82 protein-coding genes and 1 pseudogene (1 of these 83 running past the window's edge) are annotated in these 115,343 nt (G+C 41.6%); 25 read left to right on the top strand and 58 right to left on the bottom strand.

Translation table 11 applies throughout. The annotated features are described in order from the left end of the window. Window positions 1-118: 118 nt before the first annotated feature. Window positions 119-889 carry a tRNA (guanosine(37)-N1)-methyltransferase TrmD gene (gene trmD / locus KDU71_RS02950; RefSeq protein ID WP_317195156.1) on the bottom strand — a complete coding sequence of 257 codons (771 nt, stop codon included), beginning with the start codon at window positions 887-889 and terminating at the stop codon, window positions 119-121. Window positions 890-969: 80 nt separating this feature from the next. Here trmD and KDU71_RS02955 point away from each other — a divergent pair, with 80 nt between their 5' ends. The 3 genes from KDU71_RS02955 to KDU71_RS02965 all read left to right on the top strand — a co-directional run bounded on the left by KDU71_RS02955 (window position 970) and on the right by KDU71_RS02965 (window position 6,749). Beyond that, complete coding sequence (locus tag KDU71_RS02955) at window positions 970-2,880, top strand: DUF349 domain-containing protein (protein ID WP_212188412.1); 1,911 nt, start codon at window positions 970-972, stop codon at window positions 2,878-2,880. Window positions 2,881-3,027: 147 nt separating this feature from the next. After that, window positions 3,028-5,958, top strand: coding sequence for a DEAD/DEAH box helicase (locus KDU71_RS02960; protein WP_212188413.1), 2,931 nt, complete (start codon window positions 3,028-3,030; stop codon window positions 5,956-5,958). 98 nt (window positions 5,959-6,056) lie between these two features. Then, the gene (locus tag KDU71_RS02965) at window positions 6,057-6,749 is read left to right on the top strand and encodes a head GIN domain-containing protein (RefSeq protein WP_212188414.1); all 693 of its coding nucleotides are present in this window, start codon (window positions 6,057-6,059) and stop codon (window positions 6,747-6,749) included. Between the two features lie 56 nt (window positions 6,750-6,805). Here the strand turns inward: KDU71_RS02965 and KDU71_RS02970 are convergent, their stop codons facing one another. Then, a complete protein-coding gene (locus KDU71_RS02970) occupies window positions 6,806-7,396 on the bottom strand; it encodes a flavin reductase family protein (RefSeq protein ID WP_212188415.1) in 591 nt (196 codons plus the stop codon). Between the two features lie 132 nt (window positions 7,397-7,528). On the opposite strand from KDU71_RS02970, the gene KDU71_RS02975 reads away from it, so the two are divergent. Further along, the gene (locus tag KDU71_RS02975; protein WP_212188416.1) at window positions 7,529-8,098 is read left to right on the top strand and encodes a hypothetical protein; all 570 of its coding nucleotides are present in this window, start codon (window positions 7,529-7,531) and stop codon (window positions 8,096-8,098) included. Between the two features lie 317 nt (window positions 8,099-8,415). Here KDU71_RS02975 and KDU71_RS02980 read toward each other — a convergent pair whose 3' ends face one another. The 5 genes from KDU71_RS02980 to KDU71_RS03000 form a co-directional block, all read right to left on the bottom strand. Further along, window positions 8,416-8,769 carry a DoxX family protein gene (locus KDU71_RS02980; RefSeq protein ID WP_212188417.1) on the bottom strand — a complete coding sequence of 118 codons (354 nt, stop codon included), beginning with the start codon at window positions 8,767-8,769 and terminating at the stop codon, window positions 8,416-8,418. 131 nt (window positions 8,770-8,900) lie between these two features. Further along, window positions 8,901-9,356 carry an aspartate carbamoyltransferase regulatory subunit gene (pyrI, locus tag KDU71_RS02985; protein ID WP_244828114.1) on the bottom strand — a complete coding sequence of 152 codons (456 nt, stop codon included), beginning with the start codon at window positions 9,354-9,356 and terminating at the stop codon, window positions 8,901-8,903. A gap of 24 nt (window positions 9,357-9,380) precedes the next feature. Next, on the bottom strand, window positions 9,381-10,289 hold the full coding sequence (gene pyrB / locus KDU71_RS02990; protein WP_212188418.1) for an aspartate carbamoyltransferase: 909 nt from the start codon (window positions 10,287-10,289) through the stop codon (window positions 9,381-9,383). A 390-nt stretch (window positions 10,290-10,679) separates the two neighbouring features. Continuing rightward, entirely contained in the window at window positions 10,680-11,273 is a 594-nt protein-coding gene (gene msrA, locus KDU71_RS02995) for a peptide-methionine (S)-S-oxide reductase MsrA (RefSeq protein WP_212188419.1), read from the bottom strand. Window positions 11,274-11,582: 309 nt separating this feature from the next. Then, on the bottom strand, window positions 11,583-12,116 hold the full coding sequence (locus tag KDU71_RS03000) for a DUF4395 domain-containing protein (RefSeq protein ID WP_212188420.1): 534 nt from the start codon (window positions 12,114-12,116) through the stop codon (window positions 11,583-11,585). Window positions 12,117-12,865: 749 nt separating this feature from the next. Here KDU71_RS03000 and KDU71_RS03005 point away from each other — a divergent pair. Next, window positions 12,866-13,117 carry a GlsB/YeaQ/YmgE family stress response membrane protein gene (locus KDU71_RS03005; protein ID WP_212188421.1) on the top strand — a complete coding sequence of 84 codons (252 nt, stop codon included), beginning with the start codon at window positions 12,866-12,868 and terminating at the stop codon, window positions 13,115-13,117. 116 nt (window positions 13,118-13,233) lie between these two features. On the opposite strand, the gene ybaK is transcribed toward KDU71_RS03005, so the two are convergent. Further along, window positions 13,234-13,719, bottom strand: a complete 486-nt coding sequence (gene ybaK, locus KDU71_RS03010) for a Cys-tRNA(Pro) deacylase (RefSeq protein WP_212188422.1) — start codon at window positions 13,717-13,719, stop codon at window positions 13,234-13,236. 225 nt (window positions 13,720-13,944) lie between these two features. On the opposite strand from ybaK, the gene KDU71_RS03015 reads away from it, so the two are divergent. The 7 genes from KDU71_RS03015 to kdsA all read left to right on the top strand — a co-directional run bounded on the left by KDU71_RS03015 (window position 13,945) and on the right by kdsA (window position 20,779). Next, window positions 13,945-14,826, top strand: a complete 882-nt coding sequence (locus KDU71_RS03015) for a hypothetical protein (RefSeq protein ID WP_212188423.1) — start codon at window positions 13,945-13,947, stop codon at window positions 14,824-14,826. Window positions 14,827-14,873: 47 nt separating this feature from the next. Beyond that, window positions 14,874-15,401 (top strand): DUF6261 family protein, encoded by a 528-nt coding sequence (locus KDU71_RS03020; protein ID WP_212188424.1) that lies wholly within the window; start codon window positions 14,874-14,876, stop codon window positions 15,399-15,401. 251 nt (window positions 15,402-15,652) lie between these two features. Further along, a complete protein-coding gene (locus tag KDU71_RS03025) occupies window positions 15,653-16,216 on the top strand; it encodes a hypothetical protein (protein WP_212188425.1) in 564 nt (187 codons plus the stop codon). Window positions 16,217-16,486: 270 nt separating this feature from the next. Further along, complete coding sequence (locus KDU71_RS03030) at window positions 16,487-17,053, top strand: hypothetical protein (RefSeq protein WP_212188426.1); 567 nt, start codon at window positions 16,487-16,489, stop codon at window positions 17,051-17,053. A gap of 56 nt (window positions 17,054-17,109) precedes the next feature. Further along, on the top strand, window positions 17,110-17,952 hold the full coding sequence (locus KDU71_RS03035) for an MBL fold metallo-hydrolase (RefSeq protein ID WP_212188427.1): 843 nt from the start codon (window positions 17,110-17,112) through the stop codon (window positions 17,950-17,952). A gap of 419 nt (window positions 17,953-18,371) precedes the next feature. Then, on the top strand, window positions 18,372-19,652 hold the full coding sequence (locus tag KDU71_RS03040) for a replication-associated recombination protein A (protein WP_212188428.1): 1,281 nt from the start codon (window positions 18,372-18,374) through the stop codon (window positions 19,650-19,652). Between the two features lie 305 nt (window positions 19,653-19,957). Continuing rightward, window positions 19,958-20,779: a 3-deoxy-8-phosphooctulonate synthase gene (kdsA, locus tag KDU71_RS03045; RefSeq protein WP_212188429.1), complete on the top strand. Its 822-nt coding sequence runs from the start codon at window positions 19,958-19,960 to the stop codon at window positions 20,777-20,779. Between the two features lie 52 nt (window positions 20,780-20,831). Here kdsA and KDU71_RS03050 read toward each other — a convergent pair whose 3' ends face one another. Further along, on the bottom strand, window positions 20,832-23,051 hold the full coding sequence (locus tag KDU71_RS03050) for a PAS domain-containing sensor histidine kinase (RefSeq protein WP_212188430.1): 2,220 nt from the start codon (window positions 23,049-23,051) through the stop codon (window positions 20,832-20,834). Window positions 23,052-23,248: 197 nt separating this feature from the next. Here KDU71_RS03050 and KDU71_RS03055 point away from each other — a divergent pair, with 197 nt between their 5' ends. Then, a complete protein-coding gene (locus tag KDU71_RS03055; protein ID WP_244828116.1) occupies window positions 23,249-24,910 on the top strand; it encodes a dipeptidase in 1,662 nt (553 codons plus the stop codon). Window positions 24,911-24,983: 73 nt separating this feature from the next. On the opposite strand, the gene KDU71_RS03060 is transcribed toward KDU71_RS03055, so the two are convergent. The 9 genes from KDU71_RS03060 to KDU71_RS03100 form a co-directional block, all read right to left on the bottom strand. Continuing rightward, a complete protein-coding gene (locus KDU71_RS03060; RefSeq protein ID WP_212188431.1) occupies window positions 24,984-26,684 on the bottom strand; it encodes a formate--tetrahydrofolate ligase in 1,701 nt (566 codons plus the stop codon). Between the two features lie 137 nt (window positions 26,685-26,821). Next, window positions 26,822-27,547, bottom strand: coding sequence for a LytR/AlgR family response regulator transcription factor (locus tag KDU71_RS03065; protein WP_212188432.1), 726 nt, complete (start codon window positions 27,545-27,547; stop codon window positions 26,822-26,824). After that, window positions 27,544-28,665 carry a sensor histidine kinase gene (locus tag KDU71_RS03070; protein ID WP_212188433.1) on the bottom strand — a complete coding sequence of 374 codons (1,122 nt, stop codon included), beginning with the start codon at window positions 28,663-28,665 and terminating at the stop codon, window positions 27,544-27,546. Before KDU71_RS03070 ends, KDU71_RS03065 begins: the two co-directional genes overlap by 4 nt. Window positions 28,666-28,891: 226 nt before the next feature. Then, entirely contained in the window at window positions 28,892-29,443 is a 552-nt protein-coding gene (gene thpR, locus KDU71_RS03075) for an RNA 2',3'-cyclic phosphodiesterase (protein ID WP_212188434.1), read from the bottom strand. A gap of 8 nt (window positions 29,444-29,451) precedes the next feature. Continuing rightward, the gene (locus tag KDU71_RS03080) at window positions 29,452-30,108 is read right to left on the bottom strand and encodes a rhomboid family intramembrane serine protease (protein WP_317195157.1); all 657 of its coding nucleotides are present in this window, start codon (window positions 30,106-30,108) and stop codon (window positions 29,452-29,454) included. 5 nt (window positions 30,109-30,113) lie between these two features. Next, entirely contained in the window at window positions 30,114-31,142 is a 1,029-nt protein-coding gene (locus KDU71_RS03085; RefSeq protein WP_244828125.1) for a threonine aldolase family protein, read from the bottom strand. Next, the gene (locus KDU71_RS03090; RefSeq protein ID WP_212188435.1) at window positions 31,139-32,071 is read right to left on the bottom strand and encodes a hypothetical protein; all 933 of its coding nucleotides are present in this window, start codon (window positions 32,069-32,071) and stop codon (window positions 31,139-31,141) included. The genes KDU71_RS03085 and KDU71_RS03090 overlap by 4 nt, the downstream gene beginning before the upstream one ends. Window positions 32,072-32,105: 34 nt before the next feature. Beyond that, window positions 32,106-33,209 (bottom strand): universal stress protein, encoded by a 1,104-nt coding sequence (locus KDU71_RS03095; protein WP_212188436.1) that lies wholly within the window; start codon window positions 33,207-33,209, stop codon window positions 32,106-32,108. Window positions 33,210-33,303: 94 nt separating this feature from the next. Continuing rightward, window positions 33,304-35,514 carry a RelA/SpoT family protein gene (locus KDU71_RS03100; protein ID WP_212188437.1) on the bottom strand — a complete coding sequence of 737 codons (2,211 nt, stop codon included), beginning with the start codon at window positions 35,512-35,514 and terminating at the stop codon, window positions 33,304-33,306. Window positions 35,515-35,824: 310 nt separating this feature from the next. Between KDU71_RS03100 and KDU71_RS03105 the strand changes: the two genes are divergently transcribed. From KDU71_RS03105 to rplS, 4 genes are all read left to right on the top strand, one after another. Further along, window positions 35,825-36,112, top strand: a complete 288-nt coding sequence (locus KDU71_RS03105; protein WP_212188438.1) for a YtxH domain-containing protein — start codon at window positions 35,825-35,827, stop codon at window positions 36,110-36,112. Window positions 36,113-36,181: 69 nt separating this feature from the next. Further along, the gene (locus KDU71_RS03110) at window positions 36,182-36,553 is read left to right on the top strand and encodes a phage holin family protein (RefSeq protein ID WP_212188439.1); all 372 of its coding nucleotides are present in this window, start codon (window positions 36,182-36,184) and stop codon (window positions 36,551-36,553) included. Further along, window positions 36,540-36,815 carry a hypothetical protein gene (locus KDU71_RS03115; protein WP_212188440.1) on the top strand — a complete coding sequence of 92 codons (276 nt, stop codon included), beginning with the start codon at window positions 36,540-36,542 and terminating at the stop codon, window positions 36,813-36,815. Before KDU71_RS03110 ends, KDU71_RS03115 begins: the two co-directional genes overlap by 14 nt. 145 nt (window positions 36,816-36,960) lie before the next feature. Then, the gene (gene rplS / locus KDU71_RS03120; RefSeq protein WP_212188441.1) at window positions 36,961-37,308 is read left to right on the top strand and encodes a 50S ribosomal protein L19; all 348 of its coding nucleotides are present in this window, start codon (window positions 36,961-36,963) and stop codon (window positions 37,306-37,308) included. A gap of 100 nt (window positions 37,309-37,408) precedes the next feature. Here the strand turns inward: rplS and KDU71_RS03125 are convergent, their stop codons facing one another. Continuing rightward, the gene (locus tag KDU71_RS03125) at window positions 37,409-39,595 is read right to left on the bottom strand and encodes a glycosyltransferase (RefSeq protein ID WP_212188442.1); all 2,187 of its coding nucleotides are present in this window, start codon (window positions 39,593-39,595) and stop codon (window positions 37,409-37,411) included. A 198-nt stretch (window positions 39,596-39,793) separates the two neighbouring features. Continuing rightward, window positions 39,794-42,238, bottom strand: coding sequence for an AsmA family protein (locus KDU71_RS03130; RefSeq protein ID WP_212188443.1), 2,445 nt, complete (start codon window positions 42,236-42,238; stop codon window positions 39,794-39,796). A gap of 191 nt (window positions 42,239-42,429) precedes the next feature. On the opposite strand from KDU71_RS03130, the gene KDU71_RS03135 reads away from it, so the two are divergent. Next, window positions 42,430-44,010, top strand: coding sequence for a dipeptidase (locus KDU71_RS03135; protein WP_212188444.1), 1,581 nt, complete (start codon window positions 42,430-42,432; stop codon window positions 44,008-44,010). A gap of 106 nt (window positions 44,011-44,116) precedes the next feature. Here KDU71_RS03135 and KDU71_RS03140 read toward each other — a convergent pair whose 3' ends face one another. The 15 genes from KDU71_RS03140 to KDU71_RS03205 all read right to left on the bottom strand — a co-directional run bounded on the left by KDU71_RS03140 (window position 44,117) and on the right by KDU71_RS03205 (window position 64,269). Continuing rightward, window positions 44,117-47,656, bottom strand: coding sequence for a glycoside hydrolase family 38 N-terminal domain-containing protein (locus KDU71_RS03140; RefSeq protein WP_212188445.1), 3,540 nt, complete (start codon window positions 47,654-47,656; stop codon window positions 44,117-44,119). 50 nt (window positions 47,657-47,706) lie between these two features. After that, entirely contained in the window at window positions 47,707-48,702 is a 996-nt protein-coding gene (locus KDU71_RS03145; protein ID WP_212188446.1) for a LacI family DNA-binding transcriptional regulator, read from the bottom strand. Between the two features lie 236 nt (window positions 48,703-48,938). Continuing rightward, window positions 48,939-49,064 (bottom strand): hypothetical protein, encoded by a 126-nt coding sequence (locus tag KDU71_RS23155; RefSeq protein ID WP_262898245.1) that lies wholly within the window; start codon window positions 49,062-49,064, stop codon window positions 48,939-48,941. A gap of 119 nt (window positions 49,065-49,183) precedes the next feature. Continuing rightward, a complete protein-coding gene (locus KDU71_RS03150; protein ID WP_212188447.1) occupies window positions 49,184-50,698 on the bottom strand; it encodes a BACON domain-containing protein in 1,515 nt (504 codons plus the stop codon). A gap of 87 nt (window positions 50,699-50,785) precedes the next feature. Next, a complete protein-coding gene (locus KDU71_RS03155) occupies window positions 50,786-54,058 on the bottom strand; it encodes a TonB-dependent receptor (protein ID WP_212188448.1) in 3,273 nt (1,090 codons plus the stop codon). Window positions 54,059-54,328: 270 nt separating this feature from the next. Next, the gene (locus KDU71_RS03160) at window positions 54,329-54,898 is read right to left on the bottom strand and encodes a TetR/AcrR family transcriptional regulator (RefSeq protein WP_212188449.1); all 570 of its coding nucleotides are present in this window, start codon (window positions 54,896-54,898) and stop codon (window positions 54,329-54,331) included. A gap of 96 nt (window positions 54,899-54,994) precedes the next feature. Beyond that, window positions 54,995-56,017, bottom strand: a complete 1,023-nt coding sequence (locus tag KDU71_RS03165) for an aldose epimerase family protein (protein ID WP_212188450.1) — start codon at window positions 56,015-56,017, stop codon at window positions 54,995-54,997. 47 nt (window positions 56,018-56,064) lie between these two features. Then, window positions 56,065-57,339: a galactokinase gene (locus KDU71_RS03170; RefSeq protein WP_212188451.1), complete on the bottom strand. Its 1,275-nt coding sequence runs from the start codon at window positions 57,337-57,339 to the stop codon at window positions 56,065-56,067. A 26-nt stretch (window positions 57,340-57,365) separates the two neighbouring features. Beyond that, the gene (locus tag KDU71_RS03175; protein WP_212188452.1) at window positions 57,366-58,412 is read right to left on the bottom strand and encodes a UDP-glucose--hexose-1-phosphate uridylyltransferase; all 1,047 of its coding nucleotides are present in this window, start codon (window positions 58,410-58,412) and stop codon (window positions 57,366-57,368) included. A gap of 26 nt (window positions 58,413-58,438) precedes the next feature. Then, window positions 58,439-59,137 (bottom strand): NUDIX hydrolase, encoded by a 699-nt coding sequence (locus KDU71_RS03180; protein ID WP_212188453.1) that lies wholly within the window; start codon window positions 59,135-59,137, stop codon window positions 58,439-58,441. Between the two features lie 211 nt (window positions 59,138-59,348). Continuing rightward, complete coding sequence (locus tag KDU71_RS03185; protein ID WP_212188454.1) at window positions 59,349-60,326, bottom strand: ROK family protein; 978 nt, start codon at window positions 60,324-60,326, stop codon at window positions 59,349-59,351. A 91-nt stretch (window positions 60,327-60,417) separates the two neighbouring features. Next, a complete protein-coding gene (locus KDU71_RS03190; RefSeq protein ID WP_212188455.1) occupies window positions 60,418-61,740 on the bottom strand; it encodes an MFS transporter in 1,323 nt (440 codons plus the stop codon). Between the two features lie 300 nt (window positions 61,741-62,040). Beyond that, window positions 62,041-62,652, bottom strand: coding sequence for a hypothetical protein (locus KDU71_RS03195; RefSeq protein ID WP_212188456.1), 612 nt, complete (start codon window positions 62,650-62,652; stop codon window positions 62,041-62,043). A gap of 68 nt (window positions 62,653-62,720) precedes the next feature. Beyond that, the gene (locus tag KDU71_RS03200; RefSeq protein ID WP_212188457.1) at window positions 62,721-63,254 is read right to left on the bottom strand and encodes an FKBP-type peptidyl-prolyl cis-trans isomerase; all 534 of its coding nucleotides are present in this window, start codon (window positions 63,252-63,254) and stop codon (window positions 62,721-62,723) included. Beyond that, the gene (locus KDU71_RS03205; protein WP_212188458.1) at window positions 63,241-64,269 is read right to left on the bottom strand and encodes a DHH family phosphoesterase; all 1,029 of its coding nucleotides are present in this window, start codon (window positions 64,267-64,269) and stop codon (window positions 63,241-63,243) included. Before KDU71_RS03205 ends, KDU71_RS03200 begins: the two co-directional genes overlap by 14 nt. A 104-nt stretch (window positions 64,270-64,373) precedes the next feature. Between KDU71_RS03205 and ndk the strand changes: the two genes are divergently transcribed. Further along, window positions 64,374-64,805 (top strand): nucleoside-diphosphate kinase, encoded by a 432-nt coding sequence (ndk, locus tag KDU71_RS03210; RefSeq protein WP_212188459.1) that lies wholly within the window; start codon window positions 64,374-64,376, stop codon window positions 64,803-64,805. A gap of 142 nt (window positions 64,806-64,947) precedes the next feature. Here ndk and KDU71_RS03215 read toward each other — a convergent pair whose 3' ends face one another. Together KDU71_RS03215 and recF are read right to left on the bottom strand one after the other, a co-directional pair. Then, complete coding sequence (locus tag KDU71_RS03215; protein ID WP_212188460.1) at window positions 64,948-65,238, bottom strand: DUF721 domain-containing protein; 291 nt, start codon at window positions 65,236-65,238, stop codon at window positions 64,948-64,950. A 64-nt stretch (window positions 65,239-65,302) separates the two neighbouring features. Then, window positions 65,303-66,409, bottom strand: a complete 1,107-nt coding sequence (gene recF / locus KDU71_RS03220) for a DNA replication/repair protein RecF (protein WP_212188461.1) — start codon at window positions 66,407-66,409, stop codon at window positions 65,303-65,305. A 229-nt stretch (window positions 66,410-66,638) separates the two neighbouring features. Here recF and KDU71_RS03225 point away from each other — a divergent pair, with 229 nt between their 5' ends. After that, on the top strand, window positions 66,639-67,325 hold the full coding sequence (locus KDU71_RS03225) for a tetratricopeptide repeat protein (RefSeq protein ID WP_212188462.1): 687 nt from the start codon (window positions 66,639-66,641) through the stop codon (window positions 67,323-67,325). A gap of 73 nt (window positions 67,326-67,398) precedes the next feature. Beyond that, a complete protein-coding gene (ribH, locus tag KDU71_RS03230; protein WP_212188463.1) occupies window positions 67,399-67,893 on the top strand; it encodes a 6,7-dimethyl-8-ribityllumazine synthase in 495 nt (164 codons plus the stop codon). A gap of 234 nt (window positions 67,894-68,127) precedes the next feature. On the opposite strand, the gene KDU71_RS03235 is transcribed toward ribH, so the two are convergent. Next, on the bottom strand, window positions 68,128-69,768 hold the full coding sequence (locus KDU71_RS03235; RefSeq protein WP_212188464.1) for a SulP family inorganic anion transporter: 1,641 nt from the start codon (window positions 69,766-69,768) through the stop codon (window positions 68,128-68,130). A gap of 664 nt (window positions 69,769-70,432) precedes the next feature. Between KDU71_RS03235 and KDU71_RS03240 the strand changes: the two genes are divergently transcribed. Continuing rightward, window positions 70,433-70,603, top strand: coding sequence for a hypothetical protein (locus tag KDU71_RS03240; protein WP_212188465.1), 171 nt, complete (start codon window positions 70,433-70,435; stop codon window positions 70,601-70,603). A 363-nt stretch (window positions 70,604-70,966) separates the two neighbouring features. Then, entirely contained in the window at window positions 70,967-71,689 is a 723-nt protein-coding gene (locus KDU71_RS03245; protein ID WP_212188466.1) for a DUF6261 family protein, read from the top strand. A 74-nt stretch (window positions 71,690-71,763) separates the two neighbouring features. On the opposite strand, the gene KDU71_RS03250 is transcribed toward KDU71_RS03245, so the two are convergent. Together KDU71_RS03250 and KDU71_RS03255 are read right to left on the bottom strand one after the other, a co-directional pair. Continuing rightward, a complete protein-coding gene (locus KDU71_RS03250; RefSeq protein WP_212188467.1) occupies window positions 71,764-73,563 on the bottom strand; it encodes a cation:proton antiporter in 1,800 nt (599 codons plus the stop codon). Window positions 73,564-73,729: 166 nt separating this feature from the next. Continuing rightward, complete coding sequence (locus KDU71_RS03255) at window positions 73,730-75,607, bottom strand: mechanosensitive ion channel family protein (RefSeq protein WP_212188468.1); 1,878 nt, start codon at window positions 75,605-75,607, stop codon at window positions 73,730-73,732. 225 nt (window positions 75,608-75,832) lie between these two features. Between KDU71_RS03255 and KDU71_RS03260 the strand changes: the two genes are divergently transcribed. Next, window positions 75,833-79,102 carry a UvrD-helicase domain-containing protein gene (locus tag KDU71_RS03260; protein ID WP_212188469.1) on the top strand — a complete coding sequence of 1,090 codons (3,270 nt, stop codon included), beginning with the start codon at window positions 75,833-75,835 and terminating at the stop codon, window positions 79,100-79,102. Window positions 79,103-79,247: 145 nt separating this feature from the next. On the opposite strand, the gene KDU71_RS22970 is transcribed toward KDU71_RS03260, so the two are convergent. The 18 genes and pseudogenes from KDU71_RS22970 to KDU71_RS03350 form a co-directional block, all read right to left on the bottom strand. Beyond that, on the bottom strand, window positions 79,248-79,529 hold the full coding sequence (locus KDU71_RS22970; protein WP_262898247.1) for a hypothetical protein: 282 nt from the start codon (window positions 79,527-79,529) through the stop codon (window positions 79,248-79,250). Window positions 79,530-79,577: 48 nt separating this feature from the next. Beyond that, window positions 79,578-80,849, bottom strand: a pseudogene (locus KDU71_RS22975) (glycoside hydrolase family 5 protein); the annotation flags it as partial. A gap of 322 nt (window positions 80,850-81,171) precedes the next feature. Beyond that, window positions 81,172-82,608, bottom strand: a complete 1,437-nt coding sequence (locus KDU71_RS03275; RefSeq protein ID WP_212188472.1) for an arylsulfatase — start codon at window positions 82,606-82,608, stop codon at window positions 81,172-81,174. A gap of 11 nt (window positions 82,609-82,619) precedes the next feature. Then, window positions 82,620-83,393 (bottom strand): glycoside hydrolase family 16 protein, encoded by a 774-nt coding sequence (locus KDU71_RS03280; protein ID WP_212188473.1) that lies wholly within the window; start codon window positions 83,391-83,393, stop codon window positions 82,620-82,622. A gap of 61 nt (window positions 83,394-83,454) precedes the next feature. Beyond that, window positions 83,455-85,764, bottom strand: coding sequence for a family 20 glycosylhydrolase (locus KDU71_RS03285; RefSeq protein ID WP_244828128.1), 2,310 nt, complete (start codon window positions 85,762-85,764; stop codon window positions 83,455-83,457). Window positions 85,765-85,884: 120 nt separating this feature from the next. Next, window positions 85,885-87,732, bottom strand: a complete 1,848-nt coding sequence (locus KDU71_RS03290; RefSeq protein WP_212188474.1) for a right-handed parallel beta-helix repeat-containing protein — start codon at window positions 87,730-87,732, stop codon at window positions 85,885-85,887. 1 nt (window position 87,733) lies between these two features. Beyond that, window positions 87,734-88,933 carry a sialidase family protein gene (locus KDU71_RS03295; protein WP_212188475.1) on the bottom strand — a complete coding sequence of 400 codons (1,200 nt, stop codon included), beginning with the start codon at window positions 88,931-88,933 and terminating at the stop codon, window positions 87,734-87,736. A 164-nt stretch (window positions 88,934-89,097) separates the two neighbouring features. Continuing rightward, on the bottom strand, window positions 89,098-91,776 hold the full coding sequence (locus tag KDU71_RS03300; RefSeq protein WP_212188476.1) for a glycoside hydrolase family 2 protein: 2,679 nt from the start codon (window positions 91,774-91,776) through the stop codon (window positions 89,098-89,100). A gap of 11 nt (window positions 91,777-91,787) precedes the next feature. Continuing rightward, window positions 91,788-93,026, bottom strand: a complete 1,239-nt coding sequence (locus tag KDU71_RS03305) for a glycoside hydrolase family 27 protein (RefSeq protein WP_212188477.1) — start codon at window positions 93,024-93,026, stop codon at window positions 91,788-91,790. A 97-nt stretch (window positions 93,027-93,123) separates the two neighbouring features. Then, window positions 93,124-95,283, bottom strand: a complete 2,160-nt coding sequence (locus KDU71_RS03310) for an alpha-L-fucosidase (RefSeq protein WP_244828137.1) — start codon at window positions 95,281-95,283, stop codon at window positions 93,124-93,126. A 732-nt stretch (window positions 95,284-96,015) separates the two neighbouring features. Beyond that, a complete protein-coding gene (locus tag KDU71_RS03315) occupies window positions 96,016-96,795 on the bottom strand; it encodes a glycoside hydrolase family 16 protein (RefSeq protein ID WP_212188478.1) in 780 nt (259 codons plus the stop codon). 73 nt (window positions 96,796-96,868) lie between these two features. Further along, window positions 96,869-98,836, bottom strand: a complete 1,968-nt coding sequence (locus KDU71_RS03320; RefSeq protein WP_212188479.1) for a RagB/SusD family nutrient uptake outer membrane protein — start codon at window positions 98,834-98,836, stop codon at window positions 96,869-96,871. Between the two features lie 75 nt (window positions 98,837-98,911). Continuing rightward, window positions 98,912-102,397 carry a TonB-dependent receptor gene (locus KDU71_RS03325; protein ID WP_212188480.1) on the bottom strand — a complete coding sequence of 1,162 codons (3,486 nt, stop codon included), beginning with the start codon at window positions 102,395-102,397 and terminating at the stop codon, window positions 98,912-98,914. 77 nt (window positions 102,398-102,474) lie between these two features. Beyond that, a complete protein-coding gene (locus KDU71_RS03330) occupies window positions 102,475-103,446 on the bottom strand; it encodes a FecR family protein (protein WP_212188481.1) in 972 nt (323 codons plus the stop codon). Between the two features lie 129 nt (window positions 103,447-103,575). Further along, window positions 103,576-104,151, bottom strand: coding sequence for an RNA polymerase sigma factor (locus tag KDU71_RS03335; RefSeq protein WP_212188482.1), 576 nt, complete (start codon window positions 104,149-104,151; stop codon window positions 103,576-103,578). A 129-nt stretch (window positions 104,152-104,280) separates the two neighbouring features. Beyond that, window positions 104,281-106,224 carry a beta-N-acetylhexosaminidase gene (locus KDU71_RS03340; RefSeq protein ID WP_212188483.1) on the bottom strand — a complete coding sequence of 648 codons (1,944 nt, stop codon included), beginning with the start codon at window positions 106,222-106,224 and terminating at the stop codon, window positions 104,281-104,283. 24 nt (window positions 106,225-106,248) lie between these two features. Beyond that, window positions 106,249-107,805, bottom strand: a complete 1,557-nt coding sequence (locus tag KDU71_RS03345; RefSeq protein WP_212188484.1) for a sulfatase family protein — start codon at window positions 107,803-107,805, stop codon at window positions 106,249-106,251. A gap of 44 nt (window positions 107,806-107,849) precedes the next feature. Then, a complete protein-coding gene (locus tag KDU71_RS03350) occupies window positions 107,850-111,032 on the bottom strand; it encodes a glycoside hydrolase family 2 TIM barrel-domain containing protein (RefSeq protein ID WP_212188485.1) in 3,183 nt (1,060 codons plus the stop codon). Window positions 111,033-111,315: 283 nt separating this feature from the next. On the opposite strand from KDU71_RS03350, the gene KDU71_RS03355 reads away from it, so the two are divergent. Further along, a protein-coding gene (locus KDU71_RS03355; RefSeq protein ID WP_212188486.1) for a two-component regulator propeller domain-containing protein crosses the window boundary here: on the top strand, window positions 111,316-115,343 show its 5' portion. Its footprint extends 97 nt past the window's final position; the window shows 4,028 of its 4,125 coding nt (coding positions 1-4,028); the start codon lies at window positions 111,316-111,318; its stop codon lies beyond the right edge, outside the window.

A 115,343-nucleotide genomic window follows, 5' to 3' on the forward strand; every position in this document is an offset into this window, starting at 1 on the left:
TAGCTAGCACAAAACCTAAAAGCAAACTCTTTTCGAATTATTAAACTGATAATTACCTTGCTATACCACACGAAAGGATTCGTGCGGTAGCGAGGCAATCTCTCAGTTGCTCTTTCAATCAGTCCTCCAGCAAATCTGGTCGAATCTGCTTAGTACGCTCATAGGCCTGCTGTTCGCGCCATTCATCAATCATGGCCTGGTTGCCGCTTAGCAGCACATCAGGCACTTTCCAGCCATTGTAATCGGCCGGGCGGGTGTATACCGGTGGCGATAACAGCCCATCCTGAAAGCTGTCGGTTAAAGCTGATGTTTCGTCCGACATCACGCCGGGTATCAGGCGAATAATGGCATCGCTCACCACGGCCGCAGCCAGTTCACCTCCGGTTAATACATAATCGCCAATGGATATCTCCATGGTCACATAATGGTCGCGGATACGTTGATCAACACCCTTATAGTGGCCACACAGTATCATGATATTACCACATAACGACAAGGTGTTGGCGATGCGTTGCTCAAACCGTTGCCCATCGGGTGTCATGTAAATCACCTGGTCATAATCGCGCTCAGCCTTCAGCTTATCTATCAGGTCGGCAATAGGCTGAATGGTCATCACCATGCCCGCGCCACCACCAAAGGCATAGTCATCCACTTTTTTATGCTTATCAAGCGTGTAGTCCCTGATATCATGAAAATGCATCTCCACCAAACCCTTATCAACAGCCCGCTTCATAATCGACTGTGTTAATGGCCCTTCAAACATTTCCGGAAAAAGTGTCAATATATCTATGCGCATACCTGTTTCAATTTTTGGCCAAAGATAATTAAAAGCGTTTAGCTGATAGCTATTGGCTTTTAGCTTTCTTTTTGCAGCAAATAATTTGCCCATTGCCCGATTTACAATATATTCGTAAAATAAATTGACTTAAAGGACCATACCTTAGTCTAGATTAAAGAACTCAAAAGCTTATGGAAGCACAAGACCTAAACAAACCGACCAACGATGGTGCAGGTTTGAATTCAGACAATCAAGCTGAAAATACGCCTGCCAGCAACACACCCGAAAATGAGGTGCCTACTCCAACCGAAAGCAGCACGCCTGAAGCAGCTGCAACAGACGAACCTGCTACCGAAACTCCTCAGGAAGAGGCTATCAAACTGGAGCCGGTTGACCATATAATGCTGACCAAAGAAGAGTTAGTAAAGCGACTAAAATCTGTCCTTAAGGATTTCCCGGTTGAAAAGATTAAAGAAGAAGTAGAAGCTATCAAATCGGCCTTTTATAAGAAGCATGCCGCCGAAGTTGAAGATTTGAAGCGTAAGTTTATCGAATCGGGTGAACAGGAAGAGAACTTTGAGGCCCCGGCGGATACCTTTGAAGTGGAACTGAAGGCTTACCTGAAAGAGTTTAAGGAACGTAAAGCTGAATTCAATAAGCGTCTTGAAGAGGAAAAAGCGACCAACCTGCAAGCCAAACTCGATGTTATTGAAGGCATTAAAGAGTTAATCAATGGCCAGGAGTCGTTGAACGAAACATTCCAGCATTTCAGGGAATTACAGGAGAAGTGGCGCAACATCGGGACTATTCCGCAAAACCGCGTTCATGATTTGTGGGAGACCTATAACCACACCATCGAGAACTTCTACAGCTATATAAAAATAAACAAAGAATTGCGCGACCTTGACCTAAAAAAGAACAGGGAAGCCAAAATAGAGCTTTGCGAAAAGGCGGAGAAGCTGCTGCTTGAACCGACCATTGTTAAAGCCTTTAAAACATTGCAGAAATACCATGAGCAGTGGCGCGAAATAGGCCCTGTGCCGCGCGAAGAAAAAGAGGAAATATGGGCACGCTTTAAAGAAGCCACCTCTAAAATCAACAAGCGCCACCAGGAATACTTCGAAGGGCTGAAAGACCAGCTGCAGAAGAACCTGGATGCCAAAACAGAGCTTTGCGAAAAAGCCGAGGCCTTATCGGCACTTGAGCTGCATTCGCCTAAAGATTGGGAAGCCAAAAGCAAGGAGCTGATTGAGCTGCAAACCATCTGGAAAACCATTGGTTTCGCGCCTAAAAAAGATAACAACCGCATTTATGAGCGTTTCAGAACAGCTTGCGATAGTTTCTTCAATAATAAGCGTCAGTTCTTTAAATCATATAAATCGGAGCAAACCGAAAACCTTCAGCTGAAAACAGAGCTGTGTATACAGGCTGAAAACATGAAGGACAGCACCGATTGGAAGCGCACCACCGATGAGTTTGTACGTATCCAGAAGAAATGGAAAGAAATTGGTCCGGTACCTCGCAAGCAATCCGATGCCATTTGGAAACGCTTCCGTACTGCCTGTGATGCCTTCTTCGATCACAAAAAGAAATTTTTCAGCAAAAAGGATGAGTCGCAGGAAGAAAACCTGAAACTAAAAGAAGCCCTTATTGAAGAAGTGAAGGTCTTTGAACCAAGTGATAATGCCGAAGATAATTTCCAGAAACTGCAGGACTACCAGCATCGCTGGAATGAGATTGGTCATGTGCCTATCAAAGATAAGGACAGGGTGAATCAGGAGTTCCGCAACCACATTAATAAGTATTTCGATAATCTTAACCTGAATGAATTTGAGAAAAACGTTGAGAAGTTCAGAAATAAGATAGAGAACTATAAAACGGAACATGCCGATGACCGCTTAACCCAGGAGCGTAATAAGATCATCAACAAGCTGAAGCAGCTCGAAAATGATATTACCGTGTGGGAAAACAACATTGGCTTCTTTGCCAAGTCTAAAAAGTCAGATGCTTTGGTGCGCGACTTCCAGCACAAAATTGAAACAGGGCGACGCAACATCAAACTGCTGAATAAAAAGCTGGACATGCTCGAAGACATGGATTAAGTATTTCAAAATTATCATATTAAAAGGCCGTCGTTATGTCGGCCTTTTTTATTCTCAGCATGGCAATGGCACTATTAAGAATGATACTATCTTTGTTGGTTCGATAAAACAATAGTAAGGTCCGAATTAACACATCGTCCTAAAGCAATGGAGCAATTTATTACCGTCATATCCGAGAAACGTAATATTGGTTTTACCCTTATCCCCTTTTATGCCACACTTAATGAGAGTGGTACACTCAAACTGATTGAGCAGGCCACCAAAGAACATATCCAAGACGAGCGATTTGACTTTACACCTGCTCAGAAAGAAGTGGTGAAACTGCTGGTCAGTATCAATGAGCAAAACCTGTTTAAGCGCTTCTCTAAACAAAAAAACCTCAAGCTCTTTTTTGAGAAACTGGAAGAGCAATTTACCCTTGAGCACATACGCCCGGTGATGGATGATAAAATAACGCAGGCACTGGAAATTATTTCTTTGTCGGACATACCGGTGTACTTTAAAGATCCGAATTATTCATCCATCTATTCATCGGACCGCATTAAGGTACGTGCCCTGCACGACCAACCATTGTTTGACTTTAACCTGGAACCAACGGGGCTCAAATACACGCTTAAAATCAAAACGGAGACGGGTGAAATGGGCCTTACCAACCGCGAGGTAGCTGAAATAACCACATCACCATGTACCTTTTTAATTAATAACCAGCTGTTTCGTTTCCAGAATATCGACAGCAAAAAGTTCAAACCCTTTTTAAAAGTCAATCACCTGATTATACAGCCACGCAGCGTAGATGCCTATATGTCATCATTTGTGGAAAATTGTGTGCGTGACTTTCCTGTGCAGGCCAATGGCTTTTTCATCAATAATAAAGATGCCAGGCTGGTACCCCTGTTAATACTGGAGCACGACCTCTCACAGCAGCCCGTTTTCACCCTTAAATTCAAGTACGACGATCGTGAATACCTGGCCGGGACCCGTTCAAGGGTATTTGTTAATCATCGCAAGATGAAAGGGCACCATATATTCGACCGCTTTAATCGTAAAACTGAGGAAGAGCAGCAAATTATTGAAACCCTCATCGGCTTAGGATTGAAAGGCGTCAGCGAATCGCAATACCGACCAATCAACCAACAGCAACCAAGCACCGAAATGCACCAGGTTGTTGAGTGGCTCAATGCTAATGCCCATACCCTGGCAGCCAAAGGCATTAAAGTGGTGCAACAAGGCTTTGAACAGAACTACTATACCGGCGGCGTAAAGCTCACCATGCAATACACTGAAGACAATGATTGGTTTGATATTAAAGCGGTCATTCTGATAGATGAATTTAAAATACCGTTTCAACAGATCAGGCAGCACATCATACGTGGCAGACGCGAATTTATCTTACCTGATAAGGCTGTATTTATCATTCCGGATGAATGGTTTACCAAATACACTGATTTGATGCACTTTGTTAAAGCCGATGGCGAACAGCTTAAGCTGGATAAGATGCATTATAACCTGCTGGATCAGGAATTACTAGGCGAAGTATCGCCTCAGTGGCAGCAGCGGATGGAGCAATTAAAGCAACGTACCATTAATTATGATACACCTGACGGTTTGCAGGCTACACTCCGCTCCTATCAGCTCGATGGTTTTAAATGGATGAAACTACTTAACAGCAACCGATTTGGTGGCATATTGGCCGACGATATGGGATTGGGTAAAACCATACAAACCATTGCCTTGCTCCTCAACCAGTATGAAACCAAGGCAGTAAACGATAGCTACAATAATGCTCAGGGACAGCTAAACATGTTTGATGGAGTGCAGGGCTTTAACAACAGTGCTGTACCTGCCAGCCTCATTGTTATGCCTACCTCCTTGGTCCACAACTGGGCCAATGAGCTAATTAAGTTTGCACCAAACCTGAAAATTTATCTGTACACAGGTAATAATCGCACTAAATCGAAGGAAATAGGTAAAATATTGAAACACTACCATGTGGTGCTCACCAGCTACGGCATTGCCCGCAACGATATTGAGTACCTGAAGCATTACCAGTTTCATTATGCCATTCTGGACGAAAGCCAAAATATCAAGAACCCGGGTTCTAAGATATATCAGGCTGTTAGTGATATCCAGTCGACCTACAAACTGGTACTCACCGGCACACCCATTGAAAATGCGCTGGTGGACCTGTGGGCACAAATGAATTTTGTGAATAAAGGCCTGCTGGGCAACCTGAATTTTTTTAAAAACCATTATGCCGGCCCCATTGAAAAAAAGCAGGATGAAGCCAAGGAACAAAAGCTGCGTGAGCTAATCAATCCATTCATCCTGAGGCGTACCAAAGAAATGGTGGCCAAAGAACTGCCACCTGTAAGCGAGCAAACACTGGTGTGCGATATGACTGAAGAGCAGCAGAAGTTTTACGAGCGAGAGAAATCAGGTATCCGCAATGAGCTGATGAAAGCCATAGAACAAACAGGCGTGAATAAGAATGCCATATTGGCACTGCAGGCCCTGACTCGCTTACGCCAGATTGCCAACCACCCTGCACTGGTGGATACTTCTTACAAAGGCTCATCGGGTAAATACGAGCAGATATTTGAAAAACTTAACAATGCCATTAGTGAGCACCATAAGGTATTAATCTTCTCATCCTTTGTTAAGGACCTGGAGCTGATAGAGAAAGACCTAATAGCCAGCAAAACAAAATATGCCAAACTAACAGGTGCCACCGGCGACCGCCAAAAGGTGATTAAAAGCTTTACAGATGATGAGGATTGCAGGGTGTTTCTGATATCGCTTAAAGCCGGTGGTGTTGGACTTAACCTGATAGAAGCCGATTATGTATTTGTACTCAACCCCTGGTGGAATCCGGCAGCCGAAGCTCAAGCCATCAACCGGGCACACCGCATTGGACAAACTAAAAATGTATTTGTGTACAAATTTATTGCTGCCGATACCATTGAGGAAAAAATAGCCAAATTGCAGGAACGCAAATCTGCCCTGGCCGACACCTTTATTACAACTAATAATCCGCTAAAAGATTTATCAGAAAACGAGCTGCGTGAATTATTTGCATAGTTTTTGTTGTGAAAGTGAACATTTGCAACGTCTCTTCGTAAGGAAAAGCGGGGCTGGAGATAAGAAAGTGAAAACAATCAATAATAAAGAAACATCGAATGAAACTAACTAGCACAATCATACTGCTTTTGGCAGTTTTAACAGGATTACAAGCACAGGAACCCGATCACACGCAGATACGCAAAGTGGGATCTTTTGACAAGGTAAAAGCTTCCAAAGGTATTAATGTGACTCTAATTGAGGGTGATAAGGAAGAAGTGGATGTACACATTAAAAATGCAGAAGTCAGTGATGTTATCACCACCGTTAAAAACCGTCAGCTTGTGGTGAAGATGAAAACCAAGATTTATAAAGATATGGCCGTGCAGGTGTATGTAACCTATAAACGTTTGCGAGAGATAGAAGCCGGTTCGGGCGCCAGTATCGATGCTGAAAACATTATTTATGCCGAAAGCCTGAAACTACGTGGCGGTACCGAGTCAAACATCATACTGGATGTGGATGTTAACAACCTGGATGTAAACGGCTCTACTTCTAAAATTGAGCTAGCAGGTAAGGCTAAATACCAGGAAATCAATATTGGTGCAGGTGGCAAATACCTGGGCTTCAACGTTGAAAGTGATGAAACCTATGCCAAATCAACCTTAGGCAGTATTGTGGAAGTAACAGCCAACAAAAAACTAGGTGCAACAGCTGGTTCGGGCGGTGTTGTTTACTACCGTGGTGAACCCGATAAGATTGAGAAGAACGAAAATACAGGTGGTAAAGTTAAAAAGGACAGCGGTTCTTAATTGCTACACCTGTTAAGAACATAAAAAAACCCGGCCTCACAAAGCCGGGTTTTTAGTTATCTTTTTTTACGGAGCTTTTTCTTCTTTTTTTCAACGGCATAACCAAATTTCCCAATCTTCTTCCCCACCTCAAAATAATGACCGTGCGAATAGCAGATAGGCTTCGCCTTTTGCAGGCTGAAAGCACCGGTTTTCTCATCAATGTACTGCTCATCGGCTTTTACATTTACCACCTCAGCCATAAACATATCATGTGTGCCCAGCTCTTTCACCTCTGTCACTTTACATTCAATATTAATGGGCGATTCCTCAATGATAGGGGCATTCACTACCGATGCTTTACCCGGTGTTAAATGCATCTCTTCAAACTTATTGTATTGCCTGCCCGAACGCACCCCACACCAATCGGTTGCATAGGCCAAATCTTTTGTTGTCAGATTAATGACAAACTCACCTGTTTCCTTAAGGGTTTTGTAGGAGTGTCGGCCTTTACGCACCGAAATATAACACATAGGCGGATCGGAGCAAATGGTACCCGTCCAGGCAATGGTTATAATATTGTAGTTTTCAGGTGAATTACCAACCGACACCATCACGGCTGGCAAAGGATATATCATATTGCCGGGTTTCCAATCTTGTTTTGCCATGTTCTGAATTTTTCAACAAAGATACACCTCCGGCAGAAAAAGCCCGATGGATTGAAAAAAATATTGAAACAAACGTAAGTGTATCAGTCCTGCATATTGTCAAATAGGCAAGAAATACCTTAACGCTGAATAATGAAGAAAATTAAATTACTGGCCGTACTTTGCTGCGTCTTAACATCTGCCATTGCACAAAATGAAGAAATAAGCATCACCTACTCACCCGCTTCCCTATACCGCTTCGAAAAATGGGTGGATGGCCGTTCTGATGGGCAGGCTAAATATTTTGTACTGGGTGCCTTTAACCTGGAGTATAGCCGTTACCTGAACAAATGGCTCAAGCTGGGCATTAATATCATGTATGATAAAACTGTCAGTGAAGGCGTACAAGCCTATTACTATACGCCTTATCCGAATATAAACTCACCATACCGCTCTTCCAAAAGTGCTTTTGTGGTGGCACCACAGTTGGATTTTGAATACCTGCGCCATCCTAAGTTTAAGCTATACAGCGGGCTGAATATTGGCTATGCCAAAGAACGTATCAGAAATGAAGGCGGATTAAACAGTTCTGCAGATATTGATGGCCTTACAGTTCATCTTAACCTACTGGGCTTCAGATGGGGCCAGAAACAGGGCTTCACCGGTAATATTGGCATCGGTTATAAAGGCCTTATTAACCTGGGGTATTTTATCCGGTTTTAACAAAAAACAGCTAATAACCTGAATTCGATGTGAAATTTTGAGCTCAGAACGCTTACAAATAGTGAGTTTCAAGTGTATATTGACGAAAGAATAGCGGGCTATTTTGAGTCGATTACACGAAGAAAATTGCTGTTTGTAAGCGGGATTGCCAAGCTTTGAATAAATAACTGATTTACTGTTTCAAATTTTATCGCAATAGTTCACTATTCCTCTAAATTTATTCATTGTAAATCAGCTCTTTATTCTAATCTGAGTTTTAAAATTTAAATCGAACTCAGGTTAATAGCCTCCAACCGATAGCTATTAGCTGTAATTTTTTATCGCTTTCTTCCGAAAATATAGGACACCAGCAACAATGCCAGGGCAATAAATGCGCCCATCTCTTCTCCGTCATTTACGCTTATGTGAGCTGCTGCTGCCAATACAAAATCGAAGAAGAAGCCTGCATAGGCCCACTCTTTCAATAACCTTGATGCATTGGTTAATATGGCTACCAAACCAAGAATTTTGGCGATGGCCAATGGGTAAATAATGTAGGTTGGATAACCCAGCGTAATAAAGGCCTCAGTAATTACCTCGTGATTAAAAATATACATACCTGCCGACATGAGCATCATAACGGTAAGTAAACCAGTGGCGATCCAATAAATAATTTTGTCTCTTTTGTTCATTGCAAAAAAGTTTCATGTTTAATGAAACAAACAAAGGATAAAGGCAAATGTTTGGCACAATAAAAACTCCCGCATCGATCGATACGGGAGTTTCTTATTTAAGTTAGATGCTTGTGCACCCTGATCCGTCATTACAACACTTCGAGGTGAGCCTCGTTAGTGATTTTCTCACAGTATTGACATTTTAAAGCCAAAGGCGACTTCTCAACCAATGAGAACCTGGTTGTCATGTTCTCATTATTGGTTATACACTTAGGATTAAAACACTTGGCTATGCCCACAATCTGCTCCGGTATCTCCACCACCTTTTTCTCCACCACCTGGTAATCCTCAATAATATTTAGCTTCGCAAAAGGAGCTACCAAAGCAATCTTATTGATGTCTTCATCGGCAAAGTACTTTTTAGCTACTTTAATAATGGCTTTATGCCCCTGCTGCTTACTCTTCAGGTTGGTACCAAAGGTGATTTGATCCGTTATCTTATCCAATCCAAGAATAGAGATGACTTTAAACAAATGAGTAGCTGGTATATGGTCTATTACCGTACCGTTTTTTATTGCTCTTACGCTTAATTCTTTTTTTGTCATGATTCAATGTCTTTTAATCTGCTGTTACTTCAATCCTAAAATAGATGCCATAATGGCCATACGTGCATATACCCCGTTTTCGGCCTGCTCAAAATAGTAGGCTTTAGGGTTGGCGTCCACATCGGTGTGAATTTCGTTTACACGTGGCAGTGGGTGCAAAATTCTCAGGTTGTCTTTGGTATTATCCAGCATTGAATTGCGCAACACATACACATTCTTCACCTTCTCATATTCGATAGGATCTGAGAAACGCTCACGCTGTACGCGTGTCATGTAAAGAATATCGGCTTCTTCAATAATATCTGTAAACTCAAGGTGTTCGTAGTATTTAATGCCTTTCTTATCGAGAAACAACTTGTATTCGTCTGGCATTTTAAGTGAGTCGGGCGAAATAAAGTTGAAAGTTGGATTAAACTGTGACATCGCCATTAGCAATGAATGTACAGTTCGTCCGTACTTTAAGTCCCCAACCAAAAAGATATTCAGATTATCCAATGTACCCTGTGTTTTATAAATAGAGTACATATCAAGTAAAGTTTGTGTTGGGTGCTGATTAGCTCCATCGCCAGCATTGATAACCGGCACATCTGACACTTCAGAAGCATAGCGGGCTGAGCCTTCCAATGGGTGACGCATTACAATCAAATCGCTGTAGTTGCTCACCATCTTAATCGTATCATTCAACGACTCGCCTTTTGATGTTGACGACGATGATGAATCGGTAAATCCGATGATACGGCCTCCCAGGCGCTGAATAGCTGTTTCGAAGCTTAGGCGTGTACGGGTCGATGGTTCAAAAAACAGGCTTGAAACCACTTTGTCGTCCATTAACTTCTGATTTGGGTTAGCTTCAAATTCGGCAGCCAACTCAACAATGCGCAGGATTTCTTCCTTCGAGAAATCGGTGATGGAAACTAAACTTTTATTCTTCATTTGCATAACTGTTTACTGCGGACGCGGGTCCGCATTATTTGGTTCGGATTACAATTATTACTTAAGCAAAGGGTAAAGCTTGCTTGAGAAAAGAGCACAAAAAAAAGACCTGAAATAAAAATCAGGTCTTCTTTAAAATATCTAAAAATAATAAGTTGATCAGCATTGAGATGATTGAATGATCGAAGGGAAAAACGGCGTGTCAAACCATCTTTTTCCGGATGATTTACTGACTTTCGTCGTCGTAAATATTGGTCAATCTGTTGTCTCATTCCGGAGTTCAAAGATAGGTAATTTTCATATTACAAAACAACCCTTCCTTAAAACAAATTTAACATTACTTTTTTCAACCTACACCCAACTAACTGTCTTTCAATGCCAAAAACATGATTATTTTTTCAGCTTTTCTTTAAAGAGCTTTTTAAACTTTTCCATTTTAGGATTAATCACCACGTTGCAATAAGGCTGACGCGGATTGTTGGCAAAGTAATCCTGATGATAATCTTCAGCTTCATAGAATTGATCAAATGGGCTTACTTCTGTCACTATTGGATCATTAAAAATCTTTTCCTTCTCCAGCTCTTGTATTACTAATTCAGTAATGCGCTTTTGCTCCTGGTTGTGATAAAACACCACCGAACGATACTGTGTACCCACATCAGCCCCTTGCCGGTTAAGAGTAGTAGGATTATGAGTTGCAAAAAACACCTCCAATAAATCCTCAAAACCAATAAGATTAGGATGATAAGTAATTTGAACCACCTCGGCATGGCCTGTTAAGCCCGTGCATACTTCCTTATAAGTGGGATTAGGTGCTTTACCACCGCTATAACCCGATACAACCTTTTCAACGCCTTCAAGAGCGGTAAAAAACGCTTCGGTACACCAGAAACAGCCACCACCAAAGGTAGCAACTGCTTTTTCTTGTCCTGTACTATTCATGCTTATCAATAGAGTTAATGTTATTATCGCAATCTGTTTCATAAGTCGATTGTTTTAACCCGCAATATGTATTAGAAAATCTATTACGCATTTAAACTGCTTTAAAACAAAACACTTCGTTGCTTTACCTCAACTCACCAGAACGATGCTATGCCTCGTTTCAGTAAAGCTTTGTTTTATTGCATTTTCAACGCTCATAACGTATTTCTAATTCATAATCCGGGTTTAAGCATAACAGGTGATGGATATGAATGTTTAGGTATGAAGCATCTATTATGAAAGAAAATAATTACTAAAAAAGCCCGAAAGGTGTTATTCCTTTCGGGCTTTGTAATATTGTTTTACAGGTCCTTACACATCGCAAGAGTCGCCCATGCAGTTGGGCTTTATTTCAGGTGCTTTAATAATTTTTAAGCGTATGGCCAGGTGATAAAGCTGACAACCCACACAGATGCCAAAAGCTGACTCTAAATAGAGCAATAATAGGCACAAGAGGCACAGCATACAAACTGGTCCAAAATATGTTACGTCGTTTAATAGTTGCAATGACAGAATAAAAATGGTGAGTGATAATCCCAGGCCTAAACTCCAGGCAAATCGCTTTTGCACTGCTCCTATCCATAGTGGACTCTGGTTATAGGTTATCATCCTTGACACCAAGGCCGTAGGCGAATACTTAGGGTTGATAAACACCCCGATAAAAAAGTTAATAAACAAAAAGCCTGCAATGTAAGGCACCACTTCGTATTTGTTGAAAATAAAGCCATTGATGGATGCTATGGCGCCCAGCAATAACATGATGCCGGCGCTTCCCCGCCAAACGCGTTCATCAACCACTTTATAGCCTAAATCGTCTTTGTATTCCCCGAAACTAAATATTGCCATAATGATTTGTGTATGTTGTTAATTAGACCATTGGATTATAGACAAAAGATGGATTAGCATTTTGTCAACATCCAATAATCTGCATTTACTGTTTGTAACAATTTTGTCAAAAATAAGGAGATTGTAAGTAGCATTGTGTTAACGCGATGTAAAATTTATCACTGAATTGGTCAGGCTAAGCAATAGAATCTTATTTAGGTATACTGCCAAATTAATAAAATGACACTTTTATTATCCACTTAGCCAGGGATTTCGCCTTTTAAAAATAGATTGATTAAATTTCTTCTTTTATCCGCAAAACAACGTTCAACGAAGTCAATTTCGCGAATTACACCAATCTTAAATTCCGTATAGCGAAATAATTGGTGTTAATTGGTGCAATTAGTGGTTTAATATTTCTAATGGTGTTTAAAAGCAATTTCCCTGTCCACTGAGCAATTGCCATTCACTTTTGCGATTATTTTTCATTACAGACCAATTAAAAATGTAAAAAAACGTGGAAATGCCTATATGATATGCAATCCCGCTGGGATTGTTATTAATAAGGTAGGCTTATTATTTCTATAAATATTCAACTTCTCCGAAGTTGTTTTATTATCTCCAGCGGAGATAGATATTTGTAGATAAATGCAATGTTAATAACCAATCAACCTCAGCGAGGTTGAATATAAATTTAATCGGATATTAATGGATATTTTTAATAACTTGCTGTGTTATAATTAGATTAAGCAACTCAAAAATTGTTAGTTATGGAAGGAATTATTGTTACAATTTTGGTCGGTGCAGTAGCTGGCTGGTTAGGTAGTATTATTTACAAAGGCAGCGGATTGGGCATCCTTGGCAACATTATCGTTGGTATTATAGGGGGCTTTATTGGCTATAAGTTACTTGGTGCTATAGGCATTAGTTTAGGCTCCGGAATTGTTGGGGCAATATTAACCGGAGCAATAGGTGCCATTGTAATTCTTTTTATAATTAACCTGATTGTTAAGAAGAAATAAGACTATCACATTTTAATAATTAAAAAAGGCAGAGGCTTGTAATAGTAATTACTGGCCTCTTGTTTTATAATCTAATGGATTGGCAACCAATTAGCCTGATATCAACATGACATCTTTTAGCTCAGGTCAATAAGTGATTTCAACTGTCCATTAATGGTTTGAAGCAATTGGTCAATGCCAATTTCGATAATATGGCCTTTTTTGCCTCCACTCACTATTACTTTTCCCAGGGGTAGCGAGCTTTCTTCCAGGTAGGTCGGATACAGCTTTTTCATGCCCAAAGGCGAGCATCCACCTTTGATATAACCAGTATATTTCAGCAGATCTTTATGGGGTAACATCTCTATTTTCTTTTCGCCACATGCCTGAGCCGCCTTCTTTAGGTCCAGTTCTTTGTTAATAGGAATAATGAAGACAAACAGTTGATTTTTGCTGCTCTTAGCCACCAGTGTTTTATGTACCAATCCTGTATCGCGTCCATTCATACGGGCCACTAATGTCCCATCGGTATTTGCCTCATCTACTTTATAGTGAAACGATTCATGCGGCACTTTTTTAGCATCAAGCAGGCGCATGGCGTTGGTCTTTATTTGTTTTCCCATATACATCAGTTTGCTGTGCAAAATAAAGGCATTTAAATTAAATTACCTGCTTAAAAAGAAGAACAGCCTCCACTCATAGTAAAATATACAGTTCTCCTGAACGGCATTTTTCTTACTTTAGCACAATTATTGCTAAGGACTATCACCTGTGATTTTGTTACCGCATTTCTTTAAACAGAAATACACCATCACACGCATCTTTAATACATAAAAATAAGACGATATATGAACCAGTTAAAGTCACTGACAGGATATTTACTACTTGCCCTATTATTTGTTCAGCCATTAAAGGCACAAGAGACAGAATCGCCAAAAGATTTGGATTACCTGAAAAGCTTGATTGACATCACCGAAAATCAAAGCGCATCGGGCAGTATGAAGTTCGTCAAAGATTGCTATAAACAAATACGCTCCACGCTGCAGGTACTGGCCTCCAACCCTGGTTTTAATATGATGGAATTAGATGCTCTGGCGTTTTTTAATATGGTTAAATCGGATGACGAGGTGGTGGTTTTACTGGAATGGCGCCAACATATTGAAGGTAGCCTTAATACACCCGATGAAATGTGCCATATTTTGATTTATCGCCCCGTTAACGGTACCAGCCAGCATACCGAATGGAGTGCACTAAAAAATACCCATGTTAAATCGATACAAAAAGGCAGCTCAGATACGCACTACCTCTTTAATTATTCCAATAGCGGTGATTTATTGGTAACCGATAACTGGTCGGTGGGCAGTTGGGACACCGGCAAACTCATACAACTTAGCTCCTGCTCCATGAAATACCGCAAACACAGCGATGAACATGATGCTTCAATAGCCTGGGACAGCACTTCTGAAACTCTGAACTTTTTGATTCATAACGACCCTGATGAAGTGGGATTAGATCTAAAGATTAATGGCAAATCGGTGTTCTCTAAAATGAAATTATCGGGATTTGATACCACGTCTGAAATGACTTTGTTTACCTCTAAGCAAAGCACAGCCGCCAGTCCAATAGTGAAATATTCAGGCAAAGTACGCTTGGGTAATGATGATAAGTTTAAGCTCGTGAGTATTACTATTAATGAGCTGAGCAGCGATGCTGATACAGTGGAGTTATAAGTATTAAATTAGGCATTGCCATTAAGCGCGATTCCATTGAATCGGAATTGGCCGAACTGGACGATGTTACCGACAGTCTATTTACCTTGCTGCATGGTTTGGTCAAAGGCTATACCTGCCACCCCGATGAGGCGATATCCGGCCCTGCCTTACAGCTGTTTAAAATGATAGATAAATATGGACTGGAAGTAAAAAGCAAAGGCTATCGGGAAGAGTATCCGCTGCTGAGCTCAATGATTACCGATAGTAAAACCGAGCCCTATGCGGCCTGCATCACTGCCCTGACCGGGTGCGACGTGCGCTTCAGCCAGCTCGAAACGGCAGTGGATAATTTTAACGCCAAACAGCATGCCTACTATGGTGCCAGAGACGACCAACAGGAGCTGGAAACAGCATCGGTGATTAAAAAGCGTCTCATCAACTTGCTTTTCGATGATGTGACCCCTTACCTATATACCATGCAAAAGGTTAATGCCGCCCTGTATGGCCGGCTGGCACAATTTACCGCCAACCGCATTGCCGAGAGTAATGCCGTGGTGCGCAACCGCAGCAGCAAAGTGTTAGCAGACCAATAAACAATTAACCGAGATTAGTGACAGCCCTGCAGACATGTGGGGCTGTTTTATATCCCCCTATTAATACGCCATAACGAGCCCTCTTGTAAGGCACTCTATTTTTCTATATAGAAAATATTATACATCTTTAGGATGGTGATGGATATACGAAATAACAGCACCTGGTGTTGTTATTTAGGAGTTGTAGGTAATTAGCAATGTAATACAGCCTTCAAATATATTATCAACTTAAACAGGGTCTAATCGAACTTATGAGAACATTTTTTATAATAATCTCAATCATTCTGGTTTCGTGTCAAGACAAAGTCTCTGAAAATGAATTAGCAAGATGCAAGAAGCTTGCCTCACTTAAATTTGGAGATTCATTAGTCAACCATTTTCCAGATAAGCTAATAGGAAATTCTTTTGACCTAGATTATGTAAGTCCTGAATTGACACCAAATTTTGGTTGTTCTGGATTGCGCTATGGGACAAAGTTAGATTCAATTACAATTGCCAAAATTATTGAAAGATTTGAAAACAATAAAATTGATATTGAGCAAAATAAAGTGTGTTATGGCTACATGGACATTGATAGGCCTAACAATTGGTATAATAAAGATTGTGAGGTGATTATACCGAACTTAGCATTCTCATATAAAAACACTGATTTGGATTGCCATTTCTTAGACTTTGAGTTTGTTTTGCTTGATAGTATGAGTGTAAGCGATAGGTTATACAATCTTGAAAATGAATATAATTGGCGTTTTTACAAAGGTATAAGTTACAGTTACAAACGTGAATGTCTAACTTATTGGTTATATGTCATAAACTAGAAATAACTACCTACAATGGCTAATAAAGCATAGTCTTGCCGCAAGCCCCCACTGCCGCGAATCCAATCACCTAATAAACAATACCCAACCAAACCCCCAGCTGCCGCGCGAATCCGTTCGCGTGGCAAACACTACTCAACCAAACCCATGGGGCATATCCTTACCCTCGCTACTGTTTAATAATAACTCTGGTAGATACAAGAAACCTCACAACAGTGAATAATATTATTGTGAGATTGGCTACAACATAAACCGTAATACACCTGAGATATGAAAAAAATAATATGGGTTTCTCTATTTGTAATTGTGAATACAAGTTGTGGTATATTACTAGAACCAATTGTCAAGCCTATAAATAATATGCTCGAAGAATACCACGTTGAAGGTAAATTAGATAGTTGCGAGCTAAACTTGATTCAATTGATCATCAGCAAGCGAATATTTGAAAATGAATTTCCAAAGGATTATACAGATTTGTATAGTTATGATTATAAATCTATCCATGACAGTCTTTTAAATATTCAAGAATTCTCAAAAGATTTAAATGGAGTAATAACGAATCCTTGGAATGATGTCTGTATTAGCAAATTTGATACAGTCGTTTTTAAGCACTACAATCAAGATTCAATAAATATTGTATGGACTAAACACAAAAACTTAAACGGAAATACAAAAAAATATAGAGAATCATGGAATGTCACATACTTGCCTGACTCATTGCTAAGAACAACGATTGTGGGATTAAATATTGAACTTGTCGATTCAAAAGGCAATGTTATATATGAAGGGCAGTTACATGAAAATAAAGAAAATGCAGTAGCCAAAAAACTGCGATAAAGCCCCCACTGCCGCGCGAATCCAATCACCTAATAAACAATACCCAACCAAACCCCATGAGACAAGTACTAACCTTCGCCATCATTGCCATTATCACCATCAGCTGTAGCACAAATCAGGATGATTGGTATCAAATCCAGCAGCTCGATAAGCGCACTTATATTATTTCCGAGCCCCATAGTTCGCAGCGTAACTCCAGCTTTTTAATCATCGGTGAGAAAGAGGCCATATTGCTGGATGCCGGCACAGGCGAAAACGGCAAGCAGAGCATGGCACAGGTGGCCGATTCGCTCAGTCCGGTGCCGGTTACCTTGCTCCTGTCCCACTTTCATTTCGACCACATTGGCGGCGCTTCTGATTTTCGTAAAGTTGGCCTTGCGGCACTTCCATTTCTTGCAAATCGCCTGTCTGCCGATAGTATTCTGGTACTTACTAAAACTGAAGTATTAAGTAATGACACAGTGAGCCTAAAAATTGATAGGCTATACCCTGTTGGCGAAGCCATTGATTTAGGTCATCGTAATATAGAACTGCTTCACACACCCGGCCATTCAAAGGCCTCCATTGCGCTTATCGACCATGAGCAGCGATACCTCTTTACCGGCGACTTAATCTACAACGACCTGTTGCTGGTTAACAACTGTGAGGCCTACCTGCAAAGCATCAATACCATATATAAGCATAGCAATCCCGACTATCGTATATTTGGCTCACATGGCACTCCCGAGGTCGACTATGCACACCTGGCAAAAGTAAAAGAGGCTTTAACAGCCTACCTGGCAGACGACGATTCTTTTGACTCTAAAAAGAACATCAGTTTCTTTGGCACTCCTAAACAGGTCTATCAAAAAGGAGATGTAGCCTTTATGGTGGGTTATAGCGATGTGTTTGATCATTAAAACTACATAAGTGTTATTGAACCATTTTCTAAAACCACCAATTGTTTTCCTTAAAAATCAGAAACTGACAAGTCGAGAATTACTCACTGCAATCGCATTAAAAAACTGTTTTTTTTCAACTCAAGCCGTTGAGGCTTCACCTTTTTGACTTCAGCTCAAAAAGGTGAGAAAAAAGCCGCCGACTAAAGTACTTGTTTACCCATTAAGGCAACGCTTCTGGAAAAATTTAAAGATTTACAGCTTGGGAGCAAATTTTTCTTTCCTCCGCTTTTGCCAATGGGTCCCAAACTACGTTACTTATGTCGGTAAAGCGTATAAAAAAACATCATTATTCTAAAGTCGATTACCGTGGAGTATTTCATTCTGCTGCTGCAGGCAATTTTGAAATTTGTATTTTTGGGTTCTTAAAACAAAGATGCATGAGTGGATATCCTCCCCTGGCCGAGCGGATGCGGCCAACAAACCTGGAACAATACATTGGTCAGAAGCACCTGGTTGGCAAAGGCGCTGTGCTGCGTAAGATGCTTGATCGCAAAGTGATTTCGTCCATCATTTTATGGGGGCCTCCGGGAGTTGGTAAAACCACCCTGGCCAAAATCATCTCCAAGCAACTTGAGCGCCCCTTCTTTGTGCTGTCGGCCATCAATTCTGGGGTGAAGGATGTGCGTGAAGCAATAGAAAAGGCGCGTAAGGCCCGTTTTTTCAGTTCGCCCTCTCCCATCCTGTTTATCGATGAGATACACCGCTTCAGCAAGTCGCAGCAGGATAGTTTGCTGGGTGCTGTAGAAGAAGGTGTGGTAACGCTGATTGGCGCCACCACCGAAAACCCATCGTTTGAAGTTATTTCGCCGCTCTTGTCGCGTTGCCAGGTATATGTACTCAAAGCCCTTGAAAAAGAGGATTTGCTCGAACTGGTGGATAAAGTGCTCAGCGAAGACATTCTTTTAAAGGAGAAGAACATCAAGGTTAAAGAAGACACCGCCTTACTGCGCTATTCGGGTGGCGATGCACGCAAGCTGCTCAATATACTCGAATTGGTGACCAATGCTGAGATAAGCAGCGAAACGATTGAGATTACCGATGAATTGGTCACTACACATCTGCAACAAAACCCGGCCCAGTATGATAAAAATGGCGAGATGCATTACGACATTGTATCGGCTTTTATCAAATCCATCCGTGGCAGCGACCCAAATGCAGCCGTATATTGGTTGGCCCGCATGGTGGAAGGTGGCGAAGATCCCAAATTTATTGCACGTCGACTGATTATTTCTGCCTCCGAAGATATTGGACTAGCCAATCCCAATGCGCTGCTTCTGGCTACCAACTGTTTCGAAGCCATTAAGATGGTAGGCTGGCCCGAGGCCCGTATCATTCTGTCGCAGGTAACCATTTACCTGGCCACCAGTCCCAAAAGTAACTCGGCCTATCAGGCTATTAAAGATGCCCAGTCGATCGTTAAACAAACCGGTAACCTGCCGGTGCCGCTGCACCTGCGCAATGCGCCCACCAAGCTCATGAAAGAGCTTAACTACGGTAAAGAGTATTTGTATGCGCACTCCTATCCCAATAATTTTGTGGAGCAGGATTACCTGCCCGATGAGCTCCAGAAACAGCAGATTTATCATCCGCAAAACAACCCGCAGGAAGCCAAGGCTAATGAACGCATGCAGTTTTTATGGAAAGACCGGTATAAGTAATAATGTAGCTGAGTATAAACAAAATTTAAAACGCTGAGACGCAAAGACGCGGAGTTCTTTTACCTCAACCATAAACTTTGTTACTTTGTGGTAGAAAGGTCCGAAGCCCGAAAGTCCGCTGCAGAATACTGATCGCAGCTTTAGAAGCACCTTGTAAGTAAAGATGCGAGCCACAGAAACTCATTACTCACTACTGACCACTCACTACTGACTAATTTAATTTAATATGTCAGTGGCTTTGCCTATTTTTGTACTTGCAATTAAAACAACCCCCGGACTTTCAAGCTCTGGACTATTTAACGACCATGGATATAAATAAGATACCGAAGATTAAACATACCGATAGTGGCAACTTTTTCCTGCTGGCCGGACCTTGTGCCATTGAAGGTGAAGAGATGGCCCTGCGCATAGCTGAGCGCATTGTTGAAATCACTAACAAGCTGCAGATACCATACATCTTTAAGGGCTCATACCGTAAAGCCAATCGTTCGCGCATCGATTCATTCAGTGGTATTGGCGATGAAAAAGCGTTGAAGATTTTGCGCAAGGTGAGCGAGACATTTGATGTGCCTACGGTTACAGACATACATGCGGCCGAAGAGGCGGCCATGGCTGCCGAATATGTAGATGTATTGCAGATACCAGCCTTCTTATGTCGCCAGACCGACCTGTTGGTGGCCGCAGCTAACACTGGTAAGGTGGTTAACATTAAAAAAGGACAGTTTCTGAGCCCCGAATCAATGGTGTTTGCCGTAAATAAAGTGAGAGACAGCCATAACAACCAGGTGATACTCACCGACCGTGGCACCATGTTTGGTTACCAGGATATGATTGTTGATTACCGTGGCATCCCTGCCATGAAGCAATTCGATGTACCGGTAGTGCTGGACATCACCCACTCGCTGCAGCAACCTAATCAATCAAGTGGTGTGACAGGTGGTAAACCCGAGCTGATTGAAACAGTAGCACGCGCAGGTATTGCTGTTGGTGCCGATGGGCTGTTTATCGAAACACATTTTGATCCGGGTAATGCCAAATCAGATGGTGCCAATATGCTGCACCTCGATTTACTGGAAGGCCTGATGACTCGTCTGGTTGAAATCAGAAAAGTGGTCAATACATTTTAAGTCAGGAGAAAAAATATTTGAAAAGCGTCGAACCGAAGGTTACGGCGCTTTTTTATTGATCAGTTAATGGCAGGTAGACTTTTATTTCGGTGCCCACTCCCACTTCACTTTCCACCTCTATTCGCCCATCATTCTTTTCTACCATATCCAGCGACAGGTGCAATCCCAAACCGGTTCCTTTTTCCTCTGACGTTCCGGAGGTAGTCATATAGCTACTGATGTTGAACAGTGTTTTTATTTTTTCAGGACGTATGCCAATACCAGTATCCTTAACCGACAATATTACAAACTTACCATCGATAACAGCATCGCATCGCACCTCACCTTTGGGATTGGTGAACTTAATAGCATTATGAATCAGGTTGCGCACCACAAACTTCATCATATCAAGGTCTGCATATGCCACTTCCATTTGCTGTACCTGATTGATGAGCTCAATCTGTTTGTTTTCGGCCTGTATGGTATATTGTTCGAACGCCATATCAACCAAATTTCTTAATCGGAAAAATTGTGGATTAACGGTCATCTGCCCCAACTGGCTTTTGGCCCATATCAACAAATCATCCAATAGCTTATAGACATTTTCGCTACTCAAGGCTATCTGCTCGATATAGGACTTAATCTCTTCTCTGCTGTAATTATCCAAGTTGTTTTTCAACAGCCCTGAGAACCCAAGAATACTATTGAACGGATTCTTAATATCATGCGCAATTATCGAAAACAGTTTATCTTTTGTGGCATTCAACTCTTTCAGCTTTTCTTCCCGCTCTTTTAGCTGAAGCTCTGTCTCCTTCTTTTTGGTACTATCGGTGATAATACCAATGATCTCTATAATTTCGCCGTTTACATCTTTAATAGGCGACACATGCAAATCACCCCAAAAAGTAGTATTATCGCGTCTTAATATTTCCAGCTCAAGGTTATAATCATTGACTTCACCGGATAACAGTCGCTGAAAGTTTTGCTCAGCTATAGCCGCCCACCGGGGATGGACAAACTCCAGGTGTTCACATGCGTAAATCTCCTCCTTACTATCGTATCCCATCATCTTCTGAAAGCGCTCATTCACCAGTACAAAGCGTCCGTCAGGTGACACCACGCCTATGCCAGCCACCGTACTATTTACTACTGCATCCAATTTATTCCGATGCTGAATAAGTTCCAGCTCTGATTTCTTCAACGGTGTTAAGTCCATACCCACCGATTGGTATTCAAATATTTCACCATCCGAATCTACCAGGGCGCGGTCCAGCCAGCGCATCCATTTGGTTTTGCCACCTTCCAGTACCAACTGATGCTCTACCACACTAATGGGATTTTCGGCCGTTAGCGATTTAATGGTACGTTTTGCACGCTGCTTCTCTTCATCCGGATACCAATCATAAATATTACGTCCAATCAAATCTTCACGCTGTACCTCAAAGGTTTTGCAATATTCTTCATTGGCATAAATAAGCACGCCGTCTTTGTCAAAACGACTGATGAGAGCCGGTGCATCTTCCACCAACGAAAAGTAACGCTCCTCACTTGCCTCCAAGGCCTGTATCGTTTGTCTGTAGGGCGATACATCATAAAAAAACAGACATACGTTATCCTTTCCAAAAGGAAAGCTCCGATAGCGCACATGCTTGCCAATATCTTTCAGATGCGATTCAAAAGATGACTTGCGGGATAATACCTGTGCCAGGCGCTCCTGGTCCATTTTATAATCTGGCAATATATCACTCACTTTCAGCCCTACCAAACCAAGTCTGCCCACAACTATCCCAGCTGAAGGATTAGCCCTTGTAACCCTGAAATCAACAACCTTGTCGTGCTCATAAATTGGCTGAAGAATAGCTATACCGACGGGCGAATTATCAAATAATTCATCCAGGAAACTGTTATCACGGTCGAGCTGTAGCTGCAGCTCACGTTGACGGGTGATATCCTCTTTGACGGCAATAAAACCAGTTAACCGGCCATTGTCATTCTTCACCGGACTAATAACCGCTTTCTCCCATATAAAATCACCCGACTTGGTAATATTCTTGAAGAGTCCACGCCAGGTTTCACCATTTTTTATGGTTGACCAGAGGTTATGATAGTAAATAGCATCGTGATAATCACTTTTAAAAAGGCGCGGAGTTTTCCCAATTACTTCCTCTCTCGAGTAGCCGTACTTTTCTACAAAACTATTGTTCACATAACGGATCATCCCCCGATTATCCGTTAACACAACAATACTTTCCGAATAGTCTAATGCCGTAATGAGTTCATCCCTTATTTGCATTTTCCCCAGATCTCACCCATGCAAATAAGTAAAAATGATAGTAAAACGCAAACTATTAAGCAAATATGTTAATAATACGTTCGTGTACCAAACAGTATTTAAACTGTGCTCTTAAACCTGTCAAATCTCACTTTCTAATATCCGGGATTTTATATATTTGTGTCAGAACAAACATTTTCACTTAATATTTTATTGATATGATGAAAAGATTTATTGCATTAATGGGTGTTGCAGCCATGCTGTTACATATAACACCTGCTAATGCCTGTACCAATGTATTGGTGACCAAAAATGCGTCGGTGGACGGTTCCACTATGATTTCTTACGCAGCTGACTCTCATGATTTATATGGTGAGTTGTATTTTTGGCCGGCTGCCACCTACGAACCTGGCACTATGCTTAAGGTTAATGAATGGGATACCGGTAAATACCTTGGTGAGATTCCTCAGGCCAGTCAAACATACACCGTGATTGGCAACATGAATGAGCACCAGCTTACCATTGCCGAAACAACCTTTGGTGGTCGCTCAGAATTACAGGATAAAAATGGTTTAATTGATTACGGTAGCCTTATTTATATCACACTTCAGCGTGCCAAAACAGCGCGTGAAGCCATCCAGGTGATGACTGATCTGGTAGCCGAGCATGGCTATTACAGCTCAGGCGAATCATTTTCTATTGCCGATAAAGATGAAGTATGGGTGATGGAAATGATTGGTAAAGGTGAAAACAACAAGGGTGCTGTTTGGGTAGCTGTACGCATCCCTGATGGTTATGTATCGGCCCACGCCAACCAGGCACGTATTACTACTTTCCCATTAAAAGACAAAGAGAACTGCTTGTATTCGGAAGATGTTATCTCATTTGCCCGTGAAAAAGGCTATTTTGATGGTAAAAACAAAGACTTCAGCTTTGCTGATGCCTATGCGCCGCTTGACTTTGGTGCAGTTCGCTTCTGCGACGCCCGTGTTTGGAGTGCTTTCAACATTATGAACCCTGCTGATATGGGTAAATATGAGGAATATGCCTTAGGTAATTCAACTGAAAGAATGCCATTATACATTAAGCCTGATCGTAAGATTTCGCACCGCGATGTGATGAACATTATGCGTGACCATTACGAAGGAACAGCACTTGACATGACTAAAGATGCCGGTGCAGGACCTTATGCGAAGCCATACCGTTTCCGTCCGTTAACATGGGAAGTTGATGGTGAGAAGTATTTCAATGAGCGCGCCATTGCCACTCAACAGACAGGTTTCTCTTTTGTAGCACAAATGCGTAACTGGTTGCCTGACCACATTGGTGGTATCCTTTGGTTTGGTGTGGATGATGCTGCATCAACTGTTTACATGCCTATGTATGCCGGTATGACAGCTGTGCCTAACTGTCTGGCAAAAGGTACCGGTGACCTGCTAAACTTCACTTGGGATGCTTCTTTCTGGGTGTTTACATTTGTGAGCAACCAGGCTTATGGCCGATACAGCCACATGATTGAGGACATCAAAAAGGTACAAACGGAGCTGGAAGATAACCTTACGTCTTTCACAGCTGCCATTGACCAGTCGGCAAAAGCCTTGTATGATCAGAATCCTGAACTGGCTCGTCAGTTCTTAACTGATTTCTCCATCAACCAAGCTGAACTGGTAACCGAAAGATGGCGTAAACTGGGTGAATTCCTATTAGTGAAATACAATGATGGTAACCTGCACGAAGAAGAAAATGGCGTATTTAAGCGCAATGAGCACGGTAACCCAGCTCACGCTAAATTCCCTGGTTACTCGCAAGACTATTACAAAACAATCGTTAAAGATGCCGGTGACCATCTTAAATTAAGAGATCTACCTGCTGAGAAATAATCCAAGTAGTTATAGATATACAAAAAAACCTCGCTCCCGGCGAGGTTTTTTTATTGGTGTAAATTGATTGTATTTATGATAATCCGGTAATCACGCCGTTCTCATCAATATCCATTCCCTCTGAGGCCGGTACAGCTGGCAAACCTGGCATACGCATCATCTTACCAAGGATTGGAATAATGAAACCGGCCCCCGCAGCTATCTCAAACTCACGAACCGTCACGGTAAATCCTTTAGGACGTCCAATCAGTTTCTCATTATCTGAAAACGACTTTTGTGTCTTTGCCATACAGATTGGCAGCTTATCGAGTTCAAGACTCTCAATCTTTTTAATATCAGCCAATGCCTGTTTAGAGAAGTCTACCCCGTCTGCCCCGTAAATTTCGCGAGCAATGGTCTCTATCTTTTCTTTAACTCCCAGGTTGTGGTCATAAAGCTGTTTAAAGTTGTTGTTATTACTTTCTACTTCCTCAACAACAGCCTGTGCCAAAGACATGGCACCATCGCCTCCCATTGCCCAGGCTTTGGTTGGCACTGCTTTAACGCCTAATTCAGCACATAGTGATTGTAGCAACACCACCTCTTCCTCTGTATCTGAAATAAAATTGTTAATCGACACAACCGGATTAAGGCCAAACTTCTGGGCATTTTCGATGTGCTTGGCCAAGTTCTCAAACCCTTTTCTAACACGATCGCAGCTAGGCGTATTCAATTCATTGGCAGGAGCACCACCATGATGACGTAACGCGCGAATAGTAGCGACAATAACCATCGCCTTTGGCTTCAGACCACCAGCAACACATTTTATATTCAGGAATTTTTCGGCGCCTAAATCAGCACCAAACCCGGCTTCTGTTACCACATAATCCGACAACGACAATCCCATTTTAGTGGCAATAATCGTATTGGTTCCCTGTGCGATATTAGCAAAAGGTCCTCCATGAATAATGGCTGGATTTCCCTCAAGCGTTTGAACCAGGTTAGGCTTAATAGCATCTTTTAAAAGCAATGCCATGGCTCCTTCTGCATTCAGTTCACGTGCATATACTGGTTTTTTGTCAAAGGTGAAACCGATGAAAATATTACCCAGGCGGCGTTTCAAATCAGCAATATCAGTAGACATACACAGGATGGCCATAATTTCGGAGGCTGCTGTGATATTAAAGCCATCCTGTCGTGGAATACCATTTGGCGTTCCCCCCAAGCCAATGACAATATCGCGTAAGGTCCTGTCATTCATATCAATCACACGCTTCCAGATAACGGTGCGCGGATCAATATTCAAGCTTCTTGCTTTGCTCTGGATGTTATTATCGATGAGGGCTGCCAATAAGTTGTTAGCCTTCTCAATGGCACTGAAATCGCCTGTAAAATGCAGGTTGATATCCTCCATAGGTACTACCTGTGCATGACCGCCACCAGCTGCACCACCTTTGATACCAAAGACAGGACCTAGAGAAGGCTCGCGCAATACAGCTGTTGCCTGCTTCCCAATTTTATTCAAGCCTTCGGTCAAGCCAATTGAAATGGTGGTTTTACCTTCGCCCGCCGGTGTAGGTGTTAATGCTGTTACCAATACCAGGTTATTGGCGTTTACTTTACTATCATCAATCAGATGCAGTGGCAGTTTAGCCTTATACTTCCCATAAAGCTCCAGTTCATCTTCTGAAATATTCAGCTTTGCAGCAATTTTTGATATGTGCTGCATTTGGGCAGCCTGTGCAATTTCTAAATCACTTTTAACCTCACGGGTATTGTTAATCGGGTTGCTCATTTATTCTGTTGTTTTTTATCTGTAATTGCTGAACCGGCAACATCATGCTGGTCATTAAAAAATGAAGTCGCAAAAATAGAAAAATTGTGAAATAAATAAGCCTTAAAAAGTCAATGCTTAATACTGATTTTACTCACTCAACTATTGACTAATCGCTTGTTGACTACTTCTTTAAATGATTTACCAATAGGAATGTATTTTTGCACATTATCCAGCTTTAGCTGATTACCATAAAAAGCCACAATGCGCTCAATATTGACAATGTATGACTTGTGAACGCGCATAAATCCATGCTTCTCCAGTTGTTGCTCAAGGTTACGCAACGACTCAAGGGACACAATCTTTTCGTTAGTGCAGAAAAAGGTCACATACTCTCTCAGGCCTTCGATGTATAAAATATCCTTGAATTTGACCCGATAAATTTTGTGATCGGCCTTTACCATCATAAAGTTTTTGGTTTCCTCCTTTGGCGACAAGGCCTGGAAATCATTAACCACGTGTTTATACGAGAGGCGATCGCCCACCTTATTTATGGTATGCATAAAACGCTCAAATGAGAAGGGTTTCACCAAATAGTCAAGCACATCCAGCTTATAGCCTTCCACCGCATATTCCTCATAGGCTGTAGTAAATACCACCAGCGGTTTTTTAGTGAGTGTCTTCAGAAAATCAATCCCTGTTATATCAGGCATCTGGATATCCAGAAACATCAGGTCGATATCATCGTTTTGTAACACTGCCATGGCTTCTAAAGGTGATTTAAAGCTACCTACCAACTCCAGATGAGCAAACTTTGTAATAAAGCTTTGCAGTAGTTCACGTGCCGGAAACTCATCGTCTATAATAATACATCTTACCTTCATGTTGTTGTTATTTTGAGTTTAAGGTTATAGCGCCTTTCATCCACTTCTATCTCTACTAAATGCTTGTCGGGATACAGGTATTTAAGTCGACGCTTCACATTTTCAACACCAATACCACTGTTTTTATCAGCTGCTATCTTCTTTTTGGGAACACTATTGGATACTTCAAAACAGATAGTATCATCATCGGTTGTCAGCGTCATGGAGATCCAGCCATTAACTGTATCCTCAATTTTACTGTGCTTAAAACTATTCTCAACAAAAGGAATCAGCAACATCGGCTCTATCATCTTCATACGGTCGGCCCGGTCGATATCCACATGAATATTAGGCATCCCTTCTATTTTAACACGCTGAAATTCGATGAAGTTTTTAATGTAATCCACTTCTTTACCAAGCTTCACTTTTACATCTTCCGATTCGTACAGGACATATCGAAGCATGGCCGATAACTTCAGTACCAACTCAGGCGTCTTAACTGAATGCAGCATCGAGAGGCTATATATATTGTTGAGTGCATTAAACAGGAAATGTGGATTCATTTGCGATTTCAGAAACTTCATTTCATTGACCAGGTTCTGGTTAATCAAACTCAGTTCGTGCTGTTTGCGCTTGCGTGTATCGCTGTAAATCCAAAAAAGCGTACTAATAAACAGAATAGCAATAAATGATGGTACGCCCATCATATTGAATCCAAACAGTCGTCTTTCTCGAAACCGTGGACGCTCCTTTCTTAGAATTAATTCCTTATTGGCACTTAAAAACTTGTCCTGATCGATTAATTGTTCCCATTGTTCATCTTCACGCAGCTGCTGCATCGATTTGATTCCCATGTGTGAACCAGTCAGATGATACACCCCTGCAGTCACAAACAAGGTTAAACCAATACCAGCCAGGTACTTTATATAGGCACCCTTCGCTATGTAGCGCGGCAATAGCCAATAAGCATTGACGTAGAAAATTACAATGCTGACAACCAGCGTGCGAAAAACAAAGATTATGGCCGTATAGGTATCCATAATGATGAGTGGCAGGTATGAAAGCAGCAAGCCATAGCCCAACCACCATCCAACATGCACCAATACATCCTTTCGCTTGAAGTTGCCCCAGTTTATCATACTGCAAAAATACAGGTTTTACGTTTATCGAATCTTCTTTTCAATGAACAATCACTTTTTGTCAATCAACACACTCAATACCCATTCTTAGGAAGTCTGCGATGTATGTTGATAAAGCCATAAGGAATATTGAATTGTTTTCGAAACCAGAAACGAATCATTCATCTTTGTTTCAGTCAAATTTTAAAACTATAAAATATGGAAACCAATCGTCCTCCGCCTGCCGTTAATCATCTCTCCAAATTCCATTTAAAGGATAACTGGCTTTCTCTATGTAAACTGGCCCACTCGGTGTTAGTTTGCTTTCAATCAGCAAAAACTTATCCACCAGCATCATTGTATTTACCACCTCACGTGCCATCTCCCTTTGAATTAACTCTTTGCTTTCAGAAGACAGCTTATGCGGGTGTTTTAACCGTGCCAAGGTAATATGCGGATAAAAAGAGCTTGATGAAGGATACCGGTGACCAATCACTCTCTCCACCTCACGATGTAATTGACTTAGTTCGTCAGATGCTGCCACTCCACACCAGAGCACCTGCTGACTATAGGATCTAAAAGTTCCCAATTGATTCAATTGCAAATAAAAACTTTGGACCTTTACGCCTTTTAGTTGGTTCACAATCCAGATATAGTCAGCATCGTCTACCTCTCCAATGAATTTAAGTGTTAGATGGAAATCATTCACAAAGCGCACTTTTAATTCATAAAATGGCTCTTGGAGAGTTTTCAAATCAGTCTGCAAACTAGTACAGTCGATAGCGATAAACAGGCGCATAGGTATGATTAATTGACTTTATCATTATCTTCCACTTCCCAGAACGGATAATCATAATCCTCATCCGGCCAATTTTTCACCGGTTTTTGCGGACCTTTTTTTCGATAGATGACGGCCAAAACAGCACCAGCCACCGTGCCCCATAAATGTGACTCCCAGGAATACGGAACATCCCATTTAACAGGGAATATTCCCCAAATCATCCCTCCGTATAAGAAGATCACCATCAATGAAATAGCCATGAGAGGTATATAGTTACGTATAAAACCGCCAACGATAAGAAACGCGGCCAAACCATATATGACACCACTGGCACCAATGTGCCAGGCATCACGTCCTCCAAGCCATACCCATAAACCTGTAAGTAGGTAAATTAATACAAACACCTTAATGGCTATGCCTCGGTAGAAATAAAACAAGGCTGTCCCTAAAACAAACAAAGGCACTGCATTGGCAAAAAAATGATCCCAGTCAGAATGTACTACCGGGGCCAATATTATCCCGCTTAAACCAGCTAATGAGAGCGGTTTGATACCCCACTCCACAAAACTAAAACCCTCAAGGGATTCAAGCAGCTTTAATGAGAAGGTGATGATCAGGAAGAAAACAGGGATGATAATGGCCGTTTTAATTTTCTTCAGTTCTATGTCAGACAGTTTTGTCACAATAACTACAAAAACCTGTTAATAGTTGACACAAATGCCTTAATATCTTCTTCCCGCGTATCGAAAGAAGTCATCCATCGCACCTCTGAGCGACTTTCGTCCCAAACATAAAAGAAAAACTCGTTTTGTAAAGGATCAATCAGCGCTTTAGGTACTGTTGCAAATACGCCATTTGACTCGACAGGCTGTGTAATATTCACTTGGCTAACTTCCTTTAACTCATTGGCCAGAAGAGCAGCCATATTATTAGAGTGACGGGCATTCTGTAACCACAGGTCATTCTGCAATAATGCAATAAACTGTGCCGACACATATCGCATTTTAGAGTGTAACTGGGTCGATTGCTTACGAATGTACTTCACATTATTAGCCAATTGGGCATTGGCAAAAACGATGGCCTCTCCAAACATCAGCCCGTTTTTGGTTCCACCAAAAGACAGTACGTCAACGCCAGCCTTTATGGATGTTTCAGCTAATGTGCAGCCTAATGCAGCAGCTGCATTAGCAATCCGGGCACCATCCATATGCAGGTATAATCCCATGCTATGCACATAATCAGCTATTTCCCTGATTTCGTTAATTGAATAGACAGTTCCCAACTCGGTAGCCTGAGTAATGGACACCACCTTAGGCTCTGAATGATGCTCAAATCCAAAGCCATGCATGTATTGCTTAATCTGCGCTACAGTTATTTTGCCATTAACAGTATCAATGGGCAATAGCTTACATCCAGATAGTTTCTCAGGTGCCCCACATTCATCTACATTGATATGGGCAGTGCGTGCACATACAACTGCATTGTATGATTGTGCCAATGCCTGAATAGCGATAACATTAGCACCTGTTCCGTTGTACACAAAAAACGTTTCGGTCTCTTGCCCAAACACCTGCTTGAATAGTTGTAAGGCATTTTCAGTTATTTTATCACCGCCATAACCAACGGCATGTCCGTTGTTAACCTCCGCAATAGCCTTTAAAACCTCAGGATGCACACTGGCATTATTATCACTGGCAAAACCTCTTATATAACTCATTTATATTCTTTTATCTTAGTTCTACAATTTAATGTTGAATACTCATAAACTTCTTTCGAAATACACCTGTAACCAATATGCGCCTCATCAATGAAAAAGAAATGCCCTCCCCATTCATGCTTTACCGCGATGAAAACCTTTCGTTGCCCATTGTAAACAAAAATTGTTCGATGTATATGCCTGTTTTTAAGAGCAAATTCTTCGTTAGTCTCCCCCTCCGGATAAACAGCCTTTAAAGGAGGAGCGCCATTCATTTCACGGCGCGCAAAATCTTTATCAGTGGTATTTGGTGTTTGCTCTTCTTTAACGGGCAGATCTGCAGTAATTTCTGAATTGATATTATTAGCCCGTTTCTGCTTCTTCGTCTTTATTGGCTTCTGTGCAGGCTTTTGAGATTTAACAGCTACTGCTGCCTCATCACCTTGGCGTCGCATCTGATCAATGCGGTATTTTACATTCAGCGAATAATCACGGTCATCAGCAAAATCACCCAGACTACCATTAGAACGCACTTCACCTTTATCGTAGCGAATTTTGGCAACCGGATTTTGAAAGAAAACTGTATCCACCCCCTTAAAAACTTTGAACAGACGTACCGGCATATGGTATGGTTCGATGGATGAACTGGAAACATCCTCCGGCAAATGGGTCGAAAACTCAATTACTTTAGTGACATATCCTTCCTTCTTAAAATAGAAGTTATACTTCTTATTCCATTCTAAAGAGGTAAAGAAATGGCCATTGGCCGATACAGGTATATCTACATTCTGATTTCCACTGCTTAATTCCACCCTCACATCGCTGTAATCATTATTAACCTCCAGCACTTCACCACTTACCGGATATTGAGCAGAAATGAAAGAACAGAGCAACAGAAAGCCGGCTAACAAAAAGCCGGCCTTATGGTATTTTGTACTTACTCTATTCACATCTCAGGCAATTGGTTTGCCTAAAATTAGAAAATTAATCGTTAAAAACTAATAATGGAGTTGTAGAATGGAAAAGCATCTTTTTAGCCAGGTTGGGATTTATAATACGACTAATCAGGTTTCTACGCCTGCGAGTGAATGACAACATATTAATATGATTATCCCTCACATAGCTCTCTATTCCCACAAACAGGTCTTCGTGCTCAATTAAATCACACTTCACCAGGTTCTCATCATAATTCGCCTTGATATGCTCTCTGAGACCGGCCATCCGCACTTCATCCCATTGCGAATGCTCTTTTGAACTCACATGCCCACAGGTAACCATCATTTTTAACGGGCGAACCAATTGCTCCAGTTTCTCCAGCGATCTGAAATCTGCTTCCTGAAAATCTGTAGCGTAAAGGATGTTTTTAAGTGCACCTAAACCTGTATATTCAAAATCCTCGGGTATGGCCAATACCGGCACTTTAGCGGTTTCCATCACCTCAGCTGTAACACTGCCTATCAGGTCAGCTGCTTTACGATCGGCCCCTCGTGTACCCATTATTATTACCAGCGGTCGATAGACCTTGCTATACTTTACAATTTCATCTTCGGCAATGCCCCTTACCAGTTCCATCTTTAATGAAACAGGTTTTTCCAGTTGTTCATTCTTTTGGTTCAGATAGGCTTTCATTTCCTCCATCCCTTCACGGGCTTTTTCCTCAAGCTCCATGACCATCTCCTCAGTATTCACCTCGTAGGCAAAGGTATCTGAAAATGGCATTGTACTAATAATGGGATTAAAATAGGTATGAAACACTGTTAATTCAGCATTTAGCTCCTGCGCCCAATCCAGGGCGAATTCGGCTGCTTTACGCGAATAATCTGAGAAGTCGATCGGCAGCAGGATACGAGGCGGTATATTTTCAACCTCCACAGGCTCCATTTCTTCCAACATCATTCCCTCTAATACAGGCATTGCCCTTTCTAATGAGGATTCTGATATTCTAATTTTAACGCCTGTGGAAACTGCTCCCTGAATTAAGTTGGTATTTTCCAGGAAACTTTCAATCCCTTCGGCTTCAAGCAACGTTTTAAGTATATGTGCCCGTTCAAAGGATAATACGGCTAAAGTGATGATTTTTTCTTCCATGGCGTTATCGTTTAGAAGGTCAGTTACTTTTTCAAAAAAGTTAACTTAAAAAAAGAAAATAATCAACTCAATTAACCTTAAAAACCCTTTATTTTTAGGCACCTACACGGGATACTGTATAAACCCCTTTAATGTTTTTAATTTTCTTAATCAAAGTGGTAAGGCTATTGGTATTATCAACAAAAACAGTAAGTGTTCCTTCAAAAATACCTTCATGCGAATCAATGGCCATGGAACGAATTTTAATTTTCATTTCCTTAGAGATAACCTGAGAAATATTGGTAACAATTCCAATATCATCAACACCTGTTATTTTAAGCGTAGCCTGATAATTTGCATCCGAACCACTGGTCCATTGCGCCTTAACAATACGATACCCGAACTTAGTATGCATATCAAGTGCATTCGGGCATGTTCGACGATGAATTTTAATGCCTCCCATTGATGCCACAAAACCAAAAATATCATCTCCAAAAATAGGATTACAACACTTGGCCAGCTTATAATCTACGTTCGTAAGGCTTTTGTCAATCATCAACACATCATCATCGGGCAAATCTTCTTTCCCAGTCACAAAATTTTCGGCACTGCGTTCTTTGTCTGACTCCGTTCCTTCTTCCTCTTTCTTCTCCAGGTTAATGATAAACTCCTTAATACGCGAAAAATCAATTTTATCAATGGCTATTGAACGCATAAAATCCTGAACAGTTTTATAACCAAAACCTTTAACCATTAGATTAAGTAACTGGTCATTTAATTCATATTTCCAATTCTTTAGCCTCCTTATTAGCATCTCACGACCAAGCTCTGCTTCCTTGTACTCAATATCACGCAGTGCTTGTTTAAGCTTCGACTTTGCTTTGGAAGTTACCACAATATTGAGCCAGTCTTTTTTTGGCGCCTGGTTGTTGGCCGTTTGGATATCTACATGATCGCCATTTTGAAGTTGGTACTTAATGGGTACATTCTTATTATTCACGCGGCCACCAATGCATTTCTTACCTACTTCAGAGTGTATCTCAAAAGCAAAATCTAAAACGGTAGCACCTTTCTTCAGGCGTCGAAGATCTCCTTTAGGCGTAAAAACAAAAACTTCCTCATCGTATAAATCCAACTTGAAGTCATCAATGAAGTCAACTGCATTAAGCTCAGGATTTTCAAGTATTTCACGCACATTTGACAACCACTCATCCATGCCTTTCTCGCCTTTATGTCCTTTATACTTCCAGTGGGCAGCCAGGCCTTTTTCGGCGACTTCATTCATACGTTCAGTACGAATCTGCACTTCAACCCATTTATTCTCGGGTCCTAAAACAGTTGTATGTAAAGACTCGTAACCATTTGACTTTGGAACTGATATCCAGTCGCGCAAACGGCTTGGATTGGGCTGATACTTATCAGTGACAACCGAATAGACCTGCCAGCACTCTGCCTTTTCCTTTTCCAACTCACTGTCCAGTATTACCCGTATAGCAAAAAGGTCATACACATTTTCAAACTCAGTGTTTTGCTTCTTGATTTTATTATAAATGGAATGAATCGTTTTTGTTCGCCCCTTTATTTCAAATTTCAAGCCTTGCTTCTTAAGTTGTTGCTCAAGTGGTTCGATAAACTCACGGATGTACTTATCACGCGCTCGCTTGGTTTCATTTAGCTTTTTGGCAATAAAAGAGTACATCTCACGGTTGGTAAACTTCATCACCAAATCCTCCATTTCGGACTTGATATTATACAAACCTAAGCGATGAGCCATGGGTGCATATAAATACGCTACCTCGCTGCTGATACGCTGCTGGTCTTCGGCACTGTACAATGCCAGCATACGCATTGTTCTTAATCGATTAGCAATTATGAGCAAAACAACACGTATATCTTCAGCAAAAGTTAACAGTAACTTTCGGAAATTATCATTTTCAATGGAGGTATTTTTATTGTATAACTCGCCAACCTTAACCAAACCACGGGTGATCAGAGCCACTTGTTTGCCAAAAGTGCTCTCAACCTCGTCACTCGTGACAGCACCATTCAGCACAGCATCGTATAAAAGCGCTCCAATAACGGCAATACGGCTTAAACCAAGTTCATTAACAACAACAAGAGCTACTTCAATCGCTTCAATAACTTTAAGTTCTCCACCTTCGTTACGCGCTACACCGGCATCATGTGCGGCTGTAATATTCAAAGCTTTACGAATCAATCCAATATCATCCTTTTCCATCATTGGCCCACATGCCACCAATAAACGCTTATAAGCCCGTCTTAATTCTTCTCTTTCTTCCGTTTCTATTGCACTATTTAAAGCCATTAATTACTCTCTTTTAAAATCTTACATTACCTTACCTCAATTATAACACAAGGTTCGCCATCCAGCATAATCTCAATATAACCAAAATATTCGGTTTAATTTCTTACAAATTACACCTGTATTATCAGCGTGCTTGTAAAGTTATAACTTTATCACAAAATGAATTTACAGAAAGTAAACGGATAATAATAAAAGCCGATGATTTATCATTATCTTTCCACGAACGCATGGATTTGATAGATTAAATAAATTGACAACTTAAATAAGCTTTTGTACCTTATAAACTTTAATAACCATAAAATTATAGGCCATGAAGTATACTGGATTATTTTTAGGAGGTTTAATTACCGGAGCAGCTCTGGGGGCCTCATTAGCTTTACTTTACGCGCCACAAACTGGCAAAGAAACAAGGGATCAGGTTAAAGCTAAAATTAAGGAAATGGAAACCGAATTACAGCAGCTTCGCGAAAAAGTGAAAGTAAAAGGTGGAGAGCTTAAAGAAGAGATGAAAGTGAAGATGAATGAAATTGAGAAGAAGATTGAAAATCTTATCAATGAGTACAAACAGAATCTTGAACCAACCCACGGAGCCAACTAGCTCTGAAAAATCTATTTCAACCTAATATCCCGGAAAGCTTCTTTTCGGGGTATTTTATTAACACACATCATGAAGGAACATCTATCTGAAGAAATTAATGAAGTTAAAGATGAGTTTGAAGAATATGTTAACGCTCGTTTAGATTTAGCCAAACTTCACACCGCTGAAAACCTATCTCGTTTTTTTTCGGGCATGCTCATCAAAATGGGGCTATTCTACTTATTCTTTTTCGTTTTGTTGTTTATATCACTGGCAATAGCTTTCTGGCTCAATGACTTGTTTGAGGGCAAAGGGGTCGGTTTTTTTATAGTTGCTGGCTTTTACCTGCTTATAGCACTATTGTTTTATGCTATGCGCAAGGTGCTCATTCAACGACCTATTATCCAGTCATTTGTTCAACTATTTTTCCCTAAATACACACAATACGATGAATCTAAGTAGAAATTCCTATAATCACATCAAGTCCTTTGAAGACTTTGAGAGCGAAAAGATGAAGCTTTATTACCAGATAAGGCTATCTGAAAAGAAATTAGAATTACGGTATATTGAACTGGTATCATTCCTAAACCCAATGAGACTGGTTCCCTTTCTGGTAAGTAGTTGGTTAACACCTCTGGCGGTATCGTTCAGAGATTTAATAGTTGGCTTCTTCACCCGCAGTTCGCAGCCAACAAATAATCGTGAACAAACAGAAAAAGAGTAATAATAACCCTAAAAAAGCGCGCTAAGTTTTTTATTTTAAATATAGAAACACTATTTTTGCAGCCGATTTCACGTAATCTCTAACTGAACGAGGGAGTCATGTAATATTGCGTGAATAAAGTTTAATCCAATAAAATTTCCAAAAAATGGATTTAATTAAAGTAGCCGAAGCCGCTTTTGAAGGCGGAGTTGAGATGCCTGATTTCGGTCCTGGTGATAACATCGCAGTATCGTACAAAATTAAAGAGGGTAACAAAGAACGTATTCAGGTATTTAAAGGCGTAGTTATCCAAATCAAAGGTCAAGGATACAACAAGCGTTTCACCGTTAGAAAAGTATCTAACAACGTAGGTGTTGAGCGTATTTTCCCATTCAATTCACCTTTTATCGAGAAAGTTGAACTATTACGTCAAGGTAAAGTTCGTCGTGCTAAGTTGTACTACTTACGTGGTCTTCGAGGTAAAAAAGCTCGTATCAAAGAGAAAAGAAGCTAAGCCATTATATAATGGTGATAAGAAGCCTGACTTTTATAGTCAGGCTTTTTTTTATTCACAACTATCTGATTTTTAAATCCCATTCGAACTTAAGGAATTACTAATCAGCAATAAGCTGCTTATAGTACAATTCGCATAAAGCAAAGTAAGACAGCCAGTAAGCACTCGTAGCTTCAAGTGTCATTTGAGGATTAATACTTCTACCAGATAATGAACTGTAACATCCGCCAGTTTGGGCATCATACAAAGCTTTACCAATTGTATTATCACCCAGATACCACGAATGCACTTGCCATGCTTTTCTTAAACAACGGGCATCATCAGCAATCACAAACAGCTTGGCATAAGCTTTGACCATCCAAACACCTTCAATAGCATTCTGATCTGCTGAAGTTTTAGCCTTTGTCTCTCCTTTTACGACACCCGCCACCTTCGGTATAAACCTGTCTTCGGACAAAATCATCTTCTCCACAAAGCGTAAAGCCCTTTTGGCTACAGTCAATAAGACTTCATCAGGCAAGAGCTCATAAGCACACAATAACGCATAAGGCACAAGCCCCAACTGTGAACCCAACTCATCGGCGTGCCATTGCCAGCTTTGAATATTGTCGGCCGGGAAAAGCCCTTGGAGGTGCGCACTCCACTTTTTGAGCAACTCCTCAAACTCCTGATGTCCATGTTCTGCATTAAGCACTTTAGTTAATCCAATAACGCCTAATGCTAATGAATTAGCTTCATTAAAGTCAACTCGCTGCGAAATATCGAGCAACAAACCATAGGCGATATCCTTGATGCCAGCATCCACATTGGAAGCATACAATACACCCAGTGAACTAATTGTCTGCCCCAGAGCTAATTCAGAGCACTGATGATTTAAACCACCTGCATAACTAAGCGCTGTGTTAGCAGTTTCAATATCGTTTAGCACGAGTTGAATAAACGACAAACATTTCTTAATACCTTGTAGATAAATATCATCGGAAACAGACACGTAAGTATTTGTAAATACTTCAAGAGCCAAAGCATTTGACCTCAAACAATATCCGGCTCTCAGATCGGCTACTCCATATAAGGTCTGCTTAAGGTAACCCATATTACTCTCCAATGATTGAACATGTTGCAGATTAAGTTCTGGAAGATAAGCCAATTCAAATGCAGTCTTTAATGGTTCAACTAGCCTTCCTTTAACCGTATAAATATGTTCCAAGAGTTTTTTAGTGACCAAATCATTCGTATGCTGAGCACCGTAAAGCGTCGCATTTTCGCGATAGCGTTGCACCTCATTTTTATTACGAAGCATGGCCATCAGTTCCGATGACAATTCAGTGGCCGACCTGAATGAGAAAAAGTTACCCTTTTGCTCATCTAACAGTTCATTAGCAAACCAGGTATGTGTAGATAAAATGGCGGCACCACTGTTTACAGCCATACTTAAATAAATATCTTCAAGAAGTTTCTCTTCGATACAAGCTGAAACATACACATCAGTACTATGCATCAATCGTTCCATATTATTACCAACAGAGTGCCAATCAATAACCTTTACGGATGACAACACGCCTCTTTGCATGGCTAATCGCATCAGCGATTTAATGTATTCGTCAGTCAGCCTGCCTGAGACACTGGTGTTAACAATTAACAATTTAATACCATGATTGCTTTTTTGCACTGCTGGCAAGGCGTTAATGATGGTCTCAAAACCCGATGAGGCAGTCATTTCACCACAAGCCAATATGAGTTTTGAACAATCTGAGTCAATTAATTCTGCCCTTTCTTCGGGCATCATAGGTGTAAAAGCTGTTATGCCAATAGAATGCCGTAACAACTTATCCCTGTTTATTTTATAGTAATGTTCCAGAAACTCAATGCCCAGTTGGCTAAAGGTAAGGATACGCTCCGAACGCTTAGCCAGGAAACCCATAATTGCTTTCTCTCTTTTGTGTGGTTCATTTTCAACCTTATGCGCAATTGTTATCAATGGCACCCTTAACTGGCTAACGAGGTTCAATATATTGATGCCACCGTTTCCTCCAAAAGCATCTGAAGCATATTGCAATAAGCACACATCAAAGCGTGTATTGATTATCTCTGCTGCCAGCTGATAATCAGCCAAACAATGCTTGTCAAAAATTAAAAGACTGCTATCGGATAAACCATTTGAAAAAGTAATGGTTTCAATTGTTAAATTATCATTACCAAGCTGCCCAACAGCAGCAGAAAGCTGTGCTGTATGAAGAGCTAATCGAGGGTTGCTGTCAACCAACGGAGCCAGTACGACTACTTTCATCCAAAGAGTATTAGTTTTCCTGAAAAGTTACTTCTGTCACTTAAAGTAAATGCATAGTCACTTAAAACGAAAATAGATTCCATTAATGAACCAAAACCAAAGGTAAATGCACATATTTATGAGATATCAACTTTTTGCCACCTGTAAAAACCTATAATCCGTCTCTTCGGTTCTCCCACATACAACCATCCGAAGGGCTTAAAAGCCTTTGAGAAGGTTCTTAAGCAAGTTTTCACCTTCCTTCTTCAAATCCTTTTCGATCTGCTTTTTGGCTTTATCCAGTCCAAAGCTCAATTGCGGCTCCTGCACCGTTCCTTTCACTAATACATCCACAATCAGGTCATCGCCTGAAGTTGGTAAGGAAAAGCCCAGTGAACCAGCCATTTTAGCCACTTCCTTGCGACTTACCGGCATAGTTATTTTGTAATCAATTGATTGATCAAGGCCTTGCACCCCTTGTACTTCAACCATTTTGCCCCCCACTTTTGTTTTGAATGGCTTTACAATAACGTTCCCTTTATCAAGTACAAAGTTGATATTGAGATCTTCGGCACGCATAGTTCGATAGCTCTCATTGTTTAAGGTTGACGCCAAAGAGTTTTGAATCTTTGAACCCGAAACCTCTACCTTTTGTGAACGCAACCAACCGCCTCCATTCACAGTAGACATCACAGGCTTTGCATTCCTGCTCAATAAACTGTTATATTTAAATTTAGGTGACACCTTACCAACCGTATTTTTGGCAAGCGGCAATAATGAATCAACCACACTAAATGAATTGGCTGCCATGTTTAAGTCCAAATCGGCTCCTTCGAAGGCGAAATCCACAAATGGTTTCTGCATATCAGCCGTATTATATTCGCCTGTCATCGCAAGCGAGCCATCTAGTAAACGCATTTTTAATCCATCGAGCTTAACAACACCATTGCGAACGGTAATTTTACCATTGGCCCTGTAAATATCAAGTTTATCATACACCAGCTGCTCCACCTGCGATTGAAATACAAAATCAAGGTTTTTGGGTACCTCTACCACTTCCGTTTCTCCTGCCTCAGGTACAGATTCATCCTCGCTGCTGGCCAATTTCAACAACTCGTTAGTATTGATCAGTTTTGAATAATGCGTTAATGAGCCTTTAAGCGTACCATCCTTTAGTGCATAAGCCAGGTAATTATCCAACGAGCCTTTGAGGCTGAAGTCACTATTACCTACTTGACAATTGAAAGATTCGAGCCTGACAGAGCGAGGATTAACAGTCATCACCGACTGCTTAATAAACACCGGTAAAGGCATATCTGTCCCCTGATATGAGAAATTATTTAGCGCTAGTTCGCCACGGGCATTAATCTGCTCATAATCCTCAGATTCGATCATGGCATAATCGCCGGCAATGGCAAAATCTGTTTCAATCAGCCCTTTTATTTCGAAACTATCGAGCGGAATGGCATTGGCTAAGGAATTCAAGTCGATTCGACCAACTACGCGGCTTTCAAACTGAGGATTAGAAATGGGGTTAAGTACTTTAAAAGAGGCATCAAATGGATTTTGAGCTATTTCAAAATGAAACTGCTTCAACTCCGTCTCGGTTAAATCGGCACTGCCTCCCACATTCTTAACCAGTAAGGCCACATTAATATTATCAATCGATTCTGGTAAATCCGGATATTGTATCATGCCATTTTCAACTCCTAAATCTAAAGTAAAAGCCGGCAGATGCTCTTCATCAATGTAATCCCCTTTCACAACCATATCTACATGCATAGTACCTTGTGTTTGGAGCCCTTCAAAATCCTTTAAAAACTCCTCAGGAACCAGTGCCAGAAGCGATTTAAAATCTGTTTTTGTTGTGCCCATTTTCAGGTCGAGGCCATACCCTTCTTCCTTTACAGCCAAAGAACCATCTAGTTTTAGTACCAAACCATTAACTGAGAGTTCATTCTCCAGGAAAGAAAAAATCATATTCTCCAAATCGGCACCAATACCTGCTGTCAATCCAAGGGATGCGCCATTCACATATTTAATACCATCGTAATCAACCATTAACTGTGCAATATCACTTTGGATTTCGAGGTTCGTTTGCTGCGCCGACATATCACCAGATAGAGACAGGTTAAAACCCTTAATCTCCGACTGCATATTAGCAGTTTGATCTACATAAAGAATATTAGCATTCTCAACAACAAAGGATTGTAACACCACTTTAATGGCAGAGGCTTCGCTTTCTTCCTCCTCCATCTCAACATCTTCAGAGCCTTTAGCTATATCCCAGTTAGCAGTAGAATCAGCCAAAACCAGTGCATTCACAAACACATTTGATAACAGCACAGATTTAACTTCAACCTCGCCAGCCAATGTCCCAAGCAATCCTACTTTCCCTGAAAATTTATCCAGGTACACCAAAGTATCCTTTTCAAACGGCACATTGCCAACAACCGATAAATCATCAATACCAATACTGATATTCGGAAAGTTTTTAATCAATGACAATGAGAAATCGGTATAATCCACCCTGGCATTTACATTGGCATTAATTTGCTCTTTGACCAGGCTCTCTATTTTACCCTTGAAAACCACCGGTAAAATCAATAATAATACAATTAGAGCCAGCACAATTCCTCCTGTTATCTTTAAAACCTTCTTCATATTCTAATGTAATTAAGTTGATGTGATACAAACAAAGTTAAAAAAACCTCTTGAAGTACACTTATTGGATGATGCCGAACGATACTATAATAGTATAGAACTCTTCGGCAACCATTAATAAAACGTCCCATTTCAATACGCAGGCTCATTCATTTTTATATTTTTGTAAAACCTCAAAAACGAATGTACCAATGAAAATAACTATTTCTCTTACCCTGCTGTTGGCTCTGTTCGCACAGGGATTGAATGCACAAATAAAGGCCGATTGGGAAAGCGGTGTACCCGAAGGATGTACCACCATTACAGTGGGAAAAAATGCCACTTTTGATGGATCAGTGATGACCTCACATACCGATGACAGTCACCGGACACGCTCATGGATGAATATTGTACCTGAACAAAAGCACGGCCGCAGAGACATGGTTACCATGTATAACCGCGAGAAAGATGATAGCCGTAAGATGCCTGCATATAAGCATACACCGGTGGGTGAAATTCCCCAGGTACGAAATACCTATGGCTTTATTAATTCGGCCTATCCGTGTATGAACACCAAGCAGCTGGCCATTGGCGAATCGACCTTTGGTGGACGCGAGTCACTGGTTTCAGAAAAGGGATTAATCGACTGTCAACGACTGATTCAGCTGATGCTGGAGCGCTGTACCACTGCCCGTGAAGCCATTAAAATGGCCGGTGATTTAACCAAGAAGTATGGTTACCGTGACTGGGGCGAATGTTTAACTATAGCCGACAAAAAAGAAGTATGGCATTTTGAAATCGTTGGTCCCGGTAAAGATAAGGTGGGCGCCATGTGGGTAGCTCAGCGTGTGCCCGACAACCATGTAAGTGTTAATGCCAACGCAGCCCGCATCCTGGAGGTTGATACGACAGATACCAAGAATTTTATGTATTCAGACAACCTGTTTGACATGGCCAAAGACAGTGCCTGGTGGAATCCGCTTGAGGAACCTTTCCGCTTTGCCTATGCCTATGCGCCCGAAAGCCGTGAATCAATGGCGAGCCGTCGCCGTGAATGGCGAATACTTAGCATGGTAGCTCCTTCATTAGAATTGGATCCAGAGGCCATGGACTACCCATTCTCTGTTGAGCCAGAGCAGAAGGTGACACTGCATAAGATGATTGAGGTGTTTAAGGATTATTATGAAGGAACGCCTTACGATATGGTGGGACATTTGAAAAAAGTGACCGAAGAAGGCGATACCATTCCTCACCCCTACGCTAACCCATTTATGCCTTACGACAAGTACGACCTGCATAATATTGAAGGTGGCTGGGGTAAGCTGGGCGAGCGTACCATTGCCCGCTGGTACACCATGTATGGTACCATTACCCAGAGCCGCGACTGGCTACCCGACGAGATTGGCGGATTGGTATGGATGGCCCAGGATAACATCGCTACATCGGTGTATATCCCTATCTACTGCAGCGTAACCGACCTGCCAGAGTCGTACAAAACTCCGGGTCGCAATGGTTTTAACCGCAACTCGGCCTGGTGGGCCTTTAACCGCATGAGCACACTGGCTGCCTTGCGCTGGAACGATGCCCGCCACGATGTGGACAAGGTACTACTGCCACTTCAGGAGGATATTTTTGCCAAACAGCGCGAAACGGAACTGGCCGCCATGAGCATGGGCACAAAACAGACCATTGCGCATTTAACACGCTACACCATTGACTGGGGTAATAAGGTAGTGAATACAGCATGGCAAATTGGCGATGACTTATGGACCAAATACGATGAGAAGTTTTAAAAATTAGACAATAGAAATAAGAACTAAGATTAGAATACTGTTCTGTAAAAACAAAGGCTGCCTCATCCGAAGCAGCCTTTGTTGTATACTTTAATAAAATAATTGATTAGTCAAATGATAAACGGATAGTCTCAATTTCGTAATTCTTCAACGGTAACTCAACGGATCTGTCCTTTGACTGCAGACTTCCTGTTTTTTCTTCAATCAGGTTGGTTTTAGATGCAGTAGCAATGGATTTCATACCTGTTAAAATAACCGATTGACCGGACTGACCCGTTTTATAAAGCCTGACAACGATATCATCATTATCTTCGGCTTTTTTAATGGCAGAGATTACCACATCCGGATCCGACACCTCCAATAGTGACAATGACTCTGGTAAACTACCTTTTTTACTTCTTTCGGGGTTTACCACAACCAATAAGGGTGTGTTATTAGCAATACCATTTCGGTTCATCTCCGCCAAATCGGGTTTAGACGTTGATAAGGAAAAACGGAAATGGTGATTACCCGTTTGCGGGTAAGGATTGCCCTCCCAGTGACAGCTATGGCGCGATGCAAAAAGAATAGGCTGAATAGTCAATTTTCCGGCTTGTTTTACATCCATATAATCGGCTGCAACCACCGATGATGAAACCGATAATGCCAGTTCATCATTATAGGCTCCTATCCAGTTCATTATCCCACGCGGATGAATATCTTCACAAGGTGTGCTATATATTAATCCACCCGCTTCGCCACCAGCCGGACCCTGCATCTCATCCTGACCAACACGTAAAATTCCATAAGGTACCTCGTATGCCACCTGGCTGAATGCTTCTGCCAAAGGAAACGCCATTCTGAATTCACGGTACATCTCACCATCCCAGTTCATGATATCCGCATCAAAATCAATTCGTGGCATCTCCTTATACACTTTCACGGCCAGTTGAGCCACAGCGTGCTTAAGTGGCTGTCGTAATTCCCACTTAGCATATATTGGCCCATTGGCTACCATTTGCCAGGTTGGCTGGTGTGCACTTATTTGCTCAAAACCTTCCAGCGTAGGTTGCTGCACTTGCACAAATTCGCCAGCTCCGTTCCCTTCTGATTGTAATGAGAAAATATCACCTGCCAGAAATTCGCTGGTATCAAATAGCTCTTTACCTGTCGCTTTATCGGTTACACTGCTCAGTCCGCCACGGCCTATTTCAATATTATAGAAAGCTGTTTCCAATGTATTCAATTCCTTTTCATCAGTCACTGGCGGTAAGGTGTTAGATGCTACTGCATAATAGGTGGCATAGCCATGAGCAGGCACATCAGCCATAAACTCCACCTTCGCCGTTTTAATATGGCCCTGTTCATCGGTATTGTGCTCAATTACCTGGAATGGAATGCTGTTGCCATCACTATCAGTCAGGCTAAGTCCACTAATAGCCAGTTCGTGCAGATTGAGGTCGGCCTCCACCGGCGACTGACGCTCCCAGCTCAAACCATTAAACAGAACAATGGGCACTCCTTTTTTCCTGAATTTAATCCGGCCAGCCACATTATTAATGGCTTCATCGGCAATGGCATTAGCCAATCCCAGAGCTTTCTGATAGCTTGCTTCGAAAATAGCATCGGTGATATCACCATTTTTACCGCCCCATCCGTGGTCAGGATAAATCTTTGCCTTCCACGCCTCGTTCAGTTTCTCTTTGGGGTAAGTAGCAAAGGAACCTTTTGTAACAGCATCCAGTACTGCAAACTGCTCGGCATTTACCAGCATCTGATCGCCCTCCCGACTTGCTTTTATAGCTTTCTGATGCGATGGACCATGAATATACAGCCACAATGCCGGACGCTCTCCCTTAATAACATTCAATGATTCCGTATTATTCGCGATTCGCTCCATAAACTGCGCTGTGCTGGTCAGCTCAATGGCAGGCAGCTGAATGGGCTTTATCCGTCCGTCTGCACCTTCAATATATTTGATGCCCGCCCATTGTTCCATCAACTGTGAGTAATCCTTAGCAGGACTCATGTCATAATCCGATAAAATAGGCATTACCGCTTCATTGGCATTTACATCATTGTAGCCATCTTTCCAGAATAGCACAGCATCGGCAATATAAGCCGCGGCATCAAAAAAGTTGCGATTAATACCATTATAATCCAGACTATAATGGCCTGATGAATACGCCCTCACCGTTGAGCCATCGGGTGATGCCCAACCATAAACACCTTTGGCCTGACGACTTATTACCAGATTAGGCACACCCGCCTTAAGCATTAACTGCGGCATTTGCATGGTTCTGCCTGGCACATCCACATTCCAATAGGTATCTGCTGAATAGCCCTGCAGCTCATCCTGCAGCCATTTCTTACCAAAATAGAACTGACGCGCCAGTGATTCACCCGAATACATCTCCTCATACGGTTGAATGTAGGTAGCGCCAACTGTTATTTTACCTTGCTTCAGTAATTTTAATATATCGCCCTTTCTGTCAGGATGCCGCATCAAATATTCTTCAATCATCAAGGCATCTTCAATATCAAAGCTGTAGTTCTCGGCAGCCAGTCCATCCTGCACCAGAGGTGATAATAGCATCGTATCACGCTCAACAATGCACTTCTCTACATCGTCCATCCAGGCTATATCCTGATGACTGGAATTCATTAGGCAAATCGTTCCCGTAGCCAGTTTTGACTCCGATAATTCAATTAGCTTATCCACCATCTTAGGCTGATAGACTCTTTGAGCAATTATTTTCGTATTACCAGGCTTGTGAGTTATATCGATGTGCTTAATCAACCCTTGTTGTCCGACTACGTAATAGTTTTCGTTGGCCCCACGAAGTTCACCACCAAATAATGGTTGGTTACTCACCTCCAATTGCCAGGATGAATATTGGGCAACACCCTTCTGTATTGGCCAGATGGCCTCTCCGTCATTATTAAGCTTTTGCTCAAAAACATCGCCATCCAGAGTTAGCCTGAGCATTGTAGCAGCCATTTCCTTACCAGCCTTCACACTAATTTGATCGCTTTTCAAATGGATGGCAACACTGTTCTCACGTGATGCTTTATTGTATAAGTACTTGCAAATCTCCTGTTCGCGATACACCTGAATCCATTCATTAGTACCTTTCCCATCTCCGGCTATCTTAAATTCAACAGCCTCACCAGCCTTCACCCAGTTGGTTGGAATACGAGCATGCAAATAACCATGCGTATCGCCATGGCGGTCGGACGAAACATGGTAATAACTCAAATAAGAATGACTCTCTCCATCTACCTTCCAGCTCTTCGCATTGCCCTGAGTAAAACTAAAGCGCTTTAGTTTATTGATATAAAAAAAGAAGGCAGGCGTTTGCTCTGCAGCATCCAGACTGACAAGCCATAGAAAATCAATGTACTTACTATTTAGCTTATCAGGCACAGGTGCTGACTGCCATTCGATAGGCTCTGTATTAGATCTGCATAGTAAAGATGGCGTGGTGGCGTCAAGCAAAGAATGGTACTGAAACAGACCTTTTTCATGGTGCGTCTGATAACCTTCAATAAAAGTATCTGCACGTTTACCCAACTCTGATAATGCAGCATTATCAGTCACAGATTGTGCCAAGCCACCGGTCAGGATCGTCAGGCACAATAAGTATGAAATGATTCGCTTTTTCATGTGTTTCGATTTATATTTAAACAATTATATTTAGCTCTAATAGTTGTATGTCAAGTATTTCTAATGACCAATTCCGGCTCCAGAATTATTTCGCCTGATGACTGCAGACCGCCCTCTTTCAATTGTTCAAAAACCAACTCTAAGCAGTTCTCCGCAATTCGCGCAACAGGTTGATGAACTACTGTAATGCCCGGGGTAAATACACTGAATGCCTGATGATCACCAAAACTCACCACACTCACATCATCTGGACAATGAAAGCCCTTACTCGTCATACACTTAATCCCCTCTAAAGCCAGGTAATGTGTTTCAAAAAGTAAGGCATCAACACCGTTTTGAAGCAACTGGCTAACCACACCTTCACATTCTGCCTGATAATTCTCATAATGCACCGTTCGAAAGAAATCTGGCGATGAAGTGGCCTTCATCCAGTCATTATAGGCCAACTGTCGTTCCTTGATGGCATCCAATTCTAACTCCAGACCAACATAGCCAATATTTGTTCGGCTCTTTGACTGAAGATGATGAATCAGTTTGTTTATCCCCCGGTAATTATCAACTATCACATGAGGCAAAAGCGAATTAGGATAATGACGATCAAACAGGACAACAGGAATACCACTATTATAAATACGTTCAATATACGCTTGTTTCTTCTGCGTTGTGGCCACAATCAGTGCATCAACCTGGCGATTTAAAAAGGTATTGATCAGTGCTTCCTCCCGTTCTGAGTTTTCACGGGTACTGCCCATCAACAATTGATACTCGGTATTGGCTAGCTGTTGCTCCAGCTGAAAAGCGATGTTGCTGTAAAAACTATCCGCAATATTAGGCACAACCAATCCTATGGTCATAGTTCTCCCCTTTGTAAGGCTGCGAGCTGAAAAATTGGGTCTATAATTATATTCGGCAGCTACTCTAAGAATACGTTGCTGTGTGTCCTTATTTATTTTGTACCTATCTCCTTTTCCATTAAGCACTAAGGAAGCCGTAGTTTTTGATACCTTGGCTTTTCCAGCCAGTTCTTCCAATGAAATATTTTGCATACTAAACCGCTTTAGTTGCAAGTGTATTAATTACAAATTACAACTCAAAGTATTAATTCAAAAAATAAAGTGGCTAAAACATTTGTAGAAGGATGTGGACATTTTGCCTCCCTGCAAAGGTCATATATGTGTAAAAACAAAGGCCACCTCTGATGAAGCAGCCTTATGAATAAGTTCTTTGTCATATTACTGAATAATGACTTTTCTATTAATTAAGTTTCCGTCAATATCAATTCTTAAAAAAAGTAGATGCCTTGCTTAAGATGACTTACCGAAAGGGTTGCTTTAGTATGGCTGGTTAAAGCTTCCGTTTTGGAAACAACTTCCTCACCAGCCATATGAATCAGATTTTTCTGGATCATATGGTTATTATCAATGTCCATTAACTCAATAAGACAAAGTCAAGACTAAATGAACGGCACATAAAAAAATAAACCGCAATCTAACTGACTGCGGTTTATTAATATTTATAGAATATTCTCTAGTTAGCACTTACATGGCTGAAATAAATACCATTTCCAAGTTGATCTTGTCCGTTGTAGCTAGTTCTTATACCAATTATAGTTATTTCATCACCAACCACAATACCTTTTGCAGCTAATAATCCTTTACGATCATCACCGCTAGCTCCCCAACCAGGGTAGCAGCCATACACATATATCTCACTCACGCCATCATTTAAATATAGATTACCATATGTATCATTAGTAATTTGTGTTATATCACCGCTTACCATATAGTAAGTGTCGTTAGACTCTTCTTTCGCCAGAAATTCAGTAATTGTAACCGGAGTTACAGGAATAGAGCTTTCCAATATAGCACCACTTACTTGAGGAGACCCATTGTATTCTCCTCGTCTTCCAACTATAGTGATAATATCGCCTACCTTCAAACCTTTATCTCCGAAATCTTCAATACCATAAACGTAGGTTTCGCCAGAGAAATCCTGCAAGTATAAATTGCCATAGGTAGTATTGGTAATATCTGTAATAACTCCTTCCAATCGATATTGTGTATTGCCCACTTCGGCGGCAAGAAATTCTGCTACTGTAGCATTTACAATAGCTCCTTTTTGGCTAAGCGTTGTTTTCGCTGTATAGTTTTTAGTGCCTTCAGTAGTGGCGAACGTTAGAAGCGTTTCGCGATCTCCACCTTCATTAGCCTCGGCTTTGAATGTTATAACACTATTGGTGCCAGCTGACTGGATGGATGAAATAGATAACCATGACTTCGCATCTTCAGGAATTTCTACTGATACACCCTCTCCTTTGCAGGTTAAGTACGCAATAAATTCGCCTCCTTCGACAGGAAGCACTTCGTTTTCTACCGAGTCAACCCTTACAAGTGATTTAGTAATTTCAATAACTGTAACATTCACCATTTGAGGATCACCTTTGTAAGACGACTTTGGCCCTTCAATCGTTACTTCATCTCCAACTTCAAGACCAAGGCTCAGGAAATTCTTTGTCCCCCCCTTCGCGTCAAGGGTACCATATATGTAAACAGTACCTGTTTCATCTTTTAGATACCAATTTCCATATAGTGTATTACTAATGCTGGTGCATTCACCCGAAACGCGGAAATTTTTCCCATCGGGAGCTGCAAGCACTTCAGCAACGGTTGCTAACGATATTTGTGGGAGTCCCTGAATAATTTTAATTCTCTGCGTTACGTCTTCTGTGCTGAGCAAAACCTCTGCAGTGCGACCATCTAAAGCAGATGAAGCAGAAAAGGTAATTTCTGACTCACCTTTACCTCCCGAAGTTGAAGAGATTGTTAACCATTCAACATCATCTTTATCGGTTGTTACTTTTTCTGCCGTCCAGCTATCCTTAGCCGTTACAGTAATAGATGTAGAACCTCCATCCTGAGGAATAGCGACAAACGACGACGATACCCGAATTTCATCAAGCAAAGTCATAGTTTCTTCATCGTCACAACTTGTCATAAAGGCAAGGGCTGCAATGAATAGTGGAAATAAATATTTTAGTTTCATCTGTATATATTTTAATTTTCTATGGTAACTCCTGGAACTCGTCCCGATGCATTTCGCGACTCGTTTCATATTTTCTATACGCTAAAATTAGTTAAAAACATACCTGATACCAATTAACGCATACCAAGTTTGCCCCAAGGTGTAGCTTGGTGTAAATGTTTTAGTATCACCAGATATTGAAGAAGGTGTAGAGAATGTAGCTACCCCATCTGCGTCAACTCCTTCGTATTTGAGGATTCGGGCTTCTGAACCAATTTCAGGATTCAGGACCTTAGCCACACCCCATTCTGAGTTAAACAGATTCATCACATTTTTTATATCCATGCTAAGTTGCAGCTTATGATCGTTATTACCGATTTTTAGCTTAAAATCATGTTTATAGCTAAAATCTACACGGTGTACCCAAGGAGAATAAAGACTATAAGCTTCTGCATAATCGCCTTGATTATTTTTCAAATAATCATTGGCATGCACATAGTCCATAAAACGTGTCTTGTCATCTTCAGAAACAAAACGGAAATCACCGTTAGCTACCTCATTGTCAGTTGGAATATAAATTGCATCGTAGTTGTAACCGTCACCATTAATATCGTTTACCGTCATGTAAGAGTAGCTTCTTCCACCACGCCATCCTTCATAAATAAGACCGTAATGATTACCACACTTGTCATGAGCATTAAGCGAAAAAATCAAACGATCGGGTGTGGTGTATTGAGAATTGTGTAACTTAATGTTATTAGGTCCCTCAACTGTAGGAACATATGTAAATGCTGATTCAGCATTAGATCCCGGCATTCCTGTTAAATCTTTTGCCACTGTATGTGTATATGCGGCCATCATGCTCATCCATTCTGTAGGTCTGGCATTAATCGTGATGTTGGCAGACCAGCCATAACCCTTACTAGTATTTTCCAACATGAATGCCGGAGTGTTAGTGCGGTAACCGTCGGGATAAATAGGGCGGTTGTCAACACCATTAAAGCGAGCAAAGCCACCTACATTTGGAATACTCCAGTCAGAAAGTGTAACGCCGTTAATTGTTTTATTGTAAATTCCCTCAACAGTTGCTGACAATGGGAAAGATGTATTGAATGCATAATCAACAGCCAGCGACGTTTTCCATACTTGCGGCATTTTGAAACTCGGATTTACCGCAGAAATAGACGAAGGCACTGTTCCATCCTCAGGTGAAATTGTTGTAGGATAACCCAAACTTACCAATTTATCATGCAATGCTCCAATGGTAGCTCTTCCATTAGCATCGGTAACAAGGCCACCATCAAATACATCCATTGAGAAACCATTATTCGCAGCATTTCTTTCATTTATTTGTGCCTGGTATTGAACCATACCTCCATTGGTTGGCATATTGGTGAAGAACACAAGTGGCAAGTTACCCGCGAAAAGCCCGGTACCTCCACGAACTTTCATACTTTTATCGCCAAATGCATCCCAAACAAAACCTACACGGGGTGAAAATATAATATTTGCATCAGGCCACTTTCCGGTATCAATATGGCGACCCGAGTAATCAAGATCTTTGATAGCTTGATTTGTTATCAAATCATCGTTGTTGAAAATAAGAGCTTCAAGGCGCATACCATACGAAAGTTTGAATCTTTCATTAACGCTCCAATCGTCCTGTGCATAAATGCCGAATTTATTACTTCTTACACGAGCTGCCGGATTACTTTCTCCATCATAACCATAAGTTAAGTTTACAATCTCAGGTGTTGCGCCATTTAAGAAATCGTCAAGGCTTGAGTAGCGATAGTAACCTGTACCGTTGCGCATATAAGCATTATCGGCCATCTTATACTCGTAAGCAAAACCACCAAAAATTTTATGATTCCCTAAATAAAAGGTCAACTCATCTTTAATATTTACTACATCATTGTGAACACCGTTGTTCCATGTAAAGAGTTCATAACCTAAAGAAAGGTATGCCTGTCCGTCTTTCAGGATGTCGATAAAAGGAAATTGATCGGAATTTGTTCCGCGGATATCGTCGAGCTTAGAGTACGTTGCCAAAAATTGGTTAGAGATGTTATCCGATATACGACTATTTAAGTCAAAAGAGAATGAATGAACAAGGTTGTCCATCGAATACATCGAGTTGGCATATGACATTGAAGCCTGTGACATCCTCGCCTCAGACATGCGAGTACCTCCATCCATAGAAGAGGCATTAGGCGAACGCCATGATTGATTCTTCGTATAGTTGTAACGCAATGCCAAACGGTGTTTGTTTGAAATATTCCAATCAAGACGAGCAAGCAATTTTTTGTTGCTTTCGTCTGCTGGGAAACTTGTGTAAGATCCTGTTTCATACCCATAATTACTTCTCACAAAATCGGAAACCATCTGAAGATCGTTTTCTGTTGTACGTGAGATATAATTGTCTGGATCAGCAACTCCATCTGTTGAAGCTCTCCAACGATTCACAACGGTTGGTGTTTTTGTAATTTCGCCGTTTACGAAAAAGAACAATTTGTTTTCAATAAGCGGCCCCCCCAAGGTGAAACCATAAGTTGTATTACGATCTTCTTCGCGCGCACCTGCAATTTGCAGACCGTGAACAGCATCTCCACGCATGTTTTCATTTCTATGAAAAACATAAGCACTTCCTTTAAACTTATTTGTACCCGATTTTGTAATCGCATTTACACCACCACCAATAAAGTTAGTTTGACGTACATCGTAAGGAGCAATCACAACTTGCAGTTCATCAATTGCTTCAATAGAAATTGGATTACCTCCACCAGGAAGAGCATCACTCAAACCAAAGTTATTGTTGAAATTAGCTCCATCTACTGTAAAGTTGGCCGTACGACCATCGGCACCGGCAAAACTCATTCCATCGCCTCCATATGGAGAAAGGCGGGTTATATCTATTACACTGCGACTTACTGTTGGCAGATTAACTATTTGATCGTTTGAGATATTGGTAACAGCTCCGGTTTTCTCATTGGAAAATTTAGTGCGAACTGCAGTAACTTGAATTTCATCTAGTGATGTTGCTTCATCGGTAAGAACTACGTCCAATACATAATTCTCACCTAAACTCAATGTGATATTGTTTTTTACAAAGTCGCCATATCCAATAAACGTAACTTTTACCGTATAAGGACCACCTACACGCATACCGTTGAAATTGAATCGTCCCTCAGTGTTAGTTATGGTTCCATAAGTTGTTCCTGAAGGTGTGTGCGTAGCAATTACCGTTGCACCGATTATAGTCCCTTCTGCATCAGTAACACGTCCTCCCATACTGGATGTAGTTACCTGTGCATTTGTTTGCAAAATGAAAAATGCTAAAACCATAATCATACATGCAAATAATCTCAATACTTTTTTCATGATTGATTAAATTAGTCGTAAAATTAAAACGTATTTATTATTGTATTACATTCCTTAATATCAAGCTATTGAACACCCGCCTCACATTTCACTTATCCAAGACAAAGGTGTCAAACTCGACCATTAGGTCGGTTTTCTCAACGTTAAAATTCTGTTAATTCTGTATAAAAGACCAAATTTCTCAACAGAAATAATTAACATTTTTTAAGAAGTTATCAACAAAAGCAACAACTCCTTAAACCACAATAACAAAATACTTTTACGAAATAACTAATTAGCAGGCATTTGCTTCTTTGCCACCCCATCCCAATACATATCAAAAGCAGCATCAAATTCTTCAGTAAAACTTTTAAGGGGTTTTGGTGAATTCAGGAAGTAATTAGCCGTAGCCCTTGTAAAGGCAAAATCGAAGAAGGCGATCATATCAGTTTTGTAGGCTTTCAGGATGCCCATATTCACTTTCTGCATGATAAAACGACGCGGCCCCTCTTTGGTATCTTCTACCAAACCAAAATGCATTTTCATATAAGGACTTGATTCAAATATATTGATATAATGAAACTTAACCGGATGTGTTATGAACCATTTGACTATACCACTAAACACCTGTTTGGTGTTTTCCTTCTGATCTTCGGTGAGCACATTTACACACTGCTCTTCTACCTCAAACATCAGTTGCTTATAGATATCAATAATTAGCTGCTCCTTATTAGTAATATGATGATAAAGCGTACCCTTGGCGATACCTATGCGTTCAATCAATTCATTGACCGATGCAGCAAAGCCTTTTTCAACAAATAACTCCATTGCACCTTTATAGATATCTTTCTTTTTACTCATCACATTTAGTTTTAGCCTCGCGAAGTTAAACGTTTTTTTGAAGCATAAAAAAACCACCTCTAAATATTAGAAGTGGTTCTTATAACATACTTAATATTAAATGAACTTATAAACACAGGTGTGTCGATAATGTTCCCCGGCTTTTAAAACGGCTTCCGGGAAATGCGCTTTATTAGGTGAATCGGGGAATATCTGTGTTTCCAGCGCTACCCCAGCCCATTTTTCAATTGGTTTACCTTGCTTGCCTATTTCGGTACCATCAAAATGACTACCAGTGTAAATTTGCACACCAGGCTGATCGGTATACACTTCCATTGCCCGGCCTGAAGAAGGACCTTCCAGACGTGCTGCCAATCTCACCATTCCATCATACCCATTAATTACAAAGTTATGATCGATACCATCCACCAACTTAACTTGCGGACAATCAGCTGTTAGAGCTTCACCTATCGCTTTTGTAGTGATAAAGTCCATTGCTGTATCCTTCACTTCTGCAACCTCGCCTGTCACTGTGCCTATTTCGCCATCAATCGGCGTAAACTTATCTGCATTAATAGTTAATTGATGATTGGCAATTGTACCGGTCCCTGCCCCATCCAGATTAAAATAGGCATGCGATGTGAGGTTGATAATGGTGTCTTTATCGGATACTGCATCATACTCGATCACCAATTCATTATCCTCCGTTAAACCATAAGTTACGATGGTCGTTAATTCGCCGGGATACCCCTGATCGCCGTCTGAACTCACCAAGCTAAGCTTATAGGCCTGGGCAAATTGCGGTAAATCTACTTTTTCCACTTCCCATGTTCGCAGATTGAAACCGTCAACTCCACCATGCAGGTGATTAGGACCATTATTGGTATCCAACTGAAATTCTTGACCATTCAACTCAAACTGCCCCTTCACAATGCGGTTAGCATAGCGCCCACAAATAGCGCCAAAATAAGTATCACCAGCCAAAGCTCCTTCAACGGTATCATAACCGATAACCACATCGGCCATTTCGCCATTGGCATTAGGTACTTTAATGGAGGTGATTTGTCCACCTCGTGCAATGAAGGTTACCTCTACTTGGTTATTATTTTTTAATGTAAACACATCAGATGCTTTTGTCATATTCGTTCGTTTTTAAGAAAATTGGTGTAGTTAGTATTAAAAACAAATTATAATTCTACCTGAACAGCACCTTTAGAGCGAATAAACAGCTTGTGACAGTTGCCTTTGCCGAATACAGACTCTAGTGTTGTGATGTAATCATCTAATAAATCATTAGGTACAAAAGCCTGGATGGTACCGGCAAATCCGCCACCATGCACGCGCCATGCACCTTTGCCTTTGAGTACTAATTCACTCAATGCCAGTGCCAATGCCACATTCTGATGCTTGGTTTCGCCACCGACAAAAATATTCTGGTTATACATGTATGAACTAAAACCTGACTCAACCACCAGTTCCAGAAACTGTTCGAAGTTACCAGACTCTAAAGCTTCGACCTGATATACCACGCGTGAGTTATCAGCCTGGAAGTGAATAGAACGCAACAAAGCACGGTCGCCCACTTTCTCACGAATAGCCGGAATGCCTTTCACCACATCCTCCATTGACAGCGGACGTAATACTTCTTGCCCCAACTCTTTAGCAACCGCCTTCATCTCGCCAGGCAGTGCATTGTACTCTTCATCCAATCCACCATGGCTACCACCAGTGTTGGTAATAACTAATGAATATCCTGTTTGGGCAAAATCAAAATCCAGAGCTTTTACAACCGGATTGGCTTTATCTGCAAAGTCAATGGTAATAAATCCGCCCACAGCACAGGCAGTCTGGTCCATTAAGCCGCAAAACTTTTTACAAGCATGCTCAGCTTTTTGGCCGATCTTAGCATTATCCACCGGATCCAACTTACCATCATTAAACAAGTTACTGAAGATGGCACCAATCAATACTTCGAAAGAAGCTGATGAGCTTAACCCCGATCCTTCAGGTACACTGCCATGTATGACTGCATCAAAACCAGCAATCTCCAAACCAAGTGCTTTAATTTCTTTGGCAATGGTTCTTACAATGTTTCCAGGTGTCAATTTGAACTCCGTCACTTCCAATTCACTCAAATCAACTTCGAAAGGATCGAATCCTACTGAAGTGATACGCACCTTATTAGTACCGTTAGGCGCTGCAACTGCGATGTTATCTAAATTAACTGCTCCAGCCAAAACACGTCCTAACTGGTGATCGGTATGATTACCACCAACTTCGGTTCGCCCCGGAGAACTTAAAAGCATCACGTCATCGTTACCGTATATGCTTTTAAACTCGTTAATGTATTTAATATAACGATCAGCCTGAGCTTTCAACACAACCGCATCGCTTCCATATAACTCTTTAAAAAACGGATTATTCCCACCGTTGATTTTCTCAATTAAACTTGTTATTTGCATTTCTAAACTGAATTAAGTGTTATTGTTTATTTAGCTTTATAATGTACAGTTGGCAGATCACGTAAGCGTTGGGCCGCCTGCTCTGCAGTAATATCGCGCTGAGCATTGGCCATCATTTCATAGCCCACCATAAACTTCTTCACCGTTGCAGAACGTAATAAAGGCGGATAAAAATGCATGTGCAAATGCCATTCAGGATGCTCCTGCCCATCTGTTGGGGCCTGATGAATCCCTGCTGAATAGGGAAACGACACTTCAAATAGGTTATCGTACATCACGGTTAACTTTTTATAGGCATCTGCCAAAGCTGTGCGCTCTTCATCACTAAGTTGTGAGATACTGGCGACTGCTCGCTTACTCACAATCATCGCTTCAAACGGCCAGGTTGCCCAAAACGGTACCAACGCCACAAAATGCTCATTCTCCACCAGAATACGCTCGCCCGACTTCAACTCTTCAGCCACATAGTCTTCCAAAAGTGTTTTACCGTGCTTATCGAAATATGCCTTCTGCATCACCGCTTCTTTAGCTGGCTCCACAGGCACCGAATATTGTCCCCATATCTGCCCATGTGGATGCGGATTGCTACACCCCATGATATCCCCCTTATTCTCGAAAATCTGAACATGAATGATATAGTTCAGTGCGCCAATTTCCTGGTACTCATTGCACCACAAATCCACTACTTTCCGAATATCAGTCACCTCCATCTCAGGAATGGTCAGATCATGACGAGGCGAAAAACAAATAACCTTGCAAAACCCTCTCTCACTCTCAGCCTTAAACAATTCGCCATTGCTGTAATTGCCTTCAGGGATATCAGGCACCAGCGCACTGAAATCATTCTGAAATACAAATACATCTTTATACTCGGGATTATTATGCCCTCCTGCCCGCTCATTACCCGGGCATAAGTAACATTTTTCATCATACTTCGGACGCTTTTCAATTGCCGGCTTCTCAACCTTTCCTTGCCACGGGCGCTTTGTCCGGTGAGGTGAAACCAATACCCAATCACCAGTCAGCGGATTATACCTGCGGTGTGAATGTTCAGTAAATTCAAATTGTTCCATAATATAATAAAGTGCAGTTAGTAGTATTAAATTGAACGTTTAAAAATCGGATCGCTAAACTCGCCCTCCTGTTTAGGCTTAAACTTAAAGTAAAAAGCCCCTTTCCGCGATTCGGACATATCTTTCTCTTCAAGTCGCTCCAACACTTTGAGCGACAGAATTTTCTTTCGGAAATTACCCGGATCAAATTGCCTTTGAAATATTTGATCGTACAAGTTGCGCAAACGGGTAATAGTAAATTTCTCAGGAAGCAGTTTTCGCCCAATAATTTCGTAACTGGAACGCAATCTCAACTTCTCAAGTGCTTTCTCAACCAGAACATCATGATCAAAAATAAGCTTCGGCAATGCGGCTATTGTAAACCATTTAGCCCCATAATCTTTGATCAAATTCGCTGCCTTATCATCAATCTTAATCAAAGCATAATACTCAACCGTTATTACACTCCCTCCTGGATCACGATTGGGATCAGAAAATGTATGCACCTGCTCTAGGTAAACATCATCAAGCCCTGTTAACTTTTGCAACACCCTACGGGCAGCAGATTCAGTTGACTCATTGGCATTGACCCAACCTCCAAGCAATGACCATTCACCTTTTGCGGGTTCAATATCACGCTCAAAAACCAACAATTTAAGCTGTTCTTCTTCATAGCCAAAAATGACACAATCAACAGCTACAAAGCGTTTATTCTCCTGATACTGATCGTATATACTTTTATTCATACCTACAAATATAAAAGTAATATTTACTTTTATACTCTTTTAAAGGTATATTTTACTTTTATAATTCAACTAAAAGAAAATACAAGATGTTTACGTCAAATAATCAGACATTTACAAACTATGAGTTATAAAAGCATACTAGACACGCTATTATATAAAAAAAGCCTGCACGAATTTATCGAACAGGCTTTTTAATAATGTCATACGTTTATTACTTATTCAACTCTTTCCATGCCAGAGCACTTGCTCCAACAATAGCCGCATCACCAGCATCCAGCTTCGATGGCAATAATTGTATTTTATCTTTGAAGATAGGTAATAGATGCTTCTCAATACTTTCCTTGGTTGGCTTCAGAATAAGTTCTCCGGCCGCCAAAGGACCACCAAACAAGAATATCGCTTCGGGACTTAAGTGATGAATAGTATCAGCAATTCCCTGCCCAAGGTGATGACCTGTTAGTTCAAACACCTCTAAAGCCACTTTATCACCGGCAACAGCTGCATCATAAATCATTTTAGATGTCAGATCATTATAGGTGTGATTGGCCAATGGGCTATCTGTAGCATTGTATTTCGCTAGCAACTCAAATGCTGTACGTTTCATACCCGGTGCAGAACAGTAGGCTTCAAGGTGTCCCTGAGCCCCACAACCACACAAACGACCTCCTGGCACTAACGTAGTATGCCCGCACTCACCAGCAAATCCATCGTGACCATAAACAAGATCACCATTTACTACAACTCCGCTTCCCACACCTGTACCAAGTGTGTACATTACAAAGTTTTTCATGCCTTTGGCTCCACCATAAATCATTTCTCCAATGGCAGCAGCGTTTGCATCATTTGTTAAAGCAATAGCTTCCAAATCAGGAAAATGTGCTTTCAATAGTTTCACAACATGCACAACACCCTTAAACGACAAGTTGGGTGCATATTCGATTGTTCCGCTATAATAATTGCCATTAGGCGCTCCAACCCCAATACCAATAATCTCAATTTCTTCATTCATCAACTTAGCGTTGGTGATAAGCTTATTGATTGCAGCTGATAAATCTTCGATGTATTTATTTATATCACCATGTGATGGTGTTGAAATACTGTCTTTGGTGAGCACATGACCCATTTCATCAACTACTCCAATGGCGGTGTTAGTACCACCTATATCCACGCCAACAGATACCTTTTTCATTTGATTAGTTTTAATAGTTAATCGATTTCTTTAAACACAACGACTTCCTGAAGTAAGTCCAGGAAGTCGTTTTATATCATACGAATTTCCCTTATTCTACAGGAATATCCTTGTTTACATTTTTACATCCTGCCAATGCATACCACAATAGATAAACAAGAGCAGCAACAATTACCCAGTATGAAGCCATGTAGCTTACTGTAAGGTCAGCAACAGCTCCTTGAATCAATGGAAGAACACCACCACCAACTACCATTACCATAAAAATACCAGAACCCATTTCCGTATATTTTCCAATACCTTCAACAGCCAGATTAAAGATACCTCCCCACATAATTGAAGTACATAAACCACACAAAGTAAATAACATTACTGCTAATGGAACTGTCTGCATACCAAAGCTTAGGTCTGACATAAAAACTGGCATTGAGACCGAAATAGTTGATGGAAGGAAAATACCTAAAGCAACAAAAATAATACCCAAGGTACTAACAAAAGTCAATTGGGCTTTTGCAGAAAATTTGCTACCTAAAACTCCACCTGTGAGACGACCAATCAACATTAAAAACCAATATGTACCAACTACCGAACCGGCAGCTGCAGGATCAATACCCATACCTGCTGCTCCATCTGCAGCATCTTTAGCGGCAGTTAAGAAAAGGTTGATAAAATTTGGAATACCAACTTCAATACCTACGTATAAGAAAATTGCCACTGTACCTAGAACGAAGTGACGGAATGACATTGCACTATACTTCTCTATAACTTTAGATTCTTTTACATCTCTGTTATGAGGCTCAGGAATAGCAACGATTGCTAATACAATAAAAGCTACAACAAAAATACCAATAGCAATTAACAAGGCAGGAACAGCATTTTTCATGGTTGCTTTAGCAAGATCTCCAATTAAATAACCACCCAAAATTGGGACAATGGTTGCTGCCATTGAATTCAATGAACCTCCAAACTGAATCAACTGATTACCCTTTTTACCTCCACCTCCTAAGGTGTTCAACATTGGATTAACAACAGTATTTAACATACACATTGAGAAACCTGAAATCAATGCTCCTGTTAGGTAAACGGTAAAGATTGGTGTGAAGTTATCACCAATTTCATATGGCATTAAGCCTGAAATTAACTGAACACCAACACCCAGAATACCAAGCGCAATTGCCGTTAAGGCCGTAAATTTATAACCCTTTTTCTTCAACAGAATTCCAGAAGGTAAACCTAGAAGTAAATAAGCCAGGAAGTTAGCAAAATTCCCTAACTGAGACATCCAGTTAAGAATACCATCCTGATTTTTGGCAATCACACCCATTGGGTTTGACAATCCAGTCACAAATGAAATCATTGCAAATAGAAAGAACATCATTACTATTGGCAATACCTTGTTGTTTTTGTTAGACATAATTCGATTAATTAATTCTTAAAGGTGGATCAAGAACCCACCTCCCTTGTTTTTAGTTTGTGTATAAAATATTAGTTTTTGAGTTTCGTTTTCAAACACTTACCACCTTCATTATGAACAATTTTGCACAAAAAAGATTAATTTATTTAAAAACGGAAAGCAAGATAGTATTTAAATGTACAATTCTTACAATTTGCGTTAAAATATCGCTAATAAAAAATTGATATAAATTACTAGTCGGTTTTAGGGTAAAAAAAAACCACCCCATAACGAGGTGGTTCTGTATATTTAACTAATTATTTATTGCTCCAAATAGGTCACTTCCAACTCAAATATATGAGTATTATACTGATTATCTGCAATTAATGATGGAAGAACAAGCTTAGCTTTGCCAAATAAATTCATGTGTAACACAGCTTCATTAACACCAGGAAAGACATTTGAACCAGCTCCGGGTACGCCACCAACCGGATAAGTTGTAAACGTAAACGGTGAAATGGCGTATTCATTACTCTCTCTAAAAACTTCTACTGTTTTTTCTACAAATGTTGTATCTACACCATCTACGAGGGTATCCATTTGTAAGGCTATTGCATAATTTGTGTATCTGAAACCTACCGTCTTATAGGCTTCAACAGGCTGTTCTTTTTCACCTAATTTTGTGTGAAACATCATCAAACCTGATTCAAAACGATGATCAACTGTATCTATCGCCGCAGCTGTCAATGAGTCTAATCTACTCAAGCCATTATCCATCTCTTCGTCATAATAGCGTTCCAACAACTCCTGTTCAGCAGCTAATGCTTCCTTTACATTAAAGTAATTGTAAGAATCATTACAAGCAGCAAATCCAATTAAAAATGTAATTGCGATAAGTATAGTCAGGTTAAAATATCTATTTCCAGTCTTCATTAATTATTTTTTATGTCAGTTTGACAAGCACACAAAGAAAATCATTTTTATGCAATCTTCAAACCTTATTATGGCAATGATTGGCTTGTTTGCACCTCCAACACCTCAATATCCATTACTATTATCGCCAATTTAGGAATCTTATTACCATCGCCGGCAATACCATGGGCCAGATAAGGTGGTAATATTAGTTTAGCAATTGCACCTTGCTGCAAGTGCTGAACAAATTGCTCAAGCCCAGCTTCCACCTGCGCCTTCCCAACCGTAAATTGCATAAATCCATCAGTTGCCGAAGAATAACAGATAGTTCCATCAAGCAAACTGGTTGTGTAAGCTAGTTTCACTGCATCCTGATGGCGTATTGAATCTCCAACACCCGGCTTATTAATCTGATAATAGTAACCAGTCCCTGACTTGGTCATATCCAAATGATTATCGGCAATGTACTGCTCAATCACTTTCACCTCGGCACTAACCATCTTTTTATTCATCTCCAAAAGCATGTCCTTTGTCACCTGCTTTTTTTCTCTGGGTTTTTCTTTACACCCATTAAAAAAACCGATGGTCACTAATACAACAACCAGTATTCTAATTAAAGCCATTGGCATCACAAAATTCTTTTAATACTTTTTTAAATCGTTCAACTGTTTCATCCAGCTTTAGTTTTGATTCGCCACCGGCAGCATTAAAATGTCCTCCGCCATTAAAATAGGTTTCACTGAACTTATTAGCCGGAAAACCACCGCGCGAACGGAATGATATCTTTATTAAATCCTTTTTCTCGGTAAACAAAGCCGACAAATTAACGCCTTCAATCCAAAGTGCCTGATTAACGAATCCCTCAGTATCACCCGGCTTAAAGCTAAAACGTTTTAACTCATCCTGACTTAAAGATATATAGGCCGTTTTCAACTCAGGTAAACGCTCCATCTTCTCACCCAGTGCATGCCCCAACAGGCGCATCCGATCAAATGAATTGTTATGAAATATCATGTGGTGAATATGCTCTTTATCGATACCCATACGCAGTAACTCAGCCACAATCAGATATGTTTCGGGGCGGTTAGAATTGTAATTGAGCGAGCCAGTATCGGTCATGATACCGGCATAAATACACTCGGCAGCTTCTTTGGTCACAGCATCTTTTAAGCCAGCCTCATTCAACACATGAAAGAGCAACTCACAGGTTGACGAAGCTTCAGGTACACTTATCTGTAGTTGTGCCACATTAGCATCAGGAAATGGATGGTGATCAATCATGATACGGGGCGTATCATCCTGCTCAAACAGCTCACCCATCAGTTTGATACGCGTCAATGAATTGAAATCAACAAAAATAACCAGTTCACTCTCTTTAATTAGTTTGGTCGACTTCTTGATGCTCTTATCGTAAATCAATACCTCATTCACGCCGTGCATCCAATTTAGAAAATCAGGAAATTCATTTGGAGATATCACTGTTACCTCCTTGTCCATATTCCTCAATGTATTATATAGGCCCAATGCGGCACCTAAAGCATCTCCATCGGGATTATTATGCGGAACAATTATGACTTTCCGACTGTTATCTATCTTAGTTTTTAATAAATCTATTTGTGTCTTGTCTTGAATATTCATTGTAATTTTTTGTTGAATTGACAAAGATATAGATTTTGAAAGACTATTTTTTTTGTATTTTCGGAATATTAAGTTTTACCCTTACACTAAATTAATCAGCTAATATGGCAGGACTGAAAACACTTACCATGATTAAGCCGGGAGCCGTAAAAAACAGGCATATCGGCGCCATTCTCAATATGATTGAAGAAGCCGGATTTCGCATCTCGGCTATTAAATCCCTAAAATTATCGAAGGAAGATGCCGAAAACTTCTATGAAGAGCACAAAGAGCGTCCATTCTTCCCCGAACTGGTTGACTTTATGTCATCAGGACCTATTGTGGCTGCTATTCTTTTGAAAGAAAATGCAGTGGAAGACTTCAGAAAACTGATAGGCAGCACCGACCCGGCTGAAGCGGAAGAAGGCACCATCCGAAAGCTTTTTGCTGAAAGTAAAGCTCATAATGCGATTCATGGCTCAGACAGCGATGCCAGCGCCGAACGTGAATGCCACTTCTTCTTTAGCTCGAAGGAATTACTGGAACGTCACCCGTAGACAAAAGTTAAAATTACAGAGGCCTCTTGCATTGCAAGGGGCTTTTTTAGTTCAAAAAAGCTGATAGCTTTTGGCGGTTAGCTATTTCCACAGCGATGTTATCCAAAGCACTTTGTCATTCGTCTCCTGTTATCCATCTCCTCTATCGAAACACTATATCCTGAACAATATTATCGCCTATAGCCTGATTCAGGTTTTCAATGATTTTATCCTTCCACATCAATAATTCGTTGCGCAACACGCTGGATGTCATTTCCACATAAAGTATTCCATTACGAATGTAGATACGATGTGTTGCCCGTGCCACCGATGGACCAAGTACTTTTGCCCAATAATGCACAGCCCGGTTCTCCAGCATGCCTTTATTGAGATTCTGCTGTTTTAGCACCTCCTTTATTACATCACTTATGGCTTGTGTTTTGCGTCGACGCATACTTTAAGTTATTAGTTGGCAGGCGGTAGCCAGTGGTTTAAAAATTACATTGCATATAATGTGATTATGAGCTCGCAGCAATTTGTCCATTTGCGACGTCAAACACCTTATATGCTTTACCTGTTCGTTTAACTATATCAACCAAATATGGCTTATTGGTATCGGTTATAAAAATCTGATTAAACACATCTTCGGCAACCAGCTGAAGCAGGCGATTGCTGCGTGCATCATCCAGCTTATCAAATATATCATCGAGCAACAAAATAGGCTTAATACCATTGTGCTTATGTATAAACTCATATTGAGCGAGCTTTAGTGCAATCAAAAACGTCTTCTTCTGCCCCTGCGAAGCTATTTTTTTGATTGAGTAACCTCCCAACAACAATTCAAGATCGTCTTTATGAACGCCTTTTGTGGTGTAACCCAACACAATATCCTTGGAGCGCACTGCTGCCAGCTGTCCCTTTAAATCACCCTCATGTAAATGGGATTTATAAGTGAGTGCAATCTCTTCCTTACCATCCGATATATAGGCGTAATATTTTTGAAAAACAGGTACCAACTCCTTAATAAAATCAACACGACGTATATAAATCCTGTTGGCTAGCTGCTCCAGCTGCTCATCCCATAAATCGAGCATAGAGTAATCCCCTGAACGACTATCCTTCAATTGCTTAAGGGTAGCATTTCGCTGCATCAGCGAGCGGTTGTAACGCATTAAATCATCCAAAAAAGGCTTATCATACTGCGATATCACCCCATCGATGTATTTACGGCGCTGCTCACTTCCTTCATTAATCAGTTGCTCATCCGATGGCGATATCATCACCAATGGCAATAATCCAATATGTTCTGAAAGTTTGCTGTATTCCTTTTTATTGCGCTTAAAATGCTTCTTCTGTGACTTCTTCAAGCCGCAATAAATATGTTCCTCCTCGTCGTGGCGCAAATACTGCCCTTGTACCACAAAGAACTCCTGCTGATGATTAATATTCTGGCTATCAACAGCGTTAAAGTAGCTTTTACAAAAGGACAGGTAATACAGCGCATCCAGCACATTGGTTTTACCCGAACCATTATCGCCCACCAGGCAATTAATGCCAGGTGAAAAGGCTATTTCGGCCTGTTCAATATTTTTAAAATTGATAAGATTAAGGTGCCTGATGTGCATGTAAAATGGTTTTGTGCAAAAGTAACTAACCTGCAGGATTGTTCAAAAATGCCTTTCAATATTTTTAGCACTTATCGACCAAACAAACACCATAAGTATATCGCAGCATTGATTACTTGACGGCCTCGACCTTAAAATATTTATCAGGAAGCCACAAAAAGTAATAATCCATCTTTTGTTTTTTGGTCAAAAGGATTACTTTTGGCATTCGAATAAAAATTTACTTACAATGTCAAAAGAGAAACATACGCATCAAGATGATAGCTTCGAGAATGTAGAAAGCGCATTGAGTAAGACGGAGCACTTTATTGAAGAGAATCAGAACAGAATAAGTATGATTGCTTTGGCAATCATCATCATAGTAGCCGGATACTGGGGATTAAAGAAATTCTATTTCTTACCATTGGAGCAAGAAGCTCAAAAGCAGGTGTTCTATGCTCAGCAGTATTTTGAGCAGGATTCATTTAAGCTGGCTTTAAATGGCGATGGACAGAATTATGGTTTCATCGAGATAATGGATGAATATGGCTCAACTAAAGCGGGTAAGCTGGCCGCATATTACGCAGGTGTTTCTAACCTTCATTTAGGTAATTACAACGAAGCTGTTGACTATTTGTCAGGCTTCTCATCAAGTGAAGAAATGGTGGCAGCCACTGCAGCTGGTGCATTAGGTGATGCTTACGCTGAATTGGGAGAAAACGATAAGGCTATCTCTCAGTACAAAACTGCAGCCTCTTATGATAATTCATTGACGGCTCCTACTTATCTGATGAAACTGGGAGTAATGTATGAGGCAAAAGGCGACTACTCAGCAGCTGTTGAAGCTTATCAAAAAATCAAAGATAAGTATGCTACATCTGCCGAAGCTCGTCAGATTGACAAGTACCTGACACGTGCAAAGCTACAAGCGAAGTAATTTTGAACTAAAATATTAAAAAGAGGTTGTCTATGTAGGCAACCTCTTTTATTTTTGCACAAAACTGAAAACAATGGCAACAAGTCTTAAAAACTTATCAGATTACAATATAGCTGATGTACCATCGGCCGCTGAAATGAAGTTCGGCATTGTGGTGTCGGAGTGGAACACCGAGATAACTGAAGCATTATACGAAGGAGCTTATAACACCCTTATTAAGCATGGTGCTTCAGAGGACAACATCATTAAAAAATATGTACCAGGCAGCTTTGAGCTGACCGCCGGTGCCAAATACCTGGCTGAAATGACAGATGTTGACGCTGTTATTTGCCTGGGGTGTGTGATACAAGGTGATACACCACACTTCGATTTTGTTTGTCATGGTGTGACACAAGGTATGACCCTTTTAAATGTGCAGTACCCAATACCGTTTATTTTTGGCCTGCTGACAACACTGAATCAGCAACAGGCGCTGGACCGTGCCGGTGGCAAACATGGCAATAAAGGGGATGAAGGAGCTGTAACAGCCATTAAAATGGTACACCTTAATCGCTCGCTTAAGAATTAAAACATTGTAAGAGATAGCATATAAACAAAGCCCGGCCATAAGGCCGGGCTTTGTCGTATAGTATAAAAATTTAATAGTATATATTAGTCTCAAAACTATTCCTGCATAATACACCCATCTTATACCAAATGAATAACAAAATGATTGATAGAGCATTTTGCTTATATCATGGGTTAATGCCGAAACCGAATCACAGATTGTTTTTAAATCAATCGTTTTGATTCGTAATCGGTATTACTCCTTCAGTAGCTCAACAGCTTTCTGAGTGGCGTCATTAAAGCTATCAAAGATGAAGGCATCTGGCACAAACTTAGTCAGTTCAAATTGCTTGATTTCCTCCTTAATCTCCGCATTACCCCCCGACAGCAATATGGTAATGTTCTTGTTGCTCAGCATCCGGAGCGTATCTTTCAGGTTATGCAGCCCGGTCTGGTCAATAAATGACACATGACGCATCCTGATAATCAATACCTCACAACGCAAACCTATTTCCTCAATAGCCTCGGAATAGCGCCTGGCCGAAGCAAAAAACAGGGGCCCGCTGATTTCATAAATCTTCAATGCGGCAGGTAAATCGGAGTAGTTCTCAATCACATCACTGTCTACAATATTATCAATGCGTTTATCGCTGATGTCAGCCATCCGCTTCATAAATAAAAGGGCCGACAGCACCACACCAATTTCAATGGCTAGTGTCAGGTCAAAAAACACGGTAATAACAAAGGTGGTTAACAGGATAAGGATATCGAAGTAGCGACCTTTGAGGATGGCCACAAAACTGCGCCACTCACTCATATTGTAGGCTACTACCATTAGGATACCGGCCAGACAGGCCATGGGAATCAGTTTGGCCCATTGCCCCAGAAAAAGCATTATCAGCAGCAGAGTAACAGCATGTACCATACCGGCAATCGGGGTACGTCCCCCGTTTTTAACATTTGTGGCTGTGCGCGCTATGGCACCAGTTGCTGGTATACCGCCAAAAAATGGCGTAACAATATTGGCTATTCCCTGGGCAATAAGCTCGGTATTGGAGCGATGTTTACCACCTATCATACCATCGGCCACAACCGCCGATAACAAGGACTCAATCCCTCCAAGCAATGCAATGGTGATGGCCGGCCCAATGTAATGTTGCAGCTGTCCAATCTCAATAGACGGAACAGTGATACTAAAGCTGGACGGAATAGAACCAAAAGCTGATTCGATGGTAGTAACATCCAGTTTGAGGAAATAGACCAGTGGTGTGATGATGACGATGGATAGAAATGCCCCCGGTATTTTAGATGTAAGGCGTCTGGCAAAAACCGTAATCAGAATGGTAGCTACTGTAACAAGTACAGCTGTATAGTTAATGCTGTCAATGGCTGAAAAATAGGTCAGCCATTTGGCATGAAATTCAGAAGGCACCTTGGTGACTGATAATCCAAATGCGTCTTTAATTTGGGTGGAGAAAATAACCAGCGCAATACCACTGGTAAAGCCCACCACCAAAGAATGCGGAAAGAACTTGAGCAAAGTACCCAACTTTAGTAAACCAAAAAGCACCAAAAACACGCCTGCCATAATGGTGGAAATAATCAGTCCATCAACACCATACTGCTCAATAATACCATAAACAATAATGATAAAAGCTCCGGTAGGCCCGCCAATCTGCACGCGGCTGCCGCCCAGCAATGAAATAATAAAACCGGCTACCACGGCCGTAATAAGGCCTTTGTCGGGCGATACACCAGATGCCACCGCAAAAGCAATGGCTAAAGGTAAAGCTACCAGGCCGACTACAACTCCTGAGAATACATCATTGGTCAACTGCTTCCTGTCAATGCCCGATCGAAGAACAGTGAAGAACTTTGGTTTGAATATATTTTCCATGTGTTTAAAAATTGTGTTCCACTTCACACTATCTACCCACCTGAGGGGAAGGCACAATTCTGTAGTGTCATTTCAGATGTGTGGATGCATTTTTCAAGGGCTGCTCATAACTACCCCTCATAAAATCGCTGCAAATGTAAGCCTAAAACGCTACCATTATCCTCCAATCAGCGTTTTTTTGTTTAAACCACATGGCACATTCATAAACATTTAGTGTGTAATGCCCTGATCAACTATTTATAAGAAGCAGTTATTTTTTTTCGATCCGAAGTAGCAAAGTGATGAGTATACTATCCGTTTTTATGGGCAAGGACAGCGGAAAGGAACATAAAGCCTGGCATAACGAAACTATGCAAAAAGCTTACTTCACTTGAGCATATTATATTCTAACCACATAAAAAACATAAGTAGCAATATACAGAAACCTACTTTCAAACAAATTCTAAATAATTTTGATTGATATAAACTAAGTACCACTATCAATAGTCACTCAAATTATTAGCTAATCAACTGTTTTATATGCAATATATCACATCACCACATGTATTTATTTTAATTAGATAGTTAGGATAACGCTTTATCCATCATTCGCATTATCAACACTTGGTAATTAATCAATAATTATTATCTTGCATTAAGCGTTTAACCCATAAACCCTAAAATTATGACTGAATCTGGCCAGACAGGACCATACATTTCTATCAGTCCTTACGCAACTTACCCAACAGCCAATCATCAATTGGCTGTATCACCTGTACAACATTCACCAACAAACATCTTAAGGCCCGGCAAAACCCTTGTAAAGTATGCCTGGCCTGTATTTTCTGAACAATAGCAGAAGTATAAAAGCACAAGGGCTTACTGCCGGCAGGTTCAACATTCCCACCATGGGAAAATGTACTTTTTCCGCCAGACAGCCTTTCCTACCGTAGGAAAACCTGTTTTGCACGCCAGAGAAGCTATCCCACCATAGGATGTAATAGCATTTACGCCAGTCACTCTTTCCCATGGTAGGAAAGGCTGTCTTTTCAAAAAAACATGGTTTCCCATCATGGGATTAGGCATTATTTCAGGCAGGCACAATTTCCTGTGGCAGGATCGACGGATTTCTGCAAAGCCTAATTAAAGTTGCTTTTACACATAGCAAATCACTAATCAGTAAATAACAATATTCTTTATCACCAATAACTTAAATCTTATGCTAATAGAAAAAGTCCTTAAACATATGCGGGTTGCCGATACCGTTCATTTAGGAAATGTAATACTGGATGAGCTTGAGAAAACAACCATTGAAGATGCATATATTACCGCCATAAAAAGCGAAATGAGCACCATCTGCATTGGTTTGGCCGGCGCAGTTAACGATACAAAAGTGCTGTCGATGCTTGAAAAATACGATGCACTGCGCGATAACACCTATCGCTCATTACTATACCTCAACAAAGGTTTCCTACTGCATCCCGATGCAAAAATACGAGCAGCTGCCAGTGAAGTACAGCAGGTACTTGATAAATATGGCTTTAGCCTGGTTAACCACAACTATGCATCCGAATCCACCCTAATAGATGCCTTTATCAGGGATATGAAGATGCCATTGATAGCACCCAATGTAACGGTTTTGCCTGGTTTATCAGCAATATTGAGTCAGTTGCAAACCGACCAGGACCTGTTTAAAAGTGCCGAGAGAAGCTGGCACGAGGCACGCGCCGAAGACGGCAAAACCCTTAATGCTACAGCCCTTAAGCACGAGCTGATGAAGGTGATAAATGACAAACTGGTGCTTTACCTGCGAGCCATGGCACAGCTCAATCCGGCCACCTTTGAGGCCTTAAGTAATAATATCTCCATGCACATCAGAAGGGCCAATGAGCTGGTTAAAAGGCGTAGCAGCAGTGAAGAGGAGGTAGAAATTGGTAATTAATTATTCATCCGGTTGATAAAGGATTATTTAGGGTGCCGTTTAGTGGCACCCTTTTCTTTTAGTCAGGCAGTTCATTAGCCCTTTTTTTGAAGCATAATAACCGTTTCGCCCTCCTCCATAATATCACCGGAAGCGAAAGTACGCACTTTACCCTGAGGGTTCTGAACCAGTATTGGCAGGGTGTGGTTTAAATCTTTAACATGCTGTTCCACCCATTTTTCACAAACCATCTCTTTAACTACAGGTGTTTTGATTTCTTCGGTTTTATCATTCCCAATATCCATAAACCATTTAGCCAAACGCGGATGACTGGCAAACAAGAGAGAAGCTTCAAAGCGTTTAAGCAACTCTGCGCCCGCCTTTGCCTCTTGCTGCACAATGGCCACATGCACATTGGGTACCAGGTATGAATCTTTTGACATTTGGCCGGCCAGCAGGTTCACCTGGCTATTGGTGGTAAGCCCGATAAAGGTATGAATGTGCTCCATCGACAGTTCATCCTGTGTTTCTTTATTCAAGGCATTTCCCAGGATACAGTTAAAGCCCTGCTCACGGGCTTTAGTCACGTGGGTACGGTTATTATCCACCATTGTTACTGGCTTGTGTGGCGCCAGGTATTTAGCCATCAACAAGCTTAGCGAGTTAACACCCAGAAATAGAACCCCATCGCGCTGTTCCATGTATACCAGTTCATTGCGTTTACGCAGCCATTTCGTAGTCCAGTTGAGCAAAACCGGCACTGTCAGCGTGGTAAAAATGGCCATGAATACCAATATGGAAAAGATGGTTTGGTCTATAATACCCATCTTCAGGCCTATCTCGGCAATAATGATTTCAACAGCTCCACGCCCGTTCATTCCTGTACCAATGGTAATGCCTTCGCGCCAGCCATTGCCCGAGGGCATGTAAAACAAGGCCGTGCCTACTATCTTACCCACCACGGCCAATCCGGTAATAAGCAACAACAAGCCTAAATCGGTCTGAAATACGGTGATATCTACAAAAAAGCCAGCCGAAACGAAGAAAACAGGCGCCATAAAGCCAATAGACACATCGTAAAACGCCTTGTTCAGCTCCTTTGAAATCGTTTTGGAAAAGAGTTTATCCTTCAGAAACAGTCCGGCCATAAAAGCTCCCAATATACTGTGCATACCCGCCAGTTCGGCCAGTTCGCAATAGCCAAAGGTGACAATTAGAATAAGCGTAAAATAGGCAGTGCTGTTTTTAAGGCCTGAGCGCGACAAGTAACTACCAACACGTGGCAACACAAACAAGCCAATGCTGATGGTGATACCAAAAAAGAGAATAATTTTACCCCCTATCATCAGGAGGTTAGTTAGGTTCAATGAGCTCGATTCAGCAAAATTGGTGATGCCCGAAAAAATGACCAGAGCCAGCACATCTGATATCAACGCCCCTGCCATCAGTACATAAGCAATGCGTGTATTTAGCAGTTTAAGGTCGATCAATATGCGGCTTTTGGTGGCCAGTGAAGTGACCCCAATGGCAATGGCTACAAATAAACCAGAAATAGGCGTACCACCCGTCCACACAATGGCATAATAACCAAGTGCGAAGGGCACCAGGAAACCACCCAAGGCAGCCAGTAAGCCTGGCCACGAGGCCTTTTTTAAATCATGAAATTCTATCTCCATACCGATGTATACCATCAGCAGGATAATGCCTATTTCGGCCAGTACTTTAATGGATTCGGTGCTCTCGATAACTCCAAGTAAGCTAGGACCTAGTATGATACCGATCAGCAATTCGCCGAGGATAGCCGGATAACCTATTTTGCGGATTAATGCCCCGCCAATATAAGCCGACAGCAGTACCAACGATATATTCAGGATATTAAGGTGAAAAACTTCCATGGCGATGAGATTAAGTTGCTAGTGCTTTAATTTAGCAAAATTCCTGACAATAAACGATAGTCGGGTCTTTTATTTCAGCATTACGCTGACCAAGCATTGACAACTCTCAACCTATACCATTATCCTTCTCACTCCAATAAAGCCCGGCAACTAGCCTAACGCTTAACTATTCCTTGCTATCCCGTGTTATGTGCACATTAAAGCCAGGTGCCTTGTAGTCTTTAGGCAAATAATCTGCAGGAATCGTACTCATGTTGCCATCTCTGGCGGCGCGGTAATGTGGCGACAGTATCTCCACGCCACGCTCACTGCATACATCCTGTATGTGCTGATGCAAAGCCGAATAGATAAGTGCCTGCTTACTGGCCTCACGTGTATAGGCATTCAGCTGATACGACACATAAAAGTCATCAAGGCTGGTTTGCAACACAAAAGGCTGTGGTTGTTCCAGCAGCATATCGGTTCGTGCAGCGGCTTCCAGTAATACCTCGTGCATCAGTTTCCAGGGCACATCGTAACCAATGGTCACGGTGGTGTGTATAATTAATCCCCTCTCCTGGGCTTCGGCACTGTAGTTAGTGGTATTGCCGGTAAGCACCGATGAGTTAGGAATGGTGATGATTTCATTTTTAATGGTTCTTACCCGCGTCACCAACAAGGTTTTCTCAATAACATCCCCCGATATATCGGCAATTTTAATACGGTCGCCTATCTTAAACGGACGCATGTAGGTAATCACCAAACCAGCCACCATATTGGCAATAGCCGATGATGAGCCCAGCGAAAACAGGATACCAATAAAGACCGAAACACCTTTAAATATATTGGAATCAGAGCCCGGCAGATATGGAAAAATCAGCACAAACATAAATGCATAAAGCAAAAACTTGACAATGCTGTAGGTAGGCATGGCCCAATCGGCATGAAAGCCCGATATCTTTAGTTTCTCTGTCTGTATTTCCCGAAAAATATACTTCACAAAACGAATCACATACTTCATCACAAAGAATATGACCAGGATGCTAAACAGGTTGGGCAAATAATTCCATACAGCTAACAGGACGCTTTTAAAAGGCGACCACACCAGATGAAACAAGGCATTGGCCCAATCGCGTGAAAACGGAAAGATACTGAAAATGATGGGCAGCGTGATGTAAAGCAATATAATGTAAACCACCCAGCGAACAACCCTTACCAGAAACAGAATCCCGGTTAATTCCTGATCAGCCGTAAGGAACGTATAGTCTTTATAAGATAAGTCCTTTAACCATACACCCTTCTTTTGCTCAATGAAGTTCAGCAGTTTGGCATAGCCCTTTCCAATGAGCCATATAATCAGCCAGGCAATGGCCATCACCAAAAGCACCCAGCCCAGCCGTGCAGCAAACTTAAACAGGCTGTTTTCCTTCTTGGCATTCACAATAGAATGGGTGATAGCTTCCCTGTATTCATTGGCCAGCTGGTGCATACTTCGACCATACCACAAAGCATCATTTTCGGATACACTCATGATAATCAGTTCGCCATAGACAATATCAAACGTATTTTCAGCCTTAACTACCTGTATTGAGTCTACTTTCAGAAAATCATCTTCATACAGCTGCCTGATTTTACGATTAGTACTGTTTGCCCGTTCATTGGGGGTAGCTGCCCCAATTTTAGAGTATACAATAAGCAAAGTATCTTTCATAACCCCTACCACAGGGTAACCTTTAGCTGTAGCACGTAAGGCATTTATCTGTGCTTTTTTATCAGACAAGCGCTTTTGCTCATTTTCATCAATAGCTTGCAGCTGCTTTTGAAGGTCTTCCTTCTGCAGGTTATCGGTGGTTTTAAGTTTCAGCAACTGCGCCTCCAGCTCAGATTTTTTAAGCGAATCAGCCTTACGCTGAGCATCAACCTCCATAAGGCGCTGACGGTACTCATTCAGTATTATCCGGTTAAGCGAGTCACTCACTTGTATAACACTATCTTCCTGCCCCATAACCAGCATACTGCTTAGAGCAAAAACGAGCACTAAACCAATTCTCAAAGACTTTATCATGAACAACAATATAACTGATAATTATAGGAAAAGAAAGGCCTGATTTAAACGTCTGACATGGTTGATTGTTTTAGGTTTCATTACAAAAGAGCATTCATTATAGGGCATTCGCTTTGAAAGATTCTCCCTAAAGCTCGTGCGAAGAAAATTCTGGAGCCTCGCGAAGAATAAACTGAGGCTTCGCACAGAAAAATCTGTACTTTTGATAGCAAACAAAAATCGTTCATGTCAGAATTAAAAATATATCGTGCATCAGCGGGCTCCGGTAAAACGTTTACCTTGTCCTTTGAGTTTATCAAACTACTGTTTCAAGAGCCACAAAGCTACAAAAGCATACTTGCCGTGACTTTTACCAATAAAGCCACTGCTGAGATGAAAAGCCGTATACTGGATAAACTTTATGCCTTATCGGTCGCTGAGGCCCCCGATTACCTGCCCGAGCTGATGAAACTACTGGATAAACCAGAAGCTTATATTCGAAAAGTAGCCAGGAACCTCTTGATTAATATACTGAACGATTTCTCCAAGTTCTCCATCAATACCATCGATAGCTTCTTTCAGAAGGTGATACGCTCATTTGCCTATGAAGCGAACCTGCCGGCCAACTTCAAAGTGGAGCTCGATTCAGACAGGATACTGGCACAGGCAGTGGATAACCTGCTGCGCGAACTGGAACTAAAAGGCAACGAGGACCTAAAGGAATGGCTGATTAAGCACACTTTGTCGAAGATAGAAGAAGGTAAAGACTGGAATATTGCCAATGAGCTAAACTCCCTTGGCCGCGAGGTGTTTAAAGAGGAGTTTCAGAGCCTGAAGCCGGAGGTGTTGCAAAAGCTGCGTGACAAAAAAGCCCTGAACAGCTACCGCCTGCAATTGAAGCAGATGGCAGATGATTTTGAGGCAAGCATTCAGTCTGCTGCTCAAAAAGGCCTTGATGCGCTTAAATCGCATGGCATCAGCTGGGATATCCTGCAAGGTAAATCGCGCTCGCCACTTAAGAAGCTCGAAAAACTGGCGAATGTGACTAAGGCGGCTGATTATCTGGAAATCTTAAAGCTGGAACCCTTAGTGAATAATCCAGAGGCAGCTGGTCATAGTAAGAACAGTGAATCGGACAACAGCCTGATTATTGACTGCTATAACAACGGCCTTAACGATTCATTGCAGCAGCTTTGGAACACTCTGGAAGAAAATAAAACCAACTACTTTACAGCGAAAGCTATCCTGTCGAACCTCAATGCGCTGGGCATTATTACTGACATAGCCCTGAAGGTGAATGAGCTGGCACGTAATGAAAACCTGTTTCTGCTGGCCGATGCCAACCGCCTGCTTCACCAGATTATTGATGAAAATGAGGCCCCGTTTATTTACGAGAAAACAGGTACCCGTTTTCAGCACTACATGATTGATGAATTCCAGGACACCTCGCGTTTGCAGTGGGACAATTTCCGACCACTGTTGCAGAATAGTGTAAGCGATGGGCATACAGCACTAATTGTGGGCGATGTAAAACAATCAATCTATCGCTGGCGTAATTCGGACTGGAAACTACTGAGCGACCAGGTGAATAAAGACTTTCTGTCGCACGGGCTTACCAACCTGACGCTGGATACCAACTGGCGTAGTTCGGAGCATGTTATCACCTTTAACAATTGCATATTTGCCGGAGCAGCCCGTATGCTGCAAACCGAATTTATCAATTCGTCCAAAGAGGCCATTGATGAAGCCGATATACCCGATGACCTTCAACAAAAGATTAGTACAGCCTATAGCGACACCGTTCAGCAGGTGGCTGCCAAATCAATTGGTTCGGGTGGTTTTATCCATGTTGATTTTCTGGAAGGTAAAAACGCTGAGTTCAGAAGCAATGCCACCAAGGCTGCGGTGTTGCAAATCGAACGCCTGATTGATGAAGGGTACAACTACCGTGATATATGCATTCTGGTACGCAAAAAAAGTGAAGGCACCGAAATAACTGAAGCTTTGCTGTCAGGCAGCTTCTCACCCACCGAACGGAAACATCCGGTAATTTCCAATGAAACACTGCTTCTTAGCAGTTCGCCGGCCGTTAATCTGGTTGTGCAACAGATTAAGTACATCCAGGAGCCCGATAATGAGGTGTTTGAAGCCTTCATCAGGCTATACAGCCATTTTTATAACACTCAGCAAGCCCATGAAGTAAACTACTGTGATACAACAGTGCTCCATGAGAATAAAGAACACTTTGATGAACTGTCTGCTCAACTGCTTGAACTAAAAGGTCAGCCTCTTTTCGAGATGACCGAGGCACTGGTTCGCCGCCTGCCCGATGAACTGCATCAAAACCAGTTTGTATTTCTGCAGGGTTTATTGGATGCCGTGCGCGATTATGTGACCAACTACTCGGTAAATGTGCATGATTTCATTAACTGGTGGAATGACAAGGGACAAAATACGGCCATCTCTGTGCCCGAGAATCAGGATGCCATTAATGTGATGACCATCCATAAATCAAAAGGACTGGAATTTAAAGCGGTTGTGGTACCATATTGCAACTGGGATTTGGATGACAAAGGCCATGGCAGCCTTATCTGGTGTCAGCCCCGGGTGGCTCCTTTCAATCAACTTGATTTGCTCCCGGTTAACTATTCATCCACCTTGCTGCACACCCAGTTTGTTGATGAGTACCTGAATGAACGCCTGCATCAGTTTGTTGATAACCTCAACCTGCTGTATGTTGCTTTAACCCGCGCCGAGGAGAGCCTGGTGATAATGGCTGAGCAACCGGCCAAAACAGGCGGCTTGAAAAATGTTTCGCACCTGTTATTCCGCATCATCAGCCAGTTTAATATGCTATCGGGACTTGACGAACGGCTTATTCAGCAGTTAACCGAAGCCTGGGACGACACAGAAAAAAGCTATGAATTTGGCAGTATACCCAAACAAGCTCAAAAAGCAGTACCGGAACAAACGGTTTCTGTTCCTTTCAAAACCACAGAGCTGGGCAAGCGCATTAAAATACATCCCGAAAGCGTGGCCCTTAGCTCACCTGAACATTTGAAACACCTGAAACATGGTAAAGTTATGCACCGCCTGTTTGAACTTATTATCACCAAAGATGATGTTGAATCAGCTATTACCAAACTTATTCTAAATGGCCAGATTAAAACTTCAGATAGGCATAGTCTTCTGGATTTTGTGACCGATAAAATTAATCAGGACCAGGTCAAAGAGTGGTTCAAATCCGATAAACATATCATCAATGAAGGAACCATTTTGGTACCAAGCGACACCTATCGCCCCGACAGAGTGATTGTGACAGATACAAAAGTAACCGTAGTGGATTATAAGTTTGGCGAATTAAAGGATGATAAACATGCCATACAGGTGAAACGCTACATGGATTTACTTAGGAAGATGGGCTACAATAATATAGAAGGCTACTTGTGGTACCTTCGTGAGAAAGATGAAGTGATAAAAGTAGGTGATCAGCATGTTCAGGGAAGCTTGTTTTAAGCATAGCTATATGGCAATTACAAGCCATTCAGCTATTACATAAAACAACTAATAAGACTATGGCAAAAGCACAAAGCATTATCAAAAACCCACCAATTTAATTGAGAGTAAGAATAGCTTTGTGCGTATTGCCTGTTTATTGACCTTATTTCATCAGGCGTTCATTTAGAGAAATAGAAATGGAACGTTGTTTCTGTTTACCTAGCGGCTGAATGACCAGCCAGCCATGTTCGGTACCCTCCAATTTATTAATATGAGCTTCAAATGGCAGCTCTTGTATGGATAGGCGCTTTACATCAGGCACAAACACCATGGTAGGTGCATCTGTTAATCCATCTTCCTGCCACGTCATGCTAAAAAGACTACTTTCTTGCTCAAACTGATAGTTCAATAGCCTCCCGTTTGTGCAAACCGGATAAGGCCGCAATATTGCTTGCTGGAAATAGCCCAGCTTCTCAGTTCCTTCATTATAGGACCAATAAGCCTGACCAAACTTGTACTGTTCAATCAAAGAAACTGCATGCTGCGCAACCGGAACGATATCTTCTGAATGATTGTAAAAGGCACCCCACTCTCCCAGCCAAACAGGCATGTCTAACTGCTCACCCTTCTCTTGAATCCGGCGGTAAATAAAATTAACACGCTCATTACTGGCCGCTGCTGCATCATGTGTATCTGTCACCAGATCATAACCATGCGGCGCATAAGCCACTTGCGAATCGGGTGTGCCATCCTCCAATACAACCCGCTGAATACTGCTTCTCACCCCCATATTACCAAAGTAACTGTGCTCAAGAAATAAAACTGACCTTTGATCCACCTGCCTAATAGCACTGGCCACTTTTTGATACATGGCCTGCAAATGTGTCGACTCAAATTGTTGATTCACCTCCTGCAATGCGTCAATAACAGAAGCATAACTGGCTTCATCAGCTAGTTCCTTTAAGGCTTCAGTCCGCTTTTGTTCATTACCCCAGGTTAATGCCAATTCTTCTTCCGACATCACAACACCATGCTTTTGATACATCATTGTACCATAGGCATTCAATAGTGCTGGCATGGCCAGTTGCGCAGAAGAGCCAGAAAAGGGCTCATTCATGATATCATAGCCAATCACGTTTGCATGGTGAGCATACCGTTTGGCAACATGCTGCCAAAGGTCTGCATAATGGTCCTGAATACCTATCCCATCGCTTGCAGTTGAATTATTCCAGAAATGATCGAAAGCTGTTTGAACAGCATCACTTAAAAGGTAGGCATCACTCCAGATGGCACCTGTGGTATGTGGCTTACCATCAGTAATGGTTGCCCACTCTGGCGCTCCATCGGCTTATTTAACGCTGTACAAATCCTGATGCATATCAAGGACCACAAACAGACCATTATCGGCCGCCCATGCAATGCGCTTATCCAGTTCCTTTAGGTAGGCTTCGTTATATACACCCGGCTGAGGTTCCAACCCATCCCATATAATCCCCAAACGAATACAATTAAAACCCTGCTGCTTTAACAGCTTGTAGAATTCCTGACCACCTTTATACAGGTAGTTGTCATCTTTGTTTTTATTCACCACATTAATACCATTCAATATAACCTGACGACCATACTGATCAATAAAGATGTCGCCCTTAACTGTAATTTTTGAAGGCATTGGCACACCACGCTCATTGGTACACGACCAAAACAACAAACCAACCAATAGAACTATTGCAACTTTTTTCATATAATATGTCATTCTGTAATGCATTAAATAAATCCTTTCTCAACCATTTCTATAGCTTAAAACCATTAAGCCAATAATGGTTCAAACATAGCTATTCAGTCATTATTATGAATTGAAATCAAAAGCTTTGGGATAAAATGCACCTATTTGGGATGAATGATACCAGTTGAATTAGCTGCAACTGGAAAGCCCTTCTGTCTAAAAATTGTTAGGCAGAGGAAGTGAGAGAAACCGAATAAAATAAAGCCAGGAATTTACCAAAGCATTAGGTCATAAAAAAAGAGATGGTTACAAAACTACCATCTCTTTTTCCTTTGCATTAACACTACATCCAAAATGGCAGATTCTAACTGTTTGGCTCAAACACAAACACCTCTGAGTCGTTTCGTACCGGAATGAACAGCTGTTCAAAATGTTTCACTATATGCGGAAACTGCGTAGCTATGTTGTTTTGTTCGCCAGGATCGCTTTCCAAATCATATAATTCAAGTGTTGCTTTCTCCGGAGTGAGCACATTGTATTTCACACATTTCCAATTCCCCATCCGGATGGCTTGTCTACCATTTAACTCATGAAATTCCCAATAAAGGTACTCATGCTGCTGTTGTGAGTCTTTTCCAAGTAATGTGGGAACCATCGAAATGCCATCGATCTGCCAGGGAACATTTGCACTGGTTAATTCTGCCAGGGTGGGCAGCCAGTCCCAAAATGCCGAGATGTGTTCCGTTTGTCTTCCCTCCTTTATAACGCCTGGCCAGCTTGCAATTAATGGCACGCGGATTCCTCCTTCGTACAAATCTCTCTTGTAACCTCTATAAGGTCCGTTACTATTGAAATAATCGGGCTGTGCACCACCTTCCTTATGTGGTCCGTTATCCGATGTAAAGATGATTAACGTATTATCGGCAATACCCAGCTCATTTACTTTATTCATGATGTCTCCTACCTGTTCATCCAAAAGGTGAACCATGGCAGCAAAAGCCGCATGCGACTCCGGTTGTGAACCATATCCACCATTGCGATACGCAGGTCCGTCATCAACGCCTTTGTAGTTATGCTCAGGTTCATATTTACCACGATACAAGGCCATGTATTCTTCCGGAACCAGCAGTTCAGCATGCGGAATAATCGTTGGTACGTAACAAAAGAATGGTTCATCGTGATGGGTTTCTATAAACTCAATTGTTTTCTCATGTATTAACTGAGGAGCATAGGTACCAGCGGCTTTCCCTGCATTGGCTTTTAGCACCAGGCTATCCTGATTATTGCGCAAAAAATAGGGATAGTAGTTATGGCCTATGCGCTGACAGTTATAACCGAAAAAGGTATCAAAACCCTGATTATTCGCATCTCCTTCTGAGCCCGGATAGCCCAGCCCCCATTTACCGAATGCTCCGGTAGCATATCCTTTTTCTTTCAATAGCTCAGCCAATGTCACCACCTCTGCGCTCATTGGATACTGGCCTTCTGGCAGCACCTCTTTATTGCCCCGTATAAAGGTATGGCCTGTATGCTGGCCGGTCATCAAAGCTGAGCGTGATGGTGCGCACACGGTACTGCCCGAATAATGCTGCGTAAACAACATCCCCTGCTGAGCCAGTTTATCAATATTTGGTGTTGCAAACTTGGTTTGTCCGTAGCAACTTAAATCACCATACCCCAAATCATCGGCCAAAATAAAGATGATGTTGGGAGATTTTACTTTATCCGCATCGCCGCAACCTGTCAACAACGCAATCCCGGCACATATCATCATTATTACTTTGCCTGGTTTTAACTTCATAATTCCGCTTCTTATTTATTTTGAAATGGTTTATATACTCTCACATAGTCAAACAACACCTGATCCGGAAAATCCGCCGTTCGGTAATCACCTCCCCATCCGGTGAGTTCAGCACTTAATATCATGTATTCCTCAATATTTGATACAGCCTCTTGGGTGCGCCAGGTTTCTATACCGTCTACATAAAAGATATATTCATCTTTGGTCCACTCCACACCAAATGTATGAAATCCCCTATTAATGCCATCCACCTTTACCTTTGTTCCCGCATGCTGATGCTTTTGCTTATAGCCATTCCAGTGCAGGTTATGATACACATTGTTGAGTCCTTCAGCAATATGGTATTCAAAAATATCAATCTCGGTTCCATATTGTTGTGGGTTGTCCTTCTCTTCATGTATAGTTGGCGATTGCAACCAGAATGCTACATGCGGCCCAGGCTGCACATTCATCTGCGCCCGGCATTCAAAATAACCATACTTCGTCATAAAAGTATTTTGTGTGCCAATCTGGCCAATGGTGTACATAGTGTCGACCTGCATTACCTCAATAACCAGATGCCCTTTGCCATCTACAAAACAATTATCGGTTCTAACATACCCAACGTTTCGCTTATTTCCCGTATCCCGGTAGTTCCATTTAAGCGTATCGATAGCTTTTCCATTAAAATCATCACTCCATACCAGTTCATAATTTTTTAAAATATGCTCTGGCGTCTGAGCTTTTATGGCTACTAACCTTAAGGCAATAAACGCCAACGTTGCTGCTATCTTTATCTTTTTCATATGAATTGTAACAATGCCATGCCAACAGCCAATTTTATAGCTGATGGTTTGGCAATAATCGTTAATGACTCAAATACTCACTTAATTGCATCTTATCTCCGTCTACATTCATCATCTCCAACCTGAGACCTTCGCCGCCACCACCTTCAAAGAACAGCACTTTAACAGGATATGTACCTTTCTTCAAAGCCAAACTTGCTTTTTTGTAAATCATCCCGTGAAAACCATCGTTATCAATTACCAAACGATCGTTTAAATACAATTGCGAGCCATCGTCTGATCCCAAGGCAAATTGATACAGGCCATCCTGCTCAATGGATAAGACCCCCTCAAGGCTTAAACCAAAATTATCATGTGGTGCTTCTGAGGGAATCATCACATCAGTAACTACAAGTCTCTTCCCATTGGCCTCATCAACCTCACTGCATTTTTCAAATTTGCCAGTAGCAAGTTTACAAGCAAGTCCTTTGTTTTCTCCAGGTTCTGCAATACCTTCAATAAACGAAAGTTTCTGAGCCTGTACTTCCAACACATCACTTGCCCGGCCTCTTGAATCAATGGCCACAGCTTTAATGGTACATTCCTCTTTAACAGTAATGGCGCTCTGATACAGGGTTGATTTATCCGTTGGAATGCTACCATCACTAGTATAATAGAGCTTGGCTCCAATGGCATTGTCAAACAGCTCTAGCTTCGCCTGGTCAATAAACTCAACTTTATCAACAGACGGAGAAGGCATCAGCACCTTATCAAAGTAGTTCACTCCCATCACATCAAATCGTTTAAAATGGATTTGCAATCGTCTGGCAAAAGCCTCGTAATCACGCTTGGAGAAATCGAGCCAACCCACTTCGGCAATGGCGCAGGCCCTTGGATAGGTCATGTACTCTACATAATCGCTCTCGGGCATATACTCGGTCCACACATTACCCTGCACCCCAATGATGTGCTTTGCTTCTTCTGCAGTTAGATCACCAGCCATAGGATTATATGAATACACCTTACTTAAAGTCAGATAACCTCCAATAGCCAAAGGTTCTTTCTGTGGGTTATTCTGATAATAATCGAGGTAGAAATGCGTGTTAGGTGTCATAATCACGTTATGGCCCTGTTTGGCAGCTTCTTCACCACCTTTGATGCCACGCCACGACATTACGGTCGCATTAGGTGCCAAACCACCTTCCAGAATTTCGTCCCATCCAATGATATCACGACCATTTGCATTCAGGAACTTTTCGATGCGGTGAATAAAGTAGCTCTGCAGCTCATGGGCATCTTTACAACCTTCTGCCTGCATACGTTTCTTACATTTAGGACATTCTTCCCAACGCGCTTTAGGGCATTCATCACCTCCAATGTGAATGTATTTGGATGGAAAAATATCCATCACCTCTACAAGTACATCTTCCAAAAAAGTAAATACCTCTTCGTTACCGGCGCAATACACCTCTTTAAACACACCCCATTCATTAGCCACTTCATACGGACCACCCGTACAACCTAACTCAGGATAAGCAGCTAAAGCCGCCTGGGCATGGCCCGGCAGTTCAATCTCAGGAATAACTGTAATAAACCGATCGGCTGCATACTGAACAATTTCACGCGCTTCTTCCTGAGTATAGTAACCACCATAGCGCTTGCCATCGTATTGGCGTTCGCCCACACCCAGATGACCAACCAATGTCTCATCACGAAAAGCGGCAATCTCGGCCAACTTCGGGTATTTTTTAATTTCCAGACGCCATCCCTGATCCTCTGTCAGGTGCCAGTGAAATACATTCATTTTGTGTAAAGCCAGCAGGTCGATGTATTTTTTTATGAAATCCATCGGGAAGAAATGGCGTCCCACATCCAGGTGCAAACCTCGGTATGAAAAATTAGGTGCATCTGTAATTTCTACCGCCGGAACTGTCCAATCAGTATTCTTAACCAGTTCTTTTGATTCAACCTCAGCCGGCATTAGCTGACGAATGGTTTGGAAACCATAAAATAAACCAACCGGATTGTTGGATTTCACCAATATACCATCCTTGGTAACAACCAATTGATAACTTCCTTCAACACCTTCAAGGCTGGCATCTTCTATAAAGCACACTGTATTTTTGACCAACCCACCTTTTTCAGTTGCTTCAACCTGCAGCTGAAGCCCAGAAGCAGGCTCAATGAAATCGGCAAAGGCTTGTGCAACAAACCGGCTGTTTTCGCTGCCTTGATAGCTTACTATTGTAGACTCATTTATTGTAAAGCTTCCTTGTTGTGCCTTTAGTTGTTGCGGGTAAGGCACCAGGTTATACTCATTGCTTTTTTGCTCACAGCCTGACGCAAGTAAAACTACTATGGCAACTAGGAGCGTACTCAGTTGTTTCATCATTTTGGATTAATTTTATTAATATAATGTGATATAATCTTCTTTGTGCTGTTCCTGTCCTTATCCAAATTGCGAAAAGTCAGAAACAATACGCATAATATTGCTTGTTTATATTTAAGACCTTTAAAATTTGAAAAACTCCTCCGAAGGCATTTTCACCTCTTTAGGATTCATATCGATAACTTCCACCTTTTTACCCAAAACATCCCCTTCAATCTCATTTCCGTTAATCGTTACATTTTTGCAAGCATCCAAGGTAATCCCTGCCTGGCGTTTGTGAAATGGTTCAATCTTATTACTGCGAATCAGTGTATTATTCGTGAATTGAAGCCCATCAACAGATTTGGCATACAAAATTGGATAGTCAAAAGGATGAAACGTATTGTTTGTAATGGTGATATTGCGATGAAAAGGATACTCTGAATCCGGTTCTGGAATCTCAGGCAGAATGCTGATAATGGCTTCACAGAACTGATACATCGACGACATACAAGGATACTCAAAAACATTATTGTGGATGGTTACATCTCTTACTGCACCTGATTCATACCAATAATTGGCATCGCCTGCAATTAGAATGGCCGAACCGCTAGACTGAAACCGGTTGTTCTCAACCACTATCTTTCCGAGGGTTGATAACAATAAGCCCCTTGCCCGGCAACTGCCAAACAAACTGTTGCGTATTGCCACATCAGGTGTCCAGGTGAGGTTTTCCAGCGCTGCACCGGCTTTTATTTCCCCGGGAATCGGGGCACTTAACTGAACTGTAAACTCCTCCTTGTTAATGACCTCATACGCTTCAATAGTCCCAAAACCAACGGTGCGCATGCTTTTGTTTTCGATGAAACCCACTTGTTCACCTGGCTGGCCCCAGACCATTCCGGCACTCATATCGTGCATAAAGCGACACTTGATTTTTTGCGGAGAAAGAATCTCGGTGATGCGCACACAGGTCCCATGCACATTAATCGGATCGTCCATCAGTCCGGCCCACTCGCAATTATCAACTGTAATCTGGCCCTTGCAGCCCATAAAGTGAAAGCCGTCATCATGACCGCTTAAAAAGCGCCCCTTAGCTTTATTGGGAACTACTTTTACATCTTTCAGCGAGATGTTTTCGCTGTACTGCGACAAAACACCCAAACCAGCCGTGTGATAAATGCGCACGCCCTCAATGGCTATATCCTTACTATTCACTAGAAACATGCCGGCATGATCGCGCGTACTATGACGCAACACCAGCCAATTGCCTACTTTAGGATGACGCTTGAAACCACCTTGCCGGTAAAGCTTCACCAGACCAGGTGTTACCTCTTTTGCCATGTAATTCTGCCAGCCATGTCCTAAAGCCTGTGCATCACCTGTATAAGGTTCCACAAAGCGGGTATCTGATTGAAACTCCATCACCTCCCACAAAGCGGACTTCCAGCCTTCACCTACAAAAACCAACTTATGGTTTTCAATAATGTAGGGCGATTCATTGGTATTAATACGAATGGTAAAACCTTCCGCATCAGAGCTAATTACCTCCCCCTGTGCCGTTAACGGAATATCCCAATCGACGCTGAAATTCTTGAGACTCACATTTGATGAGCCATCCACAGTAACTGGCTGCATGCGATCGTGAAAAATGAATTCAGAACCATTGCCTTCAAGCGTTACATTCGTCAGACCATCCACTACAATACCTAATCGCTTTGGATTGATATCATAGGTGTTCGACTCAAAATACTCTTTTTCGATACAATGGTGCGGCCAAAAATCGTAACGTCCTTGTGGAAAGTACAGAACCCTATTTTGCTGCCCTTCCATCATCGCCATTGCCTTATTTACAAAAGGGGTGGCATTTTCGCGCGTGTTTGGCAATAAGCCTAAATCGGCAACAGAAATAGTATCTTGAGCTTCAAGTGTTTGAAAAGCTATCCAAAGGAATGCAACTATCAGTAAATTAAGTAAAAATGCAGACTTCATGTTATCGTTCATTTTTAAGTAATATTGAATTGTCTGTTTGTTTATTCAGCAATTTATCGATATCGTCTATCTGAAATCGAAAGCTTAATATAAATGGTGCTTCATTGTTTTTCCAATGACCGTAAGTGGTGCATACAAGTGTACCATCGGGCAGCACTTCAGCAGCCGGATATGCAGCATCCCAGCCTTTGGTATTATCTTTAAACCGGATGCGATATTGGCCTTCGTAACCATTCTCAAGATCCTCCCAGGTACCTATCCAGCCTACCCAGTCACCTTCTGTTGGACTGATCTGATTACCCGGACGATTCATTGGTGTTATGTCGCGAAACTGAACCAGCAAACGTCCATCGGGCAAGTAAACAGCTTGATGGCGATCGCCGCACAAAGCTCCAGGCATAGGTCTGGGCGCACTCCATGATTGCCCTTCATCACATGTTATCATTATCTGACTGTTATAATTGCGGGCATTCTCTCGCAACAGCATGGCTATCTTCGTCCCGTCCGGGCTGTGTATTAAGCCGCCCTCACACAAATGAGCCCTCGACGAGCGATATAATTCCTGTGGCTCGCCCCAAGTCACACCACCATCGAAACTGTAAACCTGGTACAAAACCATTGTATCTTCGGCTCCTCGAGTATGAAAAGTAGCCAGGTAATGTCCCGGCGTTGACAGCGGCACACAAACGGCCATCGCTACTATGCCTTTAAAGTCGCCAATAGGTGCTAACTCACTCCATGTTTGGCCTTCATCCTCAGATATGGACATGCGGATGGCTCCTCCCACATAATCCTGTGAACCGCTAAAAAGTATTAAGCGTTCTACGCCCTTTTGATCTTTGACACTGTAAATAGTGGGCACTTCTTTGCTGCTGGCCCAACTTTCGGGTGTTGGCAATCGATCCGACCAGGTTTGTCCTCCATCAGTCGATTGCTTATAAACAATGCCTCCCTTGCCATGTCCTTTGGGATATACACACAAGATGGTTTGTCCATCGGGTAATAATACGGTGGTAGGATGGCCAAGGTATTGGCCTGATTCCTCATCAACAACCACCTGCATACTTGTCTCCTTATCGAGATCAATCACAGGTAAATCAAAACCTTGCTTACCCCAAACTGCCTGCTTTGTCAATGACGGTGACTGACAAGCCTGCACCAGAATCAATGCTGCAAAACATAAATAACGTACTATCATCATCTAAAACTTTTATTCAACTATTATTTCGTCAACGAATATCCAGGCCGGTTTACCAGCTCCATTATGTCCCAATGGACACACATTACTATGAGCTTTCACACGGATGAAACGGACTTATGCTTCTTCAAGGGACATATTGAAATTGCATATGATTCAATTTTAGATTACTTCTTCTCCCCAAACGCCTCCTGCTGACGCTCCACTTCTTTTAGTTTCAGATCATTTAACTCACGCTTCAGGGCTTCTACCTCTTTAAGTAATTCCTGGTCCGATTTTGTAATTTGAGAAGGCGTTGAAGCAGCGTTTCTTGCTTTATCCGCCAATTCGCTGATATTGAAAAGCAGGTGATTAGATGCTCCAACACTTGAGAAAGTCAGTTCGCCCCTTATTGGTGTTTGACTGCCTTCGAATAAAACTGAAGCTGTTACTTTAATCTCTCCAGGTTGAGTAGTTGCCTGAACCAGAACGGGTGCGGTTCCCCAATTGACCGGACGTGGATTGGCCATGATGCTTTCATCGCCCAGCAGTGTACCTTCGCCTTCAACAGTAAACCTGATGAAGTAATTATTCAGTCGTTTGATGTTGCCGTTCTTATCGGCCACACCTGCGACAACGGTCACACAGTCAGAACCATCGGCCAGCAGTTCTGTTCCCTCATCGTCGAGCCACAGCACCAGCTTCTCAGGACGTCTGGCCGGTTCAATACGGTGGGTGGCGACTTTTTCTCCATTGATGTAGCCATCTGCCTGCATAAACACCTCTTCTTGTTTGCGTTTGCGCGACAAGGCTTTATCTGCCATAAAATCATATACACCGCTAAATACAACGATCGGATTAGGAATGCCATTCTCTGTTTTTTCTCTTTTGTACACATACTGCTTGCCCTCTTTAAAAACCTGCAAGCGCACTTCATCACAATTGGAATACACTGTTATATCAGGCGACGAGAAAGGCGTCATTTCATGGGCAATAAATACCGTTGGCCCTGTTTCGGCCATTAAATCTGTCTGAATTGGGGAGCGCTGCGCCTTAAACAGTTCGTAGGAATATTTAGGTTGACGGAAGACATCCATAATGCCACCATAGAAGGGATCAGGATGATAACCGCGCTGGTGGTCGAAAGAATGCCACAACGCGCCTCCCACATGCTGACGCGATGTACGATAGAGTGCATCGTAGCACGTGTATTGGTAATCGGGTTTGGCATAATGCTTTGCCTGAATCAGCATAGCTTGTTCCCCCCAGGATTTGTTGACGCGACTTGGTGAATTATGAGAATTCCAATCATCCACATTATCACCCCATTCACGCGTAAAATACGTTTTATTTGGATCGATGTGTTTCAGTGCCCAGTTTTGATCGCCTGTTGACGGATGACCGAACAAGATGTCGAAATGCTCATTTCCTTTGGCCTCGGCATCACAGGCACAATAACAGCCCGGATAAGGGAACTCGCTTTCAACAATAGCCCGTGTATTTTTAGCAAAATAATCGGGATACCAGGTCTCATTCAGAATTGGCTCCCACAGCCAGATGCTGGCATGATTGCGATCGCGACGGACCATGTTGCGGATATCGCTGTATACGCGCTGTTCGAAAATAGGCTCGTCGTTCCAAAACTGCCAGCCCGGCGTATTCACAATCACAAACAGGCCTAACTCGTCACAGGCATCCATAAAAGCCGGATCCTGCGGATAGTGCGCATTACGAATCACCTTGAGGCCTACATCGCGCAGCTTTTTGGCGTCGCGCCAGTGTAAACTGTTTGGCAAGGCATTACCCAATACTGCAAAATCCTGGTGACGGTTGGCACCAATCAAAGGCTGCGGATAGGGCTTTCCATTCAGCCAAAATCCATCCTGACCTTTAAATTCAATACTGCGGATGCCAATGCGCCTGCGATAGCCATCCACCATCTGATTGTTTTCATCCTTCACCCTCACTACCAGGCGATACAGGTATGGTGAATCGGGCGACCAAAGGTTTGGTTTATCTACAGTCAGCTTGTTGGTTACATGTTGAGCTTTTTGTGCTTTCAACCTGAGGGCTGACTCTGATCTCACGACTACCTCACCCTTATTATTAATCAGCTCATACTCAATAACACCTCTAAAGCTGCGTTTCAATTCATTACGCAGATGCGCTTTCACTGTCACCTCCGCTGAGAATTCAGATACTTTATCTGAAGCAACCAATAAACCTCCTCCGGCTATCTCATCCTCATAGTTTGGATTTGTGATATAAATATTATTGTGGGCCACCAACCAGCAATCGCGATAAATGCCTCCGAAATAGGCAAAATCCAGAGTCTCCTGTGGTTTCCCGGGAGGATACAAGGGATCGTTACTGTTATCGGCCAATACGGCAATCACATTGTCGCCATCCCAATTGATGTATGGTGTTACATCTGCAATAACAGGCAGAAATCCACTGAAATGCTCTTTTACCAATTGCCCATTGATCCACACTTTTGACTTGCCCATGATGGCTTCGAAGTGCAGAAACAATTTCTTGCCTTTAAGCGTGTGATCTGGTTCAAAATGCTTTCGGTACCACACTTCACCCTGATAATTGACACACCCACTTGCCTCGGTTGGCAAATACTCAATGCCATGTGGCAATGCTACCACAGCCCATTGGCTATCATTAAAATCAGAGGCTTCGGCTCCTTCCACTGCACCTTTATAGAAGCGCCAGGCTACATTCATTGAATACACCTCGCGTCCACTATCTTTCAATTGGAAAAAGCCGGCAGTAGAAAACTCGGGCGTGTAATTAGCTAAAGATGCCATCGAAACCAATAGGCCGACAACACCAAAAAGAACTATCCTTATTTTTTTCATAGATTTCCTGATTACTTGTATTGATAGACATTATAAGGTTTGGACTGTCCCTTTATTCGCAGTACCACAACACCATGAGAAGGAACGTCAAAGCATAGGTTTTCATCCTGTAAGCTATCGGATGATTGCCTGGTCCATAAATCGCGATAGGTATAACCTTTAGATGGAAGGATACCAATGTCCTCCAACTTAAACTCGATGGACTGAAGCGTTTCGCTGCGGTTCAGCAAGGCCACAGCCACCTCTCCGCTCATGGTCGAACCTAAAGGTCTGCCCCACACTTCCAAATCGCCATAATCGATGATCCTGCGGGCCTGATAAGCTAATGGATCCTGATTTAAGGCAATCACCTCTTGGTTGGTAAGTATATCAAGTGTTTGCTGAGACATGGTGCTTAAATCGTTGCCTGCCATCAATGGCGAGTTCATCATGCACCACATCGAAAAATGCGTTTTATCTTCTTCGTAACTCATGCCACGTCCTACCTGCAACATATCCATATCGTTAAAATGCCCTGGGGAGGCATAGCGCCACAGTTCCGCATTGATATCGATGATGTGTAAAATGGAAGAAAACTTATTGGCAATATCGCCTGAGATACGCCATGAATCAGCAATGGATGTGGCCCATTTGCCCGGAAACTGCCAGCGACAAATATTATAAACTGTGCCTGGTTTAATTTCGTTAATCAGATTAGCAATTTCAGTATAGCGGGTCTGCTCATCCAAATCGAGCCATTGACCACCGCACCAGTCTACCTTAATAAAGTCATAGTTCCAGTCTTTCAGCATGAGGGTTAAATCCTGACGGTCGTGCCCATAGAGTCCCATGCCGACACCGATGGTATCTTTGTCCCAATAGGATGCGCAGGTATTAATACCGGCATCGGAATAGATGCCAGCCTTCAGGCCTTTACTGTGGATGTAATCAGCCACAGCTTTCATGCCATTGGGGAAACGCGTCGGATGCGGAATAATATTGGCGTGCGCATCGCGGCCACCAAAAAAACCATCATCAATATTGATGAAATTATAACCGGCTTCTTTCAGACCGCTTTCAACCAAGGCATCGGCCTGAGCTTTAATAATGTCTTCAGAGATATTTACCCGGTACTGGTTCCAACTGGCCCATCCCATCAGTGGTGTTAATGGCTTGGAAACCGGCTCTGAATTGGACTCTCTGTCATTCTTTTGAGCACAACCAGCAACCAATAATAAAGCACTTACTGCAAACCAAAATAACTTGTTCATGTATCTGATTTATCTTTTAACAATAAGATGAAACCAACCTATAATGGTACCTATAAACCAATTACAGGCTGGTTTCATTTCTTATAATTTGTGTAGTTTACTTCGTTATCACTCCTAGTTCAGCAATGGAAACCCATGGCTCATTAAATGCGCCTTCTTTGCTTTCCAACTTAATAAAACGCGCCTGATAGCTTTTATTGAAACGGATATCCTGCTTCACCGGGTTATTTTTGATATTGCTAAACTCACCACTTGTTTTTACAGCTTGCCAAGTCTTACCATCCTGACTTACGTAAAACACATATTTGAAGATGGTGCCACTCTTATTATGATCGGCACGCGGCGTATAACTAAACCCTATAATATTTAGCTGTTCACCTAAATCAATTGCGATATAATGTGGGTGAGTTGGTACATTATCGCCCCAAGGGGTGTGCCACATCGTATTGGGATCGCCATCAATTGCATTTATTGGTTTAAACTGTTCCGTTTGAGCACTCACTCCGGCAATCGTCCATTTTTGCGAACAGATATCGAATTGCTGCGTCACCACACTACTCTGCGATCCGAAGTCGTTAATAAAAGCTCTGGCTTTAACCGTTCCGCCATCAGGCAAACTAAACGATTGAGAATACCTTGCTGATGCAGCCGTTGGCTCTGTTCCGTCAAGCGTATAAGTAATGACCGGATGAGTAGTCTCCGCTTTAATACTTACCAATCCTTCGCGATTTCGTTGGATTACCGGTTCTGATAAAATCTCAGGCGAAGCGAACAAGCCAATGGCATTAATCAGTGCGCCGTCACGTGCCTGTTCGATGGTTACACGAACTGCATCAGCAATTATATTCGGGAAACGGAGCAAACGCTTGTAGCCAATGGTTGTTCCTTTTGCCACCTCAGTCCAGGCACCATTAACTCTGGCTTCCACTTTAAACTGTTCCACACGCTGTCCTTTGGCAATGTATTCCTGCAACATTATCACATTTATTTTCTGAGGCTGCGATAACTTAAAGGTAGCCGCAGTCGGCAGATTATCTATTTGCCAGTAAGTATCGTAATCATTATCAATGGCTAGCTTTGCGGCCGCTTCATTGCTGCACTCTGCATTTAAAATCAGATTATCTTCAAACGTTTCATCCAGGTAAGCCTTAAACTCTTTTAAACGCGCCACATCATTTTCGTGAATCAAACCACGTGTATCAGGCGGGATATTTAATAGTAGAACAGCGTTCATTCCCACTGAGTTAAAGTAGATATCCACCATTTTAGTGAGCGACTTAACCTGATTATCCTCGTGTTCATGATAAAACCATCCGGGCCTGATGGATACATCCACTTCGGCAGGATACCAGAAAAGGTGATTGGCCTTTTCGATAATGGAGCGGCTCCCCAGGTCGTTAGAGGTAGCTTGCAATTCCAGCTGTTCATTAATAATTGCCATTTCCGGACGACCACCTGGCGCATAGGCTGTGACGCTCCATTCTGTTTCGCGTCCATAGCCGGTTTCGGTACCTACCCAACGCACATCTTCACCCATGATGGCAATCACAGCATCGGGTTGTAGGTTTTTAATTGTGGCATAATACGATGCCCAGTCATATTCCTGCTTTTTGCCATTAGGTCCTTCGCCGCAAGCACCATCGAACCACACTTCATCCACCTTGCCGTACCATGATAACAACTCGGTGAGCTGCTGATTAAACATTTCATTATACTTGGGTGAATCGCCATAACACTCTGCATTACGGTCCCATGGAGAAAGATAAACGCCAAACTTAAGGCCGAATTCCTTACAGGCTTCGCTCAGCTCTTTCACCACATCCCCGTTACCATCTTTCCAGGGAGCAGATACAACCGAGTGTTGAGTCGTTTTTGTTGGCCACAGACAAAAGCCATCGTGATGCTTGGCTGTAAGAATAACCATCTTCATACCTGCATCACTGAGAGTTTTGGCCCACTGGCGGGCATCCAGTTCCGATGGATTAAATATTTCAGGTGATTCGTCGCCGTGCCCCCATTCCATATTGGTAAAGGTATTGACTGTGAAATGGATAAAAGCTGTCAATTCCAGCTTTTGCCAATCAAGTTGCTGTTGCGTAGGCACTACATGAGCTGCCATTTTAACCTTTTCATTCAGGCTGGTATGTTCTTCAAATTCAACTTGCTTAAGAAAAGTCTTATCCTGATTATTTACTGAGCAGCCAATTATAAAATAGCCACAAAGAATACATCCAATTATAGATTTAAATTTCATCATTATGGTAAACTGATATTAAAAGAGTAAATCTTACTTTTATTTATCTAAGAAAAAACAATTTATTGGCATTTACATATTATTAGCAACCCGATTTCCTTGTTTTGTAATTAATTCCACTAATATTTACATACCTACTATCACGCACTTATACAAAAGGTCCTATTGATTTGTGTAAATATCAACACTGCATAACATGGTTGAGTTATGTTTAAGAAACATCAATTTCAACAAGACATACTTAAAAGTTAAAATTGAAACTATTTGACGGCATGTTGACACCCCAAAAGATTATAGCAAGTCCATTAATAGCCATGCTAATACCAAGCACAATTATGCATATCCCAACCCACTTTAAGACTTTATTCAGTGCTTCAAGGTTCTGTGGATGAATCAGATTGTCAGGAAGAGGCTTACGGCTTATTAAAGCTAAGGTGGATTCAAAATGATTCATTATGATGAAACCCAAACAGATTAATAATCCGGATTTTGCAATCGTAATAATAAATGCATTAAGTATAAAAAATTTCATATTTGAATTTTGAAGGATTAGTTACTGGTAATTCTTTACAACTTATCACTCTTCTGCCTTTGGGGCTAATCGGTTTATCTCTCTGATTTAAGTGATAATCATAAAATAAGCATAGTTTAAGATTACTTTTACCTGGACTGTTATAGTTTATAATCTAACCACAAAACAATTACTTCGGACTCTTGAGTTATCTTACTGGATACCTATTGATACACCCTTACCCAGTCCACCAACATCTCCTGAGGAACATCGTCCGGGTTAATTTCTCCAACCCAATTGCCGCCCAATGCCTGGTTAAGTATAATGTAAAATGGCTTATCAAATGGCCACTTTTGAGAATCATCACCTTTACAACGGGGATATGTGAATGTTGATTTATCATTTACAGAAAAGCACAATGAATCGGGGTACCACTCACAGGCAAATACATTAAATTCATTAACATTATAGGGTGCAGTAACATAGTAACTCACACTATCCTTGCCACCCTGGTTATCCAAAAATTCACTGTGAATCGTTTGATAGACGTAAACATCGTCATTTAAATGCTCCATGATATCAATTTCACCACTTTTGGGCCATCCGCCATACTCACTATTTTCGGGCATCATCCAAATGGCCGGCCAGGAGCCTTTGCCATGTTGCAGCTTAGCACACACCTCTATTTTACCATATAGAAAACTAAATTTCCCTTTGGTTTGGATGCAGCCCGTTTGGTAATTCATTGTGCCATCTGGCAATTGTTCAACAGTGCCCTTTACATGCAGGTAACCATCAGCCACAAAAGCATTCTCAATGCGATCAGAACAATAGCATGCCCAATCCGCCTTATTTTGCCCCGAAAAACTCCAGTTCTTATCACTTGGTAGACCGGCTATGTCAAATTCATCGGACCAAATTAACTCCCAATCATGCTGCACCTCCTTTGGGGCATTGCAACTACAAAAAGCGATAAGTATGGGAAATAAAAAATATAGTTTCATAATTAAGCGGTAAAAGGCCTTGGGCAAACGAGTGCCCAAGACCTTATTTATAATTAAACTATGTTATATCCTATTAATCAATCGGTTCTCCATTTGCTTCAATAGGCCAGTTCGGATTCTGATAAATCACCGAATTAGTTGGTTCACCTCCACTTGTCATTAAGAAGTGATCGTATGCAATCGGCGATAAATAGTGCGCCGGGTGCCAGTTATATCCATTATAAACCAGGTTATTATCTTTCACAATCTGGTAAGGGCGCAAATAATCGCTGTTAGCAGGACTTGATACATTAGAAGTTTTTCCTTCTGTTCCTTCAGGTATTAATAATGATTCTCCTGAATCTTCGTCAAGATACCAATCTTGCATATCGCCACCCCATAGATTAAAGCCTTCAATCTGATAGTTGCTCACCTGATCCATAGCGCGCCAGCGCTTTAAGTCCATATAACGCATACCTTCAGCTACAAGCTCACAGCGGCGCTCTCTGCGAATATTATAAAGTGTTGCATCAACCAGGTTACCGCCAGAATACGCGCCCCAGTCACCCTGAGCTTCCTGTGCCATATCAGTTGCCGCAATAGTCTTATTGAAATCTGTATCAAGACCAGCTCTTGTTCTTAAGGCAACCCAACAGTTAGTAGCTGTTGCATCTAAAGAACCATTCAGCACATAAGCAGCCTCGATATAATTCAGGTAAGCCTCTGCCGCTCTGAATACGATTGAACCGGTATAACTACCTGAACCATCAGCCTGTGAATCGTCACGATTAACACCTTTTTTGATTGCATAACCCGTTACATACTTCACCTCAGGAATTCCTAAGATATCAGGATAAGGTTCTACATTGGCATCGGTAATCTGCTCACCTGGCGCTTTCATAAATAGCTTTAATCGATCATCGCGCAGCTCTTTCACATCGCTGATAGTAGCATCACCTGCATAACCCGAACCTGCGGCATAAATTGGCAAGCCATTCTCCATTAGGAAACTCTCTACAAAACCTCTTGTATAACCTGTATTACCACCATTGCGTTGCAAGTAGTGCTGGTTCTGATGATAGACATTTTCCTGTACATTGTAAGAACGCCAGAACAATACCTCATCGAAATCAGACATATCGTTGGCAGCAAACATATTATAGTATGGGTTATCAAATATGGCAGTTCCTTCAGAATCACCGTTATTAGCTACCAAACTTACCGCATCAATTACTTCTTTTGAAGCTTTCATTGCTTCTCCCAAAAAGTAGTTGATTTCGGCATCTATATCGATGGAGAAACCACTCAGGTAATCAGCATTGGCTCCTGGCCATCCCGGACCACCTGGCACACGCGCTGTTCCCTTGTGGTATTTCAACCAGCTTCCTTCATGCAAAGCAACACGCGATTTAAACAGTTGCGCTGACAATTTTGTCAGACGATTTCTGCTTCCATCCGGCTCATTGTTCATTAACATTATCGCAGAATCTAAATCAGAGATAATGAAACGCGCCACTTCGTTGCGAGGTCTTCTTTTAGAAGCTTCAGTCAGTGCTTCCTGCTGATCAGGTAAAGTATTTCGGATAATCGGGAAATCGCCTAAAGCCTGCACGCGACTAAAGTATTCATAAGCACGAATAAAATACATTTCACCAATGTAATGCTCAATATTTGCCGGATTACCTGAGATGCTTCCTGCTTTCCATTTTGGCAATACATCCTCAAGGAAGTAGTTACACTCGCGGATAGCTGAAAAACTCCATGAACCACCATTTTGGCCAACACGCCATTCGCCTGGCGAAAATCTTGTACTATAACCTGAAGTGGCCTGATTATCGGTATGATTGTCATAACTAAAAGTTCCATTTCCCCAACCTGAATGCGTTGGGAAATTGTAATGTGCAATGGCGTATGCCGCCAATTGATCTTCGGCATTCAAATACACCTCTGGTGTTACCTGATCCAAAGGCTCTCTATCAAGGAAATCATTACAGCTACTAAATGCACCCAAGGCCAATACCCCAAGTAAGTAGGCGAATAATTTTATATTATTTTTTTTCATTTTCATAAATCTATTTTGTTATTCTTTTCATTAGTCATACTAGTTTATCTCCGAGTAAACAACTATTAGTATTTCTTAGAAAGTTATGCTACAACCTGCCGAAATAGTTTTTGATAGCGGATAAATCTTACCATCACTCCATCCACCATCAATGGTTTCAGGGTCAAATATTTTGGTCATATCTGTAAATGTCAGCAAGTTCTCGCCTGACACATAGAAACGCAGCTTCTGAACACCATACTTCTTGGTGAACGTTTGAGGGATGGTATATCCTACCTGGATATTCTTCAAACGAATATAGGCCGCATTCTGAAGGTATCGGGTCTGTGTTTTAGTGTTCTTATTAGACTCCCATGACATAATTGGACGAGGATAATATCCATCCACATTAGCCCCTAACTCATGACCTTCAGGACGGAAATAATCCATGTGCTCTTTGAAGCCGGCAGCTTGCCACATGTTTCCGTTAGCTCCCCAGAAATAAGGGCCACCCAACGCATAGTCGCGCTTGCCTACTCCTTGCCAAAGCATTCTGAAGTCAATACCTTTCCAGGCTGCATCCAAATCTATACTGAATTTATAACGTGGAGTGTTGTTGCCAATGATTGAGTAGTCACCAGTATCGCCAAGTACGCCACTTCCTGAATTGATTTCACCATCATTATTGAGGTCTTCATACATGATGTCACCAGCTGCCCAGTTGCTCCCCATCACACTCTGGTCGTGATTAGCCAACCAGTTGTTCATCTCATCATCGCTTTTTGCAATACCGTGGGTTGTGTACCCCCAAATTTCTCCACCCATGCGACCAGCATACCACATATCAACACGGCCATTCTCATTTGGATAACAGGTTACTTCCTGTTGGTCGTCCGCTAAAATACCTCTTACACCATAAGACACCTGCCCAATTTTATCGCGCCAGCTAAGCTCTAATTCAAATCCATAAGACTTCATATCCGCATTGTTGATTTTTGGAACAGAAGTACCAAGGGTTGCTGGCAACTCCGGTGCAGGTCCTACCATATCTTCAGTAAAGCGCTGGAAGTAGTCAAACACCAATGTTAAGCGATTATCAAACATCCCTGCGTCTAAACCAATGTTCCATGAGCGAACCGTTTCCCAGGTTAACAATGAACTCACCAATCCAGGGCTAGAGGCTGTGTTGGGACGCATGCCATTTATCATCCATGAACCATTTGCAGTACCAACAGGCATGGTGGTATAAAATGGATACCAGTTATTAGTATTCTGGTTACCTAGTTCACCCCAAGACGCACGTAATTTAAAGGTATTGATCTTATCCTCCAGTGGCTGCCAGAAATTTTCTCTTGCGATATTCCATCCTACCGATAAAGAAGGAAATAAATTCCAACGCTCTTCTCTTAAGAATCGGCTTGTTCCATCATATCGCGCATTCAACTCAACCAGGTACTTCTCCTGATAGTTATAGTTAATACGTCCGAAGAATCCAGCTGTTGCCCAGTGTCCATAACCTCCTGAGGTAATTTTATCTTCACCTGAAGCGGTATTGATTGTTGGCAAATCAGGACTGATTAAATCATTGCGATAACCACCTAAGTTACGTGTTTTGTTTTCTTCCGACTGAAAACCAGCTAAAGCCGTCAGGTTATGCCCTCCTTCAAATTCCTTAGTGAATTGAGTGTACAGGTTCGGGCTCATATAAGTCGTTTTTGACGCGTATTCAGATGCTTGCGTACTACCAGGCGACAACCAACCAACACCAACTGCATATGGATTTCCTGCTACATCGTGCGCGTAAGCAGGCAGATAATTACTGCTGCTAAAGTAAGTATCAGTGCGGTAGTTTAACTCACCAATCAGCTTCCATCCTTTGATTGGTTCAATATCCAACCTAAATTGCTGGTAGTTTTGATCTTTCTCAGAAATATTGCGACCTCCTTCTCTTAACTGAAGAATTTCTCCTCCATCGGCATAAAAACCATTTGGATCATATACAGGGTTAGTAGGCCAGCGACGCGCAATGTTATGATAGAACAAACCAAACTGGTGAGTAGCCTTTTCATAAGTTTCACGGATGAACTTAGTGTTGTAGCGAATGCTAGCAAAGTCAGCTAACTTAGCAGTTACATTAGCAGTTACTGTAAACCTGTCGAATGAATCGTTAGCATGACGCAATAAACCATTCTGATTCAAATAGTTCGTTGATAAATAATACTGTATTTTCTCCGAACCACCATTCATACTTAAAGCATGCTCCTGCGAAGGTGTCCAGCTTTTATAATGCTCTTCAAACCAATCGGTATTGGCATGCGAGCCTGTATACTGCTGCCATCTGTCTCCATTGGTATTAGCTACTGTTCCATAGTCTATTTCTCCTTTTTGGTAGGCTAGAATACGTTCCAATACTTCATCGGTAAAGGCTGGATTCTGTCCTGCATTGGCACGTGCATCGTTCCAGTACTTGGCAAAAGTGTATGAATCCAACATATTTGGCTTCAACAATGGATCGCTCCAACGGAAGTTGTTGTTATAATTGATTTGCATGCGTCCTTCCTTACCTCTTTTGGTCGTAATTAGGATGACCCCAAAAGGCGCACGAGAACCATAGATAGCAGAAGATGCTGCATCTTTCAACACAGAGATACTTTCAATGTCCTGTGGGTTAAGCGAGTTCATATCACCCTCCATGCCATCAATTAAGATCAGTGGTCCTGAGTTAGAACCATCACCAATTGTACCAGCTCCACGGATATTGATTTTAAGCGGATTGTTTAATTCACCACCACCTGAAGAGGTCACATTTAAACCTGGCACGATTCCTTGTAAAGCTTGTGATACATTCTGCACCGGACGTTCCTCAATTTTATCAGAGGTAACAGCTGATACAGAGCCCGTAACATTTACCTTTTTTTGCGTACCATAAGCAACCACAACTACTTCATCCAATCCGGTAGCTTCCTCCACCATGGTAATATTAAAGTTGGTTCTGCCAGCCACATTCACAACCTGAGACTCAAACCCAACAAATGAGAAAGTCAAACTGGCATTCTCTGAACTAACACTTATTGAAAAGGATCCATCAATACCGGTGATAACACCAGATGTTGGATTTTCCTGTTCGTACACATTAACGCCCGGTAAAGGCTCACCCATATGATCAGTCACTTTACCTTCCACTACATGCTGTTGAACCTGAGCAACCACATCGCTCTGTGTTTTATCAACAATCACATAATAGTTCTCAATTACTTTGTAAGTAAGATTTTTATCCAGTACCTGCTTAAGCACCTCTTCAACATCGCTGTCCTTAACATTCACCGAAACGATTTGCTGTGGATTAAGCTGAGAATTACTGTAGGCGAATCTACAGTCTGCAGAATTTTCAATCTGCTCAAATAGCTCCTGGATTGAAATAGTACTTTCTTGGATGGTCACGCGCTTGTTTTGTGCATAGCCGGCTGCAGAAATGACCATCGAGCCACAAAACAAGAATACACTCAGTAGCTTCATTATACGATAGATTTTTTTCCTCCGATAATTGTGCAAACAATCCGGATGATTTGTTTTTCTTTTCATAAATTTGTGTTTTGCTGAATTAATTAGAAATTAGTTCATTGATTAAGCAGACAATAGGCCAATATTGTCTGCTTTTTTTAGTTGTTAATCCGTTTTTTAGTTATTATTAGTTTATCATCATTCAGTCTGTAGTTGAGCTGTAACACCTCACCCATAATCGCCAATAAATTATAAAGTGTCTCTTCTTTTCTCAAGCGCAGAGAAAAGGTTTTACCTTTAAAGTCAGCCATATTGCAAATCACGTCTACACCATACCAATGCTCAATTTTACGGCAAACATCCTCCATGGTGTCATCCTTAAAAATGAGACTCCCATTCGTCCAGGCTAATCCCATTCCTAAATCGAAACGTTTTTTCGTAAGCACCGATGCCGCTTTATTGTATTCCACGCTTTCACCGGGCACCAAAACCATTCCCTCATCGGTACTTTCAACCTTTATCTTACCTTCAAGAAGCGAGGAGCGCACAAACGGTTCGTCCAGATAATTTCTTACCATAAACTGTGTCCCTAATGCTTCAACAGTTATCGAATCTGAAGAGACAACAAAAGGCAAAGACGGATTTTTAAATACATCAAAGTATACTTCTCCTGTCACTTGAACATTACGCTGATTCACTCCATAACTTAAGTTATAGCTCAGCGTTGAAAGCGCATTCATATGAACTTCGGTGCCATCAGGTAAAACAAAATGCGCCCTGTCTCCTAGTTCTGTTCTAACGGTCATCAGTTGAGTATCCGCAACTTTTTGATTAACGATCACAAAAAGCAGTGCTCCTATAAGAGGAAGTAAGAGAATAGCTGCTACATTTTTATAAAATTGGAGATTCCACCAAGTCGATGTTAGATGTATTCTCTTTCTCTGATTTACCTCTTTAACATCAGATGTTTTGGCAGCTTCCCATTTCTCTGAAAAGTACAACGACAATTCCTCTCTTTCAGATTCGTTATCTAACCAGCTTTCCAAATCCTGTATCGCCTCCTTACCCAACATCTTATCGGAATACAAGCGGTTTATCTTTACGTCTATATGTGATTTATTTTCGCTCATCTACATTAAATACGATTGAAGTCTTTGCATCTATTAGTGCTATTTCTATTTTTTTCAATAAAAACTACATCATCCTCACCAACTGCACTTTACACACTTACTTTTTTTTTCAAACAACACATAATTAACTTATCCAGCCACCAGTAACACGATTAACAGGCATATCAATTCCTTCAGATTATTCTTAAGAAACTTTGTAGAATTGTACATATGCGCATTTACGGTATGTTCACTAATACCCAGCATTTGTGCAATAGCTCTATAGCTCATGCCTTCAATTTTATTGAGTATAAATATCTCGCGGCCTTTGGCTGGCAATTCATCTATACATTTGAATACCTGCTGCTCAACCTCTTTATATTCTATAGACTCAACGGTTGAATCATCAATATCCTGACTGCTTGCAATAGTTTCCTCAATATACTTGCGCTGACGAATAAGCTTTCGCATGTGATCAATCATCAGATTTCGGGCCACGGTAAAAATGAATGCCTCCAATGAAGCATCCTGTTTCAGGGTTTTCCGTTTATTCCAGATGATGAGAAATACCTCCTGTACCAGGCTTTCTACATCTTCTTCTTTAGGAAGACTTTGCTGAATAAAATTCAAAAGACGTAATCTATAGTTCGATACGATCCAGGCAACAGCCTTCTCATCACCATCGATCAACTGTGAAACTATTAATACTTCTTTATTATCTTTCATAGTTCACTCCAACTAATTATACTATTCACTTGAAGAACAGTCTGTCTTGTTGTTCCATTCTTTTCAATTAGTTTTACTACAGGCTTCAGAATAATAATTCTAATGCCTTAGATATTATGGCTGTTTACTTTATTTAGAACCATAAGACTTCGCAATAACCTCCAGACTTTGGATACTGTTATCCATCCCTCCAATTCTATTTCTGATCAACCATAATTGTCTGAATTGAGCCAGCAAAGCATCCCAATCTTCCTGCATTGTTTCTTTTACAGAATCACTAGCATGACTCATTTTATGTTCAGGCAACAGTAAGCGTTCTTTTGCCATCAGAGCACTATGACGCGCAAAACCAGCGGCCAGTTGAAGTTCCTCAACTAGCAATTGTTGCTCTTCATTATAGGCCGGACAATGTTCTAGTTGCTTCAATAACGTATTTAACTTCAGTAAAACAGCTACAGTATTCTCTGCATTGACATGCTCCAATCTAGGAGTGGATAATGGCTCATTGGGAGAACGCAGTATATCATAAAACACATTGACGTACTTTTGAATATCTCCATCATACAATTTATAGACAGTTCCCAATTCCAATATAAGTTGTGCCAGCTCAGTGTTTGGATGCTCCATGAGTGAATGAGTCAGGTGAGTACTTACATCCAATGACTCGTTTGGTTCCACCGCCCAAGATAATCCGGCACCGTATATGATGGCCGGATAACTGATGACAAAGGGCTGCCAATGTCCAAAATCGCCCCAATCGGTGATTAAATAACCACTGGCCTCATATTTTCTACCAGCCTTTGCTGCTTTTAAAAGATTTACTTGTGCATTGGGCCAGCGACCAATGAACGACTGCCAGCTAGATGTACCCGGACAAACATAGAAAGGCACTCCGGCATCGTGCATCTTGCGACTGTTCTTTTCAAACGGGTACCACGCACGGTAGCCCCAAACCAAACAAGTCAGATCCTCAGGTAGGCGGTGCAACTGTTTAGGATAGTTGAGTATAATGTCTGCCCACATCTGAGGCTGATACCCATTTGAACTTAAATAATTTGTTAATTCGGACATGTAGCTGATGTACACTTCGCCTTTCCCTTGTTCATCGCAGGCCTCTTTCGAACGTCCATGTCCCAGTTCCCATGGTTCATCACCTCCAATATTGACCGTTTTAGATGAGAAGTTAGGTAACAACTCATCGTATAGGCTTGCCACAAGCTCCATAGAACGCGGATCAACCGGATTCAAAGTGGTGCGTCGTTGTAAATGATGAGGCCCATCCTTCTGTACTTTTTCCAATTCAGCCAGATGCTGGTAGTCGGCATGCTCCAACCAACGCTCCATATGTCCTAATGAGTTTTGATTGGCCACTAATTCGATAAAGCGCTCCTGGCAATACTGATTAATTGTAATAATATCTTCGGCAGTATAGGGCGAATAATCCTGCCATACTTTTTGATGCTCTTGATAAGCAAATGTATGCTCGGTATAAAGCTGCAGCTGATTGATTTTCCATTCAGCCAAATGATCGATAATCTGAAATAAGGTAGTTAATGTGGGTACTTTATCACGGCTTACGTCCAGCATAAACCCTCTGTTTTTATAATCGGGGTAATCGGTGATGGATACAAGCGGTAAATACCCAGCCTCCTCAGCATAGCGAATGATCTGCTTCAACGTTTGGAGGCCATTAAATACGCCTGCCAGATCCACTCCCACTAATTCGATTTGATTAGTTTTAATCTGCAGTTGATAACCTTGCTCTTTTAGGCCTAAATCTCCATCAATACTTACTTTCATAAGGGGAGATTCGCCTTTGGCACAAGCTCGGGTAATGTTCCAGTTCAGGCCAATATTCTGAAACGCAGCACGTACCTTCTTGAGTTCGGATAACACGCGGGCATCTTGTATTTCTGCCGATAATTCAATGCGTCCGGTATGACCATCAAACGCCCCATCTTCCATCTGGATAGCTTGCGGAAGTGGCAATAAGAAATCTTTAACCGAATTAGTAGCAAAGCCAGTCAGCCCAATGAGCCAACTGGATATCATTATTATTAGATGTTTTTTCATATTTGGTGATTGAAAGTGTAGAGCTTAGTAGGTACTTAAATCGGTATCCTCATACTGCTCTTGTAGTTCCTTTAGCTGCTTTTTCAGCTTGCTAATCAAATCCTGCATCGATGGGTGATCATAAAGGTTAACCATCTCATTAGGATCGTCGACTAAATCGTAAAGCTCCCATTTGTCAATGTCGTTGTAGAAATGAATTAACTTATAACGGCCGGTGCGTATGCCATAATGACGCTTCACCATGTGTTCGTTGGGGAACTCGTAGTAATGATAGTAAATAGCCTCACGCCAATCAGCTTCTTTATCATTAAAGAGTTTGACCAGGCTTTCACCTTGCATATCGGCAGGCACTTTCAGGCCAGCAACGTCCAGAAACGTAGGCGCATAGTCAATGTTCTGCACTAACTGATGCAATTGCGTTTTTGGCTTAATGACCTTTGGGTAGCGCATCACTAAAGGCGTTCGCAGCGATTGTTCGTACATAAAACGCTTGTCAAACCAACCGTGCTCACCCATGTAGAAGCCCTGATCGGAAGTATAGACAATCAATGTATTATCCAACTCACCTTTTTCTTCCAGGTAAGCTAATAAACGCCCGATATTATTGTCAACTGATGCCACACAGCGCAGGTAATCCTGCATGTAACGCTGATATTTGTATAGGGCTAGCTCTTTGCCTTCGAGGTTTTTCGATTTGAAATCTTCAATAATAGGATCATATTCTTTGTCCCAGGCCTCACGCTGTTCAGGTGTCAGCTGGGCGATCATGCGTTCGTAATTCTTACGATACTTAGTTTGAATCTCCCCTTCTTCATCCAATAATTTAAGATCGTATACCAGATCCATATCATTGGCGATGTGCATGCGCTGTTCCGCTGCGGCCTGACGGTTCTGATAATCATCAAAAAATGTTTCTGGCACATCAAACTCCTGGTTTTTAAACAGCTTAAACAAAGCGGTATCAGGCTGCCAGATACGGTGCGTAGCTTTATGATGTACCAACAGGCAGAAAGGCTTCTCTGCATCACGATTTTCAAGCCAGTTGATACTTTTATCTGTAATCACATTGGTCACGTAACCCTCTGAAGGAATAGTATCTCCATTGGCAATAAAGTCAGAGTTATAGTAATCACCCTGACCAATCAACACCTCGTAGTTATCGAATCCCGTAGGCAAACTTCTCAGGTGCCATTTACCAATAATACCGGTTTGATAACCATTAGCCTTTAACAACTTTGGGAAAGTCATCTGATTGCCATCAAAGGTTAATGAATTGTTGATGTGCCCGTTTTTATGACTGTGTTTACCCGTGAGCATAACTGCACGGCTTGGTCCGCAAATCGAATTCGTCACGAAACTATTTCTGAAAATCGCGCCTTCTTCGCCAATCCTGTCCAAATTAGGTGTTTTAATAAAACGATTATCGTATGCACTAAAAGTCTGCAACGAATGATCATCTGTCATGATGAACAGGATATTAGGTCTCTTCTGCTCTTTAACCGCTTTCCCAGACTGGCAGCCGGCGAATAATAAGCCAACCAACGCTATTACTAAAGCAATCTGGTTATACTGTTTTTTCATTAGAAATGTAGTTAGTGTTCAATAATATATTGTTTGCTGTATCTTTATTTAATCACTGATATCTGATAGGAATAAGTATAGTTGCCTGGCTTAATCTGGTACTTTTCAATCGTTTTTGATTTTTCTGACCAGGTGTTTGTTCCGCCTACTCCAACTTGCAATAGATCCACATTGAGGGTTAAATATTCAGCTGTTTTCAGCTCATTAATGTGTTTGGCTGCTTCCAGATTTTCAGCCGACCATGGCCAAACCGAAGTGCTTAATGGCTGCGCTCCTGTGATGCGAATACCTTTGCCTTGTGCATTGGTCAGTTCAAGCCATCGTACCTCGGTATGATTACTGCACTCCTGAGGCGTTACATAGTGATGGATGAAATCTTTAACTGTCCCCTGATGAACATCCAACTCCGCCGAAAATGCTCTGTCATTGTAGTTTTCCCATGGCCCTTTACCATAGAACTTCATACTCTGAAGTGATTGGCTAACGTTCAGTTCCGAACCTATTCTTAAAGGCATCGGTAGCTGCCCATTCATTTCAACAGCCATCTCCACCAACACATTGGCCTGATTGTCCACATCGTACTTGGTAGTTACGATCAACGAGTCACTGTATACCTGCTCCACATATACCCGGTAGCATGAGGCTGTACGCTGCTCTACAGAAACTTTCACCTCAGGCTCAACTTTTTTAATATCTTTCCAAAAGCCCGATTGCTTATGTGATTTCCATCCCCGAAAATCATTATCGGTTTGCGGACGCCAGAAGTTCGCCTGCGGACCAGCCTTGATATATCTGTGTCCTTTAACTGAATAGCTCGTCAGTTGACCACTTTTTTTCGACCACTGCACCTCAAATTGTTTGTTGGCAATCGTAATTTGCTCTTCCGTCTGCGTCAATGTCAGTCCTTTATTGCCTTTGGGAGACACATCAGCTGTGCTTTTCTCCGGTGTAACAATAAACTGCTGCTTAGCCACCTCATAGCCTGCAGCTGAATAGGCCGTTTCGTGTTTATGATGCATGCTCACACGTACCACATATTCACTATCATCCTGTAGCTTTATCTTATTCAGAGGCAAGGCCAATTGATGCATCTGGCCTGGCTGAATCACTATATCATTGATGGTGCCTGAACGCAATTCCTTTCCTTCTTTTGATACCGACCACTTAAAATAGTAGTTACTTGTTGAAATGAAATTGTACAAGCTTTCAATGGTGATATGTCCCTCCTTAATATTGATGGCTTTGAAGCGTATGGGCTGAAACACATACTTACATTCTTGCAATTGTGGCTTGATAGAACGATCCGGACCTACAATACCATTGAGGCAGAAATTACCCAGATTAGGTTGATCACCGAAGTCACCGCCGTATTTCCAAAAAACAGTTCCATCTTCATCTTCAGCACGAATACCCTGATCAATCCAGTCCCAGATAAAGCCGCCTGCAATAATCGGATGCTCGTAAACGATGTCCCAGTACTCTTTTAAATGGCCAAGTGAATTACCCATCGCATGAGCGTATTCGCACATCACAACGGGCCTTTTCAAATCAGGATTGCTTCCCAATGCTTCCAGCTGTTCCAATGAAGGATACATACGACTGAGCATGTCCACATAAGCCGGATCGGTTGGATTCGCCATCTTTGAATGGTATCTGACACCCCATTCATTTGAGTTGAGTGGGATGTAATCAGGGTGTGTTGGTACTCCCTGTGCTCCTTCGTAATGGATCAGACGAGTAGGATCAAAATCGCGAATCCAGCCGGCTGCCGCCGCGTGATTAGGTCCACAACCTGATTCGTTACCCAGTGACCATGAGAAAATGGATGCGTGGTTTTTGTCGCGCTCCACCATACGAATCACCCGATCCATAAATGATTGATTCCAGGAAGGAGCATTAGCCAATTTACCTCCATAGCCGTGTGACTCTATATTTGCTTCGTCCATTACGTAAATACCATAACCATCACACAACTCATACACATAAGGATCGTTAGGGTAATGGGCTGTACGAACTGCATTAAGATTGTACAGTTTCATCAGTTCAATATCGCGCTTCATATCTTCACGCGTCATTGTTTTACCTCCTGTCTCACTATGGTCGTGACGATTCACTCCTTTTAGTTTTACAGGCTTGCCGTTAACTAAAAAAGCACCTTTGTCGCTGTAAGTGTATTCACGAAAACCAACATAACTGCTGCGCGCCTCAACTACCTTTCCTGCATTGTCCAACAGTGTGATGAGAGCCGTGTACAAATATGGATCTTCATCGCTCCAAAGACGTGGCTGGTCAATGCGAGTTTCCATCTTTCCGAAGTAAACATTGTCGCGAGCCGGATACCACTCATTTATAATGCTATTTACTGGTAACTGCATAGCACTGTCCAAAACTGAAGCACCCATATGATCCAGCAAATTCACTTTCAGCATCCAACCTTTATAGTTACCATCAGTTACAACCACTTCAGGGCGTATCTGAAACAGCGCACTTTGATAATCAATATCAAGAGGCGTGCGGATGGCAAAATCATTAACATGAATCTTTGGTTGGGCCATTAAATACACCTCACGATGAATTCCGCTCATACGCCAGTGATCCTGATCCTCGAGGTAACTTCCATCAGACCAGCGAATCACCTGAACTGCCAGCTTATTTTTACCCGGCTTAAGGTGCTTGGTTAAATCAAACTCAGCTGGCAAGCGGCTGCCCTGGCTATAGCCAAGGTATTCTCCATTTAACCAGCAATAGAATGCCGATGACACTCCTCCGAAATGGATGATTACCTGTTCATCCTGCCATTTTTCAGGCAATTCAAACTCTTTTATATAAGAACCTACAGGATTTGTCCGATCGATAAAAGGCGCATTGGGCGTAAAGGGATACACCTCGTTGGTATAGATGGGCGTTCCATACCCTTGCATCTCCCAGCATGATGGCACCGAAATAGTCTCCCACAAATGTGCATCATAATCAATAGTTACAAAATCAGTGGAACGATTTTTACTATCTGGCGTGAAACGGAATTGCCAGTCTCCATTTAATAACTGGATTTCGGAGCGCTCCCGATCCATGTTTTGGGCAGCACTCACATTTCTGTATGAGTATGAAGTTGCCCTTGCATCCATTTTATTCTCCTGAATAATGTGCTGATTTTCCCATTTATTGTTTTGGCTGTTGATGCTAAAAACAATAAACAGCATACAAGCTATTAAACCACCTTTGATCATCTGACGTTATTTTGACTGTTATTTTTATGCGAATACATCAATTACAAATTTATCAGCCTTCGCTGCGACCTGGCAGCGGTGAAATCGTCAACAATCAATGGTTTTTCGTGCAGGCATCACATAGACAGATTATTCAATTAATATGGATTAATTAATCAACTCCCAATTCTTAATGCTGATTACCTGACACTTACAAGACCTCCACTTTCCGCTTATTAAATCAATAAAACAGCTGAATAGATTTTCGTATTTTTGGACTACAACTATCTAAAAGGGGCCATCAATGCGTTCAAGACTTCTTGCAATCATTATTTTGGGATACTTCATTCAGTATGTATCTGCCACCGACTACTCCATCAGTGCAGAGTACATTACCTTGCAGGATGGTTTATCGGATAACAATGTTAACGCCATCCTTAAAGATCAAGCTGGCTTTGTATGGTTTGGTACTTCAGACGGGCTCAATCGTTATGATGGATTCCATATTAAATCCTATTATCCTGAAAAAAGTTCGCTTCATGTACTTAGCCTGTACCAATGTCCCGATGGCTACTTATGGATTGGCTCGCCCAATGGATTGTATGTTTTTGACCCTACTACAGAATCATTTCTGGCCCATCTCAAAATCAATCCTGCCCCTGACGATGCTTTTAGTTCTATCCCGGTAAATGGGGTTTCGGGTGATTTTAACAAGGGGTTTATTCTATCCACGTCTTCGGGACTAGCTATTCTAAAGTTTCCTGATTTTGCCAACAGGATTGATGATTACAGTGTAGTTTGGCGAAATAAAACGAACAGCAAGGGGCTTCTATACGATACTTTTTCCTGCATTGCTAAAGCTCCTGATAGCCAATTATGGATGGGCACCAATACCAACATGGTTGTTAGCTATAATCCAACGACAGACACATTTCGCCCCTTTCCCCTTGAACGCTCCAATCCTGAACACCCCATGTTCATCGTGACTAACCTGTCATTTATCGACAATCATTTGATCATATCCACCATAGGCCATGGTATCTATATTTTAGATCCATCCAATGGTGAAATAGCTGTCATCGCTCATCAGCCCAATGACAATACAATTATCAGCCACAAAGATGTTTACGGTGTTGTAAAGGATTACAGTGGGGACTACTGGATTGCCACCTGGGATGGTTTAGACCAGGTCCACATACTAAATAACAAAACCAGGAGTCAACACTATAATTGGGATCATCCCCTTTTTAAAGATAAACTGGAAAACCGGGTGATTTCTATTTTAGCAGATCCTTCGGGTGTTATCTGGATTGGGACACACGGTGGTGGAGCAGTTAAAATCAACCTGGAGAAACAGTTTTTCAGCCGTATCCGTTTTAATAGTCTATACGAGGTTAAAAGCTTCAGCACTGATTGGCAGAACAATCTCTATATAGCCCTCTATCATGGGGGAATCAAGAAAACAACTCTGCCACTTTCTCCGGAATATAGATCTGCCATCGAACAATTTTCAACCTCCGGCAAAGGCAAGCGATTCATCCCTTCAGACATTGTTCTTTCATCTGTTACCGATGAATCTGGGAATATTTGGTTTGGTACGCTGGAATCATCGTTATTGTATTATCAACCTGAACGGGATATTGTTAGAGAAATAAAAGTCAAACCTGCAAAAAATGAAAATTGGGAAGGCCGGATTCAAGCCTTATCCATTGACAGCCAAGGACGTTTTTGGTTAGGCACCAGCAATGGTTTAATCCTTTATGATAGAAATAATAATGAGTTTCATCTGACACAGGCTAATCCGAGAATTAAGTATCATCTATCGGGCAACAACATCAGGGCTATACTGGAAGATAAGGATAAAGCCCTCTGGATTGGTGCAGAGAATGGGCTTAATAAACTCATCTATCAGGAACTTGATTCGTTTCGTTTCAATCAGTTCAACGATTTACACACCTCATCTGATATTTTGGGGAATAAAGAGGTGTGGGCACTTCATCAGATGCCGGATGGTCGTATCTGGATTGGTTATAGGAGCGCCCTGGGGTATTACGATGCCATGCATTCAACCATTCACTTTTTTGACAAACGGGATGGCCTGTGCCATAATTTTGTGGCTTGTTTGACTTCTCAAGCTAATGACCTATGGATAGGGACTAACTCCGGGATTTCAAAACTAAACACGCAAACAAATACTTTTACCAACTACTATATTGCCAATAACCTGCGGGCTGTATTTAAAACGCCCGATGGACAACTCATTTTTGGCAATAATAAAGGCTTGTTATACTTTCACCCGGATAGTATTCAAAAAAGAGACTATTCAACGCCTGTTTACATCACCGAAATTGAGATACAAAACCATCCTGTCAGTGTGATGGAGACTGTCAATAAGAGAGTTCTACTGACCAAAGCAGCTCCTTATACCTCTGCCATCGAATTGCATCATCCAATAAATAGCTTTGCGATCAACTTCGTTGGCTTGTCGTACCTCAATCAAAAATCCAATAAATATAAATACCGTTTGTCAGGCTTTGAAGAAACCTGGACCACGGTTGATGGAACACAAGGAACTGTGACTTTCAATAACCTAAAACCAGGCGACTACCGCTTCGAAGTTATGGCTGCCAACTGCGATGAAGTTTGGAATGAACAACCGGCCCAACTAGCCTTCACAATTTATCCGGCCTGGTATGCCAGCTGGTGGGGACAACTCTTGATTGCGACTGCTATCATATTACTTTTGACAGGTTTCTACCGCTACAGAATGAAGCAACTCTACCGGACCAAAGACTTAGAGCTGCAGAGTAAAGAGCTGGAACATGAGTTGAACATTGCCCGAATAGAAAAAGACAAAGAGCATGAGCTGGCCGAGATGAAATCGCGCTTTTTCACCAATATATCTCATGAGTTACGAACGCCTCTTACATTGATACTGGCACCCATTAAAGATTTACTTAGAAGTTCAGCGCTGCCAGAAATTGCAAAGAACCAGCTGGAGACAGTTCATCAACAGGCCGCACATTTGTACGATTTAATTTCACAGCTGCTCGATTTACGTAAAGCCGAAGTGGGACAAATGCAGCTCCAGGCTTCCGAAAATGATATCGTCGGGTTTATTGAGAAACTGACAGAGCGTTTTAAACCTTTTTCGCAAGTGAGAAATGTACAGCTCATTTTTGGTTCTGATCAATCCGCCGCTAAAGTTTGGTTTGATGTTGAAAAGCTGCAAATTGTGGTATCTAACCTGCTGTCAAATGCTATAAAATTCTCTCCTGAAAAAACCACCGTATCCATACATGTCAAATTCAAGAACGACGAGTGCCTAATCTCTGTTAAAGACAGTGGTCACGGAATTCCTAAATCTGAACACGAGAAAATTTTTGAACGCTTTTATCAGCTTCAAAATCAAACAGTCAAAGACGTGAGTGGCTCAGGCATTGGTCTTTCACTGGTAAAAGAGCTTGTGCAACTGCATCATGGAAGCATTGCAGTCGAAAGTAAACCGGGCAAAGGAGCGGAATTTACTATAATATTACCATTGGGACATCAGCATTTGAGCGATGCTGAAAAAGGGAAAGGCCAAACCAATAAAGAGCCTTTGATTCCTGAAGTCAGAAAGCAACCAACAACAACTATTGTACAAAATGAAGAGCCCAATAGTTTTAAAGTACTGATTGTTGAGGACCACGAAGAATTGCGTCACTACCTAAGCTCTTTGCTTGGCAGCAAATATGCCATCCACCATACTTCAAATGGAAAAGAGGCCTTAAAACAGATTGAAAAAGAACAGCCGGACCTAATCATTACAGATGTGATGATGCCATTGATGGATGGACATCAGCTCTGTGAGACGATTAAAACAAACGAACACCTATGTCACATTCCAGTGATTATGCTCACAGCTAAAAGTGAAGAAAGTGATATGCTGGAAGGGTTGGAAACAGGTGCCGACGACTACATTACCAAACCATTCACTTCTGAAATCCTATTAACAAAAGTTGATAATATACTAAAAAACAGAGCTCACTTAAAGCAATATTACAGTCAAAAAGTCACCTTATCACCGTCTAACGTTGAGATAGAACCACAAAATGAGCTATTTATCAGACAGGCCATTGAATTAGTTGAGAAAAACCTGACCAATCCAATGTTTAATGCCGCTATGCTGGCTGAAAAGCTTAATATGAGTCAACCCACTCTTTATCGACGTATTAAAACCTTCACAGGTGATAACATTAACACATTTATCCGTTCCATCCGAATCAGGTCTGCGGCTCAACTTTTGAAATCGGGGGGTTATTCGGTTAGCGAAACGGCCACCAAAGTTGG

Source organism: Carboxylicivirga sediminis (assembly GCF_018156225.1).
Taxonomy (GTDB): Bacteria; Bacteroidota; Bacteroidia; order Bacteroidales; family Marinilabiliaceae; genus Carboxylicivirga; species Carboxylicivirga sediminis.

Coding starts and splice junctions, on each gene's coding strand:
- trmD (WP_317195156.1), bottom strand. CDS start 889: ATGGGCAAATTATTTGCTGCAAAAAGAAAGCTAAAAGCCAATAGCTAT.
- KDU71_RS02955 (WP_212188412.1), top strand. CDS start 970: ATGGAAGCACAAGACCTAAACAAACCGACCAACGATGGTGCAGGTTTG.
- KDU71_RS02960 (WP_212188413.1), top strand. CDS start 3,028: ATGGAGCAATTTATTACCGTCATATCCGAGAAACGTAATATTGGTTTT.
- KDU71_RS02965 (WP_212188414.1), top strand. CDS start 6,057: ATGAAACTAACTAGCACAATCATACTGCTTTTGGCAGTTTTAACAGGA.
- KDU71_RS02970 (WP_212188415.1), bottom strand. CDS start 7,396: ATGGCAAAACAAGATTGGAAACCCGGCAATATGATATATCCTTTGCCA.
- KDU71_RS02975 (WP_212188416.1), top strand. CDS start 7,529: ATGAAGAAAATTAAATTACTGGCCGTACTTTGCTGCGTCTTAACATCT.
- KDU71_RS02980 (WP_212188417.1), bottom strand. CDS start 8,769: ATGAACAAAAGAGACAAAATTATTTATTGGATCGCCACTGGTTTACTT.
- pyrI (WP_244828114.1), bottom strand. CDS start 9,356: ATGACAAAAAAAGAATTAAGCGTAAGAGCAATAAAAAACGGTACGGTA.
- pyrB (WP_212188418.1), bottom strand. CDS start 10,289: ATGAAGAATAAAAGTTTAGTTTCCATCACCGATTTCTCGAAGGAAGAA.
- msrA (WP_212188419.1), bottom strand. CDS start 11,273: ATGAAACAGATTGCGATAATAACATTAACTCTATTGATAAGCATGAAT.
- KDU71_RS03000 (WP_212188420.1), bottom strand. CDS start 12,116: ATGGCAATATTTAGTTTCGGGGAATACAAAGACGATTTAGGCTATAAA.
- KDU71_RS03005 (WP_212188421.1), top strand. CDS start 12,866: ATGGAAGGAATTATTGTTACAATTTTGGTCGGTGCAGTAGCTGGCTGG.
- ybaK (WP_212188422.1), bottom strand. CDS start 13,719: ATGGGAAAACAAATAAAGACCAACGCCATGCGCCTGCTTGATGCTAAA.
- KDU71_RS03015 (WP_212188423.1), top strand. CDS start 13,945: ATGAACCAGTTAAAGTCACTGACAGGATATTTACTACTTGCCCTATTA.
- KDU71_RS03025 (WP_212188425.1), top strand. CDS start 15,653: ATGAGAACATTTTTTATAATAATCTCAATCATTCTGGTTTCGTGTCAA.
- KDU71_RS03030 (WP_212188426.1), top strand. CDS start 16,487: ATGAAAAAAATAATATGGGTTTCTCTATTTGTAATTGTGAATACAAGT.
- KDU71_RS03035 (WP_212188427.1), top strand. CDS start 17,110: ATGAGACAAGTACTAACCTTCGCCATCATTGCCATTATCACCATCAGC.
- KDU71_RS03040 (WP_212188428.1), top strand. CDS start 18,372: ATGAGTGGATATCCTCCCCTGGCCGAGCGGATGCGGCCAACAAACCTG.
- kdsA (WP_212188429.1), top strand. CDS start 19,958: ATGGATATAAATAAGATACCGAAGATTAAACATACCGATAGTGGCAAC.
- KDU71_RS03050 (WP_212188430.1), bottom strand. CDS start 23,051: ATGCAAATAAGGGATGAACTCATTACGGCATTAGACTATTCGGAAAGT.
- KDU71_RS03055 (WP_244828116.1), top strand. CDS start 23,249: ATGATGAAAAGATTTATTGCATTAATGGGTGTTGCAGCCATGCTGTTA.
- KDU71_RS03060 (WP_212188431.1), bottom strand. CDS start 26,684: ATGAGCAACCCGATTAACAATACCCGTGAGGTTAAAAGTGATTTAGAA.
- KDU71_RS03065 (WP_212188432.1), bottom strand. CDS start 27,547: ATGAAGGTAAGATGTATTATTATAGACGATGAGTTTCCGGCACGTGAA.
- KDU71_RS03070 (WP_212188433.1), bottom strand. CDS start 28,665: ATGATAAACTGGGGCAACTTCAAGCGAAAGGATGTATTGGTGCATGTT.
- thpR (WP_212188434.1), bottom strand. CDS start 29,443: ATGCGCCTGTTTATCGCTATCGACTGTACTAGTTTGCAGACTGATTTG.
- KDU71_RS03085 (WP_244828125.1), bottom strand. CDS start 31,142: ATGAGTTATATAAGAGGTTTTGCCAGTGATAATAATGCCAGTGTGCAT.
- KDU71_RS03095 (WP_212188436.1), bottom strand. CDS start 33,209: ATGGAAGAAAAAATCATCACTTTAGCCGTATTATCCTTTGAACGGGCA.
- KDU71_RS03100 (WP_212188437.1), bottom strand. CDS start 35,514: ATGGCTTTAAATAGTGCAATAGAAACGGAAGAAAGAGAAGAATTAAGA.
- KDU71_RS03105 (WP_212188438.1), top strand. CDS start 35,825: ATGAAGTATACTGGATTATTTTTAGGAGGTTTAATTACCGGAGCAGCT.
- KDU71_RS03110 (WP_212188439.1), top strand. CDS start 36,182: ATGAAGGAACATCTATCTGAAGAAATTAATGAAGTTAAAGATGAGTTT.
- KDU71_RS03115 (WP_212188440.1), top strand. CDS start 36,540: ATGAATCTAAGTAGAAATTCCTATAATCACATCAAGTCCTTTGAAGAC.
- rplS (WP_212188441.1), top strand. CDS start 36,961: ATGGATTTAATTAAAGTAGCCGAAGCCGCTTTTGAAGGCGGAGTTGAG.
- KDU71_RS03125 (WP_212188442.1), bottom strand. CDS start 39,595: ATGAAAGTAGTCGTACTGGCTCCGTTGGTTGACAGCAACCCTCGATTA.
- KDU71_RS03130 (WP_212188443.1), bottom strand. CDS start 42,238: ATGAAGAAGGTTTTAAAGATAACAGGAGGAATTGTGCTGGCTCTAATT.
- KDU71_RS03135 (WP_212188444.1), top strand. CDS start 42,430: ATGAAAATAACTATTTCTCTTACCCTGCTGTTGGCTCTGTTCGCACAG.
- KDU71_RS03140 (WP_212188445.1), bottom strand. CDS start 47,656: ATGAAAAAGCGAATCATTTCATACTTATTGTGCCTGACGATCCTGACC.
- KDU71_RS03145 (WP_212188446.1), bottom strand. CDS start 48,702: ATGCAAAATATTTCATTGGAAGAACTGGCTGGAAAAGCCAAGGTATCA.
- KDU71_RS23155 (WP_262898245.1), bottom strand. CDS start 49,064: ATGATCCAGAAAAATCTGATTCATATGGCTGGTGAGGAAGTTGTTTCC.
- KDU71_RS03150 (WP_212188447.1), bottom strand. CDS start 50,698: ATGAAACTAAAATATTTATTTCCACTATTCATTGCAGCCCTTGCCTTT.
- KDU71_RS03155 (WP_212188448.1), bottom strand. CDS start 54,058: ATGAAAAAAGTATTGAGATTATTTGCATGTATGATTATGGTTTTAGCA.
- KDU71_RS03160 (WP_212188449.1), bottom strand. CDS start 54,898: ATGAGTAAAAAGAAAGATATCTATAAAGGTGCAATGGAGTTATTTGTT.
- KDU71_RS03165 (WP_212188450.1), bottom strand. CDS start 56,017: ATGACAAAAGCATCTGATGTGTTTACATTAAAAAATAATAACCAAGTA.
- KDU71_RS03170 (WP_212188451.1), bottom strand. CDS start 57,339: ATGCAAATAACAAGTTTAATTGAGAAAATCAACGGTGGGAATAATCCG.
- KDU71_RS03175 (WP_212188452.1), bottom strand. CDS start 58,412: ATGGAACAATTTGAATTTACTGAACATTCACACCGCAGGTATAATCCG.
- KDU71_RS03180 (WP_212188453.1), bottom strand. CDS start 59,137: ATGAATAAAAGTATATACGATCAGTATCAGGAGAATAAACGCTTTGTA.
- KDU71_RS03185 (WP_212188454.1), bottom strand. CDS start 60,326: ATGAAAAAGGTATCTGTTGGCGTGGATATAGGTGGTACTAACACCGCC.
- KDU71_RS03190 (WP_212188455.1), bottom strand. CDS start 61,740: ATGTCTAACAAAAACAACAAGGTATTGCCAATAGTAATGATGTTCTTT.
- KDU71_RS03195 (WP_212188456.1), bottom strand. CDS start 62,652: ATGAAGACTGGAAATAGATATTTTAACCTGACTATACTTATCGCAATT.
- KDU71_RS03200 (WP_212188457.1), bottom strand. CDS start 63,254: ATGGCTTTAATTAGAATACTGGTTGTTGTATTAGTGACCATCGGTTTT.
- KDU71_RS03205 (WP_212188458.1), bottom strand. CDS start 64,269: ATGAATATTCAAGACAAGACACAAATAGATTTATTAAAAACTAAGATA.
- ndk (WP_212188459.1), top strand. CDS start 64,374: ATGGCAGGACTGAAAACACTTACCATGATTAAGCCGGGAGCCGTAAAA.
- KDU71_RS03215 (WP_212188460.1), bottom strand. CDS start 65,238: ATGCGTCGACGCAAAACACAAGCCATAAGTGATGTAATAAAGGAGGTG.
- recF (WP_212188461.1), bottom strand. CDS start 66,409: ATGCACATCAGGCACCTTAATCTTATCAATTTTAAAAATATTGAACAG.
- KDU71_RS03225 (WP_212188462.1), top strand. CDS start 66,639: ATGTCAAAAGAGAAACATACGCATCAAGATGATAGCTTCGAGAATGTA.
- ribH (WP_212188463.1), top strand. CDS start 67,399: ATGGCAACAAGTCTTAAAAACTTATCAGATTACAATATAGCTGATGTA.
- KDU71_RS03235 (WP_212188464.1), bottom strand. CDS start 69,768: ATGGAAAATATATTCAAACCAAAGTTCTTCACTGTTCTTCGATCGGGC.
- KDU71_RS03240 (WP_212188465.1), top strand. CDS start 70,433: ATGACTGAATCTGGCCAGACAGGACCATACATTTCTATCAGTCCTTAC.
- KDU71_RS03245 (WP_212188466.1), top strand. CDS start 70,967: ATGCTAATAGAAAAAGTCCTTAAACATATGCGGGTTGCCGATACCGTT.
- KDU71_RS03250 (WP_212188467.1), bottom strand. CDS start 73,563: ATGGAAGTTTTTCACCTTAATATCCTGAATATATCGTTGGTACTGCTG.
- KDU71_RS03255 (WP_212188468.1), bottom strand. CDS start 75,607: ATGATAAAGTCTTTGAGAATTGGTTTAGTGCTCGTTTTTGCTCTAAGC.
- KDU71_RS03260 (WP_212188469.1), top strand. CDS start 75,833: ATGTCAGAATTAAAAATATATCGTGCATCAGCGGGCTCCGGTAAAACG.
- KDU71_RS03275 (WP_212188472.1), bottom strand. CDS start 82,608: ATGAAGTTAAAACCAGGCAAAGTAATAATGATGATATGTGCCGGGATT.
- KDU71_RS03280 (WP_212188473.1), bottom strand. CDS start 83,393: ATGAAAAAGATAAAGATAGCAGCAACGTTGGCGTTTATTGCCTTAAGG.
- KDU71_RS03285 (WP_244828128.1), bottom strand. CDS start 85,764: ATGATGAAACAACTGAGTACGCTCCTAGTTGCCATAGTAGTTTTACTT.
- KDU71_RS03290 (WP_212188474.1), bottom strand. CDS start 87,732: ATGAAGTCTGCATTTTTACTTAATTTACTGATAGTTGCATTCCTTTGG.
- KDU71_RS03295 (WP_212188475.1), bottom strand. CDS start 88,933: ATGATGATAGTACGTTATTTATGTTTTGCAGCATTGATTCTGGTGCAG.
- KDU71_RS03300 (WP_212188476.1), bottom strand. CDS start 91,776: ATGAAAAAAATAAGGATAGTTCTTTTTGGTGTTGTCGGCCTATTGGTT.
- KDU71_RS03305 (WP_212188477.1), bottom strand. CDS start 93,026: ATGAACAAGTTATTTTGGTTTGCAGTAAGTGCTTTATTATTGGTTGCT.
- KDU71_RS03310 (WP_244828137.1), bottom strand. CDS start 95,283: ATGATGAAATTTAAATCTATAATTGGATGTATTCTTTGTGGCTATTTT.
- KDU71_RS03315 (WP_212188478.1), bottom strand. CDS start 96,795: ATGAAACTATATTTTTTATTTCCCATACTTATCGCTTTTTGTAGTTGC.
- KDU71_RS03320 (WP_212188479.1), bottom strand. CDS start 98,836: ATGAAAAAAAATAATATAAAATTATTCGCCTACTTACTTGGGGTATTG.
- KDU71_RS03325 (WP_212188480.1), bottom strand. CDS start 102,397: ATGAAAAGAAAAACAAATCATCCGGATTGTTTGCACAATTATCGGAGG.
- KDU71_RS03330 (WP_212188481.1), bottom strand. CDS start 103,446: ATGAGCGAAAATAAATCACATATAGACGTAAAGATAAACCGCTTGTAT.
- KDU71_RS03335 (WP_212188482.1), bottom strand. CDS start 104,151: ATGAAAGATAATAAAGAAGTATTAATAGTTTCACAGTTGATCGATGGT.
- KDU71_RS03340 (WP_212188483.1), bottom strand. CDS start 106,224: ATGAAAAAACATCTAATAATAATGATATCCAGTTGGCTCATTGGGCTG.
- KDU71_RS03345 (WP_212188484.1), bottom strand. CDS start 107,805: ATGAAAAAACAGTATAACCAGATTGCTTTAGTAATAGCGTTGGTTGGC.
- KDU71_RS03350 (WP_212188485.1), bottom strand. CDS start 111,032: ATGATCAAAGGTGGTTTAATAGCTTGTATGCTGTTTATTGTTTTTAGC.